This is a genomic window from Paenibacillus sp. TSA_86.1 (assembly GCF_052691815.1).
This window is the reverse complement of sequence record NZ_JBQZGE010000005.1, coordinates 230686-325555: the sequence shown is the minus strand read 5'-3', so window position 1 is coordinate 325555 and position 94870 is coordinate 230686. Positions and strand designations below refer to the sequence as shown.

79 protein-coding genes (1 of these 79 cut by a window edge) are annotated in these 94870 nt (G+C 48.7%); 36 read left to right on the top strand and 43 right to left on the bottom strand.

The features are described from left to right. Nucleotides 1-2280: S-layer homology domain-containing protein (locus tag ACUTVW_RS14195; protein ID WP_445646400.1), on the top strand; the 2280-nt coding region annotated here is incomplete at its 5' end. A gap of 200 nt (nt 2281-2480) precedes the next feature. Here the strand turns inward: ACUTVW_RS14195 and ACUTVW_RS14190 are convergent. Together ACUTVW_RS14190 and ACUTVW_RS14185 are read right to left on the bottom strand one after the other, a co-directional pair. Then, nucleotides 2481-3029, bottom strand: coding sequence for a helix-turn-helix domain-containing protein (locus ACUTVW_RS14190; RefSeq protein WP_445646399.1), 549 nt, complete (start codon nt 3027-3029; stop codon nt 2481-2483). 42 nt (nt 3030-3071) lie between these two features. Continuing rightward, nucleotides 3072-3437 (bottom strand): glyoxalase superfamily protein, encoded by a 366-nt coding sequence (locus ACUTVW_RS14185; RefSeq protein WP_445646419.1) that lies wholly within the window; start codon nt 3435-3437, stop codon nt 3072-3074. 311 nt (nt 3438-3748) lie between these two features. Here ACUTVW_RS14185 and ACUTVW_RS14180 point away from each other — a divergent pair, with 311 nt between their 5' ends. From ACUTVW_RS14180 to ACUTVW_RS14165, 4 genes are all read left to right on the top strand, one after another. Continuing rightward, entirely contained in the window at nt 3749-4426 is a 678-nt protein-coding gene (locus tag ACUTVW_RS14180; RefSeq protein ID WP_445646398.1) for an alpha/beta hydrolase, read from the top strand. Then, entirely contained in the window at nt 4423-5196 is a 774-nt protein-coding gene (locus ACUTVW_RS14175; RefSeq protein ID WP_445646397.1) for a DODA-type extradiol aromatic ring-opening family dioxygenase, read from the top strand. Before ACUTVW_RS14180 ends, ACUTVW_RS14175 begins: the two co-directional genes overlap by 4 nt. 479 nt (nt 5197-5675) lie before the next feature. Beyond that, nucleotides 5676-6284 carry an SMI1/KNR4 family protein gene (locus ACUTVW_RS14170; RefSeq protein ID WP_445646396.1) on the top strand — a complete coding sequence of 203 codons (609 nt, stop codon included), beginning with the start codon at nt 5676-5678 and terminating at the stop codon, nt 6282-6284. Nucleotides 6285-6494: 210 nt separating this feature from the next. Further along, nucleotides 6495-7469, top strand: a complete 975-nt coding sequence (locus ACUTVW_RS14165; protein WP_445646418.1) for a cation diffusion facilitator family transporter — start codon at nt 6495-6497, stop codon at nt 7467-7469. 103 nt (nt 7470-7572) lie between these two features. On the opposite strand, the gene ACUTVW_RS14160 is transcribed toward ACUTVW_RS14165, so the two are convergent. Continuing rightward, nucleotides 7573-8160, bottom strand: a complete 588-nt coding sequence (locus ACUTVW_RS14160; protein ID WP_445646395.1) for an NAD(P)H-dependent oxidoreductase — start codon at nt 8158-8160, stop codon at nt 7573-7575. Nucleotides 8161-8294: 134 nt separating this feature from the next. Here ACUTVW_RS14160 and ACUTVW_RS14155 point away from each other — a divergent pair, with 134 nt between their 5' ends. Together ACUTVW_RS14155 and ACUTVW_RS14150 are read left to right on the top strand one after the other, a co-directional pair. Then, nucleotides 8295-9329: an AraC family transcriptional regulator gene (locus ACUTVW_RS14155; RefSeq protein ID WP_445646394.1), complete on the top strand. Its 1035-nt coding sequence runs from the start codon at nt 8295-8297 to the stop codon at nt 9327-9329. 153 nt (nt 9330-9482) lie between these two features. Further along, nucleotides 9483-9983, top strand: coding sequence for a hypothetical protein (locus tag ACUTVW_RS14150; protein ID WP_445646393.1), 501 nt, complete (start codon nt 9483-9485; stop codon nt 9981-9983). 306 nt (nt 9984-10289) lie between these two features. Here the strand turns inward: ACUTVW_RS14150 and ACUTVW_RS14145 are convergent, their stop codons facing one another. From ACUTVW_RS14145 to ACUTVW_RS14125, 5 genes are all read right to left on the bottom strand, one after another. Continuing rightward, nucleotides 10290-11015, bottom strand: a complete 726-nt coding sequence (locus tag ACUTVW_RS14145; protein ID WP_445646392.1) for a lysostaphin resistance A-like protein — start codon at nt 11013-11015, stop codon at nt 10290-10292. A gap of 410 nt (nt 11016-11425) precedes the next feature. Beyond that, complete coding sequence (locus ACUTVW_RS14140; RefSeq protein ID WP_445646391.1) at nt 11426-12499, bottom strand: ABC transporter substrate-binding protein; 1074 nt, start codon at nt 12497-12499, stop codon at nt 11426-11428. Beyond that, a complete protein-coding gene (locus ACUTVW_RS14135) occupies nt 12496-13305 on the bottom strand; it encodes an ABC transporter permease (protein ID WP_445646390.1) in 810 nt (269 codons plus the stop codon). Before ACUTVW_RS14135 ends, ACUTVW_RS14140 begins: the two co-directional genes overlap by 4 nt. Then, nucleotides 13280-14113, bottom strand: coding sequence for an ABC transporter permease (locus ACUTVW_RS14130; RefSeq protein ID WP_445646389.1), 834 nt, complete (start codon nt 14111-14113; stop codon nt 13280-13282). The genes ACUTVW_RS14135 and ACUTVW_RS14130 overlap by 26 nt, the downstream gene beginning before the upstream one ends. Beyond that, complete coding sequence (locus ACUTVW_RS14125) at nt 14103-15212, bottom strand: ABC transporter ATP-binding protein (RefSeq protein WP_445646388.1); 1110 nt, start codon at nt 15210-15212, stop codon at nt 14103-14105. Before ACUTVW_RS14125 ends, ACUTVW_RS14130 begins: the two co-directional genes overlap by 11 nt. 250 nt (nt 15213-15462) lie before the next feature. On the opposite strand from ACUTVW_RS14125, the gene ACUTVW_RS14120 reads away from it, so the two are divergent. The 3 genes from ACUTVW_RS14120 to ACUTVW_RS14110 all read left to right on the top strand — a co-directional run bounded on the left by ACUTVW_RS14120 (nt 15463) and on the right by ACUTVW_RS14110 (nt 17422). Beyond that, nucleotides 15463-15702, top strand: coding sequence for a hypothetical protein (locus ACUTVW_RS14120; RefSeq protein WP_445646387.1), 240 nt, complete (start codon nt 15463-15465; stop codon nt 15700-15702). 99 nt (nt 15703-15801) lie between these two features. Continuing rightward, on the top strand, nt 15802-15996 hold the full coding sequence (locus ACUTVW_RS14115; RefSeq protein WP_445646386.1) for a hypothetical protein: 195 nt from the start codon (nt 15802-15804) through the stop codon (nt 15994-15996). A gap of 157 nt (nt 15997-16153) precedes the next feature. Next, complete coding sequence (locus ACUTVW_RS14110) at nt 16154-17422, top strand: MFS transporter (protein ID WP_445646385.1); 1269 nt, start codon at nt 16154-16156, stop codon at nt 17420-17422. A 36-nt stretch (nt 17423-17458) separates the two neighbouring features. Here ACUTVW_RS14110 and ACUTVW_RS14105 read toward each other — a convergent pair whose 3' ends face one another. The 3 genes from ACUTVW_RS14105 to ACUTVW_RS14095 form a co-directional block, all read right to left on the bottom strand. Further along, nucleotides 17459-18700 carry a nitric oxide synthase oxygenase gene (locus tag ACUTVW_RS14105; RefSeq protein WP_445646384.1) on the bottom strand — a complete coding sequence of 414 codons (1242 nt, stop codon included), beginning with the start codon at nt 18698-18700 and terminating at the stop codon, nt 17459-17461. 128 nt (nt 18701-18828) lie between these two features. Next, nucleotides 18829-19308 carry a Dps family protein gene (locus ACUTVW_RS14100; RefSeq protein ID WP_445646383.1) on the bottom strand — a complete coding sequence of 160 codons (480 nt, stop codon included), beginning with the start codon at nt 19306-19308 and terminating at the stop codon, nt 18829-18831. A 403-nt stretch (nt 19309-19711) separates the two neighbouring features. Beyond that, nucleotides 19712-20449: an HAD family hydrolase gene (locus ACUTVW_RS14095; RefSeq protein WP_445646382.1), complete on the bottom strand. Its 738-nt coding sequence runs from the start codon at nt 20447-20449 to the stop codon at nt 19712-19714. Nucleotides 20450-20690: 241 nt separating this feature from the next. On the opposite strand from ACUTVW_RS14095, the gene ACUTVW_RS14090 reads away from it, so the two are divergent. From ACUTVW_RS14090 to ACUTVW_RS14080, 3 genes are all read left to right on the top strand, one after another. Continuing rightward, a complete protein-coding gene (locus ACUTVW_RS14090) occupies nt 20691-21635 on the top strand; it encodes a hypothetical protein (RefSeq protein WP_445646381.1) in 945 nt (314 codons plus the stop codon). A gap of 349 nt (nt 21636-21984) precedes the next feature. Continuing rightward, nucleotides 21985-22701 carry a DUF3105 domain-containing protein gene (locus tag ACUTVW_RS14085; RefSeq protein ID WP_445646380.1) on the top strand — a complete coding sequence of 239 codons (717 nt, stop codon included), beginning with the start codon at nt 21985-21987 and terminating at the stop codon, nt 22699-22701. 289 nt (nt 22702-22990) lie between these two features. Then, nucleotides 22991-24712 carry a methyl-accepting chemotaxis protein gene (locus ACUTVW_RS14080; protein ID WP_445646379.1) on the top strand — a complete coding sequence of 574 codons (1722 nt, stop codon included), beginning with the start codon at nt 22991-22993 and terminating at the stop codon, nt 24710-24712. Nucleotides 24713-24830: 118 nt separating this feature from the next. Here the strand turns inward: ACUTVW_RS14080 and ACUTVW_RS14075 are convergent, their stop codons facing one another. Beyond that, nucleotides 24831-25784, bottom strand: a complete 954-nt coding sequence (locus tag ACUTVW_RS14075; protein ID WP_434749010.1) for a nucleoside hydrolase — start codon at nt 25782-25784, stop codon at nt 24831-24833. A 266-nt stretch (nt 25785-26050) separates the two neighbouring features. Then, nucleotides 26051-28282, bottom strand: a complete 2232-nt coding sequence (locus ACUTVW_RS14070) for an MMPL family transporter (protein WP_445646378.1) — start codon at nt 28280-28282, stop codon at nt 26051-26053. A gap of 433 nt (nt 28283-28715) precedes the next feature. Between ACUTVW_RS14070 and ACUTVW_RS14065 the strand changes: the two genes are divergently transcribed. Then, the gene (locus tag ACUTVW_RS14065) at nt 28716-29354 is read left to right on the top strand and encodes a TetR/AcrR family transcriptional regulator (protein WP_445646377.1); all 639 of its coding nucleotides are present in this window, start codon (nt 28716-28718) and stop codon (nt 29352-29354) included. Between the two features lie 67 nt (nt 29355-29421). On the opposite strand, the gene pdxR is transcribed toward ACUTVW_RS14065, so the two are convergent. Next, nucleotides 29422-30906: a MocR-like pyridoxine biosynthesis transcription factor PdxR gene (pdxR, locus tag ACUTVW_RS14060; RefSeq protein ID WP_445646376.1), complete on the bottom strand. Its 1485-nt coding sequence runs from the start codon at nt 30904-30906 to the stop codon at nt 29422-29424. 121 nt (nt 30907-31027) lie between these two features. Here pdxR and ACUTVW_RS14055 point away from each other — a divergent pair, with 121 nt between their 5' ends. Continuing rightward, entirely contained in the window at nt 31028-31618 is a 591-nt protein-coding gene (locus ACUTVW_RS14055; protein ID WP_445646375.1) for a GNAT family N-acetyltransferase, read from the top strand. A gap of 98 nt (nt 31619-31716) precedes the next feature. Here the strand turns inward: ACUTVW_RS14055 and ACUTVW_RS14050 are convergent, their stop codons facing one another. Then, nucleotides 31717-32613, bottom strand: coding sequence for a diacylglycerol/lipid kinase family protein (locus ACUTVW_RS14050; RefSeq protein WP_445646374.1), 897 nt, complete (start codon nt 32611-32613; stop codon nt 31717-31719). A 287-nt stretch (nt 32614-32900) separates the two neighbouring features. Here ACUTVW_RS14050 and ACUTVW_RS14045 point away from each other — a divergent pair, with 287 nt between their 5' ends. After that, entirely contained in the window at nt 32901-33557 is a 657-nt protein-coding gene (locus ACUTVW_RS14045; protein ID WP_445646373.1) for a hypothetical protein, read from the top strand. Between the two features lie 204 nt (nt 33558-33761). On the opposite strand, the gene ACUTVW_RS14040 is transcribed toward ACUTVW_RS14045, so the two are convergent. The 4 genes from ACUTVW_RS14040 to uxaC form a co-directional block, all read right to left on the bottom strand. Further along, the gene (locus ACUTVW_RS14040; RefSeq protein WP_445646372.1) at nt 33762-35645 is read right to left on the bottom strand and encodes an ABC transporter ATP-binding protein; all 1884 of its coding nucleotides are present in this window, start codon (nt 35643-35645) and stop codon (nt 33762-33764) included. Beyond that, nucleotides 35642-37369, bottom strand: coding sequence for an ABC transporter ATP-binding protein (locus ACUTVW_RS14035; RefSeq protein WP_445646371.1), 1728 nt, complete (start codon nt 37367-37369; stop codon nt 35642-35644). The genes ACUTVW_RS14040 and ACUTVW_RS14035 overlap by 4 nt, the downstream gene beginning before the upstream one ends. Next, the gene (locus ACUTVW_RS14030) at nt 37366-37986 is read right to left on the bottom strand and encodes a MarR family winged helix-turn-helix transcriptional regulator (RefSeq protein WP_445646370.1); all 621 of its coding nucleotides are present in this window, start codon (nt 37984-37986) and stop codon (nt 37366-37368) included. Before ACUTVW_RS14030 ends, ACUTVW_RS14035 begins: the two co-directional genes overlap by 4 nt. Nucleotides 37987-38381: 395 nt before the next feature. Continuing rightward, nucleotides 38382-39821, bottom strand: a complete 1440-nt coding sequence (gene uxaC, locus ACUTVW_RS14025; protein WP_445646369.1) for a glucuronate isomerase — start codon at nt 39819-39821, stop codon at nt 38382-38384. A 304-nt stretch (nt 39822-40125) separates the two neighbouring features. Here uxaC and ACUTVW_RS14020 point away from each other — a divergent pair, with 304 nt between their 5' ends. After that, complete coding sequence (locus tag ACUTVW_RS14020; protein WP_445646368.1) at nt 40126-40878, top strand: MBL fold metallo-hydrolase; 753 nt, start codon at nt 40126-40128, stop codon at nt 40876-40878. An 867-nt stretch (nt 40879-41745) separates the two neighbouring features. Here the strand turns inward: ACUTVW_RS14020 and ACUTVW_RS14015 are convergent. After that, nucleotides 41746-43275 carry an alpha-amylase gene (locus ACUTVW_RS14015; RefSeq protein WP_445646367.1) on the bottom strand — a complete coding sequence of 510 codons (1530 nt, stop codon included), beginning with the start codon at nt 43273-43275 and terminating at the stop codon, nt 41746-41748. A 192-nt stretch (nt 43276-43467) separates the two neighbouring features. Beyond that, entirely contained in the window at nt 43468-45786 is a 2319-nt protein-coding gene (locus ACUTVW_RS14010; protein ID WP_445646366.1) for a helicase C-terminal domain-containing protein, read from the bottom strand. Nucleotides 45787-45983: 197 nt separating this feature from the next. Here ACUTVW_RS14010 and ACUTVW_RS14005 point away from each other — a divergent pair, with 197 nt between their 5' ends. After that, on the top strand, nt 45984-46481 hold the full coding sequence (locus ACUTVW_RS14005; protein ID WP_445646365.1) for an antibiotic biosynthesis monooxygenase family protein: 498 nt from the start codon (nt 45984-45986) through the stop codon (nt 46479-46481). Between the two features lie 304 nt (nt 46482-46785). Here ACUTVW_RS14005 and ACUTVW_RS14000 read toward each other — a convergent pair whose 3' ends face one another. From ACUTVW_RS14000 to cidR, 4 genes are all read right to left on the bottom strand, one after another. Then, nucleotides 46786-47457: a GNAT family N-acetyltransferase gene (locus ACUTVW_RS14000; RefSeq protein ID WP_445646364.1), complete on the bottom strand. Its 672-nt coding sequence runs from the start codon at nt 47455-47457 to the stop codon at nt 46786-46788. 157 nt (nt 47458-47614) lie between these two features. Next, nucleotides 47615-48295 carry a GNAT family N-acetyltransferase gene (locus ACUTVW_RS13995; protein ID WP_445646363.1) on the bottom strand — a complete coding sequence of 227 codons (681 nt, stop codon included), beginning with the start codon at nt 48293-48295 and terminating at the stop codon, nt 47615-47617. Between the two features lie 44 nt (nt 48296-48339). Then, nucleotides 48340-49197, bottom strand: a complete 858-nt coding sequence (locus ACUTVW_RS13990) for a carbon-nitrogen hydrolase family protein (RefSeq protein ID WP_445646362.1) — start codon at nt 49195-49197, stop codon at nt 48340-48342. 53 nt (nt 49198-49250) lie between these two features. Continuing rightward, nucleotides 49251-50144, bottom strand: coding sequence for a cidABC operon transcriptional activator CidR (gene cidR / locus ACUTVW_RS13985; protein ID WP_445646361.1), 894 nt, complete (start codon nt 50142-50144; stop codon nt 49251-49253). Between the two features lie 213 nt (nt 50145-50357). Between cidR and ACUTVW_RS13980 the strand changes: the two genes are divergently transcribed. The 4 genes from ACUTVW_RS13980 to ACUTVW_RS13965 all read left to right on the top strand — a co-directional run bounded on the left by ACUTVW_RS13980 (nt 50358) and on the right by ACUTVW_RS13965 (nt 53234). Beyond that, nucleotides 50358-50729 (top strand): CidA/LrgA family protein, encoded by a 372-nt coding sequence (locus ACUTVW_RS13980; RefSeq protein WP_445646360.1) that lies wholly within the window; start codon nt 50358-50360, stop codon nt 50727-50729. Next, a complete protein-coding gene (locus ACUTVW_RS13975) occupies nt 50726-51406 on the top strand; it encodes an LrgB family protein (protein ID WP_445646359.1) in 681 nt (226 codons plus the stop codon). Before ACUTVW_RS13980 ends, ACUTVW_RS13975 begins: the two co-directional genes overlap by 4 nt. Before the next feature lie 104 nt (nt 51407-51510). Beyond that, nucleotides 51511-52029, top strand: coding sequence for an AbrB/MazE/SpoVT family DNA-binding domain-containing protein (locus ACUTVW_RS13970; RefSeq protein ID WP_445646358.1), 519 nt, complete (start codon nt 51511-51513; stop codon nt 52027-52029). A gap of 470 nt (nt 52030-52499) precedes the next feature. Continuing rightward, nucleotides 52500-53234 carry a hypothetical protein gene (locus ACUTVW_RS13965; RefSeq protein WP_445646357.1) on the top strand — a complete coding sequence of 245 codons (735 nt, stop codon included), beginning with the start codon at nt 52500-52502 and terminating at the stop codon, nt 53232-53234. A 675-nt stretch (nt 53235-53909) separates the two neighbouring features. Here the strand turns inward: ACUTVW_RS13965 and ACUTVW_RS13960 are convergent. Continuing rightward, nucleotides 53910-54287, bottom strand: a complete 378-nt coding sequence (locus ACUTVW_RS13960) for a DoxX family protein (protein ID WP_445646356.1) — start codon at nt 54285-54287, stop codon at nt 53910-53912. A 390-nt stretch (nt 54288-54677) separates the two neighbouring features. Here ACUTVW_RS13960 and ACUTVW_RS13955 point away from each other — a divergent pair, with 390 nt between their 5' ends. Beyond that, a complete protein-coding gene (locus ACUTVW_RS13955; RefSeq protein ID WP_434753170.1) occupies nt 54678-54965 on the top strand; it encodes a winged helix-turn-helix transcriptional regulator in 288 nt (95 codons plus the stop codon). 121 nt (nt 54966-55086) lie between these two features. On the opposite strand, the gene ACUTVW_RS13950 is transcribed toward ACUTVW_RS13955, so the two are convergent. The 5 genes from ACUTVW_RS13950 to ACUTVW_RS13930 form a co-directional block, all read right to left on the bottom strand. Further along, on the bottom strand, nt 55087-56067 hold the full coding sequence (locus ACUTVW_RS13950; protein WP_445646355.1) for a Gfo/Idh/MocA family protein: 981 nt from the start codon (nt 56065-56067) through the stop codon (nt 55087-55089). Nucleotides 56068-56136: 69 nt separating this feature from the next. Beyond that, the gene (locus tag ACUTVW_RS13945; RefSeq protein ID WP_445646354.1) at nt 56137-57795 is read right to left on the bottom strand and encodes a glycerol-3-phosphate dehydrogenase/oxidase; all 1659 of its coding nucleotides are present in this window, start codon (nt 57793-57795) and stop codon (nt 56137-56139) included. A gap of 402 nt (nt 57796-58197) precedes the next feature. After that, nucleotides 58198-59685 carry a glycerol kinase GlpK gene (gene glpK, locus ACUTVW_RS13940; protein ID WP_445646353.1) on the bottom strand — a complete coding sequence of 496 codons (1488 nt, stop codon included), beginning with the start codon at nt 59683-59685 and terminating at the stop codon, nt 58198-58200. 22 nt (nt 59686-59707) lie between these two features. Then, nucleotides 59708-60277 (bottom strand): glycerol-3-phosphate responsive antiterminator, encoded by a 570-nt coding sequence (locus ACUTVW_RS13935; protein WP_445646417.1) that lies wholly within the window; start codon nt 60275-60277, stop codon nt 59708-59710. A gap of 282 nt (nt 60278-60559) precedes the next feature. Further along, nucleotides 60560-61333 (bottom strand): GTP cyclohydrolase II, encoded by a 774-nt coding sequence (locus tag ACUTVW_RS13930; protein WP_445646352.1) that lies wholly within the window; start codon nt 61331-61333, stop codon nt 60560-60562. A 391-nt stretch (nt 61334-61724) separates the two neighbouring features. Here ACUTVW_RS13930 and ACUTVW_RS13925 point away from each other — a divergent pair, with 391 nt between their 5' ends. The 4 genes from ACUTVW_RS13925 (at nt 61725) to gntK (ending at nt 66658) form a co-directional block, all read left to right on the top strand. Beyond that, nucleotides 61725-62999 carry an ABC transporter substrate-binding protein gene (locus ACUTVW_RS13925; RefSeq protein WP_445646351.1) on the top strand — a complete coding sequence of 425 codons (1275 nt, stop codon included), beginning with the start codon at nt 61725-61727 and terminating at the stop codon, nt 62997-62999. 95 nt (nt 63000-63094) lie between these two features. Beyond that, nucleotides 63095-64045, top strand: a complete 951-nt coding sequence (locus tag ACUTVW_RS13920; protein WP_445646350.1) for a carbohydrate ABC transporter permease — start codon at nt 63095-63097, stop codon at nt 64043-64045. Between the two features lie 21 nt (nt 64046-64066). Continuing rightward, complete coding sequence (locus ACUTVW_RS13915; RefSeq protein WP_145333615.1) at nt 64067-64894, top strand: carbohydrate ABC transporter permease; 828 nt, start codon at nt 64067-64069, stop codon at nt 64892-64894. 213 nt (nt 64895-65107) lie between these two features. Beyond that, on the top strand, nt 65108-66658 hold the full coding sequence (gntK, locus tag ACUTVW_RS13910) for a gluconokinase (RefSeq protein WP_445646416.1): 1551 nt from the start codon (nt 65108-65110) through the stop codon (nt 66656-66658). An 830-nt stretch (nt 66659-67488) separates the two neighbouring features. Here the strand turns inward: gntK and ACUTVW_RS13905 are convergent. Beyond that, nucleotides 67489-67923: a nuclear transport factor 2 family protein gene (locus ACUTVW_RS13905; RefSeq protein ID WP_445646349.1), complete on the bottom strand. Its 435-nt coding sequence runs from the start codon at nt 67921-67923 to the stop codon at nt 67489-67491. A 202-nt stretch (nt 67924-68125) separates the two neighbouring features. On the opposite strand from ACUTVW_RS13905, the gene ACUTVW_RS13900 reads away from it, so the two are divergent. From ACUTVW_RS13900 to ACUTVW_RS13890, 3 genes are all read left to right on the top strand, one after another. Continuing rightward, complete coding sequence (locus ACUTVW_RS13900; protein ID WP_445646348.1) at nt 68126-68431, top strand: ArsR/SmtB family transcription factor; 306 nt, start codon at nt 68126-68128, stop codon at nt 68429-68431. Nucleotides 68432-68533: 102 nt separating this feature from the next. Further along, complete coding sequence (locus tag ACUTVW_RS13895) at nt 68534-69376, top strand: hypothetical protein (protein ID WP_445646347.1); 843 nt, start codon at nt 68534-68536, stop codon at nt 69374-69376. A 145-nt stretch (nt 69377-69521) separates the two neighbouring features. Then, nucleotides 69522-70481 carry an MraY family glycosyltransferase gene (locus ACUTVW_RS13890; RefSeq protein ID WP_434748973.1) on the top strand — a complete coding sequence of 320 codons (960 nt, stop codon included), beginning with the start codon at nt 69522-69524 and terminating at the stop codon, nt 70479-70481. 176 nt (nt 70482-70657) lie between these two features. Here ACUTVW_RS13890 and ACUTVW_RS13885 read toward each other — a convergent pair whose 3' ends face one another. From ACUTVW_RS13885 to ACUTVW_RS13875, 3 genes are all read right to left on the bottom strand, one after another. Then, the gene (locus ACUTVW_RS13885) at nt 70658-71476 is read right to left on the bottom strand and encodes a carbohydrate ABC transporter permease (protein ID WP_445646346.1); all 819 of its coding nucleotides are present in this window, start codon (nt 71474-71476) and stop codon (nt 70658-70660) included. Continuing rightward, nucleotides 71476-72369, bottom strand: coding sequence for a carbohydrate ABC transporter permease (locus ACUTVW_RS13880; RefSeq protein WP_445646345.1), 894 nt, complete (start codon nt 72367-72369; stop codon nt 71476-71478). Before ACUTVW_RS13880 ends, ACUTVW_RS13885 begins: the two co-directional genes overlap by 1 nt. 287 nt (nt 72370-72656) lie before the next feature. Beyond that, the gene (locus ACUTVW_RS13875) at nt 72657-74000 is read right to left on the bottom strand and encodes an ABC transporter substrate-binding protein (protein WP_445646344.1); all 1344 of its coding nucleotides are present in this window, start codon (nt 73998-74000) and stop codon (nt 72657-72659) included. 480 nt (nt 74001-74480) lie between these two features. Between ACUTVW_RS13875 and ACUTVW_RS13870 the strand changes: the two genes are divergently transcribed. Together ACUTVW_RS13870 and ACUTVW_RS13865 are read left to right on the top strand one after the other, a co-directional pair. Beyond that, nucleotides 74481-75503 carry a LacI family DNA-binding transcriptional regulator gene (locus ACUTVW_RS13870; protein WP_445646343.1) on the top strand — a complete coding sequence of 341 codons (1023 nt, stop codon included), beginning with the start codon at nt 74481-74483 and terminating at the stop codon, nt 75501-75503. A 527-nt stretch (nt 75504-76030) separates the two neighbouring features. Further along, the gene (locus tag ACUTVW_RS13865; protein ID WP_445646342.1) at nt 76031-76285 is read left to right on the top strand and encodes a hypothetical protein; all 255 of its coding nucleotides are present in this window, start codon (nt 76031-76033) and stop codon (nt 76283-76285) included. Nucleotides 76286-76308: 23 nt separating this feature from the next. Here ACUTVW_RS13865 and ACUTVW_RS13860 read toward each other — a convergent pair whose 3' ends face one another. From ACUTVW_RS13860 to ACUTVW_RS13845, 4 genes are read right to left on the bottom strand one after another with little or no spacing between them, the layout of a single operon-like run. Then, nucleotides 76309-78270 (bottom strand): amino acid ABC transporter ATP-binding/permease protein, encoded by a 1962-nt coding sequence (locus ACUTVW_RS13860; protein WP_445646341.1) that lies wholly within the window; start codon nt 78268-78270, stop codon nt 76309-76311. A gap of 1 nt (nt 78271) precedes the next feature. Next, nucleotides 78272-80311 (bottom strand): ABC transporter ATP-binding protein/permease, encoded by a 2040-nt coding sequence (locus ACUTVW_RS13855; protein ID WP_445646340.1) that lies wholly within the window; start codon nt 80309-80311, stop codon nt 78272-78274. A 1-nt stretch (nt 80312) separates the two neighbouring features. After that, nucleotides 80313-81341, bottom strand: coding sequence for a cytochrome d ubiquinol oxidase subunit II (gene cydB, locus ACUTVW_RS13850; RefSeq protein ID WP_445646339.1), 1029 nt, complete (start codon nt 81339-81341; stop codon nt 80313-80315). Beyond that, the gene (locus ACUTVW_RS13845; RefSeq protein ID WP_445646338.1) at nt 81313-82728 is read right to left on the bottom strand and encodes a cytochrome ubiquinol oxidase subunit I; all 1416 of its coding nucleotides are present in this window, start codon (nt 82726-82728) and stop codon (nt 81313-81315) included. Before ACUTVW_RS13845 ends, cydB begins: the two co-directional genes overlap by 29 nt. Nucleotides 82729-83102: 374 nt before the next feature. On the opposite strand from ACUTVW_RS13845, the gene ACUTVW_RS13840 reads away from it, so the two are divergent. The 4 genes from ACUTVW_RS13840 to ACUTVW_RS13825 are packed head-to-tail and all read left to right on the top strand — an operon-like array spanning nt 83103 to nt 87472. Further along, nucleotides 83103-84431: a hypothetical protein gene (locus ACUTVW_RS13840; protein ID WP_445646337.1), complete on the top strand. Its 1329-nt coding sequence runs from the start codon at nt 83103-83105 to the stop codon at nt 84429-84431. Then, on the top strand, nt 84431-85360 hold the full coding sequence (locus tag ACUTVW_RS13835; protein ID WP_445646336.1) for a glycosyltransferase: 930 nt from the start codon (nt 84431-84433) through the stop codon (nt 85358-85360). Before ACUTVW_RS13840 ends, ACUTVW_RS13835 begins: the two co-directional genes overlap by 1 nt. 1 nt (nt 85361) lies before the next feature. After that, nucleotides 85362-86795: a glycosyltransferase family 4 protein gene (locus ACUTVW_RS13830; protein WP_445646335.1), complete on the top strand. Its 1434-nt coding sequence runs from the start codon at nt 85362-85364 to the stop codon at nt 86793-86795. Continuing rightward, nucleotides 86792-87472: a class I SAM-dependent methyltransferase gene (locus ACUTVW_RS13825; protein ID WP_445646334.1), complete on the top strand. Its 681-nt coding sequence runs from the start codon at nt 86792-86794 to the stop codon at nt 87470-87472. The genes ACUTVW_RS13830 and ACUTVW_RS13825 overlap by 4 nt, the downstream gene beginning before the upstream one ends. 275 nt (nt 87473-87747) lie before the next feature. On the opposite strand, the gene ACUTVW_RS13820 is transcribed toward ACUTVW_RS13825, so the two are convergent. The 4 genes from ACUTVW_RS13820 to ACUTVW_RS13805 form a co-directional block, all read right to left on the bottom strand. After that, nucleotides 87748-89907 carry a glycosyltransferase gene (locus ACUTVW_RS13820; RefSeq protein ID WP_445646333.1) on the bottom strand — a complete coding sequence of 720 codons (2160 nt, stop codon included), beginning with the start codon at nt 89905-89907 and terminating at the stop codon, nt 87748-87750. A gap of 99 nt (nt 89908-90006) precedes the next feature. Continuing rightward, the gene (locus ACUTVW_RS13815; RefSeq protein WP_445646332.1) at nt 90007-92088 is read right to left on the bottom strand and encodes a tetratricopeptide repeat-containing glycosyltransferase family 2 protein; all 2082 of its coding nucleotides are present in this window, start codon (nt 92086-92088) and stop codon (nt 90007-90009) included. Further along, nucleotides 92015-94480, bottom strand: a complete 2466-nt coding sequence (locus ACUTVW_RS13810) for a glycosyltransferase (RefSeq protein ID WP_445646331.1) — start codon at nt 94478-94480, stop codon at nt 92015-92017. The genes ACUTVW_RS13815 and ACUTVW_RS13810 overlap by 74 nt, the downstream gene beginning before the upstream one ends. A 78-nt stretch (nt 94481-94558) precedes the next feature. Continuing rightward, a protein-coding gene (locus ACUTVW_RS13805; protein WP_445646330.1) for a DUF6385 domain-containing protein crosses the window boundary here: on the bottom strand, nt 94559-94870 show its 3' end. 930 nt of this gene lie beyond the right edge of the window; 312 of the gene's 1242 nt are visible here — the last part of the coding sequence; its start codon lies off the right edge, out of view — the gene reads right to left on this strand; the stop codon is at nt 94559-94561.

Sequence of the window (94870 nt, the reverse complement as noted above, 5' to 3'; positions counted from 1 at the left end):
AACACGAACAACAGCGTGAGCGGAACCAAGACGGCAACAGCAACGAGCAACATCGCTGCGGTCAACGTGGACATCGCGCCTACCCATACGATTGCTCCTATTGCGGATCAAACGTTAGTTGCACTTACTCAAGGTTACGCTCTGGGTAGCCAAGAGACAAAAACTATCGATGTAACGAATAATGGTACAAGCAATTTATCGAATCTGCAGGCTACGGTTAGCGGAAACCATGCCAGCAATTTTGAGATTACGCAACCGAGTGCAACATTAATGAGCGAAGCGACCACGTCAACCTTCACGGTTAAAGCGAAAGACGGCTTGCCAGCGGGGACATATACCGCAACAATAACGTTATCAGCAACCCAAATGACGGATGTGACGTTTACAGTGACACAAGTTGTGAACATGCCGAACGCACCGGCAAATCCGCAAAACCTTGTGGCTATCGGAGGAAACGGTGAGGTTACGCTAAATTGGAGTGCGGTAACTGGAGCAACGTATTACAACCTTTATATGGCGACTGATCCAAGTCAGCTTAGTAATGCTTCAGTTGTTCCCGTCACTTCCTCTACCTACAATGTACAAAACTTGCTAAACGGCACGACCTATTTCTTTGCGGTGAAAGCAGGTAACTCGGGAGGCTTGAGTGGGGATTCAAATCAGGCAAACGCCACTCCTGCAACTGTTCCAGCAGCGCCAACGAATGTTTCGGCAGTAGCTGGAAACGGAGAAGCCACCGTTACCTTTACAGCTCCAACCGAGAACGGTGGAAGTGCGATTACGGGGTATGAAGTAACCGTTTCATCAGGGAATGTAGTCACTACAGAAGCGGCAAACCCGATTGTGATTACAGGTTTAACGAATGGAACGAGCTATACGTTTAGGGTGAAAGCGATCAATGGTGTAGGAAAAAGTGCAGCCTCCGCTGATTCGAATGCGGTCATTCCGCAAACACCATCTGGCGGCAGCACGGTTACTATCGATACGCCATCCGTGTCTAGTACTCCAACAATCCCGGAGAAAACGACTACGGGAATGGATATATTTGTGAACGGTAAAGCGGAGAATGCGGGGACTATAACGAGAACACAACGAAACGGTCAAACCGTTACAACCGTGTTTATTGATCAGAAAAAGCTGGAGGACAAGCTCGCGGCGGAAGGCCAAAATGCTGTGGTGGCGATACTTGTAAACAACAGTTCCCATGTGGCTGTCGGCTCACTGAGCGGTCAGATGGTGAAAAACATGGAGGACAAACAAGCTGTTCTTGAGATTAAAACCGATCATGTAAGCTATATGATTCCTGCGCAGCAAATTAATATTAATACCATATCTGAGCAAGTCGGCAAGTCGGTAGCCTTGCAAGACATCCAGGTACAAATAGAAATCTCCGAACCAACAACAGATATGGTGAAAGTTGTTGAAAATGCGGCAGCCAAGGGAACGTTCACGCTTGTCGTACCGCCGTTAAACTTTACGGTGAAGGGCATCTACGGAGATAAGACTATCGAAGTATCGAAGTTCGATGCCTATGTCAAACGAACCATTGCGATTCCGGATGGTGTTGATCCTGGTAAGATTACCACAGGGATTGTTGTTGAGACGGACGGAACCGTTCGTCATGTACCGACCAAGATTGTCGAGATTGACGGCAAATATTATGCGCAAATCAATAGCTTGACGAATAGCACGTATTCTCTCGTCTGGCATCCGCTCGAATTTGGAGATATGGCCAACCATTGGGCAAAACAAGCAGTGGGCGACATGGGATCACGGATGGTCATCGATGGTACGGGCAATGGTATGTTCAGTCCCGACCGAGATATTACCCGTGCTGAATTTGCAGCCATCATTGTTCGCGCATTGGGACTCAAGGCGGAGAAGGGAGGAACACCATTCTCGGACGTAAAATCGACGGGTTGGTACAACAGCGTTGTCAATACTGCTTATGCCTACCACTTGATCGGTGGTTTTGAAGATGGTACTTTCCGTCCGATGGACAGGATTACACGGGAACAGGCAATGGTTGTCCTCTCCAAAGCGATGACGATCACTAGACTGAAAGTCAACCTTTCTGTTCAATCGACAGACGTAATACTTCGTCCTTATGGAGATACGACAGCAGTGTCTGCATGGGCGCTGAGCAGCGTCGCGGATAGTGTACAAGCTGGCATTGTATCAGGAAGAAGCGGCAATGCGCTTGCACCAAAGGATTACATTACTAGAGCTGAGGTTGCCAAAATTATTCAGGGGCTTTTGCAAAAATCCGGCCTGATTTAAGCCGGGGGACAACGGCAGCTGAATTGTGAATTTGCACAGCCAAGGCTCGCTGAGATGAACAGATTTACTTGATCAGGTGAGGGGCAAGTGTCCCTCACCTGTTTATGCTTTTGTAAATACGAGCGAATTAGATCTTTACTAACAAGAGCAGACGGCACACATCATCTTTTACAATCCGTCCTCTCATTCACTTACTCCGCTTATTGGTTCAACAGATGATCCAGCTCCAATTCTTTGGACACCGCAATTAAAACAACCGCAGGCTCCTCACCGATATTGGTCACTTCATGCGGTACAATCGCGTTCCATGTAAACGAATCTCCTTCTTCCAACGTCTCGACATCTTCCCCCTGCTTTGCCTGGATGACCCCTTGCAGTACCAGATGACTTTCCTCGCCCGCATGTTTGCTGATCCCCGTCGAAGCTCTTGGCGGCAGCTCTACAATGGACATGCGCATTGCACCTTTGGCGGTTAACTGCTGTACTTTGATATGCCCGCTCCCTGCTGTAGTCTCCTTGCGTTCATGCCTGCGCACCACATTCATACGCTGCTCCGACGTGAGCAACAGGTAAGGCAGCGGTACGCCGAGATAGTCCGCTATGCTTTCCAATGTAGCGATGGACGGTGATGTTTTGTTATTTTCCACATTGCTAATGAAACCTTTGGATAACCCCGTTCCCTCACACAACTGCATAATGGTAATCTGTTTCTGTTTGCGTATCGTTCGAATGGCCAAGCCAATATCCATGTGACCGCCCTCTCTTCTCTCTAACTACCGTTTCATTGAAATTCAAGACTCAACCGATGCCTCTACGAAAACAAGCCGATTGCCAAACGGATCGGTAATCGTCATTTCCCGTGAATCCCAAGGAGTTTTTTCGATACCCGGTCTCGCATATTTATATTTTTGCACAGAAATCCGCTCATGCAGCTCTTCCAGATGCTCCGTCTCAATACGTAATGCCGCACCCGGAGTACAGTCTCCGTGATGTTCGGACAGATGAATGACAACCCCATCCTGCGACACCTGCATATACAGCGGCATATCTGCCTCGAATCGATGTTCCCAGTCCACGTTGAACCCCAAGTAATCCGTGTAAAATTCCTTTGCCTTCGCTTCATCAAAAATTCTAAGAATAGGTACGATATGTTTCATCATCTTCTTCACGTCCTCCTCTACAGAAATAAATGTACAATACCGATGCTCAATCCAAGTTTCCTTATACAAAACATATTTTAATCATACAAAAAAAGTGTTGACCCTACAATGAAAGCATGATAAATTTTGTTCATCAATAAGAATATTATTTTTATATTAGTGAACTTTATATTTTTAGTTTAATCCATGTCATTACTTCATTCCACTCTTTTGCTCCTTTTGTTTGATATATACTTTTTTTGATCTATGCGTTCATTTTATACATTCGATTCATCGCAACACATATCCCACCTGGAGGTGTATTTGGTTTGAATTCTACTTATATTCATGAGGTTAAGCTACCTCCCCATTACGATAAAGACCAGCAATATCCCGTTATTTTTGCCCTGCACGGCATGGGATCAGATGAACAGGACATGCTTCGGTTAATGGAGCCATTATCTTCCGATTTCATTATCGTTGCCATTCGTGGACCTATTGTACAGGGAGGAGGCTATGCTTATTTTCAGATCAAAAGTATAGGGAATCCCGTTCGCGATCTATACGATGCCTCGGTTCAAGGGCTGCAACAGCTCATCATGGAGCTGTCGGCTGAATACGCGATTGATCCTGCACGGCGTTATATTGCAGGTTTCAGTCAGGGCGGCATCATGGCTATGACGCTGGCTTTGGTTATGGGTGATGCCATCAAAGGCATCGTTGCTATGAGCGGATACATTCCGCAGTTTGTGAAAGAGGAGTATAACTTGCGGCCTTCTTCCAACCTGTCTGCTTTTATCTCCCACGGAGATCAGGATCATCTTTTCCCGTTACAGTTGGGTGAAGATAACGCTGCGTTTTTCCGCAGCCACACGAATCAGGTTACTTATGTACCCTACAGCGGCGGTCACCACGTGACGCCTGAATTAGTTGCCAAACTCCAACACTTCCTTCGGACGGATGCCGGGGTAACTGCCGAAGACACGAAAGGAACGAATGAACGATGATGCCATCTTTCTTTATTGCTCATGGTGCCCCTTCACTGGCGCTGGAGGAGAATGCGTACACTGAATTTTTGCAAAAACTTGGGCCGGATCTGCCCAAACCTAAAGCGATCGTCCTGTTCTCCGCTCACTGGGAGTCAACAACACAGCTTGTATCTTCCGTGAACGGCTCATACGACACGATTTATGATTTTGGCGGTTTCCAGCCCGAACTGTACCAGATTAAATATCCAGCTCAGGGACATGCCGAACTGACCTCTGAGGTCGTCAAATTGTTCACCGAAGCCGGAATCCCGGTGCAGACCGATGATGTGCGTGGCCTGGATCATGGAGCATGGGTCGTGTTGCGCCTGCTCTATCCCAAGGCAGACATTCCTGTGGTGGCTCTGTCCGTTAACCGTTATCTGACGGGTGAGCAGCAGTATCAACTGGGGCAAGCACTTACTTCTTTGCGTGAACAGGATATTCTCGTCATTGGTAGCGGCGGAACGGTGCACAACCTGCGCCGTCTGAACTGGGAAAGTCAAGGCGTCGATTCATGGGCTATGGAATTTGACAACTGGCTGCAGGACAAGCTGGAGCGCTGGGATACGGACGCCCTCTTCGCGTATGACAAGCTTGCTCCGTCTGCACAGGCTGCAGTTCCTACACCAGAGCATTTCGTACCGCTCCTGATCGCCATGGGTGCAGGGGATGAGAAAAAACAGGCCTCCCTCATGTTCCGTGCGTATCAGCTAGGCAACCTGAGCTTGTCCTGCTGGAGATTTGAATAACAAAACATGAGATTGGTTTAAAACATATAAAGAAAAAAGCGTGAGACACAGGGAAATCCTGCATCTTACGCTTTTTTTTGCGATTTCTTTCCGAATCATAACTGTACACAATAGAGCACAAATGCACCTTGCTACATGATGATTAGCTCAATTTATTGAAATATCACTTGGGTCTATGGTTTCTTGTACGAGCTTCCAGAGTAAATCTATACTATAAGTGGAATTATTCATTCACACAACAAACGGAGAGGACAGAAGAAACCTGAAAAAGCGGAGCGGTCACCTTTATCACCGGATTTCCCCTTCAGACAAGGGAATTCAAAAAAAATCTGGGGATAACAGTGATTGGAAGGTTATTCTGTCATCGGAGTGCACGTGTGAACATCTTTAATTTAATTGGCTAGGTTTAGGAAACCATCGTATCGTCAGATGTAGTAGATGAACACTAAATACGAACTCTCATAAGGAGGCGAAATAACATGCCAGAGCCGATATCAGAACAACGTATCGATGAACTAATGCATGAGTTGTTGGAACTGCTCGAAGAAAAGGTGCAGGATGAGGAAAACCAGGATCTGCTGGAGGCCTACCGCGAACGGAAGGGGGCAACCGATGAGGAGCTTGACGCATTCGAGCAACACTACGGAATACGACTACCGGAAGACTTCCGGGCATTCTACAAACGTAAAAATGGTAGCGGATATGCCTTTCACGTCCTGTTTCCAGGTGATGCAGCACAAAATGAAGATATGGTCTTTTACATGTTATCGCTGGAACAGATGAAGAGAGACAACGATGGTACTGTAGAGATTCGGATGGAAGACTATTTTTCTGAAGAAGAGATGCGTGAGCTGGATCCGCGAATCAAGCCTTATCTGCATCAGAAGTCGTGGATTACCTTTGGTAAACTCGGAGGCGGCTCGCTGTATTTGATGTTGGATTTTGACCCGACGGAGCAAGGAACATATGGACAGATCATTATGTTCAAACATGATCCTGACTTTGTCTATTACGTGGCCGAAACCTTCACCGAATTGCTGGAGCAATCCAATCGTAACTTGCGTGAGATCGACGTGATCGAATATTAAATCGATTAGATTACATCCATTTTATCGAAAACCATTGTCGTACGGATGGTGATATGATCATTTTTTCATAATGCTGGGAGCTGTAAAGGCAGTTATAATAACATTTAGTGGAAATGCACAAGCTACCGGAAGAAGGACTGTCTTTCTACATCAACTACATATCTGGGAGGAACTACTGAAGTGGCTGAACAACCGAAGTCAGAGAGCTTTATGTCTCTCATCAAAAAAGGAAATACATCCTCTGCTGTAGCCATGGCGGGAAACGCCGTACTTGCACTGTGTAAAGGAGGAGCCTTTATATTCAGTGGCAGCGGCGCCATGTTCGCGTCAGCGATGCATTCACTGGCTGATGCCATTAACCAGGGGTTTGTATTTGTCGGAAGTGTATTATCCGAGAAACAACCCACACGCCGCTTCCCGACCGGATTTGGACGGGTCATCAACATTTTCTGCATGATTGCCGTTATTGTGGTGACGATCATGGCCTATGAAACGATTCACGAAGGTATCCACCTGCTCCAGCATCCTGCTAGTCACTCAGGCGGACTGTGGATCAACATTGGTGTGCTTGTGCTTAATATTGTGATCGATGGAGCCATCCTCATCAAAGCGATGAAGGAAATTCTCAAGGAAGCCCGTGCGCCTAAAGCGACCGGATTTGCCCTCTTGCCTGCTGCCATCAAAAATGTAGGACGCGCCGCACCGCCAACCCGTCTCGTATTTTACGAGGATGTTGTGGCCGTGCTTGGAGCAACCCTTGCGCTAGTATCTGTTATTGTCATTGCCCTGACGAACTTTGCCTTGCTGGACGGTATTGTAACTACCATCATTGGATGTTTGATGATTGCCGTTGCTTTCCGTGTCGGCTACGACAACATGATTGGCCTAATCGGTGTCGCTGCACCGCAGGATGTCGAGGACAAAGTGTCCAAGACGATTCTGGCAGACAGCCATGTGGCTGATATCCAAATGATGCGCATCATTCAGGAAGGCCGATATTACCATGTTGAAGGTCTAATTGAGCTGACCAAGGGACTCAGTCTCGCGGATGCGGATGATATCAAGTTCCGGATACAGGAAAAACTGATGTTGGATCCTGATATTGCAGATGCAGCAATCTCCATTATCGAGGATGACGGCGTGAACAGCTGGGGCAAGAAACATTCGGATGTTTTGAAAAAGTAGTGAATTCACAATAGAATCACTGGATTATCGGAAAAAGATATACCGCAAATAGACGAAGCAGGAATTACCCTGCCTCGTCTATTTTTTTACCGAAATAAGAAGATCAACGGGCGTGCTTCATTCCCATTTCATTCACTTTATCCAGCCATTTCTGACGGAACGCATCCGTGGACTTGCGGACTGGGCTGATATCGGTCACCCGTATAGGGGATACACCGCTGAATTTAAGGATGTTGGATTTCATGATCCGGTGCCCTGCTTGTCTGTATACCAGTATATTGTACAAACGTGGTGTATCCGAAGTTACGATGAGGTGCGCAGACTTGCCTTTCAACAATTTGTCCCAGAGTGGTGAGTTGTCACGATATCTCATGGCAAACCCGGGCAGGAAAATCCGATCAATAAAACCTTTCAGTACAGCCGGCATCGTTCCCCACCACGTCGGATACACAAATACCAGATGATCGGCCCAACGGATCAACTCCTGTGCTTTCAGCAGATCAGGCTCAAGCTCTGTCCGCTGACGATAGCCGTATCGGAGATTCGGATTAAACTCAATCTCGCTCAGATCGATCAACTTCACAGTCGCCCCGGATTTCCTCGCTCCCTCTGCGTAAGACGTTGACAGTGCTTTGCAATAACTTTGCGGGTCAGGGTGACCGTTAATAATGAGAATTTTATTTGCATTCATACTTGTGTTCCTCCTGTATAATATGATCTATGAAGACCGATGAAACGGACATATCACAAGCATAGAGTGAACGAAGGCATAAACAAATGATCAAGGGCGCTGAATCATTGCGGATTCGCGCAAACGGAGGAATTATGAATCATCTCAATCAAAGCGTCTCGATTAGCATGGTGTATCCCATACTGAAAACACTGGTGTATAAGGGTTTCGATCCCGAATCCTTTTTCAGAGACATGGAAATCGATCCTGTAATTACGGACAACCCGGATGCACGGATTCCCGTCAACGAACTGGAACGGATCATGCGGCGCGCCGCCGATTATACTAATGATCTGTATTTTGGATTACACCAGGGTGGGCGGCTGGATTTTGCAGACCTGGGCCTGCCCGGGTATGTCATGATGCATTCCAAGACGATCGGTGATGCCTTGACGGCCTATCAGCGGTATAACGATATTTTGTATAGTGGATTTCAACTGGAGTTAGGAGTCAATGGACCGGATGTGATCATTCAGTTGTCTGTGCAAAATGAAGATATGCCTATGTCCCGTCATTGTGTCGAGGATATGGCTGTTTCGGTGCTGCATCTGATCAACAAGCTGGCTAATCGCAGGGCTGTCGTGAAAGAAGTGCTTTTTCGTCATGAGGCACCTGATGCTACGAGAGACTTCTCGCCTTACGTCACTTCATTTGGGGTCACTCCCCAATTTGATGCTGCCCATACCCACCTGCGTCTCTCCAAAGATATTCTGACACAGCCTGTTTTGTATTCAGATGCCAAGATGTTAAAGGTGTTTGAGACGATGGCCGAGGAGAGCCAAGCCGATCTGTACTCCTCCCAGCCTTTCTCTAGCAAGGTGAGCCGTTGGATCACGGAGAGTCTGCCTTCCTTCTTCCCCACATTACAACATACGGCAGCACATCTAGGCGTGAGCATTCGCACACTTCAGAGCAGATTGCGTGAAGAAGGTACAACGTTCCATGAAATTTCTGTTCAGGTACGGAAGGAAATGGCACAGCATTATTTACAAAGAGGTACCTATTCTGTGGGTGATATCGCTTATGCCCTGCACTTTTCAGAACAAAGTGCATTTCAGAATGCGTTCAAAAAGTGGACTGGACAGACTCCTGGGCAATACCGGGCCAGTTTGACTAGAACCCAGACATAAGAACGAATACAGCATACCTAGACTTTAGTCTAGGTTAAGGTTAACGCCAAAGACGGAGGTTGCCGTTTCACGGTTCATGGTATGCTGTGAGTAACGAAAGCAAGGAATACATAGGCACGGATGAAAGATTTCATATTCAAAAGGAGAGAAACTATGGCTAAACGTACGATTCTTGCACCTGTCCTGATTTTGCTGGGTGTGTACCTGATTCTGAATCAAGGCGGCACGATGGGGCCAGGCACGATCTTTGCTACCTTCTGGCCTACACTGTTTGTTATTCCGCTCGGACTCTTCTTCCATTGGCTGTACTTCGCCATGATTGGCCGAGGGGTGGGGCTGCTCGTTCCAGGCGGCCTGCTGCTGACCGTTGGTATCGTATGCCAGATTGCGATGCTGTTTAATAACTGGGGCACGATGTGGCCGGGATTCATTCTGGCGCCGGCTGTCGGTTTGTTCGAACTCTACTGGTTTGGCGGCCGGAATAAATGGCTGCTCATCCCGATTAATATTTTGACGGTTCTTTCGCTACTATTCTTCAGTGTGATGTCGATTGGCTCCGTACTAAGCAGCATGAGTTATATCCAGCCATTTGTAGCGATTGTGCTGATTGTGGGTGGAGCGTACCTCATCATGGGGCGCAAAAAGCCTATGTAGTGGCATGATATAAGATAAGCTCCTTGAGTTACACTAAGGCCACTCCGAGTGCAGAGTAATCTTCCGATCGCTGTTACCCCCGGATTTTTTTGAATCTCATATCCTTTGAGAAAATCCAGTTGTAAAGGCGAGCGCTTCGCTTCTCCAGCTTATCTCTGCCCTCTCCGTTAACATGTAACTTGTTAATTATCTGATATCGCACTGTAAGGCTATTGCTTAAAAGTAAGGAAAGGAGCCATCCCTGATCCAAAGGTGATCAGGGGTGGTTTTTGTTTTTCAGGAGGGTTCTGATTCATATGTCGGTGTCTACTGACTGTCTATTGACTTGACTTGGCTTGGTTTCAACTGGGTGGCGATGTTGTATTTGATCCAGAAACAGAGGATCAACGGCAGGGCCGCGTTGGACGCGATAAAGAAAATCAGTGAAGGTAAACCGGCAAGTGGCATGTAGCTTATGCCCGTCACTTGAACCAGCAGCTGCTCGCCATTCGGGCCGTCAGAGAACAGAATGGAAGATGTCCCGTTCCAGCCTAGATGGCTGCCGACTGCAATAGCCATAGAACCGGATTTGGCATACGCATATGCCCAAACCAAACCCATGATGAAGGTCGTGGCAAATAGAATAATCATAACTGGGATGTTACCGATCACACCCCCTGAGAACCAGTGATACATACCAAAAGCAACAGACGATAACACAACTCCCCATCTGACCCCCAGCCAGTGAATCAGAAGCACAAGCAATGCGCCGCGAAATAACAATTCCTCGAACCACACCGATTTGAAGTTCGACCAACTGGCAGCCCCAAAATCAGCCCATGAATAACCCGGGTTTACCTGCCAGCTTGACATGGTAACCAAGGATTCAGTCCAGTGAACTGCTGAGGAAACGAGGATACCCAAAAGCAAAGCTATCGCAAATTGCTGCAGGCGCAGACCTGCTGGGCGGTAACCCAGCACGGATAATGGCTCCCTGATCGTGAAGCGAAGCAAAAACCAGGATATCAGGACAAGCACGATCATGCCAAACATCACGAACCTCCTTCCCACTTCATTTTAGTAACACAATTGAATTTAGACATCACAGGTGCACCGTCTGAGATTACGTTCCATTTCATCCCGTTCCGTTACCCTCCATCCCGATATACTTTTCATATTCGGGGTTATGGGCTTTAGTACGCACGGACGTAAATAAAGTTCCCGGCAATCAGAGCTCTTGGAACCGGAGCAGGCTATGCTGCAAGCTCTGTTCTAAGCGCTGTTCCACATCTCTTCGTTTTGTTTCCTGAGGTACTTAGCGTACCTGGAATCCTTTCAACGTCAAACACCCCCTGAGCCACAATAGCCTCAGGGGGTGTTTGAATTGTACTGGTGATATCCGTTACGGATTCATGCTTTCTACGCATACCGATGTTCCAGCCGTTTCGAATATTAGAGGAAAGTTATTTGCTGTGCATTTTAAACTCCAGGAACAGGTCGTTATAATGCGATAGCATTTTTTTACCCAGATTGTTGTAGATCTCAAGCTTGCTTGTCAGTGTCTCGTCTGGATAGAAGCGTTCATCCTGCGAGATATCTTCTGGCAGCAGCTTAAATGCCTCCGCATTCGGAGTGGAGTAACCCACGTACTCGGCATTGCGCGCGGCATGATCCGGGTCCAGCATAAAGTTGATAAACTGGTGTGCACCCTCCACGTTTTTAGCTGTTTTCGGGATGACCATGCTGTCGAACCAGAGGTTGGAACCTTCCTCCGGCACCTTATAATCCAGCTTATCGTTCTGATCCATGATCTCCGATGCATCTCCCGACCATACGAGACCAACTGCGGCTTCTTCGTTCGCAAGCAGCATTTTAATCTCGTCCCCAACGATGGCTCGAACATTAGGAGTCAAAGTGGATAGTTTTTTCAATGCGGCCTGGAGGTGGTCTTCGTTCGTGTCATTGAGCGAATAACCCAAACTGTTCAGACCCATACCGATGACTTCACGAGCGCCATCCAGCAGCAGGATTTGGTTTTTCAGACGCGGGTCCCACAAGTCATTCCAGCTATCAAATGTCAAACCACCCACCAGCTCCGGGTTATACACAATGCCAACCGTTCCCCAGAAATACGGAATAGAGAATTGGTTATCCGGATCATAGTTCAAGTTCAAAAACCGGGGATCAATGTTTTTCAGGTTGGGCAGTTTGCTGTGATCGATCGGAACGAGCAGGTTTTCTTCTTTCATTTTGCTAATCGCATATTCGGAAGGAATCGCCACGTCGAACGTTGTGCCGCCCTGTTCAATCTTGGTTAACATCGCTTCATTGGAATCAAACGTCTGATAGATGACCTTCATGCCAGACTCTTCTTCGAATTCCTTCAAGAGATCCGGGTCAATATAATCGCCCCAGTTATAGATGGTCAGCGTGTTTCCACCCGAATAGCCCTGACTTTTGTTCAGATACGAAGCGAGAATCATCAGGGCGAATGCGGCCACAAACACAAGCGCAAATGTCCGTACCAGCTGTTTCATGGACGCAGCCCCTTTCCTCCGGGTGGTATCCGTGTTGCACGGCGATTGATGAAGTAATATCCAACTACCAGCAGCACCGTGAGCAGGAACAACAGAGTAGACAACGCATTAATAGACAGTGACACACCCTGTCTTGCTCTGGAGTAAATCTCCACCGAGAGCGTAGAGTACCCGTTCCCCGTCACAAAGAATGTTACGGCAAAGTCATCGAGCGAGTACGTCAAGGCCATGAAAAATCCAGCGAAAATACCGGGTTTTACGTAAGGCAGAACCACACGCGTCAGGATTTGCCATGATCCTGCGCCCAGATCGCGAGCCGCATCCATCAAGGTTGGGCTCATCTCCTGCAGCTTCGGTAGCACCATGATGACTACAATCGGCACACTGAATGCGATATGTGACAACAATACCGACGTGAAGCCCAGTTTGATGCCAATCATCGTAAACAGAATCAGGAAGGATGCACCGATAATGACATCGGGACTAACAATCAACACGTTGTTTAGGGATAACAGTGTGTTTTTGGTCCGTTTGCGACGTACATGGTAAATCGCCAGTGCCCCTGCCACACCCAGAATGGTCGAAATGGCGGAGGACAGCAGCGCGATAATAAACGTATTTAAGACGATAATCAGCAGCCGGGTATCCGCAAAAACTTCCCTGTACCATTGCAGCGTGAAGCCCTCGAACCCCCGCATGTGGCCACCGCTATTGAATGAATAGAAGATCAGATAGGCAATCGGTGCGTACAAAATGGCGAATACCACCGCCAGATAAACATTAGACAGCTTTCCGTTTCTTTCCATTTCGCACCTCCTTCTTGCCTGATCCGGTTAGAAACATAATGACCGCCATCGCGATAATCAAAAAGACGGCAATCGTCGAACCCATGCCCCAGTCCTGGGTAACGAGGAAATGTTGTTCAATCGCTGTACCCAGCGTAATAACGCGGTTACCCGCAATGAGGCGGGTAATCATAAACAGGGACAGCGCCGGGATAAATACCGCCTGACAGCCTGATTTCACCCCGCTGATCGTCAGCGGAAAGATCACGCGCCGGAACGTCAGCCATGATGAAGCGCCGAGATCCCGTGCAGCATAGATCAGGGACGGATTCATCTCTTCCAACGCGTTAAAGATCGGCAAAATCATAAATGGAATGAAGATGTACACCGAAACAAAGATAAAGCTGAAATCAGTGAACAAAATCTGTTGTTTACCAATGCCCACCACTTCCAGCAGGGAGTTGGTCAGACCATACGTGCCGAACAGACCGATAAAGGCGTACGCTTTTAACAACAGATTGATCCAGCTCGGCAAAATAATCAGCAGTAGCCACAATTGCTTATGCTTCGTTCGGGTCAGCATATAAGCCGTTGGATACGAGATGAGCAGCGAGAACGCCGTAATCAGAAATGCATACCAGAACGAACTCAGTGTCATCTGCATATAAACCGGCGTAAAGAACCGTGCATAGTTGCCCAGTGTGAAGTTGCCCTCCACATCAAAGAACGAGTAATAAATGACCAGCAGCACCGGTGCTACAACGAACAACACCATCCATAACACATAGGGAATCAGATACGCATTGCGCGTGCTGGCTTTAGTCTGCATGGGCGGCCTCTTGATAAGCTTCGAGTCGTTTGTCGAACTCTTCCTCGGTCTCGTTGAAACGCATAACGTGAATGGCTTCCGGGTCAAAATAAAGCCCGATGCGCGATCCCACGGCCGCTTTCTTCGTCGAATGAATCAACCATTCGTTGCCTGCGTCATCGTAGGTCGAGATTTCGTAATGCACGCCGCGGAACAGCTGCGAGTCCACCTTCACCTTGAGCTTGCCTTGCTCCTCGGTTGTGATCTCGAAGTCCTCTGGCCGAATGACAATCTCTACGGGCTCGTCCTGCTGTAATCCCTGATCGACACATTCATACTGTGCACCTGCAAACTCAACGACAAAGTCCTGCTTCATCTTACCCGCCACAATATTCGACTCTCCAATAAAATCCGCGACAAAGCGGTTAATCGGCTCATCATAGATATCATTCGGTGTGCCGCTCTGCTGAATGACACCGCCGTTCAGGACAAAGATTTCATCAGACATCGCGAGTGCTTCTTCCTGGTCATGCGTGACAAAAATAAACGTGATGCCCAGCCGTTGCTGCAGCTCCCGTAGTTCGTACTGCATCTCCGTACGCAGCTTCAGGTCAAGTGCTGACAAAGGCTCGTCCAGCAGCAAAATTTCCGGCTCGTTCACAATCGCGCGGGCAATCGCCACACGCTGGCGCTGTCCGCCGGACATCTCCCCAATCTCCCGGTTCTCATAACCGGACAGATTGACAAACTTGAGAGCTTCCAGCACTTTGCTGCGAATCTCGGATGTTTTCATTTTTTTAATCCGCAAGCCAAAGGCTACGTTCTCAAATACATTCAAATGTGGAAATAACGCATAATCCTGAAATACCGTATTCACCTGACGCTGATGCGCAGGCACCCGGTTAATCAGTCTGCCGTTAAAATAAATGCTGCCCTCGGTCGGCTCCGCAAAGCCGGCGATCAGCCGTAATATCGTTGTTTTACCACATCCGGACGGGCCGAGAAGCGTATAAAATTTACCACGTTCAATCTCAAAGCTGACTGCCTTCAATACAGCCTCATCCTGGTCGTATTGCTGCGTCACCCGCTCGAACCGTATGATCGGTTGTTGTTCTGACATGCTTCACGTCGCCCCCTTATCCTTGGGTATATCCTAAGAAACCTTACCTATTATACACGACTTTGAATAAGTCATATCTCGAATATGATTAATTTACCCCATTTTCTTTTGTTTTGAAAGTTCCTGATCTCACGCAATTAATAACACTAATATGGAAATAAATCTATTTTCTTGATAAGTAGTCTTCTATACAAACGAATTGATAGATTCGGAATAGTATAACGTATATCCAATAAAGGAGGTAATCTTCATGGCTAACTACTTGTCCCCACTCTCTCCGAAGAGTAAAGCGGCGAATAAAAGCAAACTGGTTTCTAAAAACCGCGCGAAAAACAAATCCAAAAACAATGCAGGTAACACAAGCAAGTCACAGCATATTCAAGAAACCGTCGTTAATGTCATTCTGCCTGAATCTAAAGAGAAAGATACACACCATCACCATCACCATCCACACGGTCATTCTCATCACCACTGCAATCCTAACTGTTAATCTAGCTATTTCAATATGTGGGTCTGCTCTATAAGAATGGATAAATTCAAAAATAAAATAAATGATGCAGATTATGCATCAATCAAGGAGGCATTCTTCATGGCTAACTTCTTCTCTCCACTCTCTTCAAAAAGCAAAGCTGCGAATAAAAGCAAACTGATCTCCAAAAACCGTGCGAAAAACAAATCCAAAAACAACGCAGAAAACACAAACCACGCAACCCATATTCAAAAAACCGTGGTTAACGTTGTTGTTCCTGACCATGAAAATAAACACCCTCACCATCACCACTGATTACAGACATGACTCACCATTGACGCAAATCCATGAAAATTCTCAAGAAACGTAGCAGTTGTTTATTCTGCTACGTTCCTTTTGAGTTGTTTTGGCGTTGTTAGAAAGAATGAATGACGCCGGGACTCAATATCATGGAGATGAGGTGAGAATAATCATGGAGATGCGCCGTAATCTGCCCCTGTTGATGGGGATCTGTTTTCTTAGTCAGATGGGCGGATTTATGATCCTGCCCCTCTTTCCGCTATATATCGACAAGCTTGGGCTATCGGGCTGGGAGATGGGTTTAATCTTTGGCATGTTCTATCTAGGTAAAGTAGCCGGCGGGGTGCCGGCGTCTGCTCTCTATCACCGGGTAGGTGCCAAAATGTCTCTGGCCCTTATGCTGCTGATGCTTGCCTTATGCACGGCCGGTTTTGCCATGGCGACTGCATCCCTGCTGCTTGTTGGCCTGAGGCTAATGCAAGGAATAGCCTCAACCGGGCTGACCGTCATCGTACGTTCCATCATCAGTGATGGGGGAAATAAGGATAACCGGGGATTATACAATGGATATATCAGTAGCAGCGAGGGCGGGGGAATGATTCTGGGGCCAGTTATCAGTGGCTGGCTTGCGCTCCATGTACCCCTATCCGTACCGTTCTGGCTGGTCACATGCTGCTGCCTGGTTGCCCTGGTTACTGTGACAGCCATTCAAAACGAAGCAACTCCTATATCGTCCGGCTCAACACCATCGCCAGGATTGAAGAATAGTGTGGCTGCCATCTTGACTCCAGCAGAGCAAACTTTTCAGCAGAAAGAGACTACTCAAGATCACGCCTCCGATAATACACCGTCTCGCCCGAGTAGTGGTACGGGTTCTATTCCTGTCCCGCTCACGGGGTATATCATGGTGCACGTTCTGGAGATGAGTGCGTACGCTGTATTTCTGACGTATTTTGCACTCTATGCTACTCAAATCATGCAGTGGGATGCCTTTTCCGCCAGCTTAGCCTTTACCATAGCCGGAATCTCGACTCTAGCCGCCGCGCCCTTTGTCGGTCTTCTCTCTGATCGCTTAGGCGATCGGCTTCTGCTGTGCATGCTCGGCATGTTCCTGATCGGGGTCGAAGTCGTTGTATTTTTAAGTACGTCTGCCCATCTCTGGGTATACATTGGCATGTTCATCGGCGGCATTGGCGGAGCTTGTTATATGGATTCCTTTTTTGCACATATCGGTGACCACACTCCTGAAGCGAATCGAAGCAGCGTCATTGGTAAAATAGTGTCCTCAGCCGAGATCGGCTCCATCGCTTCTCCCCTGATTGCAGCGCTTTTGATGGAAACTTCATCGCTCTATGCTGTGTTTGTCTTCAACCTCATTCTGATCGCGGCAGCCATCGCCGTTCAAGCCATCATGCGGAGCAGGTACCGGGTGAAACCGTGATGCAGCAGCAGTCAAAAAATAAACCCGCTACACAACTTAATGTGCAAACGGGCATTTCATTAATGTATTCTCCACCTGTGGCTGCGCGGTTTCATCGGACGAACGCTCTTGGTACTCTTGATGATCCGTGTTCTCATGGTGCTCACTGTTACTCGCGTCTGTGCCCATAGCTATCCCATCTTGAAATCTGTATGCAGATTCCTGATGAAAAAAGTTCGGCTTCACAATCTCATTACGATAGGAGCTGTGGAAGATATGGGTAGTGGCTGGGGATACCGGCGGAATCAGCCACACCCAGTCTCCGGTCAACTCACGTTCAGCCTTCTGCTCTCGCTGTTCAAACAGGGCAAATTGTGCCGCAGCCGTATGATGATCCACGATACTCACGCCTGCCTTCTTGAATGAATGCAGCACTGCGACATTCAGTTCCACCAGTGCACGATCCTTCCACAGCGTCGTTTCACTCGACGTATTCAAGCCCAGTGCAGCAGCTACAGCGGGCAACTTGTTATATCGGAACGTATCGGCAAAGTTACGCGCACCGATCTCGGTTTCCATATACCATCCGTTGAATGGTGCAGCAGGGTAGTTAATGCCCCCGATTTCGACCCGCATATCAGCGATCATCGGCACGCCGTACCAACGCAACCCCAGTTCAGCGATCTCTGCTCGTTCCGGGTGCTCAATCTGCACTTCGATGATCTCCTGCTCAGGTATGTCATACCACTCCGGAGCCTGTCCCTTAGCTTGAATGATAAGCGGCAGTACATCATAATCGCCGCCAGCGCCCTGCCAGCCGAGCGAAATGGCCGCTTTGGTCATCTCAACGGATGCAGGATCACCCACAATACCTTGTTCCGTCTCATATCCCGCATAACGAATGAGCTGGTGATTCCAGATACGCATCGGCGCTCCACTCGGCCCTTCCGGTGGCAAGATGGTAATAGTCGGAATAATCTTTCCGCCATTAGAAGCTGTATGGATATGATCCAGCACGGCCTGTGCAGCCGATCCTGCGGTATCTGCATGACGTGCATCCACGATGCGCAGCTTGTCCCAGAACAGCCGCCCGATACAGCGGTTGCTGTTCCGCCAGGCCATTTTGCAGCCATGCTCCAGTTCTTCAGCGGTATGAGTATAGGTCCCTGTCTTCTCAATCTCGTGTGTAATGGCAATAAGCCGGGCCTCTGCGTCTTCACGCGTATGGCCCAGCTCTTCGTAACTTGTATATATAAACCGTTCGGCTTCTTCCTGCAATCGATCCAGGTCTGTCCGCATTTTTTCATTCCACCATTCTGTACATCTTGGATGCCATTATTATACGGGAAGCACATCGGATTTGTAAGCGAACGGGACGTTTGTTCACGGACTCTACATATCGTTATCAGGACACAGGTTAGCCTGGATTATTTGCCCAAAAATGCGTTCAACATCCAGATCTCTTTATCCAGCGCGGCGGTGAACCCGATCATCATATCTTCGGTTGCATTGTCTTCTGCTTCTCCAGCTTCATGAATGCCTTGACGAATGACATCCAGCATCAGATTCAGATCAGCAACAACGTGCTCAACCATCTGTTCAGCAGACATCTGTCCTTGTGCCTCTTCAATTGGGGACAGGCGAAGTTGTTCAGCGATTGTTGCTACAGGACGACCACCAATGGTCAGAAGGCGCTCAGCAACCTCGTCCATATTGGCTGTAGCCAGGTTGTACAGTTCTTCGAATTTGGCGTGGAGTGTGAAGAAGTGCGGCCCTTTAACATACCAATGGAAGTTGTGCAGCTTCGTGTAAAGAACGGACCATCCTGCGATCTGACGGTTCAATACCTCTTGAAGTGTAGCTGTGTTCGTTGCGGAAGTGTTTGGGTTAGTTTGGATTGTGCTCATGGAATTTATCCCCTTTCGAATGTCTAACTTTAGTTTTTTTGAAATATTTGTTTTGAATCACTGTTCTGAATTGCTACTTTGCATTGCTTTGACCACTCTTTAATTTAGACTTAATCTAAATCTTGTTTTAATTATAACACTGCCTATCTACTTTGAAAAGAGCTTTGGCTTCTCTTATAGATGAAGATTCAATGAAGCCGGACTTCATGATGAACTTATGACCACTTCCGCCATAGACAAGGCCGCTCATGTAGTTATACTGCCAAGCACACCCGCGTTCAGTGAACATTCTCACATGTACGGCTTTAAAATAAAAAACAGCCCTTCATCTGCAACAACAGATGAAAGGACTGAATGCTTTTACAACAACATCATAGCTATATTGACTTCTTACCTATACTGCTTATGAAAAAACACGTTCAAACGTAAGGATCTCACTAATCTCTTCATAGTGTTGTGCCGTAAAATGAGGCTGATGATCTGATTCGGGCGATGCCTCACGGTGGTTAAACCAAATGATGTTCCAGCCCGCGTCAACTGCACCAGCAACATCGTTGCGCCACGAATCTCCGATATAATAGCAATGATCTGCTATCGTTCCTGTCTGCTTGTTCACATGTTCAAACAACCTGCCGTCCGGTTTGGCATAACCAACTTCGCCGGAGATAAATATCAGTTGCCCGTCCACCAGACCAAACACATCGAGCGCCTCTAACTTGCGCCGCTGATGCTGCCCTTCACCATTCGTAATCAAACCTACCGTGTGCCCCTCCGCCTGAAGTCTGCGAATCAGCTCATAGGCTCCTTGGAATGGAATGATCTCAAACTGTCTGCTTAAATACTTGCTCTGCAGCTCTTGTGCTTGTCCAGGTTGCAGCGCAATTCCGAACTCCTCCATGGTCAGTTCAAACCTGCGGCTTCGCATACGCTCCACCGCATCCGGTTCGGGAACCGCCGACAGGTCTTCCTGTGCAGACAACCAGTCGCTGTAATACCGAAATCGATGATATGCCAGCGAATAATCAAAGCGTTCCGGTAATCCCAGCACCTCCTGCAACGCACTCCGTAGCGGCTGCAAATGATCATATAAGGTATCATCTACATCGAAAAATATTGCTTTGGCTGTATTATTGCTCTCCATCGTTGACGCTCCCCCCTGCTCCTGATCTGCTTTCGTATCCAGCTGTGATTTTCTTACTACTATATATGTATCGGATAAGTCCGTCCAAAGGGCAGGTACTCACCTTGTTATGATCCTCCTGTTTCAGAAGAGTCATTTTGGGTATTTATTCTCCAATACATAGACAAAGTTCGCCATCAAACGTTAAAATGAGACACAATGTTAACTTGTTCCATATTTTAAACCATTGGAGGCCTATGAAATGAAATGCCCAGTATGTAATCACGAAAATGGAGATGCCCAGTTTTGCGAGAGGTGCGGCTCTAACCTGAATGGAACTCACGCTTCTTCTGAACCTGCAGGTTCCGTAACACACACAGATTCGGCGTCTGCCGACTCCGAATACACTCGTTGGTCCAGTAATCAAGAACCTGCTTCTCAAGATCTGGGATCCACACGTTCCTCATCCGTTTCGCCGGTTCCATCCCCGGTTAAAGAACCTGTCACAGTAGAATCCAGTAACAACAATGCTGGAGATTATGATTCTGCGCAGAATAACGCCGGAAATCAGTGGAGCAATATCGTGCAAAATGAGAAAGTACAGCAAGCCAAAGAAGTAAGCAAACAATACCTGTCCTATTTCCTCAGCGTATTGGCTCGCCCATATCAATCGATGAAAACCGTCGGTGAACAGCATGTCCTGCATGGCTGGGTAACGATGGCACTGTTTGCTATCTTGACCTCTACATATATTCTATTTACATTTAGCCGCCTCGGTGCAGAGGGCATATTTATTAGTGGCTTTGTGCGTCCGCTCTTGTTCTCAGCTATCATTCTGGTCGCTGCTGGTGCGCTGATTTATGGTGTGCTCAAGCTGGAACGGATCACCTTCCGTCCCAAAATTCTGATTGCCCAGTTCGGAACTTTGCTGGTTCCTGCAACCGCTACGCTTCTGCTCGCTAACTTGATGATTGTGATCTCGTACTCATTCGCCATTTCGTTGCTCGTTCTATCGTATATTATTGTGTTCGTTGCGGTGAATACGGTGCTGTTCCACCATCCGCTGGATCGTACCAAGGCGGCCATTGACAGCATGTATAGCGTGCTGATTGTTAATGCTGTGTTGTTTTATTTAACGTATCGTTTGTTATATTCGGTTATAGCCGGCTTCATCGGCCCGCTGTTCTCCCCGTATGGACGTTTGTAATTATATTTTTACGTAAAGTAAAGTGCCGAAGGCTTCCCCGAAGTAGGGAGCCTTTTTGCATTTTCAATGCCGTGTTGCATGAAGCTCATTTCATACACTATAATGTGTAGTGTAAAATATATGTTTTTATTTACTTATTTGAGTAAGCATGCTTTTTCTCAAGACTTTTCAAATTTGACTTAGAGAAAAAAAATCTTGTGTACGCACAATTTTGCTCTCCTGTTGCTAGCTTTGATTTGTGTTTTCTCTATTATCACCCACAACACTACAATATGTAGTGTAACTATTCATTATGTATAATGAAAGCTGAGGAATTCGAATGGACATGACCCCTATGGAGCATATGCAAATGGAACAACACACTGGAACCTCTTATCTGTGGCTGATCGTTGGAGCTGCTGTACTGCTACTTTCGATTGCCGCCTATATCTGGGCATCACGTACACGTGGCAAAATTCTGGGTCATATGAAAAAGAACGAACGTGCAACCATCCAGAAGAAAAGCCGCTCTCTTCGGCTCACGGCTCATGCCCTAATGGCTGTATCGATCGTAGCATTCGGACTTTTTTTCCTGCAAGGCGCTGGCAGGACATACGATGTAGCAGACCTCGCGAGCAATGCAGCCATCGATGTAACGGATGACAAATACTATGGAGCCACTCACACCGAGGAGCCTATCCAGTATGAGATGAACATCCCCACCTCGGGGCCACACAATCCGCATGATATCCAATTTGGCTTTTATACTGACTTTCCAGGGTACCCTTATCTGGTTCATAACATGGAGCACGGGGACATCATCATCTATTATCGTGCAAATGCCAGCGATGAGCTTAAAGAGCATCTGAAATATCTCACGAAATTTCGCCAAGCAGGATCAGGCATTCTCGCTGTAACCAACAAAGATATTCCCGATGGTAGCGAAGTCGTTGTCACCGCCTGGACCAAAACAATGAAGCTGGTCAAGTTCGATGATGCCAAAGTAGGTACGTTTATTCATCGATACATCAATCAGGGTCCTGAGAAGATCCCGCCATCCATACGCCAAGGCGGAGGAACGATGTAACCATAACGATCTCTAGAACCCCAGAAACCTTATTTCCGCAAATAGAGTGCTTGATCTCTGAAAAATACCCCTTTCAGCAAAATAAGGTCTCTCTGGATCGTTGCACGATTAGAGAATGAAAGATTAACCTCGCCCAATCCCTAATCCTTTTCCAATCTTATGCCGATAAATTGAAGTAGAACTTCGTAAATAACATACACATTTATTAATACGCTTACATTACTGATCTTTTTTACATAAAACATAGAGTAACCTTAGCTACACATATCAAGGGGGATCCATTAGAACGATGAATAGTTTGTTTATGCGAATTTTTTTGTTTTTTTCCTGTTTGTTGCTGGCTGCGGGGGCCGTTCTGGGCATCACGATGTACCAGGCATCCGCCCAATTGGTTGAACAATCGATGGGAATGCAGGCACAGGCTGTAGCTGAGCGGGCTGCTGCTTTGATTAATACGACACTGTACACCCCACTCAGCACGGGGCAGGACAAAACGGCGTATTACGATACGCTACGCGCACAACTTAGTCAGCTGCGCGAGGCCAATGGACTTAAATATTTGTATACACTTGGCACACGTGAGGAAAATGGAAAGTCCACGTACTATTATGTGGTCGACGGAGCTGCGCCGGATGTAGCCGAAGATGACTTTTCCCCTTACGGCAAAGCAGAGGAAACGCTGTATGATGGCATGCTGCAAGCCTTTGCACAAGATACATCCGTTCGCGGAGAGCTTACCCGGGATGAAGATTACGGTGCAACCATCACCGCTTATGTGCCGATTCATGGATCGGATGGCAAAATGTTAGGTATCGTGGGTGCCGATCTGGACTCTACGGCGGTCTATGCACTCATGTCCAGCAACCGGATCACGATGGTATGGACAGCCCTGGCGATTGTATTGCTCAGTGTATTGCTCGTATACATATTTGCGCGTTATCTGACACGGCCACTGGTGAAGCTGAAACAGCTCATTGCTGAAGTGGGAAAAGGAGACCTGACCGTCAACGTGGAGCTTGAACGTAAAGACGAAATTGGACAGCTCGCTTCCGAATTCAAGCACCTCGTTACCGACACCCGGCAAGTCATGACAGGCATTCGCCAAAGCTCGGATTCCCTGCTTCACGCCGCGGAAGGTGTGTCCCGGCATTCCCAGGCAACAGCCGAGGCCAGTCAGCGGATTGCAGAGCACACGAATCACACTGCACATGGAGCTTCCGAACAGGTGGTACGCGCTGGAGAAGTCACGATAGCCATGGAAGAGATTACACGCAGCATGCAGCATATTGCTCATTCTTCTTCCAGAGTTGCCGACGTGTCACAGCAGACAACAAACAATGCCATGCAAGGACAAGCCCAGCTGGACACAGCTATACGCAGCATGGAAGACATTCATCAAGCCAACGTACAGATGGCAACATCGACGACACAGCTTACGAATTACTCCAGCCAGATTGAATCGGTAGCCCACCTGATGAAAAATATTGCTTCACAGACGAATCTACTCGCACTTAATGCCAGTATTGAAGCTGCCCGTGCAGGTGAACATGGCAATGGTTTTGCTGTAGTTGCTTCCGAGGTACGTAAACTCGCGGGGGAATCGGAACAATCCTCAGAGCAGGTAACGGAGCTTATTGCCGAGATCACACGCCAGACCTCTTTGCTTGCAGAGCATATGTCGGCGAGCACCACAGCGATACAATCCGGCATGACTGTTGTGCAAGAAGCAGGTCATTCGTTCTCCTCCATTCATGGCGGCATTGAAACGATTAACGAACGACTACATGAAGTGTCCGCAGCTTCCGAACAGCTGTCAGCCAGTTCAGAGGAAGTGTCGGCATCCATTGAGAATATGGAACATATCTCGCGAGATTCCTCATCCAGCATCCAAAAGGTATCTCAGGCTGCCGAAACGCAGCTACAGTCCATGGGCGAGATCACTGATTCCGCCGAGTCGCTGCGTGTCTTGTCCAGCGAGCTGAATGGTCTGATCAGCCGCTTTAAAATCTAGAACAAAAAGCCGCATGGCATGTGTTCATGGGATCGGGGTTCACCCGATCATCGGAATACAGCCTGCGGCTTTCGTTTGTTTTACCTTAAATGAAGGTTAGCCATCCGGCTGGCGATCATTAGTAACGCTGCGGAGCAGCTTTTTTACCTAGGTCAGTCATATATGTGAAGAATGCTTCCGGGTCTGTATCATAGACCAGTTGCACCGGACGTCCGTCTGCTTGCTCCACCGTGCGACCTTGGCTCGGGCCATCTGGAATGACGATGCAGTTCACCGTTTTTTTCTTCACGATGTCCTCGCGGCCTACGGAAGCCGTAGTCAGCACATCCCACAGATAATACGTGGAGTTGGTCTCACTGTACACCAGTGGCGGACACCCTGCATAACAGTTCCCCAGGAAATCCACACCTTCGAAGCGGCGCTCTGCTGCCCAGCGGTTACGAACTGCGGGTGTAAGAGGTACTTTGTTCGTGCTTTCCAGGGCAACCAGATCAATCTGAATGCCGCTCTGCCACACACGATATGCCGCTTCCGGGTCCCAGAATACGTTCCATTCCGCCGTACCGTCATGCTCCGGTTCTTCTACGTTTCCGCGTTCGAATGTACCGCCCATCCATACCAGTTTGTCGATTTTCTCTTCGATATCCGGTGCTTCGTCCAGCGCACGCGCAAGGTCCGTCAGCGGGCCTGTGAACAACAGCAGCGTTTTACCTTCGGTATTGCGTACTTTTTCGATCAGATGCTGATGTGCTGGAACAGCCGAGAGAGGCGCTTCCATTTTGCCCGATTCATTCAGAACAGGCAGTGCATCTACATAGAAGGAGTGCAGTCTCCACGCTGCCGGGAACGGGTTTTTGCCTCTTGAATTGGATTTGGATACTTCAACGGAATACGTTCCAAAACGATCGATAATTTTACGGCTCGCATCGGTCGCCGGCTCCAAATATCCGTCTGCCGGAATAACCGATACACCGGTTACGTTTACATTGTCCATTTGCAGAAGCATAAACAGCGATACGAGATCATCCACGCCGCCGTCATGATTGAAATACACATTCAGTTTGTTCGTCATGCTTGCTTTCATCCTTCCTCTGGTTCCCCATTGATGTGAACTTGTCCGTCCGCACAAGGCCGACGCTTCTTCTATTATGTCCCATAACCCTAAGCCGAGTAAACCTTCCACACCCAAAGAATCCCGTCCCTACAGCATTTTCTACGCATTTTTACCAGCTTATCCATTCCATCTCAGACATACAGCCTCAAAGCTCTCGCCTCTGGTAAAAAAGAAAGATGGACCACGGGCATGAAGCCCGCCGTCCATCTGTACCTCTCCATGGTTTACAAGGATCGGGTTGGTTTCTTCTCTTGCTTCTCGGCAATCGGCATATACTTGCCTGGCCAGAAAGCCCATTTGCCCAGCAGCGCTGTAATCGCTGGCACCATGAACGGACGAACCAGGAATGTATCCAGCAGCACACCTACGGCGGTGATGATGCCGAACTGCACCAGCACCTGAATGGGCAATGTAGCCAATACAGCGAACGTGCCCGCCAGAATCAGACCCGCAGAGGTTATAACTGAACTTGTCTCGCCTACACCTTCTCTAATCGCCTGACGGAGCGGCATCGTTTTGCGTTTCTGCCAGATGCTTGAGATCATGAAGATATTATAATCCTCGCCGAGTGCTACGAGGAAGACAAAGGAGTAGAGTGGAATTGCTCCCTGGATCGCTTCTGCTCCCAGTCCATAATGGATGATGATCCAGCCCAGACCGAGCGCAGAGAAGTACGACAGGACTACCGTTACAATCAAGTATGCTGTCGCAACGATCGAGCGAAGATAGAGTAGCAGTAAGAGCGTAATCATACCGATGACGACCGGAATAATAATCTTAGCATCCCGCTCGCCAGCCACTTCAATGTCATACTGTTCGGCCGTCTGTCCATCAATCCACACTTGTTGAACCACGTTAGTAACTCCGGCATCTTTCAAGGCCGCCTCGGCTGTAGCACGCAAGTCAGGAATATGCTGCATCGCTTCAATCGAGTACGGATTGAGATTGAACTCTACGTTATACGCCGTAATGTTAGGGTTCTCTGCGCCTTGCTGCGCGTCACCCACCTTGCTGATATAATCCAGTGATTCGAGACGCTCTTTCAGATCCGTATTTTTGCCCCCAGCATCTACGATCACTTTAACTGGAGCCAGCTCTCCTTGGGAAAATTGCTCCCCAATGACCTTAAAGCCTTCACGGGAAGGTACATTTTCCGGGAAGGAAGATAATAAGTCGTACGTGAATTTCACTTGAGTTGAAAAAGCAGCCAGTCCACCGAGCAGCACCACCGTAATCGCCAAAACTGTCCACGGTTTGGTCGTTACGATGCGTCCAATCCAGCTTTCACGGACTTTACGTGGAGCTGGAGCCGGTTTGCCTTTTTTCCTCGCCCGCTCCACTTCCATCTCGTGAGTACGTGGAATAAACGGATAGAATGATCCCCGTCCGAAGATGGCAAGTAGTGCCGGAACCAGCGTCAGACTTGCAATAAACATGATGAAGATGGACAGACTGAACGGTACGGCAAAACGATGATATGCGCCATATTCAGCCAGCAGCAATACCAGCAGAGCGGCGACAACGGTAAATCCACTCATCGCAATCGCACCGGATGAACCGGTGATCGCCTGGAATATAGCTTTCTTTTTGTCCGGCTCATGATAGAGAATCTGACGGTATCTGGAGATCATGAATAGACAGTAATCCGTTCCGGCTCCGAACAGCAACACGGTCATGATCGAGATCGACTGTGCATCAACCGTAATCCAGCCTTGGTCAGCCATAAATCCGAGAATCGGACTGGTGACCATATACGCGAAACCCACGGCAATAATCGGTATAATCGCCAGTACAGGCGAGCGATAGATCAGCAAAAGCAGCACAAGTACAAGCACCACCGTTGCAATCAGCAAGGACACATCGGCGGATGAGAACAATCCGGTTGCATCAATGGATATGCCCACAGGTCCGGTTACACGTGCGATCAGTTTGCCTTCACTATCTATAGCCGTATCAAATGGATTCATGCCGAAGATCGCTTTTGTTTTTTCCTCTAATCCTTCGACACCTGCCTTCAGCTGTTTAGCGTCGGCATCTTTGTTGAAAAACAGCGGCATGACAATGGTGCTTCCGTCTTCCGAAAGCTGGCCTTTAATCGCCTGCGGTGGCAGCTGATAGAGCGGTACAACGGACTGTTGCTGCTCCACCGGGTCTTGATCCAATCGCTCGGTTAACGCCTGAATCTGCTGGATCTGATCCTCTGTGAGTCCGGCAGGGTTGCGCCAGACGATCAGCGCGGGTAATCCCTCGCCGCCAGGAAATTCTTTTTTCGCCAAGGCAGCGGCCTGCACGGATGGTTTCGAATCGCTCAAATCCTGTGCATTGTTGGTCTCACGCTGATTTACTGCTGGCCACACCATACCAAGCACAACTGCAATGATAATCCATACGAGCAGCGTGACCCATTTACTTCGTTTGCCCGCTACGAAGCGGCCATAACCTGAACCTTCCTGCATGGTCTATTCATCTCCCTAGTTTTGTTTAAATCCATATAAGTTGAACGAAAGATCATTTGCACAGACACTTCGATGACAGAATAACCTTCCAATCGCTGTTATCCCCAGATTTTTTGAATCCCCTTTTATGAAAGGGAACATCCGGTGATAAAGGCGAAGCGTATGCTTCCGATGCTAGCTTTCTTTCAGAAAGCTTTTAACTCCGCTTTTTCAGGTTTTTTCTGTCCTCTCCGTTCCAGTGCAAAATAAATAGTTCAACTCATACGAGAAATCTTTTTATCAAAAACAGCTTTTAAATTAATGTCATGGTATAGAAATGAACCATGGGTCATAATATAATTGAGTTAATTATATATACCGGAAGGTTAATTATGCAATCCCTAATTTTTTGAAATGTTACAATACATTATTTTATCCGTAAATGAGGTTGAATATGATGAACAGAAAACCAAGAAAAGAAGCAAGCTCCACGCGTGCTCCCGGCAGACCCAAAGCTGGCGCAGATCAAGCTTCCGCCTACAATAACATCCTAATGACGGCCTCGCGGATGTTTATGGAATATGGATATGAAGCCGTTTCTCTTCAGCAGATCGCTTCGTTATGTCAGGTTACCAAGGCGTCGATCTATTATCATTTTTCCAGCAAACCTGAACTGTTTACCATAGCGATTACCCGCATGATGGCGATGGGCATGCAGCAGACAACACTGCGTCTCGAAGAACCCGGCACATTGCACGAACGATTGGTTAACGTAGCGGCTGCCAAGATGCAGCAGTCCCATGTCGATACTGAAACGATGATGCGCGAGGCCGAGACATATCTGAATGCCGAGCAGTTTGCTCAAATTCGAGATGCAGAGAATCGTATCTTTGGTGTGCTCGCTACGCATTTTCAGCAGGAAATGGATCATGGATATTTACGAAAAGCCAACCCCATGTTGCTGGCACAAGCCTTTACGTCCCTGCTGATGCTCGCCAACCGTGAGGATGTACGCCAGATGCACGGTACAATTGTCGAACTGGCAGAGGAACTCGTGGAACTCTTTTTGAACGGAGCGGTTAAGCTTCCCTAATGTGATTAGGTAAGATTTGAAAGTTAATTGCATCTGCCAATTCTGGCTAGAGCAACTTTAACGTCAATCATGAAGTGCTCCATACACGCGCCAGCGCGGCAATCCCTGGCTCGATGTTCTCTGCTTCAATGCCCGCAACCCCGATGATGAACTCTCGTTTGCCATCCGCAGGAACACTTTCGTTCGCCCACAGGTAATCCGTTGAGGCCACACGTATACCCGCCTCTAACGCTGCAGCCACCATATTTTGGGATGAATTTGGGTTGCTCAACCGTAATATCAGATGGAATCCGGCATGTTCGCCCTTGAGTTCCATTCCGGGTTGATCGCCAAAATGCTGCTGAATGGCCTGCACAGTCAGGTCATGTTTGCGTTTATACAGATTGCGCATTTTACGAATATGTTTCCCCAGTTCTCCATCTCGCATGAATAACTCCAATATTCGCTGGTGCAGACGGGAGGCTGACTGTTCAAACAGAACACTTCTGTATACCTCGGCAAAATAGGGCAAGAGTTCCTTGGGTATTACCATGTAATGCACGCAAAAGGCAGGCGCAAGCACCTGAGAGAATCCCCCCATATAGATGACGGGCGCGTTCTCTCGCAGACCTTGCATCGAAGAAATGGGATGACCGGAATATCTGAATTCGCCGTCATAATCATCTTCTATGAGGTAGGCCCCTGCACGTTCCGCCCAGTCCAGCAAAGCAATTCTGCGGCTAATCGGCATCGTCATACCCATGGGGAACTGATGCGACGGAGATACACCAGCTAGTGACACGTCTGCCTGATCCAGTTCATCCAGGTTCATGCCTTCGTTGTCCAGTGAAATCGGGATAATCTCATATCCATAATTCCGAAATGTACCGGGCAGTAGACGGTATCCGGGATTCTCTACAGCAATCGATTTAAGATCTCCCTTGTACAGCATGGTCTGTGCGAGCAGTGACATCAGCAGATGCTGCTCCGCACCGATTACAATCTGCTCCGGTATACATCGAACACTTCTGAATTGTCCTAAATAGTCTGCAATCTCTCTTCGTAACCCCGGTTCACCTTGAGGGTCTCCGTAAAATAACAAGTCCCTGGATTCATCACGCCAAACGCGGTTTGCGTACTGCTGCCATTTTCCATAAGGAAACAGGCTAAAATCATTGCGTGACATATGAAAATCATAGGCAACACGCGTCACCGGACGTAAGTTTAGTAAATCTGCTGACTCTACTGTAGAACCTGCTTGATCCCGCCTATTCGTTGTGGTGGTGTGTGTATCCGATTTCCCCAGTAATATATCGTGATAACCCTCGACCACTGCTCGTACGCAATAACCTCTGCGCGGCTGACTATAGATGTAGCCTTCCGCAATAAGCTGCTGGTATGCCGCTTCCACTGGGGTTGTACTTATGCCCAGCAGTTCGGCCCATTTTCGCACGGAAGGCAGGCGGCTTTGTTCCACCAGTACTCCGCGGAAAATCTCCCGTTTGATATGATCCGATAGCTGAACATAGATGGGTGTACTGTCGTGCTCATCAAGTTTAGGCAATTGCATCATGCTTGCTTCACTCCATCTGTCCTTTTCATTTTAGAAAAACTGTATATTTTGGAGTATACAGCATTCAGGTATACTCATGTCAGTAGCAAGAACGCAAAAACAGTATTCAGGAGGAAGACATATGTCACACACAACACCTACCAATCGTGTCGCCAAACTCATGCAGACTGAACGCATTTACCTGCGTCCATTCGATATATCCGATGTGGATGCTTACTATCCAAGCCTGTTTGAGCCCGAAATGCGCAAACAAACAGGAACTCAAGCGAGCTTTATCCGTTCTCAGGTTGAAAAGTATGTAGAGAATGCAGCACAGGATGACACACGACTGAACCTGCTTATTGCCCTGCAGAGTACAGACGAAATCATAGGGGATGTTGCCCTGTTGGACATGCACGCCAAAAACCGGAGTGCACATATTCGCATTGCCATCGATCAGCCAGCTCACCAAGGTAAGGGGTATGGCAGTGAAGCATTGCTTCTTATGCTCGATTACGGATTCGGCATCGCCAATCTGCACCGGATTGAGCTGGATGTCTTTGCTTTTAACGAACGCGCCATTCGCACGTATGAGAAGCTTGGCTTCCAGCGTGAAGGTGTTAAACGGGATATGTTGTATTACAACCACCAGTATCATGATGCCATTCTGATGAGCATCCTTGAGGATGAGTTCCGGGAGAAACATCTGAAAGCAGACGAATCGTTCAGGTAGCACTCCCCGGATTAACCGTGTGGACAATCTCCAGTATTGAAGTTTTGTGCACACACCAGAGTAGATTACATTACAAAAAAACATAAAAACCGGGGAGGTCACTCCTCCGCCCCGGTCAGAAAGTGCAGATGACCCGCCAGCACCGACAGCTCGGCGGGTGTCTCCATGTACAATTCGCCATCCGTATCGGCTGGCATCGGTACATCTGTTTTTATTTTCAGCGTAGACGCCTTGAAATAGGAAATACTCTCGTTACGCGGTTGCCATTCTCCCTCCGGCTTGTGCGACAGAATTTCCCGCATTAGAGGAATACCTGTCTCATGAATAATGAGCACATCCAGCTTGCCATCCTGCAACGCATCCGGAGCAAAAGGTAACGCATTGGTGCCCAGAAAACGCCCATTAGCAGCATAGATCATGACCGCTTCGCCTTCCGTCCACTCTCCGTCAATCTCCAGCTCATAACGAAATGGCTCAGAACGGCTGATCGTCTGCAGTGTGCTGATGATATAACTGACTTTGCCGAGCGCACCTTTCAGGTTCTCGTTAATGTTCTGCGAGGTATCACTGATCAGGCCGATCCCGAAAAAGTTCGTAAACACCCGTTCACCTGCTCGTCCGACATCCACCGGTATAACCCGTCCTGCCAGCATCTCTTGTGCCGCTGTTTCCGCATCCGGTGAAATGCCCAGTGAACGTGCAAAGTCATTACATGTACCGCCTGGAAGTACGCCGACCTGTGGAGGTTTTGGCAAGGATACCAGCCCGTTTACACACTCATGCACCGTACCATCACCGCCCAGAATGAACACCACATCGAATTCTTCCCCGCGCTCCCGGCACAACCTCTCTCCTTCACCAGGTTCATCCGTCCGAACCACGACCAATTCATGAATGGCTGGAGCAAGTACGCCTGTGACCAGACCTAATGTATTCTCCCGATTGGCTTTCCCTGCATGAAGATGATGTATTAACAAGGCTTTGTTCCATTCCATGCTGCTCTTCCTCCATTCCAATGCTTGTTTCCCTTTACCCAAAAAGGTTGAGATGATAAACAAATCATAGGCTCAGGATACTTTAGTGGTTCGGAAACCGTGATTGTGCAAGCATGAATTCATATGAGGAAGCGATATGCGGATTATGCATCGTTTTTGTTTTTCATGCGTAATACCAGATAGCTGTACAGGACAAGTTACTTTAGGCAACATCTTAGCGGAAGCGACCCATTCAATTCACCTCAAAACGGTTATATGTACACTATACACGAATGGAGGAATTTCCTATGATTCCAGCTACATTGGAGCAATTAGAGCAAGTTCGCAAGGAATGCCGTACCATGGTTCGCAAAAGAGCTACCGCTTCAGCTGGCTCCACACTCGTGCCCCTTCCCGGTACAGATGTCATCGCTGATGTGGGTATGCTGATGCAGTTGTTACCTGCCATTAACAATAAATTCGGATTATCGCAAAAACAACTCGAGGGCATGGATCCTGAGACGAAGTCCATGATTTACGGTTTTGTCATGTCGATCGGAAGTAAAATCATCGGCCGCATGGTCACGAAGGAACTGGTCGTTCAGGTACTCAAACGTGTAGGCATTCGAGTAGCAACCAAATCGGTTGCCAAGTTCGTTCCGTTTGCAGGCCAAGGCCTCGCCGCTGCCCTCAGCTTCACCGGCATGCGTTATGTGGGCAACAAACACATTGACGACTGTTACGAGGTAGTTAAACGCATGATCGAACAGCGTGAAGCACTGCCGGGTGAACCAGCGCCGCCATCACTGGAGGATGCTACCCGTCATATCCTTGAGGAAAACTTGCAGGATATAACCGAACATGAAACAAACCATCATGCTGATTCGGAAGATGAAAACAAACAGGACCATCAGGGCACCAGTGAAAGTAAAAAGGGGTTCCTGTGGAGACCAAGGCATAAATAGATTGTAGCTTGCTTACCATGCCTTTCATATCTGCGAGCAAACACAGCCAGGTACCACGAAGCACGGCGTTTTGCCCGCAGGAAATGCTCGGGCATAGCAGTGATAACACAAACGGGACGAAGCAGTGCAACGACTGCGACGTCCCGTTTGTTTTGGTTTATCTTACATCAGAGGTGCATGGATCACCTTGGTGGAGGTTCTTCGTTAGATCGCCTGCGGCTGCTGCTCCGTGAACTGACTATTGTACAGATCGGCATAGAAGCCCTGCTGCGCCATCAGCTCCTCATGGTTACCCTGCTCAATCACATTACCGTGATCCATGACAAGAATCAGATCGGCGCCACGAATCGTGGACAGACGGTGGGCAATGACAAAACTCGTACGGTTTTGCATCAGCTCATTCATCGCTTTCTGGATAAAGACCTCCGTACGTGTGTCCACGCTGCTGGTTGCTTCATCCAAAATCAGGATGGACGGGTTCGCCAGAATCGCTCTCGCAATCGTGAGCAGCTGCTTCTGACCTTGCGAGATGTTCGACGCTTCTTCATTCAGCACCGTATCGTATCCGTCCGGCAATGTGCGAATAAAATGGTCTGCATGGGCGGCAACAGCGGCTTTGACTACGTCCTCTTCCGTTGCACCTTCACGTCCATAGGCAATGTTATCGCGAATCGTACCGTTAAACAGCCACGTATCCTGGAGCACCATGCCAAACATACTACGCAGATTACCGCGCGCCATGTCTTTAATGTTGATGCCATCGATGGTAATCCGGCCACTCTGAAGCTCATAGAATCGCATCAGCAGGTTGATCAACGTTGTTTTTCCGGCTCCTGTCGGTCCAACGATGGCTACGGTCTGACCTGGTTTAACATTAATATTCATATTACGAATGAGCAGTTCATTTTCTTTATAGCCAAAATCCACCGCCTCAAAAGCTACAGCCCCAGTCGGGTAACGCAACGTTGCAGGTTGTTTGGACTCTGGAACTTCCTCTTCCTCATCCAGCAGTTCGAATACCCGCTCTGCCGAAGCAATCGTCGACTGAATAATGTTAGAGATGTTGGCAATTTGGTTAATCGGCTGTGTGAATTGACGTGAATATTGCGTAAAGGCCAAGATGTCCCCGATGGAGATGGAACCCCGTGTAACAAAAATCCCGCCGACCACACAGATCAGCACATATCCGAGGTTTCCGACAAAGTTCATCAGTGGCATAATAATCCCGGAAATAAATTGGGCTTTCCAGCCCGATGCATACAGCTCTTCATTTACTTTCTCGAATTGCTGTACGGATTGTTCCTCACGTCCAAAGGCTTTGACCACCTTGTGTCCGGTATACATCTCTTCTACGTGACCGTTTAATTCGCCAAGCGACTTCTGCTGCCCCGCAAAATGTTTCTGCGAACGGGAAGCCACCAACATAACCACCACGACACTAAGCGGCAAGGTCAAAATCGTAATCAAGGTCATCCATGGACTAATCGTCAGCATCATAATGATGACACCCACAATCGTCACCACGGACGTAATAAACTGAGCCAAACTTTGTTGCAACGTGTTACTGATATTGTCCACGTCATTGGTTGCACGGCTAAGCGTCTCACCATGTGTACGGGAATCAAAATATTTCAGCGGCAAACGTCCAACCTTGGCACTGATCTGCTCGCGCATATCATAGACTACCCGCTGGGCTACACCAGCCATCAGGTACTGCTGTACATACGCGAAAGCAGCACTGAACAGATACAATCCAAACAGCATATACAATACTTTCATTAAGGCTGGAAAATCAATCCCGGCTCCCTGCACACCCTGCAGAATCGCAATAGCTCCCTGGGCAAGAATATCTGTACCCTCGGCCATGATCTTCGGACTAATAATACCGAACACTGTACTTAAAATCGCAGCAATCAGTACACCGATCAGACGACGACGGTGTGGCTGGAGATATTGAATCAGACGACGCAGTGTTCCCTTGAAATCTTTGGCTTTCTCGACTGGAGGCCGCATGCCCATTCCGCCGCCAGGATGGCCCGGTCCGCTTGGGTTACTTGGTGCTTTGCGTGCTGTTGTACGTTCACTCATGCGATCTCCTCCTCAGTCAGCTGGGAAGATACAATCTCGCGATACACTTCATTGTTCTCCAGCAGTTCTTTATGTGTTCCCGATCCGACAATTTGGCCTTCATCCATGACGAGGATCCGGTCTGCATCCATAACTGTGCTCACTCGCTGAGCTACGATTAACACAGCCGCTTCCGTCGTTTCCGATTTGAGCGCAGCACGAAGTTTGGCATCGGTTTTGAAATCAAGAGCCGAGAAACTGTCATCAAAAATATAAATTTCAGGACGGCGAACAAGTGCGCGTGCAATGGACAAACGTTGTTTTTGTCCGCCTGACACATTATTCCCGCCTTGTGCAATCAGACTGTCATACCCTTCTTTCATCTCGGAGATGAAATTTTCGGCTTGTGCTATACGTGCCGCATGAGTGACTTCCTCCATACTGGCATCGTCTTTACCTTGCCGAATATTCTCCGCTACGGTTCCGGTGAAGAGAACGGCTTTTTGCGGAACAAACCCGATTTTGGACCGTAGCTCTTCCTGTTTAATATCCCGTACATCCGTTCCATTCACACGCACAGTACCTTCGGTCACATCATAGAAACGTGGAATGAGGCTGAGCAACGTTGTTTTACCGGAACCTGTCCCGCCGATAATGGCCGTCGTTTCACCGGAGCGAGCCGTGAACGAGATATCGGACAGGGCAGCATTCTCTGCACCCGGATAACGAAAAGTAACATGATCGAACTCGATCGTTCCCTGCAGGGATTTCATCGCGTGAGGCTGTGCAGGGTCAGACAGATCCGGCTGCATATCCAGCACTTCATTAATCCGCTCAGCCGATGCTGATGCTCTTGGAATCATCACGAAAATCATGGACACCATAATCAGTGAGAACATAATCTGCATCGCATATTGTACAAAGGCAATCAGGGAACCAATGTTCATATGACCGCCATCAATACGCAGACCACCAAAGTACAGAATGGCTATCATCGAAAAGTTCATAACCAGCATCATCACTGGCATAACCGTCGCCATTAGGACATTGACCTTAATGGATGCATCTCTTAATTCCGTATTTGCCCCGTTGAAACGAACACGCTCATGCTCGCCACGGTTAAAAGAACGAACAACCCGGATACCTGTCAGCTGTTCACGCAGAACCAGATTAAGCCGGTCCAGCTTTTTCTGGATTTGCTTGAATAGCGGAAATCCTTTGGAACCGATTAAGGCGATTGCTCCTGCAAGTACAGGCAGAACAACCAGGAAGATGGTGGATAGCTTCGCGTCCTGAGAAACGGCCATGAAAATCCCCCCGATACACATCATCGGAGCCATAATCATCATACGCAGCATCATCGTTAGCACGTTCTGTACCTGCGTAATATCATTCGTTGTGCGAGTAATAAGTGACGCTGTTCCCAGCTTGTCGAATTCCTGTAATGAGAAATTCTCGACATGCCGGAACACTCTGCTGCGCAGCTGTTTGGCAAATCCGCCAGCCGTTCGTGAGGACAGATAACTCGCGATAATGGAACAGGTTGTTCCGCCAATGGCAATCAGCAGCATGAAACCGCCAATCTTCCAGATATAAGGCACATCACCTTTGACGATACCGAGATTCACGATATCCGCCATTAACGTAGGCAGGTACAGTTCAGCCATCGTTTGCAGAAATATAAGCGCCAAAATAAAAATAATCGGGATACGATAGGGCTTAAGCATGCGAAACAGTTTCATCATGGCGTATCATCTCCTTGTTTGGATACTTCTGGTTTAGCTTCTTGATTGATTGGTCCAGATTCATCATTATCTCGTTCCACTGCCTCGTTTCGTTGCTCAGGAGATTCATTCTGCCCGGAAACCTGTGCATCAAAATAGGTGTACACCTTGCTGAGCAATTCAGCCAGCTGCAGGCTGTCTGCTTCGCCTAGATGATCAACCAGCCTGTTAAACGTCTCCATACGCTCTTCATGAGCTGCGCGGATGATCGCACGACCCGCATCCGTAATCGTAATTCGTACAGCTCGCCGATCCTCGGGATCCATCGTACGCTCAACCAGGCCCTCATCCTCCAGACCGCGAATAACAGGTGTAATGGTTGGCGATTTCACACGCATTAATGCACTAATTTCCGACACTTTCAATCCCGGGTGCTCCTGGTTTAAATGACCTTCAAAATCGGGCGGATTATCCCGCCAATCCATACGCTCCCCCGGATGATATCCATGAAGTAGACAAGCCAGCACCATAATTTCATTGTGATTACGCCCATGTGGCTTATGTTGTCTCCATTTGCCTTTATTAAACTGCATAATGGAATATAAAAGTTTCTCGGCCACCGGATCCATGCCAGTCATCACATCGTCCTCCTTCTTCAGAACATCACGTTCCTTAAATAATAATCGTAGTCTGCCTATTAAGTAGGCATTTTATTTAATAGGCAACCAACTTAATAGTGAACCAATTTAATAGCCAATCAATTAATTAGGTTACCTAAGTATATTTCCAACGTAGAGATATGTCAATTATTCATTCATGTTAAATGCATCCAATATCCGAGAGCCTCCATTGCTATCTGAACCCCCATATAATCACTCGCGCTTCAACATGACAGCATATTTACTCTTAGCCATCCCCATGACAAAAAGCCCCCAATCCCTCCGTTTGGTTCAACCCAAACAGAGGGAATCGAGAGCATTTTTAAGATAGATTTTTAAATCCATTTTATTAAATAGATCGATTGCATCGATATTTATTTAGAAGCAGACACGCGCTGCGGCACAGCAGCAAACGGGAAATAGTCTTTAGCATTATTATAGGCGATACCTTGCACGATCTGACCGAGCAGCTCCATATCGTTTGGTGCTTCGCCTTGTTCTGCCCATTCACCAATCAGGTTACAGAGCAAACGGCGGAAGTATTCATGTCTTGTATACGAGAGGAAACTTCGGGAATCCGTTAACATGCCAACAAAACGGCTAAGTAGTCCTACGTTTGCCAGTGCCTTCATCTGGGCCAGCATGCCATCCTTCGTATCATTAAACCACCATGCGGCACCAAGCTGAATTTTACCTGGAACGCCTCCACCTTGGAAGCTCCCAATAATGGCTGCCAGCACTTCATTATCCCTTGGATTAAGGGAGTAGAGAATCGTTTTGGGCAAAGCATCCTGTTGCTCCAACGTATCCAGCAGTCCGATAACAGCTGAGGATAATGGTGTATCGTTCACAGCGTCATACCCCGTATCCGGGCCGAGTTTTTTGAACATTTTCGTGTTGTTATTACGCGCTGCATTAATGTGGAACTGCATGACCCAGCCTCGCTCTGCATAGAGCTTGCCAAGGAAGGTCAGTGTAACCGTCTTGTATCCGTCCTCCTCGGTGCGGGAAACCTTCTCTCCAGCAAGTGCTTTGGCAAAAGAGGCCGCCGCTTCCTCGCGAGTTGCTTCAGCGTAAGGCACGTAATCCAGTGCGTGGTCAGAGACACGGCCACCTACGGAATGGAAGAATTCCACACGGGATTCAAGCGCAGCCAGGAATGAATCATAATCCGTAATTGCTGTGCCAGCAACCTGTGAAAGCTTGCCCACCCATTCGATAAAAGTATCCCGGTTCAATTCAAGTCCTTTATCCGGACGGAAAGACGGCAGAACTGCTGTATCGAAACCTTCAATCTCCTGAATTTTCAGGTGATATTCCAGAGAATCCGTTGGATCATCGGTGGTGCATACCACAGTGACATTGGATTTGGTAATCAGATCACGCGCACCGAAACCTTCGCCGGTCAGTTTGGCATTTACTTTTTCCCAGATCGCAGGGGCACTTGTCTCGTTAAGAACTTCATGCACATCGAAATAACGTTGTAATTCCAAGTGTGACCAAGCATACAACGGGTTGCCTATCATCATGGGCACCGTTCTGGCATAAGCAAGGAAGCGGTCATAATCCGTTACGCCTTCGCCGCCCGTTACATATTTTTCTTCAACGCCGTTAGCCCGCATCAGACGCCATTTGTAATGGTCGCCATATAACCAGGCCTCTGTCAGATTGCCAAATGTTTTGTTTTCGTAAATTTCCTGAGGACTGAGGTGACAGTGATAATCCATAATCGGCATGTCTTTCGCATACTGTTCGTACAGCTTGACCGCCGTTTCATTGTGAAGTAAGAATTGTTCATCCAGAAAAGATTTCATTCGCCTTGCACGCTCCCTTTAGGTGAGTTTACGTTCATTCAGGTTCACTTTCCATCTTTAAGCTACACCCTTTGGCGTCAAAGTTCAATATAAAATGATAGCGTTCTCAAAAAAGGTTGATTTAGGCATACCCGCCCGAAACACGTTATACTGGATTTAACGCGAGTGATACTGATTTTAAGATCAATGCGAGATCAACGCTCTTATTAAAAACAATACGGATATGGATATCGATATGGATATCACAATCCAAGATTGACTATTTACTGATCCTACCATCAGCCATACAAGGAGATGAAATACGGTGAAAATCACTTTTCTAGGTACAGGAGACATGTTCAGCGTGGAGCAACATCATAATAGTATGCTGGCTGAATTCGGCGATACCCATCTGGTCATTGATTTTCCTGAGTCTAATGCCAAAGCGCTTAAGGAATACGGGTTCGCGATGACGGGCATTCATAATGTGTTCATTACCCATCTGCATGAGGATCATATTAACGGGGTTCAGATGCTTGGCTACTATGCCCAGATATTAGGGGATCGCAAGCCACGTCTGTTCATTCATGAGGAATTGGTTGAGCCACTCTGGAGCATTCTTTCACCAGGTATGCGATATACGACGGACGGCGAACGAACGATGAGCGATTATTATGATGTGGTTCCACTGCCGGATGGCGGAAGTTTCGAGCTCGGCGGGGTCACGTTCGAGACATTTCGCACGCAGCATGTTCCCGGCATGGTCAGTAACGGACTAATGGCGAAGCCTTATTTCTACTATAGTGCTGACAGCACGCTTGATCGTGAGCGAGTGGAACAGATCGCACCCGATGTGCAGTTGATTTTCCATGAATGCCACATGCATGATTTGGTGATCAAATCCCATACGTCTTTGAAGGATCTGGAGCAACTGCCCGCCGAGGTGAGACGGAAAACGGTACTGATGCATTACCATGATGATTATGCTGATGCTGACAAACGTGCCGAATTCAATCGCGAGCATGCGAATGATCTGCGCATCGTTGGTACGCTGGAGTCTTTTGAATTGAACGAGTAATTCCGGGGTGAATATTAATTTCACAGAATCTATGTCATGTGCGGAAACGTAAATAGTGATTATGTTGGTTGGTTGGTTGGTTGGTTGGTTGGTTGGTTGGTTGGTTGGTTGGTTGGTTGGTTGGTTGGTTGGTTGTAGTTAACGTTAAGTGGGTGTGCGTAGAGTAGATCGAGAGTAGATAAGTAGATAAACGGTAGAATAAGTAGAAGCCTGACTATACATGCGGGGAAATTCAAGCAGTGTGCACTCTGTTTTAAATTAACATTTTACGCTAACGATCACCACAAGCCTTATTTTACGCATCTTGGGAGTTTTTATATTCTAACGATCACCAGAAGCGTTATTTGGGTGAATTTGCTGTAAATGATAGCATTTTGACCGAATATTAGCAAAATAAGCTCCACTGGGATCGTTAGAATTCCAGAGACCCTGTTTGGGGGCAAATAAGGTTTCCTGAGATCGTTAGAATTCCAGAGCTTTCAAACTATAAATTGGAGTTCCTAAAAAGAAAAAACACCTGAACCATCAGCACGCGGCAGCGCGTCTGATCGAACGGCCCTCACTCGTTGGACACGATCAGACGAGTGAAGAACACGTTCAGTTTCAGGTGGTTGAATTATGGCTTGCGGAAATTTATCGTATCAACCTTTTTTTACTTGTTACGCATCACTTATGCAGAGGCATTCTCCTGCAAATATTCACAAACCATTACTTTGGCAATTCTCAACATCTCGTTTGCACCATTTGCAGAGTCTATATGAGCATTCAGCTGACGTTTTCCTTGAGCGATTTGACATTACTACATCTATAACACCCGCAATATCTAAATCAGCGTCCAACGTGCACTTCCTGCAAAGCAAACGCACATTACTCTCCGTCTGCAGTTACATTTGCAGCTGCATTTGCAGCTACATCTACAGTGTCAGTCCCACATTCCTCATTTTGCTCTGGCAGGGCCCAGACGGACACACCTCCGCCGCATACGTGGAACGTAGCCCAGCCATCTTCCTCGATGGTAATTGCGTCCTCGCAGCTATGCGTCAGGTCTTCCCAGACCTCTCCTGCACGATGCTCACCGACAAACATTCTCTTCTCACCGTCATCACCGCCCGAGATGACCACTGCGCAGCCAGAACCCTCGATCTCATCAACACCAAGACGTACCCAACCAATGGTATTGGGATGATCGAAATAGTCGTCTTGCTCCCCATAGGCTTTGTTGCAGCGAGCTGACAACAGAATGTCCAAAATCTCCTTTTTGCCCTCCACCGGTTCAGGTCCGCCAATCCCGTAATAATCGCCGTAAAAGACGACGGGATACCCATCACGACGCAGCAATGTCAGTGCATACGCGCTCGGCTTAAACCAGTCGCCAACCCAGGATTCCAAAGCCTCATGAGGCTGTGAATCATGATTATCTACAAAAGTTACCGCATGGGTTGGATGTGTCTGAACGAGGGTATCGTCAAAGATTTTGGAAAGATCAAAATTGCGTCCCGCCAGAGAAGCCTCGTGAAACTTATAGTGAAGGGATACATCAAACAGGTCAATCTGGTAATCCACCGTGTCCAAAAACGTACGACAGGCATCCAGGTTCGAGTTCCAGAACTCGCCTACAATGTAGAAATCCTGACCGCGTTTGCGAATCATCTCCGCTGCAAACTCCTTAATGAACTCATGGTTGATATGTTTGATCGCATCCAGTCGGAAACCGCCGCATTGCAGCGTATCAATTAGCCATTTGCCCCATTCGATCATCTCATGACGCACATCCGGGTGGTTATAATCTATATTGGCAAACATCAGATAATCATAGTTGCCAAACTCATCATCGACATTTTCATTCCAGTTCTTGTTCTCACCCGCAATACGGAACACACCCGTCCGTTCTTCCCTGGCATCGAAATCAGTGCCGTTGAAGTGTTCAGAGGTCCATTTGAAGGAGGAGTGTTGATCTCCGCGTCCTGGAAATGTGAATTTCGTCCAGCCTTCAATCTCAAACGGTTCGGAAATTTCCTTGGTCCGGTCATTGGGATCCACCTCAATCACCTTGAATACTTCCTTCTCGTCTGCTCCGGCCTTATGATTCATCACGAGATCGACATAGACAGCGATGCCACTCTTCTGACACTCAGCAATGGCCTCCACCAGCTCCTGCTTGGTGCCATACTTGGTGCGTACCGTACCCTTTTGATCAAATTCGCCCAGATCGTACAGATCATACACGCCATAACCTGTATCTTCTGCAGACACAGCTTTGGTTACAGGAGGCACCCATACCGAGTCTATGCCTTTGGCTTTCAGTTCCGGGGCCATGTCAGCCAGTCGTTTCCAATGATCGCCGTCTGCAGCCAAATGCCATTCAAAAAACTGCATCATCGTATGATTTCTCTTCATCACAAACCGACCTCCTTGATTTGCATTCGAAGCGGACCGCGGAACGGATAGGGTATCGCCGTTGTTCGTTCGTGCTAACCAAGTTATAACCCGTTTACCCTATGTTTCAATCATAAAAATGAAAGAATGTTAAGAAAATCAAGAAAATTTTTCGTAAATCACTGAAAACAGAGCTGAAAATGTGGGAATTCGTCAAATTCGTCTATAATCTAACCATTCTTCAGGTAACAAGGAACGATACGGTTCTTGCGTGAAACGATCATCGACCAGCACCAGCACACCTTTGTCTTCTTCGGTTCGAATGAGCCTGCCCCCAGCTTGCAGCACCTTGTTCATACCCGGAAATACATAAGCATAGTTAAAGCCGTTGCGTCCCGACTTATCAAAATAATCCTTCAGCACGTTGTTCTCCAGACCAATCTGCGGTAACCCTGCCCCCACAACAATAACTCCATTAAGTCGGTCTCCTGGCAGATCGACCCCCTCTGAGAACACGCCGCCCATCACGGCAAAAACAAGACGGGTACGCTCAGGGTGCGGTTGGAATGCCGCAAGGAACTGCTCTCGTTCCTGTTCATTCATGCCCTGCTCCTGCATTACCGTATCCGCATCACTCGCCCCTGGAAGTTGTGTATATGCTTGATAAATCTCACGCATGTACGGATAGGAAGGGAAAAAGACCAGCAGATTGCTTCTCGGCCACTCGGATACGAGCTGCTGCAACATCTCGGCAATCGGGCGCTTGGAACGCTCCCGGTCTTTGTAACGCACGGACAGCGGCATGAGTCGCACATCCAGCTGCTCCCGGTTAAACGGAGAAGGAATCTGTAGCGTATAATCCTCCTCCTCTGCCCCCAGCATATCCCGGTAATAGCGAAGCGGTGACAGAGTTGCCGAGAAATGAATGGTCGAGCGAAACCCCTTTACGGTCTGACGCAGCTGCTGAGACGGATCCAGACAAAAAAGCTTCACTCGTACCTCACTTCTCACACACTCCGCATACGTGATGAATCGCTCGTCATACAACTTGGCAATCCGCACGAAATTTTGCGCCGTGAAGTAGGCATCCAGCAGTAGTTGATCCATCTCGGCACTGCCCGATCCACCTTCGACAAGACATTGCTCTGCCACCATAATAAACGGCTCCAGCCGTTCAATTAACTCCTCCGGTGCCTCCTGCTGAATGATCTTGCCCTCTTCTCCGCCGTTCTTACGAAGGGTAATCAGATACTTGTCGATGGCTCCGGTGTAGTCCACAATTGCTTTAGCGGCGGGCACGTTGCTGTCCAGCGTCTGGAATTCTCTTTTGACATCGAGAAATACGGCTTTTTCCAGCTCCGCGGAGAACATCATGCGCCCGCGATCCACTAGATTATGTGCCTCATCCACCAGCAGTACTGTCTTGCGCTTCTGTTCTTCCAGCATGCGTTTAAGCGATATACGCGGATCAAAAATATAGTTATAGTCGCAGATCACCGCATCGGCTGCATACGCCGCATCCAGTGAAAACTCAAACGGACACACCCGATGTTTACGCGCATACTGCTCGATGACGGGCCGTGTCATTAACGTTTCATTCTCCAGCATGTCCAGCACAGCGCCGTTAATCCGGTCGTAATATCCTTCGCACATGCCGCACTGCCCTGTATCGCAAGCTTCCTCGTCCTTAAAACAAATTTTGTCCTTCGCCGTCAGGCTGATGACATGCATGTTCAACCCTTCCGCCTGCATCCGGGCAAAAGCTTCCTCCGCCGCCACTCTCGTTGTCGTTCTCGCCGTCAGATAGAACAAACGGCTGGCCTCGCCTTCACCGATAGCCTTCACGGCAGGGAAGAGCACAGACATCGTTTTGCCGATGCCTGTAGGTGCTTTCGCCATGAGGCCCTGCCCTTCACGAATGGTTTTGTACACTGCCCCTGCCAGCTTGCGCTGTCCCTCCCGATATTTGCGAAAAGGAAACGGCAGCTCGCGCACACTCACGTCCCGCTCCGCTTCATAAGCAGCAATCATCTCGGCATACGGTGCATATCCAGCGATCACCTCTGCTGCAAATTGCTCCAGTTCCTGCCGCTCCGCCATGCGGCGAAACCGCCGTTCCTCCCCCGTTACCGAATGCACATACGTCAGCTGCACCTGCATCCGCGGCTCATCATGCTGTGCAGCATACATATAGGCATACATCTTCGCCTGCGCCCAGTGTACGTCGAGTCCGCCCTCCAGCTCGTCCAGGTTGCCTGCCGTAGATTTGATCTCATCTACCGTCAGCTGTCCCTCGAGGCGGATCAGGCCGTCACATCGCCCTTCGATGACGTATGTAAGATCCCCATGCTGAAGCTCGGCTTCCAGCACAATCTCCTTTAAATCCTCTTCGGTATACGCCTTCTGCACCCGCTGATGAATCCGCGTCCCCTCTTGCATCGAGGCGTTCGTGCGGAATCCCGGACGAATGCTGCCACTGCGATACACGTACTCGACCAATGGTCTCACGGATATCCGAATTGTTGTTGTCATGCGATCACCCGTTCTACTTGTAGTGGTTCTACTTTATCATGAAATGCCGTGCTCAAACCAGATTTTTGGTAAATTGGACTCGTCCGTTCCCATATGCTATGTTGAGGATTATACGTGGAACTAGATCGCGTTCGCGTGTAAAAGTATAGTCAAACTTATGTATATAGAATTCAACTAAAAGAGGAGGCAAACTTCCTATGTATATTTATCTCGTTCCATCCCCGCTGCCAGATGCACTTGTAGCATATCCACATCTGACACTACGCGCAGAAGATCAGGTGCTTCTCGCTATCGAAACATCTGAACGTTTACTGAATATTGAATCGGATGCTCAAGTGGCTGCTTACGAGGCTTTTGACGATGCAGGGTCTTGGACAGGCGGTGGATTTGCCGTGCTGAACAATATTCCTGTTAATGAAGATGGCCGGAATGATTTTGAGGAACGTTTTAAGAACCGTGCCCGCAAAGTAGAAGATGAACCCGGATTTGTCGGTATTCGTGTACTTCGTCCGCTTAAGGGGGATACGTATGTCGTACTGACACTCTGGCAAACGGAAGAACATTTCAAGGGCTGGCAACAGTCGCAAGCCTATAACCATGCTCACCGTAATCGCAGTACAAGTGAAGGCCTGACTGCACAGAAACCAACCATGTTCCCGCGACCTTCGTTTGTGACAACATATACGATCGAGTAAAGAGAGTAGAGTTGGCGAATTACGCTTAAGTAGAGTTGCTGGATGCACGCCTGGATTTGAAATTCTAACGATCTCAGGAGAGCTTATTCGGGCCTTTTCTGCTCTATTCGAAATCTAACGATCTCAGGAGACGCTATTTCAGCAAAACTTATAGTTTCAGCTTGGAAATGGCCCCTTTTCGTTAAAATAAGGTCTCTCCGGATCGTTAGATTTTGAAAGTATGTTCAAACGTCTAAATAAGGCTTTCTGAGATCGTTAGCGCATTCGCCTACCTTCATTCAGGAAAACTCCTGTCTCACGCAGCTTACAAGGGGCGCAAAGCTACCGACTCACGGGCATTCAACTGCTCTACCATAGACAACCATTCCTGCGGTTTGTTTGACAGCACAGCATAATACCGATTCAGGAAATCGGCAACCAGACTGGCTGGCAGCTCCGCAAGTGACTCATCACCCGGCATAAAGCACAGATCCAAGCCTCCTACCGCCTCACCATCTCCTTGCCAGGAGGGATGTACATACGGGAAATCCAGACGCTGATACCCCAGATGGGACAGCACTTCACGGCGTACGTATGGATCCATCGGTTTGATGCCGCCAAACGCATGATCCTGGCTTACATATGGATTGTAGATTTCAGCAAACATGCCAAACAGCACTTTACCATTGGCAGTAGCAAGCTGTTGCAGATCATGCTTGCGGTGATTCGCCAGGAATGCTCCAATACCCAGACCCTCACGCCCAATAATCGTAAAATCAGTCATGGCTACGTTCCAGTCCTCATAATAACGGTACTCTGTCGCACCAACCACTTGTCCTTCATGTACAGCTACAAACACCCGGATGCCCGGGTCTTCCAGCGGTTCAGCCCATAACGGGAAGTCCAGCACTTCCTCCGGCGGGAAAATTTCCTGCATCAGCTTGTGCATTTGAGTAAACAACGGATCTTGTATGGATGTAATACGTGTAAATTCCATAGATAAAAGCCTCCCTAATTAAAATATGTATTCAGTGCAGTTGTTGTTTAAAGGTGCAGCAATCTCAAGAACATCAGTCAGCTACTACGACTATATTTCGTCACAATTCACCAAGGCCAAAGCTGAGAAAGCATGCGTCAAAAAATGGACACCAGCCCTATTTAAACGGATTGCGCCATTCCATCAGAGCCGCATAATGACAAGATTCCTCGTCATCCAGGTAATCGGCAGCTACACCAACAGGCATACGCCCACATCGCAACAGAAAAGAAATAACGGGATCGTGCCTCTCTCCATCAGCAACCTGATCCAGATACTGCTGTGCTGACATTTCCTCAGCCACCCGATGGTATCCCGGCATCCGCCCTGCTCCAAGCAGACGATCCAAACCTTGCTCGATCACAAGATGGTACATAGCCTGCATCATAAGCTGAGCCAGCCCCCACTTACGATATTTCGGACGGACACAGAGATCAACGATGTATAACGTATCACCATCCGGCTGGTGATTGCGGATATATCCATCATCTGTAACCTCTGCCCACGTATGGCTGGATGGGTTCGCAGCGTCCCACTGCATTCGAAGTGAAGTCATGGAACCAGCCAGTTCGCCATCCACCTCGATGCAGACGGCTCCTTCAGGATAATGCTGAACATGGCTACCAAGCTGCTCTTGGTTCCAAAGCAGTTCCTCCGGATAGGGCGGCGGGAAACTCTCCGCCTGAATGCGAATTAACTCTTCAAAGTCAGGGGCTTCATAATTGCGGATGACCGCTTTGGCTTTACCCTTTATGCCGACGGCATGGGGATCGGTTATCAGCATTTCTTTGACATACATCCTGCTTGTCTCTCCTTTCCACTTCCGCTATTCCAATAACAACCCTATTCCCAATCTGTGTACAGATCGGTACGGCGATCACGCCAGGTTGTTACGGAGCCACGTTCGCGTACCTCAACCAGCAAATCCAGATCAAGGTCGGCGGTAACGATCATATCGTTGTTAATCTCACCTTCTGCCAGAATGCCGCGCGGCGGGAATGGCACATCATTGGGTGTAATAATCGCAGCTTGTCCATAATTGGCACGCATGAAATCAACCGTCGGCAGATGGCCTACCGTCCCCGTCAATACAACGTATACCTGATTCTCCACCGCACGTGCATGACTCGTATACCGTACCCGGTAAAATCCATGACGGTCGTCCGTGCAGGAAGGACAGAAAATCACATCCGCTCCCTTGGCTTTTGCCATACGTACGATCTCGGGAAATTCAATATCGTAACAGGTCAGCATCGCAATGCGACCTTTGTACGTATCAAACACTTCCAGTCCGTCCCCCGCAGCCATGTTCCACTCCGTCACTTCAGTGGGTGTAATATGAATCTTGGCCTGGCGTGCAATCCGTCCATCCGGGTAAAACATATGCGCCGTATTGTACAGCTTGCCTTCCTTCCGAATAACGTGCGTACCTCCGACCAGGTGCATATGGTACTGGGCAGCAAGGGAGATGAACAGCTTCTCATACTGCTCTGTAAAATCAGGCAAGTCTTCAATCGTCAGTGCATTCCCCTGCTCGTCTCCAATAGACATTAATTGTGTTGTAAAAAATTCGGGAAACAGTACGAATTCTGTTCCAAATTCGGAAGCTGTCCGTATGTAATGCTCCGCCTGAGCGGCAAATTCCTCAAATGAACGGATTGTTTGCAATTGGTATTGCACAGCGGATACCCGCAGTTTCATAAGTCCTACACCCCCACCAGTATTTGTGTTTATATTGTATCAATGATCCGGCATCATTTCATCTGTTCCCCTAGCATCGACTGGGTAAATGCAATCCACTCCCGGGTGGCAAAAGAAAGATATCGGTCTTTCCGCCAGATCATGCCAAGCTGCCATGGAATGACCGGCTCCACGACCGGAATGATCCGCACACGCATATGATCGACCTCGCGGCAGATCGTCTCTGGCAGCAGGGCAACACCGAGATTGGCTGCAACCATCGCACTCAGCAGATCCCACTGGGAACTTTCATACACCACTCGTGGCTGAAATCCAGCTTGTTGGCAAGCTGCAATAATGCGGTCATGGAGCGCGAAGTCCTCCCGGAACAATACAAATGCGTCCTGCTCCAGTTCATGGAGCGCGACTGACTCCTTTCCGGCAAGCGGATGCGAGGGATGGACAAGCAGATTCAGCTTTTCCTGCACAAACACAAAATGATCCAGCAGCTCATCTACCGTTGGCAACACAGCCACACCGATATCCAATGCACCGCTGATGACATCGGCTTCTACTTTTTTGGCCCCATCTTCGAACAGTTGAATACTCACTTGAGGATACGCTTTGTGGAACTCGCCGATAATCATCGGAAAGAAGCTTGATCCTACCATCGGCGGCAAACCGATGCGCAGATGCCCCTTCTTCAGATTCATCAGATCGTCCAGTTCGGATGACAGACTGCGGAACGATTTTTCAATCTCCAGCGCCTGACGAAAAAAGACATGCCCCGCATCCGTTAACTTCACCTGTTTACCGTACCGATCCAGTAATGTTACGCCCAATTCATCCTCCAGGCTTTTGACCGTTTTACTGATCGTCGGCTGGGTGATGTACAACACCTCGGCGGCCTTCGTGAAGCTCCGCTGCCGGGCAACTTCCAGAAAATATTGTAGATGGCGAATATCCATTGCTCGTCCCACTCCTCCTTTTCCATCATTACCTTGGTAAGCTAATCTTTCTCCTATAGATAAATGGAATTGAAAACATTCTTAATATGCATTTTACTCATGAAAGAAAGCGATGTAAAATTTGTGATACGAAGCAACGTTTCCATTCATTTTTCGCAAATATTCAAATCAAACTTATCCAATATATGTTGATATATAAAAGGAGGGATTCAGGTGAAAAAGTGGGGCATCGGCATTGCACAAGTTGCATTGTTAATGGTTTTTTCACTACTTATGGACCTGTTGGCCCGCGCTCTCCATCTGCCTGTACCCGGCTCGATTCTCGGAATGGTTATCCTGTTCATTCTGCTGCAGACCGGTGTGGTGAAACTGCGCTGGATCGAGATCGGTGCGTCATGGCTGCTCGGTGAACTACTGTTATTCTTTATCCCGTCAGCGGTTGGCATCATGAATTACATGCCCATGCTGGAGCATGACGGATTACAGATTTTATTTATCGTGCTGCTGAGCACGTTTCTGGTTATGGCCTGTACCGGCCTCGTTGCTACACGTATTGCCAAACGAAAGGAGCGTCACACCGGATGATTGGATTTTTATGTTTGCTGTTAACGGTCGGAATCTACGCGGTTGCCAAACGGATGTATCGCAGTCTGCCCAAAGTGTATCTGTCACCATTGCTGATCACACCGTTGCTGGTTGTAGGCGTACTCTTATTAACTGGCACGAATTATGCGGCATATAGCAGTGGAGGCAAATGGCTAAGTCTTTTGCTGCAACCTGCTACGATTGCTTTTGCGGTACCCCTTTACACCTTTTTTCATGTGCTCAAAAAACATATTTCCGAGATTGTGGTCAGCGTCATGACCGGCTCAGTGGTTGCTGTGCTTTCTTCCGCTATGCTCGCCAAGTGGATGCACTTGGACTCCGGCTTGATTCACAGTTTGATTCCACGCTCTATCACAACACCGATTGCCATGAATGTGTCGGCTTCTATCGGGGGAATTCCGGCGATTACGGCCGTATTCGCGATAATGACGGGGCTACTCGGGGCTATTATGGGGCCTTCCATCGTCAAAATGCTGCGTATAGATGGCGAGATTGCGCGGGGTACCCTGCTTGGAACCGGTGCTCACGGCACGGGGACTTCGAAAGCCTTCGAACTAAGTTCGCTAACAGGAACCATCTCCAGTATCTCCATGGTACTGGCTGCGCTCTTCACTTTAGCCGTCGCTCCCGCGCTCTCTAAACTTATTTTCCCATAATAGTTGGAATAATCCCTTTTTTTTGAAATATTATTGTTGTATTAAAGCCCTTTCTTCCTTACAATAAGGACAGGTTTTAATGTTAATATTGCGGGGGAGATGCGATGAAAAGAACCGGAATGAAGAGATCTCTGGACCGTCTCGGACGAATTGTGCTTCCTAAAGAAATGCGGGATACAATGGAAATCCATATCGGCGATCCGCTTGAATTTTTCATTGAAGGGAAAGAGTTGATTTTAAGAAAGTACAAATCAACATTGTGTATTTTTTGCGGTGACGTGGATACGGAAATGTATTTCAAAGAGCAATTCATCTGTCGGACTTGTGCGATTCAATTAAAACACCCAGATGACACTCCCAACTGGTTCGTACCTGAGAACAAACAGGCTTCTGCACCCAAAGAACGTCCTGCTGCTAAACCCGCAGTTTCCTCAGCTTCCTCATCGGAAGAAGGAGATGCTTCTGCGAGTAAGGACTACCCCGACCTGCGGCCGAAGACGGCGCGCATGCTGCAACAGATGAAAGAAATTATTGAACAGCAGCCAGGCCTGGCCCAACAGCAAATTGCGGAGAAACTTGGCATTAGCCAAGGACGCGTCTCTCAACTAAAAAAGCTATTATAAAAGGATTTTTGATATTCATGAACATACAGTATGCTTCCAAACAGGAAGTTACACTGAAAAAGAACCCATTGTTCCATCGGGTTCTTCTTTTTTTGTTTCAAATTAGGTTATTAGTTAACCTTGAGTGAATGTAATCAGGTCGTCCGAGTAAGGCAAATTTTATCACATAAAGAATTTCATTGAGTTATCTCGGCAAGATTTTTGCCTGCGTTTTTCATATGTACTTTTTTTATAACATTGGTTGCCCGCATACTTGGGCATGCACCACTATAATTCCAAATTTTAATTTTATTCCTCTTTTTTTAACAAACAAATGTCGAAATTTGTAATACCATTGGAAATTTTGACGAAAACTTATTTTCCAATATATTTCATATTATAATTAAAGTTGTGAACTAATACGAGAGGAGGTTTAAGACAATAGTTTAGTGTATACGTATTATAATGTTGTCTAAATCAAAACAAAGGAGATGTATCAATTTTTTAAAAGATTCGGAAAATTATTTGGCATTACTTTACTATGCGTTTCTTTGTTCCCCGCATTTTCCACATCGAAAGCTGAGGCAAACAATGATGTACAACAATCTATAAATTTAAAAAAATATTTCAATAGCTCTAAGCAGTTAAAAAACAACTCTGATCAGTCAGTTCAGTCCGTTGTAATTACCGACCGTGAGACAATTAACGCTATAGCTAAGGAACAGTCTTTAGATAATCCAGATTCAATTAATGAAATTCAATTAGATTCTGTTGTAATTGATACTGAATCCGAAGTTGCCAAACCTTCTAATATTAGTCCATCAGCGGTAATAAAAACAAAATATCATATAGAAAATATAAAAGATCTGGACATAGGCTGGTCTTTTCGTGATAAATTCATATCTCATCTTTTCCAAGGTCCAGCCGAAATTAAACAAACCTTCTCTAAAGAAGATACCTTTGCGATAGCCGGTGAATTAGGAACTCAACTCAAAGATATTATTGAGGCTAAATTCTCGGTAACATTGGGTACTAAGAAAACACAATCAACTGAATATAAGTTTAGTGTACCCAGTGGTAGAACCACAGAGCTTCGAATTTTTACAAATTACCATAAGAAGTCTTACGAGGTATGGAACCTTGTTAATGGTTTAGATTACAACTTAGGTACTGAAAATTTCCACAAATCAGTTGGATTAATATTTCTACAAGTAAAGTACAACTAAAGGGATAATATGAAGAAAACAATTATCGGCATCTCGTTTCTATATTTTGGGACTATCGTTTGTCTAGCTATATTAGGTTATGGATTAAAATATTCACAAAGTCTAACAGAGTGGGATCCTAAATACGGGAAATTGTGGTCATTTATTGGAGATAATTATTTACTTGCACCTTTTGTTGTTTCTTTATTGATTACATTAATTGCAATTGTTTTGTTAATTAAAGAATATTTTTCGAAAAAATAATTCGGGATCTTATTAAGTTTTTTTGTATGTCTAACGAATACTAGCCGACCCTTAAATTAAAGGTCGGCTTCTTATTATGTATTAATGAAAGAAGTAAGACTCAGAGTTGAAAAAGCTTTCCTGGAATTCATAAAATTATGCGCTTGATGTATATACTCTTGTAAGATTCTTTCTACAAGATAATCTGTATGTATATTGTTCTTGAGAGAGTACTTTTACAAAAAAAGAGGATTTCCTCACATTGTTAGGAGTACACCGTTTCAGATAGTATCCTCTGCTGAGTGACTTATACTTAAGTCATAACAAATCACCACATACCTCCTCCATGATATAACAAAAGTAACATATTTTGTGAGAATGAAGAGCATGCTTTGTAATACCATTATGGTAGGCACATGCCCAACTGTGCTGGATAAAGACTTCTGCTCTCTGCTATGCCTGCATCATGTCCATGTTGCTTTCCTCTTCTTCCAGTCTGTGCAAACTCACCATTAATACCACGATGTTGGCCACAAGCAATATAGCCGGGAGAGGTACAGCCGCGTATTGCGAATAGATTAGATGGCTGCCTACAGCCCCAATCAAAATGAAGGTTAGTATACCGGATGCCAAAATGCGGGTACTTGAAAGGAGCAACCCAACTGCACTAAGCAGTTCCAACGCACCGATCAAGTACATGGTCCACGTAGGATAAGAGAAACTATCGAAGGTCTCAATCATCATCTCTGCTCCCGTAATTTTCGTATATCCTGTCATGACGAATACACCCGCCAGTACAACTAAAAAAATAGTTCCCAACACCTTTTTCATATCTTTCATCTCCTATTGATTCAAGTGTTATTGAATTACTAAGGTTTAACAACTGCTCTGATCACCTGTGCATAACTGATCTGCGGTATAATATGTACATATACTATACGTATTATTATTCACAAACTTACTTTTATGAAGCTAGTATATAATAATAAGATAATTTCATCAAGTAATTTTCCGTGAAATGATGTATAATACATACAAAAGGTATGTTACAGTATATTTTGTAGTAACCCCCTTCACATGAAGGTGTTTGTATTTTTTAGAGCGGCAGAACGATTTGTCCTTTTATATAGGTTTGTATTGCACATTTGTCATGAATCGAGGTGAAACACGTTGAAGCTGAGAAAAGTAAAAGCCCCAAATCGTTGTCTGATTACACAAGCAATGGATATCATCGGGAAAAAGTGGGTGCTGCTGATCATGTATCAGCTGTTGTCTGGGCCAAAACGGTTTACAGAACTGGAAGCTGAGATGGCCATTAGCGGGAGACTGTTATCGGAGCGTCTGAAAGAGATGGAGACGGAAGGCATCGTAACCCGGCATATGTATCCCGAGATACCTCCCCGTGTGGAATATGAGCTTACTCCTAAAGGTAGAGCGATTGAACCTGTCATTAATCAAATCTACAGCTGGTCTTCGGACTGGTTAAAAGAACAACAGCAAGTAAAGTAGTTCAAACATCATAAAAACGCCTGCACCGGAACCACCGAGAACATGGTTTTGGTGCAGGCGTTTTTTGAACTGCAACTTTCTGTTGAAGCTTGGACATTTAACGTGTAAGGCGCGATGAAAACTAAAGCTTAACAGGCAGACCCGAATCTACGGATTCCAGTGCAGCGGTTGTGATCCGCTGTGTACGGCATGCATCTGCGTAATCGGACAAAATGCGGGAACGATCGCCCGTACGAAGCGCATGAATAAAGGCTTCATTCTCACGTTCATACGGGTTCTGTCCCGCTGAAACCTCAAGCCCGGCCATCGAATGTGAAGCCGCACTTGGCAACAGAAGGCGATCGGGTGTCCAGTCCCATACACCGGCATCGGTATAGAACTGCAGCCCGGCTCCACCCTCACCGTCAGGCAATAAGCACGTATTCGCAATACTTGCAATCGCACCGCTTTCCAGCTTTAACGTCACGTTCGCTACATCATCAACCGTCACATGCTCATGCTTTTCATGCATGCTGCGCTGAGCAGCTACGGCATAGACCTCTGTCACTTCGCCTGCACAGAAACGGAGTAAATCCACGATATGGGTCGTCTGCTCCACGAACTGGCCTCCAGATCCGTCTTGACGGCGCCACCAGCTAACTCCAGGCATGCCGCCCATCCAGCGCCCCAGAGCCATGCCTACTTTCTGTTCCTGCATCGCTTGTTTCATGACCTGTGCAGCACCCTGATAACGGAAATGATATCCTACAGAGGTTAACAAGGAGGACTGCTGAACCTGTTCCAGTATACGGAGCGGTACATCCATTCCGGTACTCAATGGTTTTTCCACCAGGAACGGAATGCCCCGTTTAATCAACTCTAACTCAATGAGTCCGTGGGACATGGGAGGCACACAGATGTATACGGCATCCAGCTTATTACTGTCCAGCATATGTTCAAGATGATCATAACCTGTAGCATCGTATACGGAGGCCATCGCTTCTGCCTTTTCGATTGTTGTTCCACATACACTTGCGACACGAACATCTTCCATACGTGTAAGAATATCTGCGTGTACCTTACTGAACCAACCTGTTCCTATGATTCCGATCTGTAATGTCATGGATGTTATCCCCTCTCTGTTACGCGCTTACATGTTCCATTCGACCCAGACTCGCGAATTCCTGCCACTTTAGCTCTTTCCGGATGCTTCCATCAACAGTTGATCCAGCTCTTTGGCGTAATTCGCCGTCTTCTGCTCTGACCAGCCAAGTTGTTCTGCCATGTAGATGCTGACTGCTGATTTGTAACGTCGTACCTCATCGATGCGGAAAAATAAGTCCCCCGTTCGGCGTACCCAGAAGTCGGCCGGCGTCGCCGCCATCTCTTCCTCCATTGCATAACGAAGCATTAACAAAAGCTCATGTGGCATGCCGTGAAGCTCGGCCTTGGCCCTTGGATCAGGCATGCGCTCATACAACGCATCCACGTTGGAACCATACGTACGGGCCAGGCGCTCCGCCGCCTGCCGATTTAACCCCAGCGCAACGCCATCTTTGATCTTTCGTTCGGTATACGATACGAATCCGGCCGAACCGCCAACGTCTCCTCCGGAGATGGGCATCTTTTTGGTTACACACGGACCCGGGGTGTACCCGAACTCCTGCTGCATCTGACGTGCGACCAGATCCACGACCATCTCCGCCATTTTGCGATATCCCGTCAGTTTCCCCCCGGCAATCGTAATCAGGCCCGAATCGGATACCCAAACTTCATCCTTACGCGAAATCTCCGAAGGACCCTTGCCCTCCTCATGGATCAGCGGACGTACGCCTGCCCAGCCAGACTCCACATCCTGTGCGCGAATCTGAACTTCCGGGAACATGCCGTTCACCGCATCAATGACATAATCGCGGTCTTCCTCCGTAATTAACGGTTGAGCCGGGTCGTCTCGGTATACCGTATCCGTTGTGCCCACATAGGTTTTGCCATCCCGTGGCACAGCAAAGACCATTCGTCCATCTGGCGTATCAAAATAGACGGCTTGCCGCAGCGGAAAACGTGCGCCGTCGAATACCAGATGAATGCCTTTGGTCATCTGCAGCGTTTTGCCTTGGCGTGAGCCATCCACTTCACGCAGGGTATCCACCCATGGGCCTGAAGCATTGATTACTTTTTTGGCCCTAAGCGTGTAGCTATTTCCGTTCAGTTGATCCACCGCATGGATGCCCGTAATCGTTCCATTCTCCTTCTGGAAAGCGGTAGCTTTCACATAGTTAACGGCCAGCACCCCGCGCCGTACCGCCTCCTTCATCACTTCAATTGTAAGCCTCGCATCATCCGTACGGTACTCGACATAACGCCCGCCGCCCAGCAGTCCCTGCTTCCGCAGCAAAGGTTCACTCGCAGATGTATCACTGGCGTTCAACATCTGTCGCCGTTCACTGCGCTTTACCCCGGCAAGGCGGTCATACACCATGAGTCCAAAAGACGTACTGAACTTGCCAAATGTACCATCCGTGTAGATGGGTAATAACATCGGCTCCGGTGTCGTTACATGTGGCCCATTTTCGTAAACAACCGCCCGCTCCCGTCCAACCTCGGCTACCATCTTCACTTCAAACTGCTTCAAGTAACGCAAACCACCATGCACCAGTTTAGTTGAACGGCTCGATGTGCCTGCTGCGAAATCCTGCATGTCCACAAGTGCCGTCTTCAATCCACGAGATGCCGCATCCAGTGCAATTCCAGCACCCGTAATACCACCACCAATGACCAATATGTCAAAATGTGCATTCGACATCTGCTCCATAACTTCGGTTCGCTGTGCCGCCGAGAACGATGCTGTCATGTCAGAACCCCCTATTATTTCCTTTATTTTTCTCTAAAAAACAACAAAAAAAGGACCACGTCATTCGTTCAGCAATTGCTGAACGCACGTGGTCCCTCCCGATCTCCAGACATCATTTTTAACTTGTAACCTAATCCTATCACAGATTTTCGGCGGCGTGAAGGCCTGTTTTGACACATTATTCAAAAAAATTTTAAAAACTTTATTTACAAGAGGATGGAATTTCAAAGCAAACCACTAACTCTCCAATTTTCCTTATTGTGGACATCTGGTTTAGCCGTTCCAGGAATATAATCCCTGTAAATGATGCATCATTTTCCACCAGTAAATATCATTTATAACATATATTTAATGAAAAAGTACAAATGACCATGTGCAAGAAAAAGGAAATCTTCTGTCATTTTATTTAAAAGCCATCGCTGCTTTGACCGCTCGCTGCCAGCCTGAATACAATTGTTCCCGCTCGTCCCCGGCCATTACTGACGCAAAGATTCGCTCTGTATGATCATGCCGGTTCAATTCAACTGCGTTAGACCAGAATCCGACGGCCAAGCCTGCCAGATAAGCTGCCCCGAGCGCAGTCGTTTCGTTCACGGATGGACGCTCCACCGGAATGCCCAGAATATCACTCTGGAACTGCATCAGAAAATCATTGGCCGCCGCACCGCCGTCAACCCGCAGAGCATGTACAGGGTATCCCGAATCAGTAACCATCGCATCCAGTACATCCTTGGTCTGGTATGCCAGCGCCTCCAGTGTAGCGCGGATAAAATGCTCCTTCGTAGTTCCCCGTGTAAGGCCAAATACGGCCCCCTTCACCTCGCTATCCCAATACGGACTTCCGAGTCCAACGAAAGCAGGTACCATGTACACCCCATCCGTCGAAGGTACCCGCTTCGCATAGTCCTCACTGTCTTTGGACGACCGTAACATGCGAAGACCGTCCCGCAGCCACTGCACAGCCGAACCCGCCACGAAAATGCTGCCTTCCAGTGCATATTGAACTTTTCCATTCACACCCCAGGCAATCGTCGTAATCAGCCCGTGATCCGAATGTACCGGCTCCTCCCCCGTGTTCATGAGCATGAAACAACCGGTACCATATGTATTTTTCATACTGCCTTTTGTATAACATCTCTGACCAAACAGGGCCGCCTGCTGATCCCCTGCCGCTCCCGCAATCGGAACCCGGTGACCGAAGAAGTGGTAATCTGTTGTGTGCGCATATACCTCGGAAGAACCTCGCACTTCAGGCAGCATCGCCTTAGGAATATCCAGGATATCCAGCAATTCATCATCCCACTGCAGCTCATAGATGTTATACATCAGGGTGCGCGAAGCATTGGATACGTCCGTAACATGTGTGCCGCCACTCAGTTTCCAGATCAGCCAGCTGTCGATGGTTCCAAACAGCAGCTCCCCTTTTTCTGCCCGTTCACGGGCACCAGGGACGTGATCCAGAATCCATTTTACTTTGGTACCTGAAAAGTATGGATTGATCAGCAAGCCTGTTTTCTGATGAAACAGGTCGTCGAGCCCTTGCGTTTTCAACTCATCACAGATGGATGCCGTCTGTCTGGACTGCCACACCACCGCATTATAGATCGGTCTGCCGGTTTGTTTGTCCCAAACCACCACGGTCTCCCGTTGATTCGTGATGCCGATACCCGCAATCTGTGCAGGCTTGATGCCACTCTCCGCCAGGCATGATGCCATAACAGCCAGAATGGAACTCCAGATCTCGTTGGCATTTTGCTCCACCCAGCCCGGTTTGGGAAAATACTGAGGGAACTCCTGCTGTGCCATGTGCACAATCTCTCCGCTATGATTAAAGAGAATAGCCCGGGAACTTGTTGTCCCCTGATCCAGAGCCAAAATAAATTTTTCCATACGGTATGCCTCCTGTATGTGGTTATAGTGTAAGCGATTTCTTAAAATGTTTGATCAAATCATCATTCGACGTCGTCACGGCCGCCGCTCCCACCCCAAGCGCAAGCTCTACCTCTTCGGGTGTGCGAATCAGTCCGCCTGCTATGATGGGAATGCCCGTACGTTCAGACACCTCCGCAATAATATGCGGGATGACACCAGGCAATACCTCGATGTAGTCAGGCTGTGTTTTGGCGAGCAGCAGATAACTTTTCTCCAAAGCATGGGTATCGAGCAGAAATACACGCTGAATCGCCGTGATACCTTTTTGTTTTGCTTTCTGAATAACGCTGGCCCGAGTGGAGATCAGCCCGGCCGGACGAATGTGCTGACACAGATACTCTGCGGCGTACTCATCATTCTTCAGCCCCTGCACCAGATCCGCATGCAGCAAAATCTTCTTCTCATACCGCCTTGCCTGCTCCATCATGCTCTGCAGCTGTGCGATATGCGTTTCCAACATGACCCCGTAGGTATAAGGCCCTTCGATAATCGCTTCAAACTGCTTCATGCTCTTCGCAGCTGGCAAAATACGTTGTTCCTCAAATGCCACCATCGTTCCTCCTACGTTCATCAGATGCCTATATTGTATAATCCGTCACACCTGAACAGCAAGCTATTTGGGGAAGCACCGGATTTAGGCAAAAAAAGACCGCTACTATACTTTTCTATACGAAAAGCATCGTAACAGCCCGTCGGTTACTGCGCAGTACAGTATCATATACTGATGTGCATTACGCATTATCACTACAGCATTTCTCGTTTCGTTTTATTCAAAAGGATAACTTGTTCATCAGGCTCGCTTAAATCTTAGATCTAAGCTGCGAACGCTGCATCAGGCCTGTGCGTGTGGAATACGCGCCTCTGCCTCCGCATCTCCCCAGCCATCCACTTCTGCCAAGTGACCTGAACGGTCCACTTTGGTTTGCAGATACTTCTCATTGAATGCCGAACGATCTCCCCACAGTGGAACACGTCCGCCCACATTGAGCCCTGCTTCTTGCAAAGCAGCCAGCTTGCGCGGATTATTCGTAATCAACGTAACCGGAGCCGAGCGAAGTGCACGCAATACGGCGATAGCATCGTCATAATTACGCGCATCATCCGTAAATCCGAGCTGCAAGTTCGCATCTACCGTGTCCAGACCCTCTTCCTGCAAAATGTAAGCCATCGCTTTGCTGAACAGGCCAATGCCCCGACCTTCATGGTTCGCAAGATAGAACAATGCACCTGCACCATGTGCTGCAATCATCTTCATGGACTGCTCTAACTGGAATCCGCAGTCACACCGTTTGCTGCCGAAGATATCACCTGTGTGACAGATGCTGTGCATCCGAATCAGGGCATCCTGCGCTTCAGCAAAATCGCCATACACCAGTACGCTGGATTGCTGGCGCTCGGCCAGTTCAGCATCTGCGAGAGAGGCAATCAGCTCGCTGCTGTCCATCGCTTTGTCCGTTTTCAGCCAGCTGTACCACTGAAATGTTCTGGTTTCCCCATCCAGGTTGACCGGCAGTTTAATTGGGCCCACCAAATGTATGAATTCTTTTCCACTCGGAAAAGTCTGAATTTTAGGGGCAAGCAGTTGAATAATATGTGAATTGATCATCGTTCGTTCCTCCTGTTACGCATCTTCATCTCAAAATTTGTCATAATATCATGCATTCGCAGTCGCGTTGATTTTGGATCACTTGTTCAAGCAATACAGCAAGCATTGACACAAGTGTACAGCAAAATATCACGTATCTATATAATCCTCACTATAATTAGTTACTTAATGTAAGTTAGTTTAGAATAAAAACATTATTGTGTCAAGTAACTTTTATTTTTAAAGTAACTACCCATTTTATGTTACGCAATGGACACAGACCACGTGTTTCATTGGAGGAATATTGGGTATGAGTTTAGAAACTACTCATACACTATTGGTGTAGTCCATGAAGCCCAGCTTTAGTCCTTGATACTTCTTGCGTCAAACCTAATGATGAGGGGGTTAGCATATGAACCGCCGTAGAAGAAGCTGTTGGATAGCCATCACCATGGTCTGTGTCCTGCTAATCAGCGGATGCTCCATCTGGCCGGGACAGGATGATTCGTCATCCAGCAAAAAGGTAACGCTTACACTGTGGTATTGGAACCGATCCATTGACGACAAACTCATTGCCAGAGCCAAGGAGAAGTTCCCTAATATTGAACTGACTGCCCAGAAGATCGGCGGGGATTTCAAAGCCAAGCTCAAAACAACCCTCGCTGCACGTTCAGGTGAGCCAGACATCGTTGCCCTTAACGACTGGATCATGGAGTTATTCCCGAGTGAGGATCGATTCTATAATCTGTACGACCTTGGCGCAGGCGAGGTTGAAGATCAGTATCTGCCATGGAAATGGAAGCAGGGTGTAACGCCAAATGGACAGATGATCGGCTTCCCGATGGATACGGGGCCAACAGCCCTTTTCTATCGTGCAGACCTTTTCAAAGAGGCGGGTTTACCCTCCGAGCCGGAACAGGTCGCACACCAGATCGATAACTGGGATGCTTACGCTGCTGCCGGAGAGCAGATCAAGGCCAAGTTCGGCGGTAAGGTTTTTCTGACCGATAATATCGGAAGCGTTTACAACCAAGTGCTTTCCCAGGCTTCGGAACGATACTTCCGCCCAGATGGTTCGTTTATCGGCATGGATTCTCCTGCTGTACGCAAAAGCTGGGATATGGCCGTTGCTTTTAAGGAAAAAGGACTGCTTGCTAACGCTGACGGCTGGACACCCACCTGGAATGCGGCGATGAATAACGGCGAAATTGCCTCATTCGTTGGTGCAGTCTGGATGAAGCAGGTGCTTCAGGAGGCGGCGCCGGATACTTCAGGCAAATGGCGTGTTACCCGCGCTCCTGGAGGAGACGGCAATAACGGCGGCTCCTTTCTTTCTATTTTAAAATCCAGCAAACATCCGAAAGAAGCCTTTGAATTGATTCGCTGGCTGCAAAGTCCAGAGAACCAATTAGAGCAGTATCAGACGCTCAATCTGTTCCCGTCAGCTCCAAGTGTGTTTGATAAACCAGCCGTGCAGGAGAAGGAACCTTTCTTCGGCGGGCAAGCAACAGGCCCGGTATTTGCCGAATCGGCACAACATGTGCCGGATGCCTTTTTTGGCGAACGATACCCGTCGGTACACAATATCATCACCCGGCGTCTGAACGATGTTGCCAAACAGAACGCTGATCCACAACAAGTCTGGTCGGATACGGTGCACCGTGTCGAGCGGGAGTTACAACGTTAAGGCAGACATCTAATTTCTGGCTGATATCTCTTGATTTTTTAGCCTCACTGGGTCTCGTTTGATGTGGATTCGTTATCCGTAAAGGAGGAGTTGTTATGGCTGTCACCGAACCTCGCACGTCCCCTGAGTCCGGTCCGTTCCAGCCCGGTCTGGATCGCCAAAAATCACTCTGGGCCCGCATATGGGAGCATCGCGCGCTCTATGTTGCCATCTCGCCTTTTTACATTCTGTTCGCCGTGTTTGGACTGTTCCCGATCGCCTTCTCGCTGTATCTGGCCTTTCATAAATGGGATGGAATCGGTGTGATGACGTATAACGGCTTGAACAATTTCAAATACATGCTCACCGATGCCGAATTCTGGCAAGCGGTAGGCAACACGTTTATGATCTGGATTTATTCGACCATTCCGATGCTTTTCTTCGCCCTCATTATTGCGTTTCTGCTACATGCGCCTTTTATCAAGTTCCGCACCTTGTTCCGGGTCGGTTACTTTCTGCCCAACGTCACATCCATCGTGGCTGTAGCGATTATCTTCGGCGCACTGTTTGCGAACAATTACGGCTTCCTCAACTATCTGCTGCAGTCAGTCGGGCTTCCGGTGGTCGAATGGCTGAATGCACCATGGGGCATCAAAATCGCCATCTCCTCCATGGTTGTCTGGCGCTGGACGGGATATAATGCCATTATTTATCTGGCCGGACTTCAAAGCATCCCGCAAACGCTGTATGAAGCAGCCAAAATTGACGGGGCATCTGCCGCGCAATCCTTCTTCCGTATTACGATTCCGATGTTGCGCCCGGTCATCCTGTTCACGGTAATTACATCTACCATTGGTGGCATGCAACTGTTCACCGAACCGCAGGTGCTGGTAGGAAATGACGGTGGTGCCGGAGCAGCGGGAATGACGATTGTGCTGTACTTGTACCGCGAATCCTTTATCAACAATTATTTTGGTTACGGCGCTGCCGTTGGCTGGGGTATGTTCCTGATCATCGCTCTGTTCTCCATTGTGAACTGGAAGCTAGTCCAAGGTAAATCATCCTGATGTGACAAGGGGGGAGCGCTTATGGCGTCCAAACATCTCAAGTCGCTGGTGCTGTATACCGGCCTGATCGGTGGCATGCTTATATCCATGTTCCCGTTCTACTGGCTAATGGTTATGTCAACACGAACAACGTCCGACATCTACAAGTTTCCACCCCAACTCTGGTTCGGCGGTGAACTGTGGAACAATATTACACGGGTTTTGCAGCAGATTGATTTCTGGGGAGCCTTTCTGAATACCTTGTTTGTGTCAGGTGTCGTGACCATCCTGGTGTTGTTCTTTGATTCATTGGCGGGGTTTGCGTTTGCGAAGTTTGAGTTTCCGGGCAAAAAATGGCTCTTCGTCCTGCTGCTCGCCACCATGATGGTGCCTTCCCAGCTGTCGCTGGTGCCTTCCTTCGTACTCATGGCCACGTTCGGATGGGTGGGTTCCTTCAAAGCCCTCATTATCCCGGGCATGGTTAACGCCTTCGGCATTTTCTGGATCCGTCAGTACGCGACGGAATCTATCCCGAACGATCTGCTGGATGCAGGACGAATCGACGGATGTAATTTTTTTCGCTTGTACTGGAACGTAGCTTTGCCGATTCTAAGGCCTGCATTTGCCTTTCTCGGCGCATTTACGTTTATTGGGGTATGGAACGACTACCTGTGGCCGTTAATTGTACTGACGGATGCACGCAAATACACGCTTCAGATTGCATTATCTCAATTAAACGGACTCTATAACACGGACTATGCGATGGTCATTGCAGGTACACTGCTTGCCGTCCTTCCGCTCATCATCATGTTCCTTTTTATCAGCCGACAATTCATCTCGGATATTGCCGCAGGAGCGGTGAAGGACTAACTGAGAGAAGCTAGGTATGAGAGGGATGAGAGATATCCAGAGCGCTGGGAGCAAAGTACCGATATGAAGCCATTTTGATCCTTCCCTCAAGTCTGATATTCTTATTCTAGAGATGAGATGTAAGACTTTAAATAGATCTAGGCTTGGATGAATAGGTGTGTATACTTCATTTATCCAACGTGTATGTTCAAGTGAGAGAGAGGGATGATCACTATGGCGGCTTCACCTTATATGATTGGCGTAGATATCGGCACAACTTCCACCAAGGCTGTGTTGTTCAAGCAGGATGGCAACATCGTGGCACAAGGTAGTGCAGATTATCCGCTGCACACACCAACACCCGCCATTGCAGAGCAGGATGCGGAGGACATTTTCCAAGCAGTCCTTACATCGGTGCAGCAAGCTACTTCGAAAGCCGGGGTAAAGCCGGACGATATTCTATTGGTTTCGTTCAGTTCGGCCATGCACAGCGTTCTGCCTGTGGACGTACAAGGTAAACCGTTAATGCGAGCGATGACCTGGGCGGACAATCGCAGTGCCGAGTGGACGGAAGTACTCCAATCAGAGATGAACGGGCATGAAATTTATCTGCGAACGGGTACACCCATTCATCCCATGTCCCCACTAACTAAAATCATGTGGCTCACCCGGGAAGAACCGGACTTGTTCCGACAGACACATAAAATAATCTCCATGAAGGAATATGTTTTTTATAAATTGTTCACAACGTTTGTTATCGACCATTCAATGGCCTCCGCCACCGGACTCATGAATCTGGAAAAGCTGGCATGGGATGCAGAAGCACTGCATGTAGCCGGTATTACGCCAGAGCATCTGTCCAGCCTTGTACCTACAACGCATGTTTTAAAAGAGGGACTTAAACCCGAGTATGCCAAAGCGATGGGCATTGCGGTAACAACTCCGTTTGTGATTGGAGCAAGTGACGGCGTGCTCTCGAATCTGGGCGTGAATGCCATTGACCCCGGGGTTGTTGCCGTGACCATTGGCACGAGCGGGGCGATCCGTACTGTCGTGGATAAACCGGTGACCGATCCGAAAGGGCGTTTCTTCTGTTATGCACTTACGGAAGATCAATGGGTGATTGGCGGTCCGGTGAACAACGGCGGGGTGATTTTCCGCTGGATTCGGGATGAGTTTGCGGCTTCTGAGGTGGAAACGGCGAAACGGCTCGGGATTGATCCGTATGAAGTCCTGACACGTGTCGCTGAAAATGTACCGCCAGGTTCCGAAGGCCTGTTATTCCACCCTTACATGACAGGAGAACGCGCTCCACTTTGGAACCCGAATGCACGCGGCTCATTTTTCGGCTTGACGCTACATCATAAGAAAGAGCATATGATTCGTGCTGCGCTGGAAGGTGTGCTGTTTAACCTGTATACGGTCATGCTGGCGATTGAAGAGAAGATTGGCCGTCCGAAAAAGATTCAGGCCACTGGCGGCTTCGCCCGCTCCGAGCTGTGGCGACAGATGATGGCTGATATTTTTGATCAGGATGTCATCATCCCCGAGAGCATCGAAAGTTCCTGTCTCGGCGCCGCCGTGCTTGGGCTGTATGCTATAGGCCGCATCGATTCCCTGAGTGCCGTCTCCGGCATGATCGGATCGACGCACCGCCATCAGCCACACCCGGACAGTGTACGCGTATATCGCGAACTGTTGCCCATTTTCATCCGCATCTCACGCAAATTCGAAGAGGAATATGCCGATATCGCGGCATTCCAGAATCGAATGATGCAGGAGTAAGAGCGAGTTGGCACATAAGGTACCGCGATAGTGATTCTTAGAATCAGATAGATGATGCTGGAGGCTTGGGCAGAAGTGTTCCGCTAAGGATACTGGAGATCAGATGGGCGGGAGCTATGCGCTAAACATCTCCTAGAGCCGGACGAATGATGCTGGTGCAGGAGCGAAGTACTAGCGATCTCTAATATCGAGAGCAGGTACGAGATACTAACGAAGATACCAGTTGGTGCAGATGCAGGAAGCTAACGATCACCAGGAAGCTTATTTCATGGTTTTGGCAGGGTTTCGAAATCTAACGATCACCAGACACCTTATTTCCGAATTTTCAGGCTAAAAGTGGCCTAAAAACAGCTATTTGGGGTAAATAGCGTCACTGGTGATCGTTAGAATCTGAGAGCCTAATTTTTTCACCAAATAGCGTCGCTGGTGATCGTTAGAAATTTGGGAGCTCTGGACGGCTCCGCCCTTTTCTTCCTTCAACTCCTCTGTATTCCCACATCCCTCACCTAAACCTAAATAAACCCCACAGCCTTACACTGCGGAGTTCACCAAATAACTCAAATTACAATAAGTCAATAATGATTACTACCTAAATGGTATTACATTACGTACTTATAGCTCTCGCGTACCTTTAGGTCTTACCTATCTTTAGTTCGCACGTACTTATTGCTCTCACGTATTTATAGCTCTTACGTACCTTTAAGTCTTACTTAGATTACCTTTATGTCTCACAAAATTATAACTCTCACATATTTAATTCACTTTTATGAGTGACCTTAATACTTAGCCATGTTTACCCTCAAGAGTCATAGCGCTCTGACGAATGAAATTCACTCATACGAGCTATATTTGCTAAATGCATTCTCGTCTGCTTGCACGTTTTCCAGATACATAATCTGTCCCTCATCATTCACACGTGCAATATCCTTGCCCACCTTTGCATACACCGTTCCGTCTGCTGCTTGTCCGCACACAGCCCAGTTCGTTTGATAACTTCCGTCAGGCTGGAGTACCCATGCATCCCACATATGTTTAATGTCCTGGTTGTATTCGTAGAAAGCCTTCATAAATCCCTCAAACCCTGTGTGACTGTTGCCATTCAACACAATCTCGGCATCTAGTGTAAACAGGGATAACAAGTCCTGCATAGCCCGTTTGTCTGTGCGTGAAGCATCAAATAATCGGAAGTAGTTATTTAACATCGTAATGTTCACTGCTGTATTTATAGCACCGGTACTGTTGTGGATTCCTGTTGCTGTATTCATTATCGATTGCCCCCTGTAGTTTCATGCTGTCTTATACATTTCATTGCAAAATATCTCAAACAGTATATCCTTTTCAATTCGAATAATTTCGAACAATATGATGCAAAAAGAACCTTACCATACTTCAACGCCCAATCGCAAGATATAATTCGAAATTTTTCGAACGTTGAAAGAAGTTGCCGAATATGCTACCGTCTATCTTATGAGAACTTTAACGATACCTACAGCTTCGGAGATGAGTCTGACCACGGTTTGTAATGCACTCGGTGACCCGATACGCATGAAAATTGCACACTGCCTGGCCAGCTCGGGCGAGAAAAACTGCTCGGCTTTTGAAGTCGACCATATCTCCAAATCAACGTTGTCCCACCATATTAAAATGCTGCGTGAAGCAGGCATTATTCAGCCTCGCATCGAAGGCAAACACCACTTTTATTCGCTTAGAAAGGATGAACTCAACGAGCGATTCCCCGGCCTTGTCGCCATGATCCTGGACACAACCGTATGAGACACGCACCGAGTTACGAACTGAAAAATCTATAAAACAAGTAGATCTACAACTTCTCTCACTCGATTGAATAACTGGAATCAGGACAGGAGGCTCCTTCTAATGGATAAAAAAGCAGTCAAAATTCTAATGAACACATTCTGGGGAGGGGGCGGCTGGAAATCACCCCGCGACCCTTTTTCGGGTGATGACTTCGAATATGCCAAAAGCAACGGAGTGATGTTCGATCCGCTCACCATCACACATGACGAGATTGTACAGCGCCTGCACAACATTCATCAGAATCCCGCACTCAAAGAGCGAGTTATTACAGCATTTCTCCACAGTCTATCCACCAAAAAGGTTTATCTGCGAAGCGCATTATGCAGCTGGGCTTTGACACGAAACATGCCTCTGCATACATTCGGGGAACGCCCGGCCTTACATGCAAATACAAGCTCCTGCGGGGATTGCAACTTTCTTCGTTTACAATCGGACAAACAATATGTTAACGCGGATTTGAATGTGCTGAACTTTGAACGGATGAAATGGGGCGGTGTGCGTCATGGATGGCTACTCTACTGCCTGATGGATCTGGAGTTACTGCTTCAGGATTACAACGATAATCGCAGTACCAGTACTGGGAACGATCACCTTCCTCCCTACGAAGTGACTGAGGAAGACCGAACGATCCTAGCCAGGTTGCTGGAAACCGCGCAGACCGGAGATGCAAAAGACAGCGCACGATCTCTGGAGAAAAAGTGGAAAGATTGCCTGCCCTCCAGCAAACAGGAACGGGACACCCTACTGGAAATCTGGGCAGCCGCAGGTATATTGGTTCCCGGGGATACGCCAAGGAAACGTAAAGGCGGTTCAGGGGACTTTGTTTTTGCTGCAACCTGGCAAGGCGATGATGGATATCATGCCGAAAACGTACTTGATTACTTCGGCCCCTATCTGCCTTAAGGGAATGTGCAAACTTTGCCTGCCACATTACAGCTGACGCGCATGAGCATCGAAGCGCCAGGTTACAATACTGACATCGACAGATTTCGGGTAAAACTCGTATAATAAGAGGAAATGGGATGATGGGAGTGAACCAAGCGAGTTTATGATATACATACTGGCTTTCATATTGTCTTTTGCTGTCGTGGTTCTGCTGATTCCGCCGCTGGGCCGACTGGCGCACAAGTTGGATTTTGTGGACAAGCCCCGGGAAGACGTGGAGCGCAAGCTGCACAGACAACCGATACCACTGACCGCTAGCTACGCGATATTTGCCGGATTTTTCCTGACATACATTGCTCTGACGAAAGAACTGACTTGGGAAACGGCTGCGCTGGTTGCAGGCGGCATGCTTCTTCTGACGATTGGTACGATTGATGACTGGTACAAAACCAAAGGTAAAGATTTTCCCGCACTACCTAAAATGATTATTCAGGTCTCGGCTGCAGTGCTCGTCTTTGCGTCCGGCATTGCGTTTACCGGCTTCGTGAATCCGTTCAATGCGGAATATGTGTTGTTGCCCATCTGGCTGCAATTCATTCTGACGATCCTGTGGATTTTTGGGGTAACCACGGTGATTAACTTCTCGGACGGTATGGATGGACTGGCTGGCGGTTTATCTGCGATATCAGCCATCACGCTGTTTATTGTAGCGATTACGAAGGGCCAGAGCGATTCTGCGCTGATGTCCATCACATTGGTCGGGGTAACACTCGGTTATCTAAAATACAACAAGGCTCCGGCCAAAGTATTTATGGGCGATGCCGGCGCTACGTTCCTTGGATTTATTTTGGCGGTTATCGCACTTGACGGTGCATTCAAACAAGCGACGATGCTGTCCATTTTCATTCCGATTCTAGCACTGGGCGTACCGATTTTCGATAATATCTTTGTTGTGATCAAACGTTTCCTGCAAGGCAAAGCGATCTACCAAGCCGATGCAAGCCAAGCTCACTATCGCCTGCTGCGTGCCGGTCTGAACCATAAACAGGTCGTTGCCGTGCTTTATCTGGTCAGCACCTGTCTGTGTCTGTCCTCCATTATTTTGTTATTAGTGGATATGTAAAAGAAAATCATTGTATCCTCCAATGCAAGCTATGCAATTGAGTAATTCAATAGGAATACAAGAAGCCACCTTCATGTTGAATGAGGGTGGCTTTCTTTTGTTATCCGATATCTTGTTACATCAACATCAGTACATCAAGAACACATCGAGATTATCTTTTTTTCAATTCGCAAAAACTATGATTTCACCGCACCAGCCATCGCACCGCCAACGATGAAACGCTGCAACGCAACGTACAGCACAACCAGTGGTAATGTCACAATCAGAATACCACACGCCAGTAGTGGCCAGTTATTCATATACTGCCCATAGAAGGTAAACAACCCTTTGGTCACCGGCTGATAATTCGGATCAGACAAATAAATCGTTGGCCCAATAATATCATTCCATACCCCGATGGCTGTAAGAATAATGCCTGTTGCGAGAATCGGCTTCATTAACGGAACAAGAATAGTGAACAAGTAACGGGTGTACCCGCACCCATCCATAGCAGCCGCCTCATCCAGCTCACGCGATACCGATTTGATATAACCAACAAACATCAAGAATGCTATGCCCGTGCCCGTCGTTTTTAGCAAAATATAACCCGTTTGCGTATTATACAGACCCAGTTGATTGATCAAAGAAAACTGCGGGATCAACGGATTCGGCAAATACATCGAGATCAAAAAGAAAATATAAATAAACGTACTGAACTTCACGTATCTGCGAGCAAGCGGGAAGGCTGCAAATATAGACAAAATGATGGTCAGCAGCGTGGACATGCCCGTGTACAGCACGCTGTTCCACATATACTGCGAGAAACTGCCCTTTGTCCATGCTTCAGCAAAGTTTTCCAGCCGGATGCCTTCCGTAAGTGCTACGGGATTCAGCAAATACTCTGTCTGTGTTTTCATTGATACATTAAACAGGTAGAACAGAGGGAAGACGTATAGCGCAAGCATCAGCAGCACAATGATGTAACTGATCGTTCTTGACGTTCTGCTCTGCTTCATTATACTTCCACCTCTCTTTTGCGAAGATAGAACAAAGCGATCATCGAGATCGTAAATACAAACAGGAACTGAATCATCGCTACCGCAGAAGCCAGACCATAATCGGCTGAACCACTGCCAAACGCTGTTGCATAAACGTCAAACGCCAGTGTTGTTGTATTAAATTTACCGCCAGTGAGGACGTAGATAATGTCAAAGGTTTGCAATGCGCCGATGATGGACAATAGCATATTTACAGTAAACGCAGGAGCGATCATTGGGAACGTAATGTTGGTGAATGCTTTCCAGCCCGATGCACCATCCATATAAGCCGCCTCGTACAGATCACTCGGAATCGTCTGCAAGCCTGCAAGGAAGATGGTCATGGAGTATCCCATGTACATCCAGATTTGCACGAAAATAATCAGCTCGAAGGCAATATTATAATCCCCGAAAAAGTTCGAGCTCGTGCCAAAGAAATTCAGAAGCGACTGCGCAGGTCCGCCGAGCGGATTCGCTACGAGCTGCCAGATCAATCCGGACACCGTTACACCAAGCACGACGGGCAAAAAGAACACCGCACGATACAGCTTGTCGCCTCGAAGCTTTTTGTTAATCAGAATGGCCATGAACAGACCCACTGCGTTTTGGATGATGACTACAGCAAACGCAAAATATAAGGATCGCCCGATCGCGTCCAGCCGATCTCCTGCATTGGATGCACCAAAGAAGGTTTTATAATTTTCAAAACCGATAAAGCTCCATTCCTGTCCACGCACACCTGTCGCATCCGTAAACGAAAATAGTACGGTCACGAGTGATGGGCCAAAGCCAAATACGACATAAAGCAGCAGCGGAATGCTCAAATACAGATAAGGAATCAGCCGTGCCTTCCCTTTCCCAAACGGATACATCGTCCTCACACCTTTCATCGGGTAAAACCAAACCAAGTGGTCAAAACTAAAAGAAGTAAACAGGTACAACATAAGAAAAAACCGGAATAACAGCTTGACTTGATATGGGCTGGCCTGAAGGCTCTGACCCCAAGCGCTATTCCGGTTTATGTTACAGCTTGCATCATAAAGCAGGGCTTCATGTTATTTTAGAACAGACTACTGCATTTCCAGATCATCGCAAGCTGTATGAGAAGCTTAGATCGATAGTCCGGAAACAACATTAATGATCAAGCATGGGGTCTCCGTTATTTTGGAGCCGCTGCATCCCAGTCTGCTTGTGATTTGCTTGCCAGTTCCTCCGGTGTTGCAATTGGGCCGGCTGGTTTGAGCATCTCAGCGTGAACACTGGACTCGGCGATATACTGTCCTACGTTCTGACGATTAATGAACAGCTGATCCCACGAAAGCTTGAAGTTTTCCAGGTATGGCTGAATGTCTTTGATAAACTCACTCTTGATCTCCACATCAGGCTGCGTCGGAAGGAATCCGGCTGCATTGACAAAATCCGTATAGTTCCCTTTCTCCGACAGCATTTCAAGCCATTTCAATGCATAATCCTTGTTCGGTGATTTGTCTACAACCATCCAGGTCATATCGTATTTACCGGCCAAGTCTTTGTTCTTCGCTGCATCGTTGCTGCCCGGAATCGGGAAATAACCAAATTTCAGATCCGGGTTAGCCGCTTGAATCGTCGTAGCATCCCATGTACCGTCAGCAATCATCGCCACCTTGCCTGTGGCAAACAGACTTGGCAGTGTTCCATAGTCAATCCCCATGAAACCAGGCATGGCACTGTTCATCAACGTTTGAGCTTTCTGTAATACTTCGATCTGCACCGGATCAGTCAGCTTCGTTTGTCCTGTCCACAGACCTTTGATGTAGCTCAGCTGGTCGTCATGAATGGAGGCTTGAAGTCCTTGCACCGCAAGACCAATCGGCCAAACATCTTTACCTGCGAAGCCCAGTGCTTCTACGCCGTTATCTTTGAATACTTTGATGACGTTTTGCATTTCATCCCACGTGGTGGGCACTTGCAAATTGTACTTGGCAAAGAGGTCCTTATTGTAGAACAGGCCTGTGAATGCCACTTTACCCATGTTGACACCGTACACTTTGTCGTTGTACGTCATCGCGTTTTGCACATCAACTTCGTTGTAATTTTTGATAAAAGCCTGACCCGACAAGTCACTGATCAGCCCTGCATCGATCCACTGCTTCCACATCGGATCGGCCGCGCCTTTGGACCAGTCTTGCGGAGCACCAACAAAGCTCGACTTGAGCGGAATGATATCTACATCGCCCGTATTTCCGGCGTTCATCCGCGTTTGCATCAACTGATCGTACGTTGCATCTGCCGGAACTGTAGTGTACTCAACCTTCACGTCCGGATATTTCGCTTCAAATTTGGTATTGAATTCTTTGATGTAATTGTTGATATTCTCTTGTTGCCAGTGAATAATCTTTAACGTCACTTTTTTGTTTCCATCTGTAGAGGCTTTTCCATCGGAATCGGTAGAACCGTTACCGCAAGCTGCAAGCACAAACATTAAAGCGGTTACAAGTGTAATAGATAAAATCTTTCTCTTCATATCACTTTCCCCCAGCCATTCAAGATTAATTTACGAATTTACGAAATCAGTTTCGTTAATCACACCCTCATTATGACTTCACCTGATAATTTTGTAAATAGTTTATTTGAAATTTTACAAATTATTAGGTGGAAACCGCACCAGGTCTGGGGTTTACCAACATTTCCAAAGTGAATACGAACCTCATTTTACGAAACACCTATTCGTTGTACTGTGGTTTCCCACATCGACTCTTCCTGTAAATCTAGTTAAATCGGGCATGTATTCTCTGAAATGTGGACTCAATCTACTAAAACTGCTTGATATTTTCGTTGTTTGAGTAAGAAAATCTTTAAAAATATCCACACATATCATAATCACCCCGAGTATCGCCCTTTCTGTTATTGACTCCATAGGTGTTGTGGCATAGAATGTTGGCTAGTAAGCGTAAAAAGACACAGCCACAATCTACGAAACTAGTTTAGGATTTGAGGGATGTATATGAATATCAAAACGATAGCTCGTTTGGCCGGCGTGTCTGTTGCAACGGTGTCCAAAATTATTAACAACTACCCTGACATTGGCGAGGAGACACGCCAACGTGTGCTTAAGATTATGGAGGAGACAGGTTATCGCCCCTCATCTTCAGCCAAAACGCTGGCGACCAAAAAATCCAACCTGGTGGGTGTTGTATTTGCAGGGAAGCTGAACGTGGATTTCAGTCACCCTTTCTTTGTAGAGGTCATTAATGCCTTTAAGAAACAGATCGGTCTGTTAGGATATGATTTGCTTTTCTTTTCGAATGAAAAGTTTCTTGATCAGGGTGAGGACTACCTGGCACGTTCCAAATACTTTCAAGTGGATGGTTGTATTATTATTGCGGGGGATGAGGTGGAGAGCAGCGTATCCGACCTTGATGCCAGCCCCATTCCATGTATCGGAATAGATATCGAACTGACGGGACAGAACTCTTGTTACATCATGTCGGATAACGAGAAAATCTCCACCAAAGTGGTGGAGCAGTTTTACATGAATGGGTACCGAGATCTCGGATTTATCGGACTCCAGCGTGCCTCCCTCGTGATGCAGCAGCGGGAAAAAGCGTTTAAACAATCCCTAAAGCAGTTTAGTCTAGAAGAGAAACCGGAATGGTTGGTATACAGCAAAGATTATGCTGCAACCGACGGGTATGAGGCAGCCAAACAGCTACTAAAAGCGGACGTTTTGCCACGAGCTGTATTTGCTGCTACAGACTTGCTCGCATTCGGAGCAGTACGAGCCTTCAAGGAAGCTGGACTCCGTGTTCCCGAGGACATTGCTGTTGCGGGATGTGATGACATCGAAGCCTGCCGTTACAGCGATCCGCCACTCACAACCGTTAAGCAGGATACCGATAAAATCGGACGTCTTGCGGCAATGATCCTGTTCGACCTGATGAACAAACAGATGGACAATCGCTGCATTAAAGTAGAGCCGGAACTGGTACTTCGTCGCTCTTGCGGCACTCTGCTGGCTTATCAGTAAATGTGGCGTTGTGAAGAGGGCTGGGCGCAGGGCCAGGTTTAGCGTTATTCAAGTTGAGTAACATTGTAATTTGAGAGCGCTAGGGCTTAGGAACATCATTCTTTGGGCTAGGCAAGTGTTGAGCTATGTAAGAAGTAGGCGCTCTAACTCTCTCCCCCCCATCCATACTCTAACGATCACCAGAAGCCTTATTTGCCCCATTTTGCATCGGTAAAAATTCTAACGATCACCAGCGACGCTATTTGAAGCTAAATGGCTCGTTTACGGCTATTATGGGGCAAAAATGAGCAAATAGCGTTCCTCATGATCGTTAGAATTCGAAATATGTTAAAATGCGCCCAATAGCGTCATCTGAGATCGTTAGCCGGATTGTAACCAAGGAGACAATGGGCAGCTCACCGCGGGAGGGGGATGGGCAGTATTCGACAATACTTTCATATTCTAAGGAAAGTAAGTGTCTTGTCCATTGTCGCCAAGCAGTACTTAGACGTGTAGTGCCTGACAGTCAGTACATGATGAGATCTACATTGGCAAGCACAAACTATCGGCAGACTATCGGCAGACTATCGGCAGACTATCGGCAGACTATCGGCAGACTATCGGCAGACTATCGGCAGACTATCGGCAGACTATCGGCAGACTATCGGCAGACTATCGGCAGACACCAAAAAGACGAAGCTGGGCTGTGCCCACTTCGTCTTTTTGCCTATAACTTCTTGCTCTATCACTGCTTCCCGATCATCCTCAGGACTTGTAGGATCACGAGGTCCACTCATGTATAGTCACGGTCTGCCGAAACCGTAACTTATTTGGAAGCGACAGGGGGCAGCGGGGTCTTGCGCTGTCTGTCCAGCCATCCGGGCCGATCCAGTTCAAGGAGTCGGCGATACCGCTCTTCCCGAGCCAGCAGCTGTTCGTGAGAACCCTGCATGACGATGTTTCCATTTTCCACAAACACAATCTCGTCCATCTTCTCCGCACCAATCAGATGGTGGGTGACCCAGATCAAGGTTTTGCCTTGCAGGCTGTCCAGTATGGTGTGCATCAGTTCGCGTTCTGTCACAGGATCTAACCCCACGGTCGGTTCATCAAAGATAACAACAGGTGTCTTCCGTAGCAGCACCCGAGCCAGCGCAATTCGCTGGCGCTCTCCGCCCGAGAAACGCAGTCCCGTCTCCAGCATCGGGGTGTTATACCCCTGCGGCAAAGACTCGATCAGATCCGCCAAACCGACCTGGGCAGCTACCTGCCGAATCTCCTCATCTGTCGCATCCGGACGACCAATCCGCAGATTGCCCGCAACCGTAGTGTCGAACAGATGTGGGCTCTGATTGAGCACAGCCACCACTTCGGTTACACTCTCGCCAAGCATCTTCACAGGCAGATCATTGATTAAAATCTTGCCAGAAGAGGGAGACAATACACCCTGGATGAGCTTCAACAGTGTTGATTTGCCACCGCCACTGCGCCCGAGAATGGCCAGACGTTTACCCTGCGGCAGATGTAAGGAGATATCTTGAACAGCGTACTCTGCCTCTGCTTCATATCGATAACTTACTTGCTCGATGGTAATATCCGCACGCAGCTTCGGTGGAATCCGCAGGCGGATTCGTCCATCAGCAGCGCCCACTCCATCAACTCGAGCTACTCCGTCATCCGACGTATTTGCAACTGAAGCAGGCAGCCTTCCCTTATGCAGGTCAGCCTCTTGGTACTGCTTCTCCTGACGCCCCTTCTCTTGATGTTGCTTTGCTTGAAAACCTTTTTCCCCCGGCTCTTCCAGTTTGTTTAATCGCTCTAGCGATTCACGGTAATCTGGTATATGAGCAAGTGCATCGTTAACAGGCAGCAGTGATTCTGTAAGCGGGAACAGAACGAGGACAAATGCCGCGATCATCACTGCAGGTAGCTGAGCAGCAGATGCCGCTTGTCCTGCCCACAGGGTTACCGAAACCACCATCAGCCCAATGACACATTGGGCAATAAAGTCCCGCCAGCGGCTCCAGCTCCGCAACCTGCGCCGAATCTGATCAGCATACTCTTCGTCCTCTTCTTGCCACTGCACAAAGGCTGCGGCTCTGCCACTGGCAATCCAGTCACCAAGTCCAAGTACACCGTCGGTCAGGCGTGTGTATAACTTACTATTCTCTCTTTTGAGCTGTACACGCCATCTCCAGGTAATCTTCAGTGAAATTGCAGGAAGTACCAGAGCGATGAACAGCATATAGAGTGCTGCCCATAGCGCAAACATCGGATCTACACTACCAAAAGCCAGGACAGCCGCCGCATAGATCACAAGCGCAGTAACCGCCGGGAATACGGTGCGCAGATAAATATCCTGTAGGCGTTCCACATCATCGGCAAGGGCACCGAGCACATCACCGGTTTGCATCCGTGAACGCAGTAATAAAGCCTGCGGCTCCAAAATACGATACAGCTTCACCCGCTGATCTGCCAGCACACGCAAGACGGCATCATGTCCTGCCAATCGTTCGGCGTAACGGAACACTGCCCGGAAGATCCCAAAAGCACGCACACCCACAATCGGAACATACACCATCAAAATGTTTTCAGGACGCAGCGCAGACTTCGAGATCAGATATCCGGAGGTGAAAAGCAGCATCACGGCACAGAGAGCCGCACATGTGCCTAGTGCAATTGCACCGATGAATCGCCAGCGGTACTGTGCCGCGTATGGAGTGATCCAGCTATTTTTTTGTTGATCACCGCTGTGTTCAGCCTCTGTTCCTGGATGTCCGGATTTCATCTCATATCGCCTCCATCTGCGCCTGAATCATGTGATAATATACACCTTTTCGTGCAATCAATTCCTGATGTGTGCCTATCTCCGCTACCGTGCCGTGATCCATAACGATGATCCGATCCATATGCGGCATCCAGTGCAGACGATGAGTCGCCAGAAAGACAAGTTTACCTTCAAACAACGGCAGCATGGTCTGCTTTAACTCATACTCGGTCTCCACGTCCAAGTGTGCCGTAGGTTCATCAAGCAATAGCACACTGCGTTCACTCAGCAAAGCTCTTGCCAGTGCCACGCGTTGTTCCTGACCACCGCTAAGCTGCCTGCCTCCCGCACCAATCTGTTCATGCAACCCGCCTGGCAAAGACGACAAAAGCTTCGTTAGCCCCGCTACTTGTGCAGCTTGAGCCACCTCTGCGTCAGATGCCTCCGGTACATAAAAACGAATATTATCCGCAATCGAGCCACTGAAAATATACGGATGCTGCGGGATCGCAGCTGTCTGGCTACGCCAAGCCTCAAGTCGTTGCAGGGTCAGATGCTGTCCATCGACCAGCACTTGTCCGGCTGTTGGAAGCTGGAAACCTGCGAGAACATCGATAAGTGTTGATTTCCCGGCTCCGCTGGCACCAATGATCCCAATTCTATCAAAACCCTTTAGCTGAAACGTCACATCCCGAATGGAATAAGGACCCTCTGCTTCATGTTGAACCTGAATACCCGTCAGTGCTAACCGGCCATGCTCTCCCCATGAGAACAAGGATACGGAATCATCACCGTAGTTGTAGCTCAGGTAGCCTGGGGGACTAGAGTCTGCGCCATGAACTGAAGCTGATGAGTAAGATATTGTAAAGGATTTTGAGACCGGTGCCACCGGATTTAAGCCATGTTTGTCCCGGTTAAATACGACGCGCAGCTGCGAAGAGGACACCGATGTATGGGGCTGAGAAGGCATCGGCGTATCAAGAGATTGTTGTAAATCGGGCGAGGTTGGTCCTGATTCCGCCTCGCTTACGCCTCTTACACTACCATTCTTATATCCGTCCAACCCTTCCGTTCGTTCAACCATCCCTGCATAGGCTTGATGCTGACGCTGTTCTGCGGCTCTGCCTCGTTCAATCACTTTATTAATTGCTTCCCCGGCTTCCTTGCCATCTAATGTCGCGTGGTAATCTGCACCCAACATACGTACCGGCAGAAAGTATTCCGGTGCCAGAATCAGTACCGTCAGGGCAGGAAAAAGCGTCATATGCCCTTCTGTCAGCCGGAGTCCAAGGCCTACTGCAACCGATGCTACTGATAACATGGTGAAGAAATCCAGCGCAAACGAGGATAAAAAGGCCATGCGTAGTGTGGACATCGTTGCTTTTCGGTATCTTTGGCTTACTCTCATGATGGAGCCTTCGTGTGTTTTGCTTTGCCCCAGTGTTTTTAAGGTTTCCAACCCACGCAGCGTATCGACAAAATGATTCGCAAGCGCTTTGTAGGACTTGAATTGTCCATCCATCTTACGCTGGGTCGCCAGACCGATCAGGATCATAAATAGGATCAGAATCGGTAGTGTCAGCATCAATATTACACCGGACATGGTATCCAGTTTGAACATATAGAAGAGGATGACAACAGGTGTAAATCCCATGCCCAGCATACGCGGAATAAACAGCTCCAGATACGTCTTGTATTGAGAAATGCCTTCGCGTGCCAGCGTCACCAGATGTCCTGTACCCTCCGTCTTGGCGTAACGCGGTCCGAGCCGGAACCACTGTTCCGTCATCTGTCTACGCAGATCGGTTCCTGTTCTCTCCGCATACCGTGTAGTAACAAGTTGCAACCAGAATGACAGGGCATAGCGGGCGGCAAAAGCAGCCAAAAACAGCAACAGTACCGGATACTGCGACGAAACTGTGGCACCTTCAAACAAGGCCGTAATGGCCTGTGCCAGCCATTTGGCCTGCAACATAATCGTCATCGCCTGCAGCAGTACCAGCGCTGATGCCAGTGCGAGTACTGGCCGGATGCCCGGCAGCTTCATTAGCCCGCGTCCCATCTCAGTACTCCAGGTGGTGCTGCTCGTTCAGACGTTTGCGGAAAATATAATAACTCCAGATCTGATATCCGAGTACAAATGGCAGCAAGGTACAGGCAACAATAGTCATCACTTTTAATGAATATGGCCCTGATGCTGCATTATAGACCGTCAGATCAAATGCTGAATTAATCGAACTCACCATAACTCGCGGGAATAGCCCAATAAATACGGAGGCAAAGGCAATCGCAATAACTGCCCCCGTCATCCCAAAAGCCCAGCCTTCGCGTTGCTGACGAATGAAGTAAGCCGCAAGAGCCAGACCTGCAGTACCAAGCAGAGCCATAATCCAGAGCGCCCAGCCGCGAACGGTAAACACATCGGTCATCAGATAGGTCAATATTGCATATATCGCAAGGACTACGACTAGCGGCATCATTACCTTTTTCGCCAGTTGAAGTGCCCGTTCTCTCAATTCACCTACGGTACGCAGGGAAACAAATAACAGCCCGTGAACCAGGCACAATAACGTTACACTCAAGCCGCCTACGACGGTGTATGGATTCACAATATCCAGGAAGCCGGCATGCATCTGCATGTTCTCATCAATAGGCAGGCCCTTCATCAAGGTTGCAAAAACAACCCCAAACAGGAATGGCAGCAAAGCACTTGCCACCACAATAATGATGTCCCACGTTCTACGCCACCGCTGCTGTTTCATTTTACTGCGGAACTCAAAGGCAACTCCGCGTCCGATCAACAACAGCAACACAACAACAAGCGGCAGATAGAATCCGCTGAACAGTGTTGCGTACCAGTGCGGGAAGGCTGCAAACATGGCACCGCCTGCGGTCAGCAGCCAGACCTCGTTTCCATCCCAAAACGGGCCAATCGAGTTAATTAACGTACGGCGTTCACGATCTGTTTTGGCAATCAGACCCGTTGACATGCCTACTCCGAAGTCGAAACCTTCAAGAAAGAAAAATCCGATAAACAATACGGCGATCAGTACAAACCACAGCTCACTTAGTAACAACGGAATACCCCCCATCTACGCCAAACGGATCGACCGGCTCATCATGCTCTTCGGACTTATCGACGGCATACGGTCCTGCTTTGATTTTGCGTACAAACAGGAACACCATCACGATGCCCAGAACGGTATATGCCGCAGTAAAAGCAATCGTGGAGAATAAAATCATACCTGCTGATACATTCGGGGACACACCTGCTTCGGTCGTCATATACCCGAACACCGTCCATGGCTGTCTGCCGACCTCGGTCATAATCCATCCTGCTGAATTCGCAATAAACGGCAGGGAAATCGCAAAGACCATCAGACGCATAAACCATGGTTTAGCCACTTCCAGTTTCTTGCGCCAAGCCAGATATGTACCATACATCGCGAGCAGAATCATCAGTCCGCCCGCAGCAATCATGACACGGAAGCTCCAGAATGTAGTTCGTACTGGCGGAATATAATTTCCAGGCCCGTACGTCTGCTGATACTCGGCATTCAGTTCTTTCATGCCTTTGACACTACCTGAGAATTTACTATAGGAGAGGTAGCTGAGTAATCCAGGAATTTTGATCTCTCCGGAGTTCTCCTGTTTATCCGGGTCAATGGAGGCAATAACCGTCCACGGTGCCGGATCTTCTGTTGTCGTCCATGTACCTTCACTTGCGGCCATCTTCATCGGCTGCGTTTCCACCAGATATTGTGCCTGGAAATGCCCGGAGAAGGCTACACCCAGTGAGGATACGAGACCGATAATAACAGCAATGTTGAAGGATCTGCGGAACACTTCCACGTCTTGTTTTCTCATCAACTTGTAAGCACTAATGCCCGTCACCACAAATGCTCCCGTCATTAACGCACCAAAAATCGTATGCGGGAATTCAACGAGAAACTGTCCATTCGTAAGCAGTGCAAAGAAGTCATTCATCTCCGCCCGGCCATTATTGATGGCGAATCCAACGGGATGCTGCATAAACGAGTTCGCTGCCAGAATCCACACTGCTGACAGGAATGTACCGGCAAATACGAGCCAGATGCAGGCCAGATGCACTTTTTTGGACAACCGATCCCAGCCGAATATCCATAAACCGATAAATGTGGATTCCATGAAAAATGCCAGCAAAGCCTCGATCGCCAGCGGTGCACCGAAGACATCACCGACAAAGCGGGAATACTCCGACCAGTTCATACCGAACTGGAACTCTTGCAGAATACCGGTGACCACCCCGACAGCAAAGTTAATCAGGAACAGCTTGCCCCAGAACTTGGCCATCGTTTTGTAAATCTCTTTCCCCTTCATGACATACAACGTCTCCATAATCGCAACCAGCAGCACAAGGCCGATCGATAGCGGTACGAAGAAAAAGTGGAAAATCGTTGTAAGTGCATACTGGATACGCGATAACATAATCGGATCCATACCTTTACCCCTTCTTTCTGTTCGCTTTGGCAAGATACGTAAATGGCTTTGAAGCGGGTATCTTCGCTGTCTGTCCTCCAAATACGTTGTTGAACGTATTGTGCCAGATTACCTATTTTTCACATGTGATAATTATCACAACCCCGTCCCCCAGAAGCAAAAAAAGTGACCTCGGTCACACAATAGATAAAATTAAGCCTATTTATTGTGCTTGTACGTTGCCTGTTTGACCTGGACTTCTCTATGTATTCATGGAAGTTGTTCATGTTTGGAGACAAATGCCCATATGTTAGTGTCAGACGGATGATGCGAAGTTCTGCACGGCTTTTACATAAGAGAATCGGCCTAGGCCTATTCAAGTGAGGTGAGTTACAGTGGAACACTCCGAACCATTAACAGATGATCCGAAACCGGAATCGAACCCTACGGATAAATGGGAAAAGGCAACATCTGAACGGTTCTTGTCCACAGATGCTACAGTTCAATATGTGCTTTTTCCGCGAAAAGGGGGCTGGTCTTCTTTTCCCTATCCCGACATCGCGGCTCTGCTCGCAGCAGAACAAGGAACCCTCTATTATGTCAGCAGCCGCACGGCTGAAGAGGAGGAACTCCCAAATGCCATCCAAGTGATCCCCCTTTCGGAGGCGGAGAAAAGAATACGGGAGCCACACACCGCTGCTGTGGTCGCGCACCCTTATTGGCTTATGACTGTGGCTCCACTTCAGCCGGAAGTATGCATTGCACTATTGCCTGAACCTGTAGGGGATGAAGCAGCCTCTCCGCTCTGGGAGAGCAGTATCTCCAGGCTTGTCGGCATTGCCGATCTGGTGGGCACCTCTTCGGAAACCCGGTACATGAAATTGCTCTTTCAAGGTACCCGTGCCATCTGGCTAGGAGGAGAAGACGCTTCTCCTGCTGGTTATATCCATCATGATGGCACACGTATTCCAGTGCGGGACTATGAGCTGTTTTTCATGCATGCACTCCAGCAGGTGCTAGCAGGCAGGCCAGAGCACATCACCATGCTACAATGCCATGTGCGAGCCGACTATTACAGACAGCTTCGGACAAAAACAGGCGCTCATGAAACAATCTCGTTTCTTCTCTCAGCTTATGAGTATTTGCTAGAGGATTCCCGTGCCGCCGCTTCGCTTAAGGAAGCCTTCACACACGCTGCCATCAACGGAAGGCAGGATTGTGTTGTGTCCCATTACCGTTTCCTCTCCGCCATCCATGCGAGGTCAGGTCAGATTGAGGAAGCTCTACAGGTGTTTGGCATCAGTGCACGTGACGAGCAGGAACGCCATCACTATGAACAATTATGTCGCTGGCTTGAGGCAGGAGAGGAGCAGTTGGTCCGGGCGGAACTGCTTCGCATCAATGACGATTATGGCAGTGCTATTCGTATTCTGGATGAGCTTGGCGGGGAAACGGCAAGGCACTGGAAATTCCGCATCTACCAGGAAACAGAGCGTGTAGAGGCTGCACTCACCCTGGTTCATGCCATCGACATTCAGGACGGAGCCAGTCTTCTGCAATATCGGCAATTATCCGGGACAGCACTGGCTCTTCGAGGAGAGCGCCACGGTGCAGTGAGGCAGTTTCTGGAGGCGGCTGTGGAGGATGAAAATGTGCTCGCCCGGATTATAGAACTGGAACTGCTGGATCATGCCGTACAGCAACTGCTCGGGGAGGTGCTTTAATGATAGACCCGAAAAAACGTAGAGTCCCCGGGAGCAGACCGATCATGCATGATTCACTTCAGGCGCAGACAACAAAACAACAAGCAGCCGTGGAGGATCGTACAGCCGTTGCGGTCGAACCGGATCGGATGCCGCTGGAGAACGAACCAAACCCTTCTGCCAACCGGAATGTTGAAAAGGAGGCATCCCAAGAATTCTCCGCCATACGGCGGGTACGCAAAAGTAAAAACAACAAGCTGACAGCCATGCTTCAGGTTCGTAATGAACAAGGACGGTATCTGGAGGAAGTGCTACAGTCTCTGAGCGAATTCGTGGACGAGATCGTCATTGTCGATGATGCCAGTACGGATGGAACGCCGGATATATGCAGAGCCTTTCCAAAGGTAGCACGCCTGGAAGTTTTGGAAAAGCCGCTATTTGCCGAGGAATGGCGCCTTCGCAATACCCTGTGGCAAGCAGCCGTTAGTACCGGCCCGGACTGGCTTCTCTCGGTCGATGCCGATGAACTATACAGCACCGAAGCGAAACAGGCGATGCGCAAACTCATTAATCAGGACTATGCAGACTGGTTTGCCTTTCGTTTCTACGATATGTGGGGCGGCCGAACTCATTATCGGGAGGATGAACTCTGGTCGATGCACAAACGCCATACGGCTTCACTTGTTCGTTATATGCCAGGCTATCCTTACTTCTACCCGCAGCAGAATCATCATGTTCCTCGTCTCCCCGTGTCCTGCACCGTATTGTCAGGCGTATGTACGGAACTGAAAGTACAGCATCTCGGCTGGGCTGGCAGTCTGGAAGACCGGGTGCGCAAGTACTTGCGTTACAAACGTATTGATCCGCATGGAGAATGGGGCAATCCGGCGCAGTATGAGTCCATTCTGGACCCTGAACCGCGCCTGCTTCCGTGGAAGGAGGAAACCTAATATGGGCGTGGTCAGCATACTGACCCATAGTTTTACCGATGGATACAATCGGGAGTTTAACCGGGTTTTCGGCGGCGGACTGGAACGTTACGTTCTCGATCTATGCCGTGTGATCCGCGGACTCGGTCATATTCCCGAGGTACATCAACTGTCTTATTTCGAAGCGTTCCAGACCCGAACCGAACAGATTGACGTCTACGGCTATGATTATGACATGGAAAATGTACCTGAAGCTTTTGACCGGATGGCCGCAGCCGCTCGCGGACCTATTATCTATGCAAGTTGCCTGTGGCAGCCCATTAACTACAAACCCGGTAGCCTCGGAATATGCCACGGCATTAATTGGGATCGCCCCGGTCTGCCGCTGGAGACCAAACGCCAGGTCGCGGAACATATTCAGCTGGCGCTGGACGGACTGGTTCGCATCGTCTCGGTGGACTCTCATTTCCAGACCTTCTGCCGGGCAGCTTGTACGTACACCGATTCAGAACAAATCGTATTGATTCCCAACGCTGTGGACACCTCATACTTTGTTCCGGCTCCGCCAAGGAGGACACTCCCTCAGCAAAACGAAGAAGAATGGATGGCTGCGTGGAAAAGAGATACGACCATGCAGGGTGAACATCCGGATATCATTGTCCAGGAATCCGAAGATAACATAGCGGGTCTCGATAGAGCAGATCAAGATGATTTAGATGCATGTAGCCGTTCAGGGGAAATGGCCATAACAAAAAGTTTTAATTCAGAGTTATTGGAGGCCTCCAGTGTTATCTCTGTAGAAAGCGTGACTACCGGAACCATCCCTCATTCAGGGCAGGCTCACACAAACAATGATGAACCCGTTTCGGCTCCACGTGCAATCCGTATTCTGTATCCACGTCGCATCAGTAGCGAGCGCGGTATCATTCCTATGATGCTGGCGGCAGATAAGCTGCTGGGGGCTTTTCCAGATGTGGAGGTTGAATTTGCCGGGGAACTGGTAGAAGGCAGTACGGTGGGCAGAGCTTTTCGCTATTGGCAGCGCACACATCCGCATACAGCCCGCATATACCAGCATACGTACGACTTTAGAGAGATTCGTAATGCCTATCATCAGGCGGATATCGTGGTCATTCCTACGTTATTCTCGGAGGGAACATCCTACGCTTGTCTGGAAGCAATGAGCTGTGGCCTTCCGGTTATCGCTTCAAATGTCGGCGGGCTCAATGATCTGATTCAGGATGGGTTCAACGGATTGCTCGTTCCTCCGGGTGAGCAGGCACTGACTGCCGCGCTCGTTCGTCTCGTTCAGGATCGAGCCGAGCGGGAGCGGCTTGGCATCTATGCGCGCGAAACGGCGCTGTCTTATGATCTGTCCATATGGCGGAGCCGGTGGAGCAGGGTTCTGGAATCTTTTTTAACGGAGACAGGATTGAGGGAGGGGATTCGGACATGATGAACACACCTGACATCACGGCAATGTTGGAATCTAGGTACATTCGGCAAAGCGACCCAAAGACGGATACGCTGGTCTTTCCGCTTCATCCTGCGTGGTGGAGTCGTCCTTACGAGTATGAGTGGGCCCGGCAGTTTGCACGCCCGGATGATGTGGTGCTGGATGCGGCATGCGGCATATCTCACCCGTTCAAATTCTGGCTTGCAGAGCATTGCCGCGAAGTTCATGCGTGCGACTGGGATGAACGCATTTTGTCGGAAGAGGCGATTCGGTTGGATATTGCTACCGATTTTGGTGAACAGGCATCCCGGAATCTGCCAGAAACCTATCTGACACGGCTCAACCGGGCTCAAGCCAATCTGGCTCAGCTTCCTTATGCTACCGAGCAGTTTGACCGTGTATTCTGCATCTCCGTTCTGGAACATCTGGACACCGGCACAATGCTGCGGGCTTTCCGCGAATTTGCCCGGGTGCTGAAGCCGGAAGGCCAGTTAATCGCTACCTTTGATGTGCCCGAGATGCGGCCGGATTTGCTGGAGACGATCATGGCTGTCACGGGGCTGAGGATTGAAGATAAGCTGAACGTGACCGAACCCGAGGACGCAATATTTTCGGATATGTATGGCGCACCGATTCGCTGTTTCAGGGCTGTGATCTGTAAGACGGGAAAGGGATAAGCTTAGCGAGGCACATCATTTTGATACATCTATCGTTACACAGCAAGCTCCTTCGGTATGGCGTCTAAGTGAACATTCCATGGGTGCCTTTGAAGAGAACAATTATGATCCAAGCTTGATATAAGGGGAAATCAGGAATGAAACGCTACGCTATTTATTTATCAAAAAAATATTTAAAAATTCAAATGAATCAGTATATGCCGGGATGCCCCGGCTTTTTTGCTGTGCCGAAAAGGAGGGGCATCCCGTGAATCCGGCGGTATGAAGACGCCGGATTACAGGTACACCAGCAGCATGTTGCACTGCTGCTGGAAGGTTGGGGCAGTAGCTGCGCCGGGAGCCGTCAGGCGCAGCAAGGTTTGCAGGCCCGGCGGCGGTGCCTTCGCCGGGCGGCCTTGGGCGGCAGCATGCCGTGCAGTGATTCGGGCCGCGAATTCGGCCCAATCACGCGCCAGGCTCTGCCGCCCGGCGAGCAGCGCGAGCGTGCCCGCCAGGAGCGCAGCGGCGGGCACTGCGCCCGCGAGGGGCTGCTGCGCGCCGCCAGGCGAGCTGCATAGCGCAAGCAGCCCTTCGCGGACGCGTGCGGGTGCGCGCAGCAGCCCGCAGCGGGCCGCAGGCGGGAGCGCTGCGAGCAGCGCCAGCGCGCAGCCCGGCGGCAGGGCTTGCAGCAGGCGCAGCCATGCGGGCCATGCGCCTACGGCGGCGAGCGCCTGCGCGGGCGCGAGCAGTGCCATCGCAGCGCTTGCCGCGGGTGCGGGCACTGCTCGCCGGGCGCTGCTGCGCGGCAGCGGCACATGGCCTTGCGGCGCAGACTGCGCCTGCTCGTGCACGCTCGCCTGCTCATTCAGCCTTGCCCGCATCTTCACATTCGCCTGAACGTGTGCATGCTCATCTAACCCAGCCCGTGCCCGCACCGCTATGCAGCTCGCATCGCCGCCAGCCACTTCTACGCCCTCGCCGCGCAGCAGCGCCTCGGCAGCACGCGCCGCTTCCGGCGCAGCCACCCGCTGGCGTGCCACCACATGGCGCCCGGGCACGCCCTGCCGCTTGTGGCCCAGCGCCCACAGCGCCAGCTCGGCCTCTGACCCGTGCTGCACCTGTACACGCCACAGCTGCAATGACGCGCTGGCAGCTGCATCCTCGCCCAGCTGCGCCAGCGCAAGCCCCGCAGCAAGCGGCTGCACACGCAGTGCCGGGCCCAGTGCCGCCGCATGGCGCAGCAGCCATTCCGGCCGATGCGCAGCCAGTGCGGCCGAGACCAACGCTTGCCACGCCAACGGCGGCAAGCCCACTCCCTCGGCTGCGACGGCAATGGCCTGCGGGCGCCCTGTGGCAGCGCTAAGAAGCAGCAGCCGCTGCCACGCCGCCCCATTGCTTGGCTGAATCATCAGCGCCGCCGCATAGGCCGCTTCCGCTTTAGCCCAGCGACCAGCCAGCTCATGCGCCACACCTTCCAGTGTCAGGCTACGGTAAGTTCCGGCACCAGACACCGAGGTATACCGTCCTGCTGTCGATGCAGCAGATTTCGCCTGTTTCAACCAGTCCAGCGCGTTATCTGCTCGCCCCTGATCCATTTCCAACACAGCCGCCAGCTCCAACAGATCCGGGTAATCACCATACATCGATGCCCAGGTCTCCACCACAGAAAGCGCACGTTCCGGCTGTCCCAGCTCCCTCCAAGCGTAAGCTGTTTTTAGGACCACGTCAGAATGATATCCACACGCCGGGTCAAGCCCTGCGAGCAGTGGCAACAACAATCGAAGTGCTTCATCATATCGGGCTTGTTGAAACCACTCGGCAGCCAGCGCATAGAACAACTCAGGCTGATCTGGTGTCTGCTGCAAAGCTAGCCGAATCAGCCGCATGTTACGCACATCTTTTTGTTTCGCAGCAATGACTTCATCCAAATAACCATAATGAACAACCTCTATTTCCGAATGGTGAATCCCTTGCGGCATCAGAGCAAGAATAGAAGAAGCAACTTCCTCATGTATTCTTCCGCGAAAAGCGATCCGGGGATCATTACGAAACAGACGGCAGACCTCATCCGTTACACGCTCTTCACCTGAAGTACCCAGCAGGCTCGTTACCTTAATCCAATAACCCCAGATTTCTGCACTCCCTGCTTCCAACCCATCCATGAACTCCGACTTTGTTTGTAACATACTCATCCACATTTCATCTGCATCCAGTACCAATATCCACGAATAACTCGCGGCGGCAAGTGAGAGATTGCGCGCCTGGCTAAAATCCCCATTCCACTCCACACCAATAACCGTCGCATGATATTGCCGGGCGATCGCTGCCGAATCATCTGTCGAGCCTGTATCCACGATAATGATCTCATCTACCATTTCACTCACGGAACCCAGACAACGAGCCAAAAATTCGCCTTCATCCTTCACAATCATGCATAAGCTGATTCCATGCTTCACCCGTAACCCGCCCCCTTGCCGCAAAACCTCTCCTGCCGTGCCTTTCCCTATCATCTTTATCCTTTTTTCTCCTTCTGCTACCGTCTTTCACTCTTTATCCTAGCTCTCAAATCCATCTACTCCCGGCAATTCCAGCCGAATATGCTGAATGACAGGCCAGTACGCATGACGTTGCTTTTTCCCATGTTCCACCTGTTCCGTATCAGACGAAAACTGCGCCAGATGGCAATCCGCTGCACGAATCAGCCCTTTCACGAGCCAACTCGTTCCGGTCAACGTATCCAAGGCTCCGGGAAAAGGTGCACGAATCCCTCTTCCCTTGGCATCTGTTATCTCACTTTCAACTTCTTCTCTCTCCATCTCTTGATCACCACTAGCATTTCTTTCCTTCTCCGGCCTCTTTTCCGTTACATGATGCACTTCAACCAGTAGCTGCCGGCCCCGTTGAATCAATCCATGCAGTGCGTGCCATCTTCCAGACTGAACGCACCCTTCCAGCATAAGCCCGAGAGCTTGCCAGCCATCATATAAACCTGCATGATCTGAGGCCGCTACACCCTCAAGTCCAGCTACATTCTCCATTCCCGATCTGTTCTCCCCCTCCGTTGCGGCCTTCCACCATTCTGCTAACCTCGGCTCTGCCTCGGATACTCTCTCCTTACTCTCATCTGCCCGTGAGCTGTTCATCAACCATAGGGTAAAGGCATCCTGTCCGCTCGCTCCCTGCCCCTCTTTCCCATCCAGCCATTGCAAACGTTCGAGCCAACGGGAAGCCATAGGGGCAAATGAACCCTTTTTCCGCTTCACGGTTTCCAGTTTCAAACGCGCCGTACTCCAGTCCCCTCGCTGCACATGCAGAACAGCCTCAGCTACAGAACGTTGCTCCCGTTGCACGCCGGAAGGGACAGAAGGCATCTCCCCCAGCATCTCAAGCGCCGCATCATAACAATGACACTGTTCCAGAATGCCCAGCACTTTAGACAAAGCTTCCTCCGAATTCATGGCAAAACGCGACTTGATCACTGCTGGAATCTGCCGCTCCTGCCCCGACACTCGCATCATTCGAAATATGCGATAGAGTGGCGGTAGCAGGCTGGATTTTGCACGCACAGCTTCCACATAAGCATCCACCGCTCCCTCAAGATCGGCCTTCCCTTCCAGCAAACGACCCAATGAGTACCATGTCTGGTATGTGCCCATCCCTTCCTCCGTGTGGAAAATTGCCGGTGGCGGACCCTGCCGAACAGCTTCACGAAGTGACATCTCTGCCATAACTGTATCCCCCAAAGCATCCGCGCAAGTCGCACGATGGTGCATTAGATCCGTGTATTCCGGAAACAGCTCCAGCGCCTCATCCACTCGTTCCAACGCCTCCTGCCAGCGCTGCAAATGCTCCAGACAGCGGACTTCGTATTTCAACAGCAAATGGGCATAACTGGTCACCACAGGGTCAATTCTCTTCCGGGCTTTGCCGAACGATTCGAGTGCCCGCTCTGCTTCACCCACACGTAAATACTCCACGCCCAGATTATAGTGATGAAATGGCTGGCTCGGCTCTTCCACCACCGCCTGCTGTAGCAAACGCAAATTACGGTTCACCTTGTCCTTGCGCTCCACAACCACCGTCTGATATCCGTAATGGTGAATCACCATGTCCGTAACATGAAATGCCGCCTCTGGATTCCGCTCACAGATCGCCGCCGCAATCTGCTCATGAATTCGGCCCTGGAACCGATGCTCCGGAGCATTGCGAAACAGACGCAGCACCGGATTAACCGTCGCGCCCTGCTGACCCGAACCCGTATAGTTATGGATGTTCAAAAACAATCCGTCGCATCCGCTGACCGCCGTCCAGCTTCTGATCTGCTCCCGTGCTGCTGGTTCCAGCGCCTCGTCCGCATCAAGAAAGAGAATCCAGTCGCCGGAAGCCTGCTCCAGGCCAGCATTCCGTGCTGCGGCAAAATCATCGCACCACGCAAATCCAACCACAACCGCCCCATGCTCTTCGGCAATCGCTATGCTACGGTCTGACGAGCCAGTGTCTACCACGATGATTTCATCGACCGCGCCGCGTACACTCTCAAGACAGCGCGGCAGCATTTCCTCCTCATCCTTGACGATCATGCACAGAGAGATTCGCTGCGTCTGACTCCGCTGACTCTGATGCTGATGTACTCGCATGATGATTCCTCCTTTCTTTTGCACGGTATACCGTCCGCCAAGGTATACCTTCCGCGGTTCGCAATTGCTGCTCCAAAGCAATCTGTTGAGCCACAAGCACTGATGGTTCCGAGGATCGATTCTGCTCCTGACGAATCAAATCAAGAGCAAACTGTAAGTAACAAACCGCTGCACCAGCACGGGCTTGACTGTAATTCGAATCACGCTCCAGCGCCCGTTCAAACAGCGACAGCGCCTGCTCTAAGTGTCCTTTCGCAAACAGTGTTTCGCCCAGCCAGAAAAGCCCTTCCGCATCCAGTTCGCCTTCCGTCATCCCCTGAATCAGCAGCTCGGCGGCAATCATCGTATATCCATATCGATAAAGCAGACCTGCATAACTCCGCCGAATTGCCATTTCTGTCCGCTCATGCTCTGACATGATTCGAGCCAGCCTTTCGTGAAGCTGCCGTGCGAGAACCAGCCGTCCGCTCTGAATAGCACGGATCACGACTTGCTTCGCAGCCATTTGTGCTGACTCATCCCATTTCAGTAGCTGCCCATCGGGCACATGCGGTATAGGATTGGTAGTAGATGAACCCGGTGTGTACTCAAACAACAAATGGTCTGCTACTTTCCACATATCCCTTTCAGCCGGGGGTGATTTAGCGAGAAAAGAAGAAGATAACCGTCTTCCGTTCGCCCAACAAGCTAGCGCCCAGTCACTCCGCTCTTCTGCTCGAAGGTTTGCATAGAGAGCATCTTGCCCTCCCGTAACGGCAATGGAAGAGCTACAGGTCTGCTGGCCACTTCCCTTGTCTTGTTCCTTCCAACTGCTTTCCGCAAGGTGCCATGCATCTGTGACTTGGCCTGCACACAGCATCCAGTGAAGTTGATCACCTGCCGGGATATGAACATTGGATGTCTCACTGCCGAGTAAATGCAATGCCTGTTTATAGGCTCCACATTCAGCGAGGGCATAGACCATCTCCATTAGTATTTTTATCTCTATCCGTACTTGCCCTGTGTTCTTTTCTAAAGAGGGGCACAAATGGTTCATTCTATCTGCACGATCTGTCCCATGTATCTCATTGAATTGATTAGCCAGATGCAGCAAGCGATCTGTTATCTGTTCATCTGAAAAGCCCTGTTGTTGCAGTACATCCGCCAGCCCCATCCATGCCGGTCTATAGGTGGACAGGTGCTCCAGCGCCAGCTCATATAGTCGAACGGCTTCTTGCCCGAATCCCCGCTTCTGTGCGAGCCGTGCCATGGACGTATATGCCCGGTAACTGCCCGAGCCCGCTTCTGTTACGTAAACAGGCTTCGTTACTGCTTCACCGCCGCTAGCCCTCGCTTGATCGTCCTGTCTGGAGCCACAGGTACTCGCTCGTGCATAGGCGCGATACGCCCGCTCCTCCAAGCCTTGACGCTCCAGAATCTCTCCGTACAACAAATGCAGATCGGGATATGCAGGGTAACGACAACATTCTGCGGTGAGCAGCATGTGTGCTTCTTCGTAACGCTCCAGCGCTACCAGCACTTTAACCAAATCTTTCACCAGCGTGGCGCGATACGGAGCCTGTAATTCGGCAAATTCCAGCGATTCCCCGAACGCATCCGCTGCCTGTTCCAGATCACCTAGCTGGCAGCGTGTTACGCCCAGATTGTACAGGTGAAAGGGCTGTGCCGGATGATCCGCCAATTCTCGTTCAATCAGGCGCAAATTGCGCTTGGGTTTATCACCTTTAGCGATCACCGTTGCGAGGTAACCATCATGTCCCAGACGCAAAGGGACCAGCAGTTCTTCCTCTGCTTTTACTTTTACATCTGCATCTGCATCTGCATGTGCATCTACTAACTCGTTTGCTGCATTTGCTTGCGGCCAATCCCACCGTACATATGTTTCTCTCGTGGACTTATTTGGTGTAAAATCACAGCTCTGCTCGGCAGGAGCCTGATGGATCAACTGCTCATGAACGCGTCCAGTGTACCGATAACCGTGATGAGCCCGGAACAGCCGTACCGGATGGGACAGAATCTTGTCCTCTAACCCTTCACCGTAATGATTTTCGATCGTTATGCGCAATCTGGTAATGCTCTTATGGACACCTGGCAGAACAGCCATCAGTTCTTCCAGACCTTCAATCACATACTCGTCGGCATCCAGACAGAGAATCCATTCTGTGGTTGCCAAGGGCAAGCTAATATTTCGGGCTTTCGCAAAATCATCCTCCCAGTCAGCTCGCAATACGGTCGCACCATATGTTCTGGCGATATCAGGCGTCCGGTCGGACGAGCCTGTATCCGTAATGAAGCATTCCAAGCCTGCTTGCTTCAAGCTGTCCAGACAGCGAGGCAGGCACTGTTCTTCATTTTGCACAATCATATGGATACCGAGTAACCGGTTCTGCATCCGCTTGACCTCCAATACAAAAAAATACATGAAGCCCACCAAAGTGAACTCCATGTACCTATATGACAGCAAAGCGGGTTATGTGCCTTGTCCATTGAAGAACACATCGATCGTACTTGGTGCACCGATCAGGCTTGAGCGATAAGAGAGTCGAGTATATTTCAGAAACCGTTGGGGTACCAAAACATCAACAGAACCAGACAGGATACCCGTTACCGTAGTCACATCCGTGTACCAGTTGGTTCCGTTCGCACTGATCTCCACTTGAGCATCTACCCTGTTCACACCCGGTCCCCTGTTATACACGAAAAAGGAGTACGTACCAAACACACTGGTTGTTACAGCAGGCAATGGTGTAAACGTATTAGCAGTCGGTGTGCCGACAAGTTG

Coding starts and splice junctions, on each gene's coding strand:
- ACUTVW_RS14190 (WP_445646399.1), bottom strand. CDS start 3,029: ATGGATATTGGCTTGGCCATTCGAACGATACGCAAACAGAAACAGATT.
- ACUTVW_RS14125 (WP_445646388.1), bottom strand. CDS start 15,212: ATGTCAGAACAACAACCGATCATACGGTTCGAGCGGGTGACGCAGCAA.
- cidR (WP_445646361.1), bottom strand. CDS start 50,144: ATGGATATTCGCCATCTACAATATTTTCTGGAAGTTGCCCGGCAGCGG.
- ACUTVW_RS14170 (WP_445646396.1), top strand. CDS start 5,676: ATGCCAGAGCCGATATCAGAACAACGTATCGATGAACTAATGCATGAG.
- ACUTVW_RS13925 (WP_445646351.1), top strand. CDS start 61,725: ATGAACCGCCGTAGAAGAAGCTGTTGGATAGCCATCACCATGGTCTGT.
- ACUTVW_RS13915 (WP_145333615.1), top strand. CDS start 64,067: ATGGCGTCCAAACATCTCAAGTCGCTGGTGCTGTATACCGGCCTGATC.
- ACUTVW_RS14045 (WP_445646373.1), top strand. CDS start 32,901: ATGATTCCAGCTACATTGGAGCAATTAGAGCAAGTTCGCAAGGAATGC.
- ACUTVW_RS14035 (WP_445646371.1), bottom strand. CDS start 37,369: ATGATGAAACTGTTTCGCATGCTTAAGCCCTATCGTATCCCGATTATT.
- ACUTVW_RS13945 (WP_445646354.1), bottom strand. CDS start 57,795: ATGACAGCATCGTTCTCGGCGGCACAGCGAACCGAAGTTATGGAGCAG.
- ACUTVW_RS14165 (WP_445646418.1), top strand. CDS start 6,495: ATGTCTCTCATCAAAAAAGGAAATACATCCTCTGCTGTAGCCATGGCG.
- ACUTVW_RS14160 (WP_445646395.1), bottom strand. CDS start 8,160: ATGAATGCAAATAAAATTCTCATTATTAACGGTCACCCTGACCCGCAA.
- ACUTVW_RS14085 (WP_445646380.1), top strand. CDS start 21,985: ATGGAACAACACACTGGAACCTCTTATCTGTGGCTGATCGTTGGAGCT.
- ACUTVW_RS14000 (WP_445646364.1), bottom strand. CDS start 47,457: ATGGAATTTACACGTATTACATCCATACAAGATCCGTTGTTTACTCAA.
- ACUTVW_RS14175 (WP_445646397.1), top strand. CDS start 4,423: ATGATGCCATCTTTCTTTATTGCTCATGGTGCCCCTTCACTGGCGCTG.
- ACUTVW_RS14110 (WP_445646385.1), top strand. CDS start 16,154: ATGGAGATGCGCCGTAATCTGCCCCTGTTGATGGGGATCTGTTTTCTT.
- ACUTVW_RS14095 (WP_445646382.1), bottom strand. CDS start 20,449: ATGGAGAGCAATAATACAGCCAAAGCAATATTTTTCGATGTAGATGAT.
- pdxR (WP_445646376.1), bottom strand. CDS start 30,906: ATGATGCAATTGCCTAAACTTGATGAGCACGACAGTACACCCATCTAT.
- ACUTVW_RS13870 (WP_445646343.1), top strand. CDS start 74,481: ATGAATATCAAAACGATAGCTCGTTTGGCCGGCGTGTCTGTTGCAACG.
- ACUTVW_RS13875 (WP_445646344.1), bottom strand. CDS start 74,000: ATGAAGAGAAAGATTTTATCTATTACACTTGTAACCGCTTTAATGTTT.
- ACUTVW_RS14150 (WP_445646393.1), top strand. CDS start 9,483: ATGGCTAAACGTACGATTCTTGCACCTGTCCTGATTTTGCTGGGTGTG.
- ACUTVW_RS14075 (WP_434749010.1), bottom strand. CDS start 25,784: ATGACGAACAAACTGAATGTGTATTTCAATCATGACGGCGGCGTGGAT.
- ACUTVW_RS14185 (WP_445646419.1), bottom strand. CDS start 3,437: ATGAAACATATCGTACCTATTCTTAGAATTTTTGATGAAGCGAAGGCA.
- ACUTVW_RS13920 (WP_445646350.1), top strand. CDS start 63,095: ATGGCTGTCACCGAACCTCGCACGTCCCCTGAGTCCGGTCCGTTCCAG.
- ACUTVW_RS13970 (WP_445646358.1), top strand. CDS start 51,511: ATGAAAAGAACCGGAATGAAGAGATCTCTGGACCGTCTCGGACGAATT.
- ACUTVW_RS14100 (WP_445646383.1), bottom strand. CDS start 19,308: ATGAGCACAATCCAAACTAACCCAAACACTTCCGCAACGAACACAGCT.
- ACUTVW_RS14135 (WP_445646390.1), bottom strand. CDS start 13,305: ATGGAAAGAAACGGAAAGCTGTCTAATGTTTATCTGGCGGTGGTATTC.
- ACUTVW_RS13815 (WP_445646332.1), bottom strand. CDS start 92,088: ATGCGAGTACATCAGCATCAGAGTCAGCGGAGTCAGACGCAGCGAATC.
- ACUTVW_RS14015 (WP_445646367.1), bottom strand. CDS start 43,275: ATGAAGAGAAATCATACGATGATGCAGTTTTTTGAATGGCATTTGGCT.
- ACUTVW_RS13930 (WP_445646352.1), bottom strand. CDS start 61,333: ATGATCAATTCACATATTATTCAACTGCTTGCCCCTAAAATTCAGACT.
- ACUTVW_RS14155 (WP_445646394.1), top strand. CDS start 8,295: ATGAATCATCTCAATCAAAGCGTCTCGATTAGCATGGTGTATCCCATA.
- ACUTVW_RS13955 (WP_434753170.1), top strand. CDS start 54,678: ATGGATATCATCGGGAAAAAGTGGGTGCTGCTGATCATGTATCAGCTG.
- ACUTVW_RS13960 (WP_445646356.1), bottom strand. CDS start 54,287: ATGAAAAAGGTGTTGGGAACTATTTTTTTAGTTGTACTGGCGGGTGTA.
- ACUTVW_RS13830 (WP_445646335.1), top strand. CDS start 85,362: ATGGGCGTGGTCAGCATACTGACCCATAGTTTTACCGATGGATACAAT.
- ACUTVW_RS13905 (WP_445646349.1), bottom strand. CDS start 67,923: ATGAATACAGCAACAGGAATCCACAACAGTACCGGTGCTATAAATACA.
- ACUTVW_RS14055 (WP_445646375.1), top strand. CDS start 31,028: ATGTCACACACAACACCTACCAATCGTGTCGCCAAACTCATGCAGACT.
- ACUTVW_RS13895 (WP_445646347.1), top strand. CDS start 68,534: ATGGATAAAAAAGCAGTCAAAATTCTAATGAACACATTCTGGGGAGGG.
- ACUTVW_RS13995 (WP_445646363.1), bottom strand. CDS start 48,295: ATGTATGTCAAAGAAATGCTGATAACCGATCCCCATGCCGTCGGCATA.
- ACUTVW_RS14065 (WP_445646377.1), top strand. CDS start 28,716: ATGATGAACAGAAAACCAAGAAAAGAAGCAAGCTCCACGCGTGCTCCC.
- ACUTVW_RS14120 (WP_445646387.1), top strand. CDS start 15,463: ATGGCTAACTACTTGTCCCCACTCTCTCCGAAGAGTAAAGCGGCGAAT.
- glpK (WP_445646353.1), bottom strand. CDS start 59,685: ATGGAAAAATTTATTTTGGCTCTGGATCAGGGGACAACAAGTTCCCGG.
- ACUTVW_RS14105 (WP_445646384.1), bottom strand. CDS start 18,700: ATGCGGACAGACCTGGATCGATTGCAGGAAGAAGCCGAACGGTTTATA.
- ACUTVW_RS13825 (WP_445646334.1), top strand. CDS start 86,792: ATGATGAACACACCTGACATCACGGCAATGTTGGAATCTAGGTACATT.
- ACUTVW_RS14030 (WP_445646370.1), bottom strand. CDS start 37,986: ATGACTGGCATGGATCCGGTGGCCGAGAAACTTTTATATTCCATTATG.
- ACUTVW_RS13890 (WP_434748973.1), top strand. CDS start 69,522: ATGATATACATACTGGCTTTCATATTGTCTTTTGCTGTCGTGGTTCTG.
- cydB (WP_445646339.1), bottom strand. CDS start 81,341: ATGGGGGGTATTCCGTTGTTACTAAGTGAGCTGTGGTTTGTACTGATC.
- ACUTVW_RS13810 (WP_445646331.1), bottom strand. CDS start 94,480: ATGCAGAACCGGTTACTCGGTATCCATATGATTGTGCAAAATGAAGAA.
- ACUTVW_RS13880 (WP_445646345.1), bottom strand. CDS start 72,369: ATGTATCCGTTTGGGAAAGGGAAGGCACGGCTGATTCCTTATCTGTAT.
- ACUTVW_RS14145 (WP_445646392.1), bottom strand. CDS start 11,015: ATGTTTGGCATGATCGTGCTTGTCCTGATATCCTGGTTTTTGCTTCGC.
- ACUTVW_RS13855 (WP_445646340.1), bottom strand. CDS start 80,311: ATGGGACGCGGGCTAATGAAGCTGCCGGGCATCCGGCCAGTACTCGCA.
- ACUTVW_RS13965 (WP_445646357.1), top strand. CDS start 52,500: ATGTATCAATTTTTTAAAAGATTCGGAAAATTATTTGGCATTACTTTA.
- uxaC (WP_445646369.1), bottom strand. CDS start 39,821: ATGAAATCTTTTCTGGATGAACAATTCTTACTTCACAATGAAACGGCG.
- ACUTVW_RS14070 (WP_445646378.1), bottom strand. CDS start 28,282: ATGCAGGAAGGTTCAGGTTATGGCCGCTTCGTAGCGGGCAAACGAAGT.
- ACUTVW_RS13990 (WP_445646362.1), bottom strand. CDS start 49,197: ATGAAACTGCGGGTATCCGCTGTGCAATACCAATTGCAAACAATCCGT.
- ACUTVW_RS14050 (WP_445646374.1), bottom strand. CDS start 32,613: ATGGAATGGAACAAAGCCTTGTTAATACATCATCTTCATGCAGGGAAA.
- ACUTVW_RS14040 (WP_445646372.1), bottom strand. CDS start 35,645: ATGAGTGAACGTACAACAGCACGCAAAGCACCAAGTAACCCAAGCGGA.
- ACUTVW_RS13835 (WP_445646336.1), top strand. CDS start 84,431: ATGATAGACCCGAAAAAACGTAGAGTCCCCGGGAGCAGACCGATCATG.
- ACUTVW_RS14080 (WP_445646379.1), top strand. CDS start 22,991: ATGAATAGTTTGTTTATGCGAATTTTTTTGTTTTTTTCCTGTTTGTTG.
- ACUTVW_RS13860 (WP_445646341.1), bottom strand. CDS start 78,270: ATGAAATCCGGACATCCAGGAACAGAGGCTGAACACAGCGGTGATCAA.
- ACUTVW_RS13900 (WP_445646348.1), top strand. CDS start 68,126: ATGAGAACTTTAACGATACCTACAGCTTCGGAGATGAGTCTGACCACG.
- ACUTVW_RS13885 (WP_445646346.1), bottom strand. CDS start 71,476: ATGAAGCAGAGCAGAACGTCAAGAACGATCAGTTACATCATTGTGCTG.
- ACUTVW_RS13845 (WP_445646338.1), bottom strand. CDS start 82,728: ATGGATCCGATTATGTTATCGCGTATCCAGTATGCACTTACAACGATT.
- ACUTVW_RS14140 (WP_445646391.1), bottom strand. CDS start 12,499: ATGAAACAGCTGGTACGGACATTTGCGCTTGTGTTTGTGGCCGCATTC.
- ACUTVW_RS13950 (WP_445646355.1), bottom strand. CDS start 56,067: ATGACATTACAGATCGGAATCATAGGAACAGGTTGGTTCAGTAAGGTA.
- ACUTVW_RS14005 (WP_445646365.1), top strand. CDS start 45,984: ATGTATATTTATCTCGTTCCATCCCCGCTGCCAGATGCACTTGTAGCA.
- ACUTVW_RS14010 (WP_445646366.1), bottom strand. CDS start 45,786: ATGACAACAACAATTCGGATATCCGTGAGACCATTGGTCGAGTACGTG.
- gntK (WP_445646416.1), top strand. CDS start 65,108: ATGGCGGCTTCACCTTATATGATTGGCGTAGATATCGGCACAACTTCC.
- ACUTVW_RS14115 (WP_445646386.1), top strand. CDS start 15,802: ATGGCTAACTTCTTCTCTCCACTCTCTTCAAAAAGCAAAGCTGCGAAT.
- ACUTVW_RS14130 (WP_445646389.1), bottom strand. CDS start 14,113: ATGCAGACTAAAGCCAGCACGCGCAATGCGTATCTGATTCCCTATGTG.
- ACUTVW_RS14090 (WP_445646381.1), top strand. CDS start 20,691: ATGAAATGCCCAGTATGTAATCACGAAAATGGAGATGCCCAGTTTTGC.
- ACUTVW_RS13975 (WP_445646359.1), top strand. CDS start 50,726: ATGATTGGATTTTTATGTTTGCTGTTAACGGTCGGAATCTACGCGGTT.